Here is a 115,343-nt window from a genome sequence, read left to right as displayed (position 1 = left end):
ATTTGGTCAGTATCTGGATATTCTGCCGCTCAGAGCGTCAAAAGGTATGGCATTAAGATTTGTCGCTAATCGCTGGCAGATGCCGCTAGAACGTATTTGTGTTGCCGGTGGCAGCGGTGCAGATGAAGATATGATGCGCGGTAATACATTGGCAGTGGTGGTGGCAAACAGACACCACGAGGAACTGTCACAGCTGGAAGATTTCTCACATATTTATTTTGCCCATAAACCCTTTGCCGCAGGGATTATGGAAGCTATTGAATATTATGATTTTTTTGAAATTACTTCTGAACAAGCAACAGGTTCACGTTAAATGAGTGCAAAACTTTTACTCTGTACCGATATGGATCGCACAGTGATACCCAATGGAATGCAAGCCGAACATCCTGATGCACGGCGACGATTCCGCAAGTTCTGCCAAGCAGATAATGTCTGTCTGGTTTATGTGACAGGGCGACATCGGCAATTGGTAGAAAAAGCGATACGAACCTATAGTTTGCCGACACCGGATTACATCATCAGTGATGTTGGCACCAAGATTTTTCAGTTCAAGGATAAGCATTGGCAAGAAGTCCAGAGTTGGTGTGATGAGATTGATCAGGATTGGAATGGGAATTCTCATAGCGATCTTAAAGCCTTATTGAGCGATATTAAGGATCTGCAATTGCAGGAATTCAGCAAACAAAACACTCACAAACTGAGTTTTTATCTGCCCTTATATCTGGATAAAGATGCTGTAATTGACGCCGTTCAGCAGCGTTTGGCTGCCAAACAGATTCAGGCCTCAGTTATGTGGAGTATTGATGAACTTACTAATGTTGGTTTATTGGATGTGTTGCCAGAACATGCCACCAAATTACATGCCATTGAATTTCTACAAAATCGACTGGGTTACGATGACAGTGAAGTAATTTTCGCTGGTGACAGTGGTAACGATATGCCTGTATTGGCCAGCCCGATATTATCCGTAGTGGTGAACAATGCTTCAGCTGAAATTAAAGCCATGGCGCAGCAACTTGTAACAGAAAATGGCCATCCACAATCACTCTATATCGCAGGCGATCCTGGAGCATTAGGCATGAATGGAAACTACAGTGCAGGTGTTTTACAAGGCGTCTGGCATTATGCCGAAGCGTTTAGAAACCAACTTGAAACGGGAGACAATCCATGAGTCCGCAGTCAGCCTTAGCCATTTTCGGCGAAGTTTTATTTGATTGTTTTCCGGATGATGAGAAGAAACTAGGCGGTGCTCCGTTCAATGTAGCCTGGCATCTGCAGGCTTTTGGTGATAACCCTTTATTTATCTCCAGTGTCGGAGAGGATGAGTCGGGAGAGCAAATTCGCCATGCGATGCAACAATGGCAACTCTCAGCAGAAGGTTTACAAACCGATAAAAGTCATCAAACAGGTGAGGTTAAAGTCAGTTTGCAGGGAGGGGAACCCTCTTATGACATCATGATTGAACGGGCTTATGACTTTATTCAAACGTCCCATTTGCCCAACCTGAGAAATGATGCGGTGGTGTATCACGGCTCATTAGCACTTAGAAATGCGGTTTCTCAAAGTGCACTTGAGTTTCTGACCAGACCTAAATCTGTTTCTGTGTTTATGGATGTTAATTTACGCAGCCCCTGGTGGACGAAGGAAGGCATATATACGTGTCTGGAACGGGCAAAATGGTGCAAGCTCAATCAACATGAATTAGCTGAATTGGGTTTTAATTCTGCTGATTTGCAACAGGATATGACGCGGATGCAAAGCCATTTTCAGCTAGAGCAGCTGATTGTGACACGCGGAGAAGAGGGCGCTATCGTGCGTTGCAATGATGGCGCATTTTATGAACAAAAATGTGTGGCTGCTGACAAATTAGTGGATTCGGTTGGGGCTGGTGATGCCTTCACTGCTATGTATATTCACGGTCTGTTGGCGGGATGGCCGGTACAGAAAATTTTATTGAAAGCTCAGCAGTTTGCCAGCAAAGTGATAGGATTACGCGGAGCAGTCAGCGAAGATCCGGCTTTTTATTCTGAATTCATCTAGGGACTTAAAGATCAACACACCCTAAAGTCATCACAGAAATATCTGCCTCTATTAATCAGGAAATTACATGTACGAACAGCAATCGCATTCGCTTTTGAATGCCATCCTGAATCAGATTGAGCCCGAATTTGCCAAACATGATCTGCGTTATTTCTACACGCGTCTGGGGGCTAACTTTTATGCGATTCATTCCTTGTTCGAGCGCCTCTATGGAAAACGCCCGGATTTTGCTGAACAGGCACAACGTCTGGTAGAGACCCTCGCTCGGCAATATATCGATCGGTCCGACGTACTACGGGCCAAAGATATGGAACGGGAGCAGGATTACAACTGGTTTCTCAGTCAGAAATGGGTTGGCATGGCATTGTATTGCAACGGGTTTGCCAAGAATCTGCAAGGCATGCGTGAGCATCTGCATTATTTCCAGGATTTAGGGATTAATCTGGTTCATGTGATGCCAATTATGAAATGCCCGGAAGGTAAAAGTGATGGCGGCTATGCGGTCAGCAATTTCCGTGAAATTGATCCGCGGGCCGGTGATTTAAACGATTTGCGAGCATTGGCAGATGATTTACGCCAACGCGATATGCTGTTGGTAATGGACGTGGTGTTAAACCACACCTCCGATCAACATGAATGGGCGCAAAAAGCCCGTGATGGTTATTCACCATACCGTGACTACTATTACACCTTCGAAAACCGTCATGTGCCGGATATGTTTGAACAAAGCATGCCCGAAGTGTTTCCGGAAACGGCTCCAGGTAATTTCACCTGGAACGAAGAAATGCAGCGCTGGGTAATGACGGTATTTAATGAATATCAATGGGATTTGAACTATAGCAATCCCACCGTCTTTATTGAAATGCTGGATATTATTTTGTTCTGGGCCAATCAAGGTGCCGACATAGTTCGTCTTGATGCCGTGGCTTTTTTATGGAAAAAAATCGGCAGTACCTGCCAGAACGAACGTGAAGCCCATTTGATTTTGCAGTTAATGAAAGACTGCTGTCAGGTAACGGCTCCAGGCGTATTGTTTATTGCTGAAGCCATTGTCGCGCCGGTAGAAGTCACCAAGTATTTTGGTGAGGATGCGGTGATCGCCAAAGAATGCGAAATCGCCTATAACGCCACGTTTATGGCTTTGTTATGGGATGCCGTGGCCACAAAAAATGCCCGGCTATTAAACCAAGGTATTAAAAGCCTGCCGGTAAAACTGGAACGCGCCACCTGGCTGAACTATATCCGCTGCCATGATGATATCGGCTTAGGTTTTGATGACAAAGATATTGAACTTGCCGGTTATGAGCCGCGTGATCATAGACGGTTTTTGATCGACTATTTCACCGGTAAATTTGCCGATTCCCATGCCCGAGGTGTGCCTTTCGGTCAGAACGATAAAACCGGTGATGCACGTATTTCCGGCTCTTTGGCCTCATTGGTGGGTCTGCAACATGCAATCGATATCGGCGATGAAAAGGCGATAGATGATGCCGTGCGTATTATTGTGTTGCTACATAGTTTGATTCTGTCATTTGGCGGGTTGCCACTGTTGTATTACGGTGATGAAATCGGCACTACCAATGATGAAAGCTATCGCAATGATCCGGTCAAAATGGATGATTCACGCTGGGTACATCGACCTTTCATCGATTGGCAGAAAGCAGAAAAACGTAATGTGCCTGGCACGATTGAATATCTGATATTTAATCAGTTGAAAACGCTGATTGCTGTGCATAAAGAATTGGATGCGTTTGCTGATTTTAATAACCGCGATCTGGTCGATGTAGATAATCCGCATCTGTTTGTTTTTGAGCGATATCACCTGCAAAAACCGGCAGACAGAGTCTTGGTCGTCGCAAATTTTGATCGAAAATCACAACGATTGGATTTGGATCAATTACCTAGATGGTCGCAATCTCATCATGGTTATCTGGTCGATGCAATAACCGGACAAAGCCCTGAAAAATTCGGTAATACGGTGGTGGTCCCGCGTTTCGGTTGTTACTGGTTAACCGAAAAGTAATCGTTTTCAGAATTTACATTGATCATCACACGTTTTCCCACCAACTAAACGGGCAATGGGATGACGAAAACGGGCAAAAACCAGATAGGCTAAATCTGCAAACCAGCGAATCACCGGCCAACGCAGGATTTGTAGCCATTTATGATGGCCTACAAGACCCCATGCTTTGGCTGTAACATCTAACCCTGTAATGATTTGGCCATTCGCCAATTGACCATGCAATCGTTTATCAGCGCTAACCACATCAATGTAGGGATAACGATAAACAAAATCGATGGCATGAATATCTTCAAAATGCAGCTTTTTCCGGGTATCTAATTGCTTAAGCAAAGCAATTTCTTTTGTACACAAAGGGCAGTGCCCATCAAAAAATACGGTCAACTGATGCATGGTTTTTGCTCTACTGTAAAGTGTGCCAATCAGACGTTATTTTTCTGACTTAGTTCTACTTTGAACCGAACCTATATCCCTCAAGACAGTCTGTGAACTGACTGCATTTAACACCATCACCGGAGTGTCAAAACCTATGACCACAGGATTATTCTGGTTTACCAACGATCTGCGACTGCATGACCAACCCGCATTATGGAAAATGCAGTCGGTCGATAAACTGATCTGTGTATTTTGTATTGATCCACAATGGTTCAGACCTAATGGTTTAAATGCCAAAGCGATGGGAGAAAGACGCTTACAGTTTTTATATGAATCTCTGGCAGATCTTCAGCAGCAATTACAACAATTTGGGCAACAGTTGATCATCAAACAACAAACACCGCATAAAGCTCTGACAGAATTAATTGAGTTTTATAACGTTGATATTATCGTTCGCAGTCAGCATGCAGGTGTTTACGAAAACAGGCATTGGCATTTGCTGCAGCAACAATTTCCACAGCGAAAATTTATTACCGAAGTGAGTCATACCCTGTTTGCTGCAGAGGATTTGCCGTTTGCTATCGGTGACTTACCAGACAGTTTTACCCAGTTTCGCAAACTGGTAGAAGACTTAGCATTGCCCAGACCCATGTCTGCACCACAGCAGTTACCACCGCCACCAGGGCCGATTGCGATAGACAAGCTATCAACACCAATACACAAACCGTCTCCATTTCATGGTGGCGAAACCGCGGCGCTAGAACATATTAGTGAGTATTTTTCTGCGGATCTGCCAGCAAATTACAAACAAGTCAGAAATGAACTGGATGGCTGGCAACATTCGACCAAATTTTCCCCCTGGTTGGCTCTGGGCTGCCTGTCCGTTCGCCATCTGGTGAGTAAACTTAGAACCTATGAACAGAATAAAACCAACAATGATTCAACTTACTGGATTTATTTTGAATTGCTGTGGCGAGAGTATTTTCAATGGTATGCCATGCGGCATGGCGCCAAATTATTTCGTTTTGACGGCATAAAAAACACCAAAAGCCGGCGTTGTTATTATCCTGAGCGCTATCAAAAATGGTGCAATGGCAACACACCTTATCCATTGGTCAATGCCTGTATGAAACAGCTCAATGCAACGGGGTATATGTCAAACCGAGGCAGGCAAATTGTTGCCAGTTGCTTTGTTTATGATCTGAACCTGGACTGGCGTTTCGGCGCTGCGTATTTCGAACAACAGTTGATTGATTATGATGTCGCCGCCAATTGGGGAAACTGGCAGTATATTGCAGGGGTAGGGGCTGATCCGCGAGGCGGGCGGCACTTTAATATAGAAAAGCAAACCCAACAGTATGATCCAAACGGTGAATTTATCCGTCGCTGGCAAGGTGATATTGATCTTGTCCCACTAGATTCAGTCGATGCCGCAGACTGGCCGATTATGCCGCCATCCAAACAATAATGGCTCGTCAACCAATCAATATTGTCTGGTTCAAACGTGATTTAAGGCTTGCCGATAACGCAGCTTTTCACGCGGCCTGTGAACAGGATTTACCCATTTTATTGTTATATATAGTTGAACCTTCGCTGCTGGCAGATCCGCATTACAGCCTGCGTCATTGGCGATTTGTCTGGCAATCATTGCAACAACTTAATCAACAATTAGCTGCTGATAAAACCAAGGTCGTGGTTATTGAAGGCGAAGCATTAGGGGTGTTTCAAGAGCTCCAACAATATTTTCAAATAAACACCGTTTTCAGTCATCAGGAAATTGGTCTCAATATCACTTTTGACCGGGATAAAACCCTGAAACAGTATTTCAGCCAGCAGCAGATAAGCTGGCATGAGTTTGCTCAAGGCGCTGTAATTCGTGCAGCCTCGACGCGAGATGATTGGGATAAACATTGGCAACAGGTAATGCGGGCACCATTGCTGGAAGCTCGGTGGCAGCGGGCGCAATTTATTATTGATTTACCACTAGTCGAATTCAGTTCTCCAGCAGAGTGGCAACAAGCTGATGACTCATTTCAATATGGAGGTGAATTAACCGCGTTGAGTGTGCTCGCCGATTTTTTTGCTGAACGTGGCAGACACTATCACAAGCATATTTCCAGCCCGGATCTAAGTCGTCAAACCTGCTCCAGAATGTCGCCGTATCTTGCCTGGGGCAATATCAGCCTTCGGCAGATTTATCAACAATTACTTCAGCACTGGAATGATCCTGGCTGGCGCAGACCCTTGGCTGCATTTGCCTCAAGGCTGCACTGGCATTGTCATTTTATGCAGAAATTTGAGAGCGAAACGGCGATGGAATATCGCCCGGTAAATCGTGGTTATCAAAACTATCCCTGGCGAGAAGATAAACAGTCGGAAGTTGATTTATTAGCATGGCAACGCGGTAAAACCGGTTTTCCATTGGTGGATGCCAGCATGCGCTGTTTGATAGCTACTGGGTATATCAATTTTCGAATGCGCGCGATGTTAGTGAGTTTTTTATGTCATCAACTGCATATCGATTGGCAACGCGGGAGTTATCATTTAGCTCAGATCTTTTTGGATTTTGAACCAGGTATTCACTATCCACAGCTACAAATGCAGGCAGGCGTGACTGGCACCAACACGATTCGAATTTACAATCCAACCAAGCAAGCCGAAGAGCAGGATCCAGAAGGCAAGTTTATCCGTGAATGGTTACCCGAGCTGAGCGAATTGCCCAATGAGATTATTCATCGACCATGGGAAGTCACGCCAATGGAGTCGATGATGTTAAATTTTGAGTTAGGGCGAGATTACCCATTTCCCATTGTTGATATTAAAGCTACCTCAAAACAAAGCCGGGATAGTTTATGGGCCTGGCGTAAACGAGGAGATGTTCAGCAGGAAAATCAGCGCATATTACGTCGTCATGTGCGCTTAAGCTCTCGTTAACCACTACGAATTGCCATTCAGTTAGTCAAGCACTGATAATATGGCTTGAACACCCTTAATTTTATTTTCCGGAGAATATATGACACTAGCCTTTGCTGCGGTGGTGGTTGGTCTAGCCTTGTTAGTTTGGAGTGCAGATCGATTTATTGATGGTGCCGCCGTGTCCGCCCGATATTTTGGTATGCCACCTTTGTTAATCGGCATGGTAATTGTGGGGTTTGGTACTTCGGCTCCGGAAATGGTGGTATCAGCAATAGCGGCAACGCAAGGAAATCCGGGGTTGGCGCTGGGCAATGCATATGGTTCAAACATCACTAATATCGCGTTAATCTTGGGTTTGACAGCGGTATTAAGTCCTATTGCCGTGCATTCTCAGGTTTTACGCAAAGAATTACCGATTCTGATTGGCGTTACAGCATTAGCCGCATGGCAATTAGCCGATGGAACGTTATCCAGATTTGATGCCGGTATTTTGATATTGGTATTTTTTATCTTGATGGGCTGGACCATTTATCAGGGCATGAGGAAGTCGCCGGATGCGTTTGGCACAGAAATGGAAGCTGAATTTAACACTGAAACCATGAGCCTGAAAAAAGCCTTGATATGGTTATTTATCGGCCTGGTTTTATTGATTATCAGTTCACGAATTTTAGTATGGGGCGCTGTTGAAATTGCCGTCGCTTTTGGAGTTAGTGACCTGATTATTGGTTTAACGGTGGTGGCTATCGGTACCTCATTACCAGAGTTAGCTTCATCGTTAATTGCAGTGAAAAAAGGCGAACACGATATCGCGCTGGGCAATGTAATTGGCTCAAATTTGTTTAACACATTGGCTGTGGTCGGTATTGCCGGATTGATTCACCCGTTTGCGGTGCCAGCTGAAGTACTTTCGCGTGATGTCGTCGTGATGGCTGGATTGACTATTCTATTGTTTATCTTTGGCTTTGGGATCGGCAGACAAGGACGAATCAATCGACTTGAAGGGGGCTTTTTCATGCTGGTGTTTGTTGCTTATACCGCTTATCTAATCAGTACTATCGTGACCTGAACCCGGAGCTTGGCATGATGCAGTGGTTATTACAGTTTTGGGAGCAGAACTCAGCATTAATTCTAGCTATTGGTTATAAGCTGGTGATGACGGTGGTGGTATTGATAGCGGCTACCGTCATCTCTCGTTTGATACGACGGGTATTTACCAATACCAATTTCAAGTTAAAGAGTATCGATCCTGCTGTCATCAAGTTATTCAGCTCAACTATGGCCTACCTGGTCTATGCCGTCGCTGTATTAATTATTCTCGATATGTTCGGTTTTAATACTGCAAGTATTATTGCCTTATTGGGTGCTGCTGGTCTTGCGGTGGGCTTGGCTTTACGGGAAACGCTAAGCAATATTGCTGCTGGCATCATGCTATTGTTTTTAAAGCCTTTCAAACTTGATGATTTTATTCAGTGTGGAGAGCTGGTGGGTGGGGTTCGTGAAATCGGTTTATTTACCACTATTCTCGAAACACCTGATGGGTTGTATATTTCGGTGCCCAACAGTCGCTTATGGGGCGCACCGATTACCAACTTTACCCGCAACAGTAAGCGGCGACTGGAAGTGATTGTTGGCATTTCCTATAGCGATCCAATTGATGTGGCATTGGAGGTGCTTCATAACGTTGTGGAAAGTCATCCAGCCTTGTTGGAAACCCCGGCACCGCAGATCTTTGTTTCCTCAATGGGAGAGAGTTCCATCCAATTACATATGCGAGCCTGGACAACGATAGATGTATTCTGGAAAACCTATTGGGAGTTAAACAAAATTGTTAAAGAGCAAATCGAAGCAGCCGGTTTAACGATTCCATTCCCTCAGCGGGTATTAACGCTGGCGGATAATTTAACGATTTCAAAAAAACAAAATGAAGTGGAAGCAGAAGCGAATTCAAAATTAAGTCAGCACTGAAATATATGTGACTTGCATCACATAAATTTTTGTAAGATACTCCCGCTCTTAAGTGTTTGATTACTAAGGATTGGGTATGAAGACGGGGTTGGGTGATGTCGATAATGAATGTCTGCAGGTCGTATTAGACATTATCAGCGATGGTGTATGGGATTGGCACGCGAATACCGGCTATGTTTATCGCAGTCCGGGTTGGGGTCGTATGTTGGGTTATCCTGCAGACGCAATCCCTTCTACTATAGCGTTTTGGGAAGGATCCTTGCATCCAGAAGATCGCGAACGTGTACTCAAACACTTTGACGATTACATCCATAATCACACCAGCATTTATCATCTTGAATATCGCTTCCGCAAAGCCGACAACACCTACTTATGGTTAGAAGACCGCGCCAAAATCATTGAGTGGAATGAAGATGGATCGGTCGCCAGAATGATTGGCGCCCATCGTGATATTAATGAGCGCAAAATGAATCTGGAGCGACTTGCAGAGCAAAATCATTCGCTTGAAGATTTAGTTGAAGAACGCACCCATCAGTTGATTCAAACTAATGCTGAATTAGAAAATAAAATTGCCGAAGTTCAGCGATTGGCAGAAACCGATACGCTTACTGGCGTGGCTAATCGTTACCGGCTGGAGAAAACCCTGGAGCACGAAGTAGAGCGTGCTGAACGTTTTCATCAGCCCTTATCCGTGATTGCGCTGGATATTGATGATTTTAAGATCGTTAATGATGAGTTCGGTCATGCCAATGGTGACATGGTGCTGGTGCAAATGAGTCGACTGTTGAAAAAGAACATTCGCGAAATTGATTTACTGGCGCGTTGGGGCGGTGATGAGTTTATGATTCTATTACCTAATACCGGGCTTGAAGCTGCTGCGCATACCGCTGAAAAATTACGTCAACTTATTGTTGATGCCAAACTGGATAAGCGAGCCACAATCACTACAAGTTTTGGTGTTGCTCAATTGCGTCAGGGCGAGTCAGCTATGCGTTTATCTATTCGTGCTGACAATGCCCTTTATCAATCAAAAGAGTCTGGAAAGAACCGTATCAGTTCCTAAACTAGTCTTGCCCAGAGGTCGTGTTCATCGGCTTCTTCGAATTCAACTTCGACGATATCGCCAACTTTTAAATGGGTTGCGTGATCGATAAATACCTGACCATCTATTTCCGGTGCATCTGCCCGGCTACGGCCCACCGCACCTTCTTCAACGACTTCATCAATAATGACAAAATCACGCTTGCCCACTTTTTGTTGCAAACGCTGAGCACTGATTTCGGCTTGTTTAGCCATAAAGCGGGCCAGACGTTGTTCTTTAACTTCTTCCGGTACTGGATCGGGCAATTCATTTGCTACAGCTCCATCTACTGGTGAATATTTAAATGCACCCGCTTTATCCAATTGAGCTTGATCCAGAAAATCCAATAATTCTTCAAATTCGGCTTCGGTTTCACCAGGGAAACCAACAATAAAGGTACTGCGTAAGGTGATTTCAGGACAAATCGCCCGCCATGCACGGATTCGTTCAAGATTGTTCTGTGAAGAAGCGGGACGTTTCATTAGTTTCAGAATACGTGGGCTGGCATGCTGAAATGGAATATCCAGATAAGGCAGAATCTTGCCTTCGGCCATCAACGGAATCACATCATCAACATGCGGGTACGGGTAAACATAATGCATCCGTACCCAAATGCCGAGTTCACCCAGTGCTTTGGCCATGGCAGTAAAGCGAGTGGCAATTTTTTCACCCTGCCATTCGTATTCGGCATATTTCAAATCCACACCGTAGGCACTGGTATCTTGAGATATAACGAGAATTTCTTTTACGCCAGCGTCGGCTAAACGTTTTGCTTCAGCGATGACCTGATTGACAGGACGGCTGACTAAGTCACCACGCATTGACGGAATAATGCAGAAGGTACAGCGATGATTACAGCCCTCGGAAATTTTCAGGTACGCATAATGGCGAGGAGTCAGTTTGATGCCTTCAGGTGGTACCAGACTGATAAACGGATCATGGGGTTGTGGTAAGTGTTTGTGTACAGCACCAACTACTTCTTCCAGCGCATGAGCACCGGTAATTTCCAGCACCTGCGGATGTCTTTCACGAATCGTATTATCACGGCTACCCAGACAACCGGTGACAATAACTTTGCCATTATGGGCGATGGCTTCACCGATACTCTCCAGCGATTCTTCAACAGCAGAATCAATAAACCCACAGGTATTAACTACAACAAGATCAGCATCATCGTAATTTGCTGAAATCTCATAACCTTCGGAACGTAGCTTGGTGATAATGCGTTCGCTGTCGACCAGCGCTTTGGGGCAACCTAGACTGACAAAACCGACCTGTGGAGCTTTCATAAGCGTAACCTGTAACTGGGAGAGTGTAAAAGGCGGCTATTCTATCTTGTTTACTATACCGCTGGTAATCTTTCATAGCCGTCTCTATCGAAAAAGTGGATGAAAAACTGCTGCCATATTGATTACGATTTCAGTGACTTATAATCATTCAGATGTAGGCGAGTAATTGTTTGTCTCGGTATATCCGAGCATAATTTACCGTGTCAGAACACCCGAGGTGATTATGATGATAAAAGCAATTTTATTTGATATCAGTGGTGTATTGCATGTTGATAAGTTACCAGTTGCTGGTGCTATTGAAGCCATTCAGCGGGCTCGAGACGAGCAAAAGATCGTCCGGTTTGTGACCAATACCTCTCGCAGTACCAGCACGGACATGTTGCAATCTTTATTAAAAATGGGTTTTGACCTAAGTGTAGACGAAGTATTTACTGCTCCGGTGGCGCTAAGACAAGTGCTGCAGCAACGCAAATTACGTCCGTATTGTCTGGTTCACAAAAATTTGCTGCCGGAATTTGCCGATCTGGATCAGAATTCTCCCAATGCTGTGGTAGTTGCGGATGCCGCTGATGGTTTTAGTTATGAGAGCATGAACCGGGCATTTCAGTTGATTATGCAAGGTGCTCCCTTATTGGGAGTTGGTTTGAATCGTTATTTTCGACAAAACAATCAGTTATTGTTGGATGCGGGGCCTTTTATAGCTGCACTTGAATTTGCTTGTGATGTGGAAGCTGAGATTTTAGGGAAACCGGCCAAAGCATTTTTTCAAACGGCAGTGGAATCGACAGGTTTTAAAGCCGAAGAAGTACTCATGATTGGTGATGATGTGTTTGCTGATGTGGAAGGGGCGTTGGCTGCAGGATTAAGAGCCTGTCTGGTGCAAACTGGGAAATATACACCAGGAGACGAAGAGAAGATTCGTCATCCCGGTGCATGGCTTTGTCCTAATGTGGTCGATGCGGTAAATCGGGTGATTAAACCGTCCTATGATTATTCGAACAGATAGGCGCCATACCCGACAACACTGTCTTTTTTGCCAACCACATCACCTGAATTACTTAAGGCCATTATTTGCCCTGACATATTTTCATTACGGGCAAACTCGAGAAAGCCACGAATGGCATCACAGCCGCAAGCATGAAATTTATCAATATCATGATTATCCATACTGATGATCGCTTGAGAAGTATATTGGTCAATTTTGCGAGCGGTTTCGTAATCGAGATAGTGGCTCAGATCAGAACTGATCACGATTAATGACTTAGCATCTTTGGTTGCAGTGCCCAATACATCGGCAATTAATGCAGAACTGGCTTTACCGGTCAGCAACGGCACAATTTCAAATTGGTTAAGCGAATATTGTAAAAAAGGTAACTGGACTTCCAGGCAATGTTCGCTGTCGTGTGGGCTTTCGTAGGTTTCCACCCCTTTAATGCGGCTTAACTGCGGATAGATTTTTTTGTCTACCGCCACACTGCCCATCGGGGTGGCAAAGTAATCTGCCTCACTCATCGCTACGCCTTTAAAGTCCGTTCGATGGGAGGGGCCAATTAATACGACACGTTCAATATCATCAGCAATTTCTATTAAAGACTGATAAGCCTTGGCGGCAACCTGGCCGGAATAAAAAAAACCACCATGCGGCACAATCAAGGCTTTTGCACGATGGTGGATATGATCTGAGGGGTTATCAAATTGTTTGGTGAGCAGGTCTTCCAGCTCGGTCGATCGGGCGGGATAATACAAACCTGCAACTGCGCTTGGGCGAATCGAAATCATTGTTTTTATCCTCAACTCTAAGGCCTTGGATGATTGAGTATTCGCTTCGCAATATGGATTTTCAAGCAAGGATTTAGCCGTAAAAGTGATCAACACCCGAAATCCTGATTTTCCGGGCGTTGATCACTTACATGAAATTTTCCCTAAATATCAATGTGGTAGCGATGAGACATAGTGGTGCGCAAACCACTGATATTTAATAAATTATGCTTCGCCTTTAAGCAGTAAGGCTTCATATTCTTCCATGGTAATAATGCCGCCTTCCAAAGCCACTTTGGCTTTTTCTTCATCCTCAATAACATCTTGTAAGGCATCAAGTCGTTTCCACACGGGTAACGGTGTTTCACATTCAGTTTTAGGTACATAACGGGATTCGCTGATGCGTTTGTAACGATGTATATAACGCGGACAGTTTTGAAACATATCTTCAATATTCACTTTGACTACCAGTTCAGCTTCATGGAATAAAGCCAGGTCAGCCGGATCACGGCTCAGTTCGGCAGTGCCATGTACTCGTACCCGATGTGGAGTTTCAAAATCGATAAACAGCATGCCGATCTTTTTATTGGCATCAATATTACCCATCGACAGATACATGCCGTTGCCATCTAGACTAGGGAAAGCAAGGGTCTTTTCATCGAGGATTTTGACAAAGCCAACATCGCCGCCCTTATGAGAGCAGGTTGGAAATCCACGATGGTCTACCGTCGATAAAAAAAAGAAATCGCGGCTGGCGATAAAATCACGGTGTTGGTCAGTTATGTAATCGGTGATGATGGCTTCGCCAACCCGATCGGCGAGCTTTTCTTTATTAAATTCCTGTTGTAATTGCCGGTGCTGTGAACCATAGATTTCAGTCATATATTTCTCTCTGTAATGATAGTGAAGCTTATTGTTATGGCCGACAGTTGAGCATTGTCTCCAAGGCCTGTCAAATGGCTCAGCAATCCAGCCAGGGTGCATTACGGGAAAAATAATTTTGCAAATAAGCAATCAAGATCTGACTGCGTCTTGGTAAATAACGTGTTTGTGGGTACACCGCGTAAATGCCAAGCTCACTGTCGTGCATGTAGTCACGCAATATGACCTGCAGTTGACCAGACTGTACAGCTTGATAACAGATGAAATCAGGCGAAGTGATAATGCCTTGTCCTGCGATGGCCGCATCACAAAGAAAATTGCCATTATTGGCAGAAATTTTTCCTTGCAAATGCAGACTTATCGGGCTGCCATCCTGTTGAAACTGCCAGCTTTCAGAGGTATTTCGATAATGCAAAATGGCATGACCATTAGTGAGATCGGTAGGGATGACGGGAGTGCCATGGTAGGCAAGATATTCAGGACTGGCACAAACAACCAGTCGGGTGGACGATAGTTTTTTGGCAATTAATGTTGAGTCATCCAGCCTGGCGATGCGTATAGCCAGATCAAAACCATCGGCAATCAAATCCACCAGCCGATCATTAAAATCAATCGACATTTCAATCAATGGATGTATCTGTTGAAACTCCTGCAAAGCAGGGCCCAGATGCATTAAACCAAATGAGACTGGGGCAGAAATTCGCAGTTTGCCACTGAGTTCGGCTTCAATATCTGATATCTGCGCTTCCGCTTCAGCAATATCATCCAGTAAACGCAAACAATGCTGATAATAACGATGTCCGGCCTCGGTTAGCGTTTGGCGTCGGGTGGTGCGTTGCAGCAAGGTCACATTCAAGCGCTTTTCCAATTCTTTTAACCTCTTACTGACCGCCGATTTAACAGTATCAAGCTGTTCGGCAGCAAGGCTGATACTGCCGGCTTCGACAATACGTTTAAAAGTTTGCATATCTTCAATTTGATTCACCAACACATCCTCTTATTGTTCTTTATTTATCAACAATAATTTCTTTATAGCATTCTTTATCTAAATTTCAAGAACTATAAAATGGCACCGTACTTACTTAACAAGGAAATAAAAATGTTTAGCAATATTACCGACCTGACAGGACGAATTTTACTTTCAGTGCTGTTTCTCAGTGCAGGTTTAAGCAAGCTTGGTGCTGGCTATGAAGGAACAGCTCAATACATGGCTGCTATGGGGATTTCGCCAGCTTTATTACCACTGGTCATCGCCACAGAAATCTTAGGTGCGATTGCGATTATTGTTGGTTTTCAAACTCGAATTACCGCTTTTTTACTGGCGGGGTTTTCAATTTTATCGGCAGTTTTTTTCCACCTGGATTTTGCCGATCAAATGCAAAGTATTTTGTTTATGAAAAATATCGCAATAGCCGGTGGTTTTTTGGCTTTGATGAGCCATGGTGCAAAACGCTTTTCTATTGATGCAGCGCTGGCTGCGCGTACATAAGGAATTGAATGATGCAAAAATTAAACGTATTACATATTAATGCCAGTGGTCGTTATGACGGATCATTAACCCGAACTGTCTCGACCCAATTGACCGAAATATTGGCTAATCAACATGATGTAACCTTGCAGCAGCGCGATGTGGCTGCAGGTTTGCCATTTATCAACGAAGAATGGATTAATTCCAACTTTACCGATCCGGCAGATAGAAGTGAGGCGCAAAAAAATGTATTGGCCTTGTCTGATCAGCTGATTAATGAAGTTAAAGCAGCGGATGTGATGGTTCTGGCAGTACCGATTTATAACTTTGGTATACCGGCAGTACTCAAAGCCTGGATTGATCTGGTGGCGAGAGCGCGCGAAACCTTTCGCTATACCGAAAATGGTCCTGTCGGATTATTGGAAAACAAAAAAGTTTATCTGGTGATGGCATCCGGTGGCGTACCACTGGAAAGTGATGTGGATTTTGCCAGTCAGTATTTGAAATTTTTTATGCAGTTTATTGGCATTAGTGATGTCACATTGGTCAATGCCAACCACTATTTTGAACAGCCGGACAGCAGCGAGAAATTGGCTGCAGTGATTACGGCGTAAGGAGGCCATCATGGCACAACAACGTGAAGTGAAAAAATGGATTCGGGGTCAGATGACTTCGGATGGGGCGGGGGTATCGTTAAGACGTTTAATTGCCTCGCATGAAATAGATATGTTGGATCCGTTTTTACTGTTCGATGCGTTTGGCAGCGATAAACCAGAAGACTATATTGCCGGTTTTCCACCTCATCCGCATCGTGGTTTTGAAACGGTAACCTATATGTTGGCTGGCAAGATGCGTCATGAGGACAGTGCCGGTAATGCAGGAGTCATTGAAACCGGTGGCGTACAGTGGATGACAGCAGGCCGCGGTATTATTCACTCGGAAAAACCTGAGCAGGAAGCAGGTTTGTTGGCAGGTTTCCAGTTGTGGGTAAATTTGCCTGCAGAGCAAAAAATGATGGCGCCACGGTATCAGGAAAAAGCTGCCAGCGAGATTGCAATAGAAACACGCGAAGCAGGTTTAAAGCTAAAAGTAGTTGCCGGTGAAACCATCAACGGAACCAAAGGTGTTATTGATAACAGTTTTGTTGAACCGGTTTATTTTGTGATTGATGCGCCTGCTGGCAGTGTGTTTGAAGACAATATACCGGCGACCCATAATGCCTTTGTATACGTGGCAGCAGGGCGAGTCAGTATCGGCGATAAACCGACTTCAATTGGTGCTTCACAGCTGGCGGTATTAAAAGAAGGCGATGCGGTGAAAGTCCTAGCTGAACAGGACAGCACTTTTATCGTTGTAGCCGGTAAACCAATTAATGAACCTGTTGAACGGGCGGGACCATTCGTGATGAACACCCGCGCCGAGCTGGAACAGGCCTTTGCTGATTATCGCAGTGGTCAATTTGTTGCTTAACCCTAGCCTTCAAAGCTAAATGCTTTGGAGGCTATTTTTATCTGGATAATTAAAATTCTGTTCATCAGATGTTAATGTTCAGAGCAGTTTGTGTTCATTTTCTCTCAAGTTTAGGTTCATGGAGCATCGCTATGATGGAACTCCCTAAACAGCAAACTGAGGAAAAAATGTTTAATAAAACAGCTATGTTTTTAATTGCTTCTGTCACCCTGGGCTTGGCAGGCACGGCACAGGCTGAGGTCGCTAAATCCTGTGTATTGCCAACAGACGATGAGGTGGCAGGGTTATTTGAACGCTGGAATTCATCATTGGCAACGGGCGAGCCGGCACAAGTGGCAGCCAATTATCTGGATAATGCCGTATTGCTGCCTACCGTCTCAAATGAAATGCGGACTGATACTGCAAGTATCGAAGCCTATTTCGTTGATTTCTTAGCCAAGAAGCCGGTTGGTGAAATTAATCAGCGCGTTATTACCACCAGTTGCAATCAGGCTTCGGATGTCGGGATTTATACCTTTAGTTTTGACGACGGACAACAGGTTCAGGCCCGTTATAGCTATTTCTACGATTATGTTGATGGACAATGGTTGATTCGCCACCATCACTCTTCAGCTATGCCTGAATAAGCTGAACAAGATTGCCGGGCAGATGCCAAATCTGTCCGGCCTAATTCTGTGACAGACAGTAGCCCACACCACGTAAGGTTTTGATGTATTTCGTGTCAAACGGTTCATCAATTTTACGGCGCAAACGGCGAATATAAACATCCACCACATTGGTAAGTGGATCTTCATTGGCTTCCCAGACATTGGTCAGGATCCGCTCCCGGCTGAACACCTTTTCCGGCGAGGCCATTAATAATTCCAGCAGACGAAATTCTTTAGCCGTCAGCTCCAAGCTCACACCTTTATATCTTACCTGCATGGTATCCAAATCCATTTCAAGATCGGCATATTGCAGTAGACGTGATTGCATGTCGCTGTTTGCCCGATTTGCCAGAGCTTCAATACGTGCCAGTAGTTCTTCAAAGGCAAATGGCTTGGTAAGGTAATCATCTGCACCATTACGCAAGCCTTCAATACGATGGCCCACTTCACCCATGGCTGATAACATCAGAATTTTGACCGGTAATTTTTGTGCGCGAATCAGCTGGCAAATCTCCAAACCGGTTTTATTCGGCAGCATTCGATCTAAAATCATCACCCGTGGCTGGTATTCCATGACGGCATGTAAAACATGATCTCCATCGTGGACCATAGAAACAAAATAACCCTCGGCTTTAAGACCTCGATACAGAAAATCAGCGACTTTTCGATCATCTTCTACAATTAGAATATTCATCAGGGATCAGCTTTCCATAAGCTGTAATTCAATGGTCGCCGATGTGCCAACATTTCGTTCACTTTCCAGATGAATAGACCCATGATGCGCCTCGACGATAAAACGACATAAACTCAAACCAATCCCCAGGCCGTCAGGTCGCATTTGCCTGGCGTTTTCAGCACGGAAATAACGATCAAAAATAAACTCAAGGTCGGTCTCAGCGATACCGATGCCTCTATCGTGAATATGGATGGTCAGCTGTTCATCCAGGATAAATTCCAACTTAATCGTTGAGCCAGCGGGGGAATATTTCATGGCGTTATCTAACAGAATCATCACCGCTTGTTGCATCTTGTCGATATCGATATACAGTTTCGCATCGGCATTGAGATTTTCCGGGTTGAAATGTGTCAGCAGTTTTTTTGAATACCCCGAAAGCAATGGATCAGCTGAATTTTTTAGTTTTAACCAAAAGTCGTTAATGCTCACTGTTTTTAAGCGTAATTGTAATTGTTGTTCACCACGTACCAGCATCAACAAATCATCAATTCGATTGGATAAATCATTACCAGTGTCGACAATACGCACCAGGCTGTCCTTGTATATCTGGGCTTCTTTGTCTTGTCCGCGCAAGCATATCTCTGCTTCTCCCCGAATTGCCGTGGCGGGTGTTCTCAATTCATGACTGACATCGGCCAGAAAACGTTTTTGTTGCTGTTCTGCTTGCTGAAGTTGTTCGAGTGCATGTTGTAACTGTCTGGTACGTTCAGCGACTTCTTGTTCAACCAGTTTGGAGTGGTTTTCTTCCTTTTGGATGGCTTGTTCAAGCCCAGCCGCCATTTGATTAAAACTTCGGGATAACATGGTGAACTCAGAATGTCCCTGTTCAGGAAGCCTATAATGCAGATTTCCCTCCGCCAGTGCCGAGGTACCATTTAATAATTGCTGAATGGGCTGGTATAACGATCGTGATAACACTAAAGCCAACACGATGGCCGTGATACTGCCAAAAATCAACATGACTACTACCAGAAACTTGACATGTTTTAAGGCTTCAGCGGCTGCATATTCAGCGGTGGAGGAGCGTTCACGTTGCAAATTGATGGCATTGGCAATCACATGTTTCAGGTCCAATCCTTCAAGATTATCAAAGGTTTCAATCAACAACCGCCATAACTCGGCTTCGGCCAGTGGTTGGGTTTCTTTCTCTTCCAGATTACGCTGCAATGCTTGCACATTGGTTTCGAGAATCGATAGTGTTTTCATCTGCTGACTAATCGCATCGAAATCATCAGCTGTTTGCGCGAGTTTCTGATCCTGTAATAACAAGGTATTGATGTTTGCCAGATGGTCATACATCTGCTGTAAATAATTATCACGTTGATCAATGGGGGACTCTTTGGTTAGCAGCGCCTGAGCCAGCCAGACTTTCAATCGCTGTTTATCAGCGCCTAAAGCAATAAATTCATTGAGCATTTGATTGGCAACACGACCACGTTCAAGATGGTAACTCGCCACACCCGAAACCCACACAGCAAGACTGGCCTGTAACAGGGTAATAATCAGCAAAAGAAAAAAGGCCAGATAAAGTCGATTGCGAAACAAAAAGGTCACTCCTGATAAAGTGATTGTGATTGGTTGTTTTCTAGTCTACCCGTTGGGTATAGCACACCACAATTTAAGATGATTACTCCACGATCAGTACGAGGATTGGTTAAGCTGTAAAGGCAGAAGATTGTTGGTTTGCGACCATGTTACAACAGGATTGAAATTCACCATCTATCGTACTTGACTCAAAAATTATGAGAGGATATGGGCTTTTAAGTTTTCAGGTGATGAGAAATGAACGTAAGTGTGCTTTTTGATTATTGGGTCATCACCATTGCGGCATTGTTTGTCATCGTCAATCCACTGACCACAGCATTTATGTTTGTGTCACTTCTTCCACGTACCACAGAAGCAACTCGTAAAGCTGTTGCAAAACGTTCCAGTTTGATTGCGACAGCGGTATTTTTTGTGTTTGCCTTACTAGGCGGTCTGATATTTAAAATCTTTGGCATTACCATTGAGGCATTTCGCATTGCTGGCGGGTTGATTTTATTTGGTATTGCCATGAGCATGATTCACAAAGGACTGGATGAAGGTGAAACCAGCAATGCCTCTGAACCCGGAAACGATGGCAAGATTGCCAGAGATATTTCGGTGATTCCGCTGGCCATTCCCTTTATGAGTGGCCCCGGTGCGATTGCCACAGTGATGATTTTGACCAGTGAGGCACCAACAACAGGACATTTGATATTAGTGTTTCTAGCCATCATTCTAACTACCGGATCGTGTTATCTGGCGATGGTTTATTCACATTTTCTGGTGCGTTACCTTGGCGAAACCGGTAAGGAGATTATCACCCGTATTTTTGGCATCATTCTGTCAGTAATAGCCGTGCAGTTTGTCATTAACGGTGTGTTGGATATCTACACCGCATTGTAATTAATACAATCTGAGTCCGACTTTGATGATCTTATCGCCATCAACTTCGTTCACTACCCAATGAATGCCATGCCAATCTACATCATCACCTACCACCGGGTGTCCACCAACTCGGCGAGAAATAAAATCACTTACAGTCATGCCAGATTGGGCAGAGCTGATAACCAGACCATAGGCTTTAGCGACATCCTCTAGTAATGCATCACCGCGAATGTTGAATGAGCCGAAAAAGGCCTCTTTTTGCTTAAGCTTGGAATGACCGCTAAAGATTTGATTTAACGCATCCAAATCTTCATTTCGGCTAATCACACAAATAGTGTCGTTAAGTTTGAGTTCGGTACTGCCTTTGGGATGCAACATCACATGATTACGAAATAACGCTGAAATCAACGTACCTGATGGAAAACGTATCAATCGAATCGGCTGACCATCTAATTGTTCGTTTTCAATACGATAAACAAATAACTCATAATCATTTTCCGGCAATATTCCTAATGCGCCGCGATGGTTTGGTGTAATTCCAACAGGAATTTCAACTCGCATCCAACGCGCCATCAACGACAGTGTGCTGCCCTGAATCAACAATGAAAGCAGTACCACTACAAAGGCGACATTGAAATACAACGATGCATTTTCAACGCCGCCAATCACCGGGAAAATGGCCAACACAATAGGGACGGCGCCACGCAGTCCAACCCAGGATATAAAACCGATTTCGCGCCAGCGGAAGCGAAAAAAGGGTTTGACCGAGAGAATTACCGCTATTGGTCTGGCAACAAAAATTAAGGCTAATGCAATAACCAGAGCGGGCAGGGCATATTCGATTAATTCACTTGGATTAACTAATAATCCTAATATCAGAAACAAGCCAATTTGACTGAGCCAGGCCAGACCATCGTGTACCGGTAGAATAAAGTTCAAATGACGTCCTGGACGATTGCCAATCATCAAGCCACAAAGGTAAATAGCCAAAAAGCCACTGCCGCCAACTGCGCCGGTCAGGCCAAATACACTGAAACCCAGCGCTAGGGCTAACATGGCATAGAGTCCGGGGGCTAAATCCAACCAACTGAGTAATCGGGCAATTAACCAGCCGCCGCCAATACCGATAATCAAGCCAAAGCCAAATTGCTGTAGTAAAAATAAAACAGTATCTAATGGTCCGCCAATTTCACCAACCAGCACTTCAACTAACATAATGGTGAGAAAAATCGCCATTGGATCGTTGGTGCCCGATTCAATTTCCAGCGTAGCACCAACACGTTCATTGAGGTTAATGCCGCGGCCGCTGAGCATAGAAAATACGGCTGCTGCATCGGTTGACCCGATAATGGCACCAATCAATAAGCCTTCAAACAAACTGAGATCGAATACCCACATAGCCAGCAAACCGACACTGCCACTGGTGAGCAAAACGCCTAAAGTCGCGAGGGAGAGGGCGGGTTTGAAGCCGGCCCTGAAGGTTTTCAGCCTGGTTCGCAGTCCACCATCCAGCAGAATCATGGCTAGGGCAAGATGACCAATCAGAAATGCCATTGAGTAATCATCAAACTCGATGCCCAAAATACCTTCTTCACCGGCAAGCATGCCGAGCACCAAGAAGATGATCAGTAATGGAAGGCCAAATTTTGATGAGAGTCGGCTACCAAGAATGCTTAGCGTGATAAGCAGGCCGCCGAGAAGAAAAAGTGTATTAATAAAATCCATATTAAACCTTGAACAAAAGCAATTAAGATTATTACACACCCTATAAGCCCATTGTCTGCTGATTGGCGTTTAATCTTTCGTGTAACAAAATCTTCAGACATAAAAAAACCGGCTAAGCCGGTTTTTTTATCGAATGAATTTTAAATTTATGCAGGTTTGAGAAATGGATAATCAATATAGCCTTTTTCATCACCACCATAAAAACTGTTGGAATCTGCTTCATTGAGTATGGCATTAGTGGCAAATCGTTCAGGTAGATCCGGATTGGCAATAAATAATTTTCCAAACGAAATCAGGTCGGCTTTGCCTTCTTTAAGTGCTTTATTCCCTGATGCATAGTCATAATTGCTGTTGGTCATATAGATACCATCCCATAATTCACGTAATGCGCTGATATCAAATGCCGGGCCAGCTATTCCAGGAGTCTCTGCGCCCATCTCGGTGATATGCAAATAGCCCAGCCCGAATTTATTCAGTGCTTTAACTATATAGCTAAAAGTGGCTTCGGGATTGGAATCATGCAAGTCATTGAAAGGTTGTAAAGGTGACAAGCGAATGCCGACTTTTTTCGGGTCCCAAATTTCGCAGACTGCAGCAGTCACTTCCATAATTAAGCGAGCGCGGTTCTCCAGGCTGCCGCCATATTGATCTTCACGTTTGTTGGTACCATCGCGTAAAAATTGATCAAGTAAATAGCCATTGGCCGCATGAATTTCGACACCATCAAAACCTGCTTCAACTGCACAACAGGCGGCGTGACGGTATTGTTCAACAATTCGTGGAATATCTGCGGTTTCTATGGCTTGGGGTGTTTCATAGGGTTGCATACCTTGGTAGGTATAAACTTCTCCTGCAGGTTTAATGGCTGAGGGGGCAAGCGGTTTCATGCCATTTGGTAGCATAGAGCTATGTGAAACCCGGCCGCAATGCCACAACTGGACAAAAATCAGACCATCTTCTTTATGCACGGCATCAGTTACTTTCCGCCATCCGATTATCTGTTCTTCTGTGTGAATGCCGGGCGTCAATGGGTAACCTAAGGCATCATCCGCTATTTGTGTACCTTCGCTGATAATCAGGCCAGCAGATGCCCGCTGTTGATAATAGATCACATTCATGTCAGTGGGCACTAAGCCTTCACCCGCTCTGTTCCGCGTTAATGGTGCCATGACCATTCGATTTCTAAATGTCTGGTCACCAATTTTGATAGGTGATAACAGAGTAATATCTTGCGATTGGTTCATCAAAGACCTCTGGGATGAAAGAAAAAAGAAGAAACATTAAAACGTTGGAAAAAGTACTTATCACTATGCTTAAAGCTTAACTAAGCAACATCGTTGATAATCATTAATCACTGTTTTAAAAGTAAAAATTAACGAGAGTAAATATCTGACATCTCAAAAATGTAAACGTCTGGATGGGCGTGAAATTATTGCTGCTCAGATTTAGCTTTTTGTTTTGCTTCGAGCTGCGATTTAATGAACTGCAGTTTTTCCGGCACGGCGTCGCAACTATCGGCCGGACTGCCGCAACGTGAACAATTTAATGCGAACCATGCCGCATCAATTACTTCACTGCGGATTTCTTCTTCAACTTGATTGGCAGTACCCACCATGGATCGTGCACGTGTTTGAATATATCCATGTTGATTTTTGCACTGCATCACATCAATCGGCTGCTTGAAGTCGTATTGTTGATGCAATTCCAGACCTACCTGATATTGGTAAAGCATTTCCTGATAAACCAGTTTTAGCGGATCGCCGGTTCCGAGTTGAGAAACAGCACCAGCATTTGCTAACAGTGGCGCAGCTAATAACAGTAAAATTAATTTCAATTTCATAGTAGTGTCCAGGAATAATTCCCATATCAATCACAGCTTAATCCAATTTTAAACTGTGTGCATCGGCAATTTCCCTGCTGTTAAACTGACCAGGGAATACGATTTAGAATGTAAACTAACAACAGTAAGGTGAACGCAACGTGAACAGAGGACAGTCAATGATGGCCAGTGAATTGAGAGTCGTTGCGCCAGTAACTGAAAAAATCCATTTTGCTATTGGTATCAGCCATGTAGGGCATGTACTGACAGCAGAATCTTCTAGCGGAATTTGTGCCGTGTATTTGGGGAAATCCCCCAAACAGATGATGGCCAGTCTGCAACACCAGTTTTCTGATGCAATCTGTATTGATGGTGGCAAGGGTGTGAAAAGCACTCTTTCAAAAGTAATTGATCAGATCCACAATCCGCAAAAGCGTTTTGATTTCCGGTTGGATCAACGAGGTACGCTGTTCCAGCAACAAGTCTGGCAAGCCTTGTGTGATATTCCCTCTGGTTCAACCGTTAGCTATAGCGATATTGCTGAAAAACTGCAGAATCCAGGCGCGGTGAGAGCCATTGCCAGTGCATGTGGAGCGAATAATATTGCGGTGATTGTTCCATGCCATCGAGTGATTCGTAAGGATGGTTCACTTTCCGGTTATCGCTGGGGTGTAGAGATTAAGCAGGCTTTGTTGCGTCGTGAGCGCATGACACTGACAAAATGATCACAGCGGATTTATTTGCTGAGGCAAATCAGCTTCAATGTGAGCAAATCCTGCCGGAAGTTTTTTTGTTAAGAAGCTTTGCTTTGCAAATGGCACCTCAAATACTCAATCAGCTTGATCTTATTGCAGCACAATCACCTTTTCGCAGGATGCAGACACCGGGTGGTTTCTTTATGTCGGCCGCGATCACAAATTGTGGTGATGTGGGATGGCATAGTGACAGACAGGGTTACCGTTACAGTGAAATAGACCCGCAGACTGAACAGGCTTGGCCAGTTATGCCGGAATGTTTTCGCGAACTTGCTGAAACAGCGGCACGACAATCCGGTTTTAGCCGGTTTTCACCTGATGTATGTCTGATAAACCGCTATGAAGTCGGTGCCAAAATGGGCCTGCATCAGGATAAGGATGAAAAGGATTTTTCTCAGCCGATAGTTTCTGTTTCACTGGGGTTGCCAATCGTGTTTCAGTTCGGCGGGCCAAAGCGAAATGATCCTGTACAGCGAATTCCATTACAGCACGGTGATGTAATTGTCTGGGGTGGGGCGGCAAGACGTTATTACCATGGTGTATTAACGCTAAAGCCCGGTCAGCATCCATTGACCGGGTCGTATCGATATAACCTGACCTTTCGTCAGGCCAGATAAATCAGCTTAAGCCTACTTTACGTACCAGTTCCATCGTACGCATGCTGTAGCCCCATTCATTGTCATACCAGGCGTAGATTTTCACCTGTGTCTGATTGGTGACCATAGTAGAAAGGGCGTCAATAATGCTTGAACGTGGATCGCCCCGATAATCACTCGATACCAAGGGTTTTTCTTCATAGCCCAGGATTCCGTTTAATTCATTTTCTGCAGCGGTCTTTAATAACGCGTTGACTTCCTCAACTGAGGTAGCCCGTTCAACTTCAAATACACAATCAGTTAATGACGCATTGGCTAATGGCACACGTACCGCGTGGCCATTTAAGCGGCCTTTGAGTTCAGGAAAAATTTCAGTAATAGCGGTAGCACTGCCGGTTGTGGTGGGAATCAAATTGATACCGGACATACGTGCCCGGCGTAAATCTTTGTGCGGCGTATCCATAATTGACTGAGTATTGGTTAAATCATGGATGGTGGTGATCATGCCATGTTTGATGCCCAGCTTTTCATGAATAACTTTAACGACGGGTGCCAGACAGTTGGTGGTACAGGAGGCGGCGGTCACAATTTTATGCGCATCCGCATCATACAGATCATCGTTCACACCCATTACCACATTTAATATACCAGCCTGTTTGACCGGGGCTGTCACCACCACACGTTTTACACCTTGATCCAAATACGCTTGCAACATTGTGCTATCACGCATTTTGCCGGATGCTTCAATAACCACATCACAGCCTGACCAGTCGGTGTCATCAATGGCTTTATTCGCGGTTACCGCAAGGGTTTTATCACCAACGCTAATATTACTGCCATTGGCTTCAGCGTGACGATCCCAACGGCCATGTACCGAATCAAAATTTAACAGATGAGCATGAGTTTCAGCATCACCTGCCGGATCATTCAGTTGCACAAACTCAATGTCTGGCCATTCCCAGGCAGCGCGTAAACACAAGCGTCCAATACGACCAAAACCGTTAATACCTACTTTGATTGTCATGATAAATTCTCTTGTTTAGGAAACCAGTGTCGGGTGCGATTGGCAAAATAGACTAATGTCAGCATGACTGGCACTTCAACCAATACACCGACCACGGTTGCCAGAGCAGCACCTGAATGCAGACCGAATAATGAAATGGCAACAGCAACGGCCATTTCGAAAAAGTTTGAGGTGCCAATTAAACAGGCAGGAGCAGCGACATCGTGTTGCAGACGCATTTTGATGGCTGCAAAGTAACCCAGAGCAAAAATCCCGTAAGTTTGAATCAGCAGGGGAATAGCAATCAGCACAATAATAAAAGGTTGTTGCAGAATGGTTTCAGCCTGAAAACCAAACAGCAAAACCACTGTGGCCAATAAGCCCATAATTGACCAGGGTTTGATATGGCTTAAAAAGCTGTTGAGCGCCGGTAAACCTTTGCTTTTAATAATATGTTGCCGGGTAAAAAAGCCTGCAACAAGCGGTAATAAAACATATAACACGACTGAGATCAGCAAGGTTTCCCAGGGCACGGTTAAATCAGTGATGCCAAGTAAAAACGCGGCAATCGGCGCAAAGGCGAAAATCATGATGATATCGTTGAGTGAGACTTGCACCAGGGTGTAATTGGCATCGCCTTTAACCAGTTGGCTCCAGATAAATACCATCGCCGTACAGGGTGCAACGCCCAGTAAAATCATGCCGGCAATATATTCATCAGCTGATTGCGGATCGACCCAACCGGCGAAAAATACTTTAAAAAACAACCAACCTAAAGCAGCCATAGTGAAAGGTTTGATCAGCCAGTTGATGACCAAAGTCAGCCAAATTCCCTGCGGCCTTTTGCCAACATCTTTAATGGCGGTGAAATCCACCTGTACCATCATTGGATAAATCATCAACCAGATAAATATCGCAATCAGCAGATTTACATGAGCGTATTCCAGGCTGGCGATTAGATCGAATATGGACGGAAACAGATTACCTAAAAATAATCCTGCCAGAATGCTCAGCCCGACCCATACCGATAAATAACGTTCAAAAATACCCATCAGTTAGTGGCTCCAATTCGTTTTAATTCAGTGCTGATTTCCGTTAAAGAAAGCTCTGCCAACGGTAATTCCAATACTGCAGTTAAACGTGTTTCAAGTAGACGGATTAAGCCATCAAAACATTGACCCCGTTCGCTTGAATCAGTGATTTTGGAAGCATCAGGCAATCCCCAATGGCCTTTGACGGCTTTGCCGAACCAGATAGGGCAGCTCTCACCGGCGGCCTGATCGCAGACGGTGATCACAATGTCAGGATGATAGTCACTCAAAGCTTCCCAGGATTTACTGGACAATCCATCAATGTTGTAACCGTGTTCAGTTAGCTTGTTTAAGGTTTGGGGAAACACTTTTCCGGCTGGCTGACTACCCGCGCTGGCAACGATAAATTTATCACCAGCTAACTGTCGACAAATGGCTTCAGCCAGGATGCTGCGACAGGCATTATGGGTGCAAAGGAATAACAGTTTGAGAGGAGTGGTTGTCATAACATATGTTTATCCATATATTTCAGGCTAAAATTTTTAGCAGCAATTACCCAGACGCTGTAACTTCGCTAAATCATCTCTAAAAAAGTTCGGTTTGCTTTGATAAGCAGCATCAATGGATTGTGTCGCCCAAGCGGGCAGATCAGGGTTTAGACGGTAATACACCCATTGACCTTGGCGTCGATCCAGCAAAAGACCACTTTGTCTGAGTAACGCCAGGTGACGTGATATTTTTGGCTGACTGATTTGCAGGGCTGAAATCAATTCACAGACACATAATTCGTCTTGATCGACTATTAGCAGGACTAAACGCAAACGCGTTTCGTCGGCCAGACATTTGTGAAAACTCAGTAAATCCATAATGGTGATATATTCGGAAATTCATATATATGAAAAATCATATATTAATTTATTTGAATGTCAATCTACTAATTGCCAGCTATCGTCACCGATCTGAAAAATATCGCCAGCTACCATCTGTTTACGTTTACGTGTTTCCACCACACCGTTGACCTTAACATGGCCTTCAGCAATGATATTTTTCGCTTCAGCGCCGCTGTCGGCGATGCCTTCAAATTTGAGAATTTTGAACAGTTCGACCGGGCTTTTAGTGATATGCACGGTGGTGATTTCGTTTGTCATTTAATGATCCTGTTATTTATGGGAAAACAATCTGTACATCACGTTTTAGTAAAGTCATACCCACTACAATCAGCAAACTCAATATGGCTTGATGAAAGGAAACTTAGCCATGAAATATCAGCTGATCTTAGTAAAGTTGCTACAGTTTTCAATTGTGCTGGTGATGTTATACCCGCTCTATTACGTGTGGGAAACCGAAAAGATTAAAACTGCTTGTCAGCAAATCAAACCGGGAATGACGTATAACGATATTGTCATTGAACTGCAGAGCAGAGGACTTACCTTTAGCAGAATGAGTGGTGCTCAAGCTCCGGGTGAGAAATGGTTGGCACTGGTTGAATCACAAGCATCATTTAGCGGCTATGGCTGTGAAATAAGAGGCTTTGGTAATCAAATCGCGGGCGTAAGAATAGTGAAGGGTAAACAAATTGCTCCCTAAAACTGGCTGTTTCAGGGAGCAAAAAGATTAGCTTGCTACGTAATTGATCAAAATACCCGCAGCCACTGCTGAACCGATAACCCCGGCCACATTCGGACCCATGGCATGCATCAATAAGAAGTTATGTTTATCCGCTTCTAGTCCCAGTTTATTTGAAACCCGTGCCGCCATAGGCACAGCTGATACACCTGCAGAACCAATCAATGGATTAATAGGCTCTTTGGTTACTTTATTCAGAATCTTCGCCATGATGACACCGGATGCGGTACCGATAGAAAACGCAACCATACCAAGCACTAAAATACCCAGAGTCATATGATTCAAAAAGCTATCCGCACTTAAGCGTGAACCGACAGCCAAGCCCAGGAAGATGGTCACGGTATTGATTAATGAGTTTTGGGTAGTGTTGCTTAGACGATCCACCACCGCACATTCTTTCATCAAGTTACCAAAACAGAACATACCCAGTAATGGAGCAGCATCCGGCAGGAACAGGGCAACCAGAATCAATAATACCAACGGGAAAACAATTTTTTCACGTTGTGACACATGCCTTTGCTGATGCATACGAATCTTGCGTTCTTTTTCGTTAGTCAGCGCACGCATGATGGGGGGTTGGATCAATGGAACCAAGGCCATATAAGAATACGATGCCACCGCAATTGCACCCAATAACTCCGGTGCCAGTTTACTGGCAACATATATCGACGTCGGACCATCAGCACCACCAATAATGCCGATGGCTGCGGCATCTGCCAGAGTGAAATCGAAAATTCCGAAAGTCGAAAGTAACACTGCCCCCATCAGCGTGGCAAAAATACCGAACTGTGCTGCAGCGCCCAGAAATAAGGTTTTGGGATTCGCTAACAAAGGACCGAAATCGGTCATTGCACCCACACCCATAAATATAATCAGTGGGAAAGCCCCACTCGCAATACCGATGGTATAAAACAAATCCAAAATACCACCGGCTTCGGCTAAGCCTGCTCCTGGAATATTGGCCAATACACCACCAAATCCAATGGGTACCAGCAATAATGGCTCAAAGTTTTTCTTGATAGCCAGATATAACAACAACATACCGATCAGAATCATCACAGCCTGACCGAGCTGCATTTGATAGAAACCAGTGGCTTCCCATAGATGTAATAACTTATCCATTCGACTAGCCCTTAAGCGATTGAAACCAGTGCGTCGCCAACTTTGACGGTATCACCGGGTTTTACATTGATAGCAGTCACAGTACCGGCATGTTCTGCCACGATCTGTGTTTCCATTTTCATCGCTTCAAGGATGAGTATCACATCACCTTCATTAACGGCTTGTCCTTGAGCTACCATGATTTTCCAGATATTTCCGGATAATGGCGCCTTGACGACGGCACCTTCGCTGACTGGCTGTTGGGGAACCGTTTGAACTGCTTGAGGTGCTTGTGAACTGTCAATCTGACTGATATCACCGCCTTCATTGACCTCAACCACATATTGCTGGCCATTGACGGTAATAGTGTAAGTTTCTGGTGCGCCAGCTTGTTTAGCAGGAGCAGTTGATGAATGAGTTGCTTCAGCCGTGGGTAATGGCTCAAAAGCATCCGGATTGCCACGATTTTTGAGGAATTTAATTGCTGTCTGGTTAAACAAGGCAAAGGTCAATACATCATCAATCTGTCTTTCACCTTCTTCCAGTTTGAAGTTGTCCTGGTCTGCCAGTGAAACCAACTCAGCGGTAAGTTTATCCATTTCATCTTCAAGCAGATCCGCTGGTCGGCAAGTAATCACCTCAGCACCATTCAAAACGCGTTTTTGCAGCTCAGTATTGAAGGGAGCAGGCGCTGAACCATACTCTCCACGTAATATACCTTGGGTTTCTTCAGTAATGGATTTATAGCGCTCGCCAGTCAAAACATTAATAACCGCTTGGGTGCCGACAATTTGCGAAGTAGGGGTAACCAATGGGATAAAGCCGAGATCTTCGCGCACTCGCGGAATCTCATGTAAAACTTCATCCATACGATCCAGTGCATTTTGTTCACGCAACTGGCTTTCCATATTGGTCAGCATACCGCCTGGAACCTGTGCCACTAGGATTCGTGAATCAACTCCACGTAAGCTGCCCTCAAACTTGGCATATTTTTTCCGAATTTCGCGAAAATAAGCGGCAATTTCTTCGAGTAATTCGATATTTAAACCGGTGTCGCGATCAGTATCTTCAAAGATGGAAACCACCGATTCAGTCGCAGAATGGCCATAGGTCATCGACATGGAAGAGATTGCGGTATCTACATTATCTATACCGGCTTCAACGCATTTCATAATGGTTGCTGTCGACAAGCCAGTCGTAGCATGAGATTGCATATGTATTGGGATATCAATGGTTTGCTTAAGACTTTTAACAAGTTCATAAGCTTTGTAAGGCTTAAGCAAACCAGCCATATCTTTAATACATAAAGAATGTGCGCCCATATCTTCGATGCGTTTTGCCATGTCTAGCCACATCTGTAAATCATGTACTGGGCTGATGGTATAGGCCATGGTGCCCTGAGCATGTTTATCATTTTCCAGAACGGCTTTAATAGCCACTTCAAGGTTGCGAGGATCATTCATCGCATCAAAGACGCGGAAAACATCGACGCCATTAATACAGGCTCTTTCCACAAACTTACGTACAACATCATCAGCATAATGACGATAACCGAGCAAATTCTGGCCACGCAGCAGCATTTGTTGCGGTGTATTCGGCATAGCCGCTTTCAAGCTGCGAATACGGTGCCAGGGATCTTCACCAAGATAACGGATACAGGCGTCAAACGTTGCGCCGCCCCAGCTTTCCACTGACCAGAAGCCGACTTGATCTAGTTTGTCGGCAATCGGCAGCATGTCATCTAAACGCAGTCGTGTCGCAAATAATGATTGATGAGCATCACGGAGAACAACATCGGTGATGCCAAGAGTTTTTTTTGCTTCGGTCATATTCTGGCCTTGTGATTAAACTTAGTTGTATGGTGACTTGGCGTCACTTGTTTTTTTTATTTCGGTATTTATGTACGGCGCTTGATAAAACCGTAAGGAGTGCGTGATCTTGGGAGGGCTGAGATGAATTTTTGGTGTTTGATGCTGGTTGTCCGAGAACCGCTGTTGGAGCAGGTATGCCATCAGCGGGAAGGGCGCCGACACTCTTCTCATAGCGGGTAATTATCCACGACATCAGTGTGGTCACAAGCACTAATACGGTCAGAAATACAAATACAAAACCCATGCCGGTCAGCATGAGCGTGAATCCTTCTGACATAAGGGTGGTGTCTTCCATCAGTTTGCCTCTAATTGATTTAGGTCGTTAAAAGCTTGGAGCGTATTCAACTGTAAACAGCCGCGTAGTATAGCATTGTTGATTTAACTCACATATTTCCTTTACGCATAAGACCTTATTTGACCTAGATTAACAGGGCAAAAGCCATATTGAAAACAGCTTGTGTTTTAAGAATTTGAGCGGTAAAACACTGTAATAAGGATGGCCTGTAAACCGCTGTGGGTGTACAGAGTTTAACCAGTGTATTTATGGAAAAAGGCTGAGACTTATGGAGCACCACGTCCCCCTTATCAGCACAATTGCTGCCGGCTTTGCTCTGGCACTGGTGTTGGGCTTTATTGCTGAAAAAATTAATATCCCGGCTTTGGTGGGGTATTTGCTGGCCGGTATTATTATCGGTCCCAGCACCCCCGGTTTTCATGCTGATGTCGATATCGCCATTCAATTATCAGAAATTGGTGTGATGTTGTTGATGTTCGGCGTGGGTTTGCATTTCTCGCTCAAGGACTTGATGGCCGTTAAGCGTATTGCACTTCCGGGTGCCATTGCGCAAATGTCTATTGCCACTTTACTTGGCACCATGCTTGCCATGAGTTGGGGATGGACCTTTGGTGAGGGATTGGTACTGGGGCTGTCATTATCCTGTGCCAGTACGGTGGTGTTATTAAAAGCTCTGGAATCCCAAGGCTTACTGGAAACAATAAACGGGCGTATTGCGGTTGGTTGGCTGATTGTCGAAGACTTAGCCACAGTTTTAATGTTGGTATTACTTCCGGCATTGGCAGGGATTTTAGGCTCCAGCGAAACAGGCGTTTCAGATGCACCACTTTGGCAAACGATCAGTCAAATACTCTTGCAGGTCACAGCATTTGTCGCGGTGATGTTAATTGTCGGTCGTCGACTTTTTCCATGGATCCTTTGGCAGGTAGCAGGAACCGGCTCTCGTGAATTATTTACTTTGGCAACTATCACCGCCGCCATCAGCATCGCTTACGGTGCGGCTTTACTATTCAGCGTGTCGTTTGCCTTAGGCGCTTTTTTTGCTGGCATGATGATGCGTGAGTCGGAATTCAGTCATCGGGCAGCGCAGGAGTCATTACCATTACGTGATGCATTCTCGGTGTTGTTTTTCGTGGCTGTCGGTATGTTGTTTGACCCGACGATTCTGATTGATGAACCACTGCATGTTTTGGCGGTAGTCGGCATTATCATCATCGGTAAATCCATGGCAGCAATGGCGATAACCTTGGCGTTTCGTTATCCGCTAAATACAGCATTAACGGTGGCAGCCAGTCTGGCACAAATTGGTGAGTTCTCTTTTATTCTTGCCGGTTTAGGACTGACTCTTGGGTTATTACCTCAAGAGGGAATGAACCTGGTTTTGGCCGGGGCTATTATTTCGATAGCATTGAATCCATTGTTATTCTCGGTGGTGAATCCACTGCGTAAATGGATATTGATGCGTTCATTTCTGGCCCGCAGGCTCGAACGTCGACAGGAGCCATTTGCGGAATTGCCGATGTCTACGGAGAGTAAATTTCTTAAAGGACAAGTGGTACTGGTCGGATTTGGTCGGGTTGGCAGTCGGGTAGCAGAAGCACTGAAGGCTCGGGATATTCCATTTGTTGTTGCAGAACAAAACCGCGAACAGGTCAAAGCATTACGTAAACAAGGTATAGCCGCGGTTGCCGGTAATGCAGCCGAACCTGCAGTATTAATTCAGGCACATATTGCCAATGCTGCCATGCTGGTTATCGCGACACCTGATCCAGTTGATGTAAGACAAATGGCAGATACTGCACGCAAATTAAATCCGGGTATCGAAATTGTATTGCGAACCTACAACGCTGCCGAAGCACAATTGCTGACTAAAGATGGTATTGGTAAAGTTTTTTTCAGTGAAGATGAACTGGCGAAAAGTATTACCAGTCACATTACAACACGTTTTGCTCCGAAAAATAATGAACACTGACTCCTATACTGGAGCCTGAATTAAGAGGTCTGGATGACACCTGGAAAAGATGATTTTTGGTTCCTACCGCTGGGAGGCTGCGGTGAAATCGGTATGAACCTGAATGTATATGGACATAACGGGCGCTGGTTAATTGTTGATTGTGGAGTTACTTTTCAAGCGGAAGTCGATGAGTTTGGTGAACCGATTAATAGCCAAAACCCACCGATTCAGATGGCCGATCCGCAATTTCTGATTGACCGTCGTCAACAGTTAGATGGTCTTATAATTACTCACGCTCACGAAGATCATATTGGCGCCGTGCCCTATCTTTGGGAATATTTCCGCTGTCCGGTGTATACCACCGCATTTACCGCCGAAATGCTACGCCGTAAATTAGTCGAGCAGGGTATTGCTGACAAAGTACCGGTAATCATCGTCGAAGCGGATGCCAAACGACAGATCGGCGTATTTCATGTTGAATGGCTACGGCTGACACATTCTATTCCAGAACCTTATGCATTATTAATCAGCACGCCGGTTGCTAAGGTATTTCATACCGCAGACTGGAAGCTTGATAAAGCCCCAGTGGTTGGTAAGACCTACGATGCCAGCGCGTTTCAAAAGCTGGCTGAATATCAGGTTGATGCGATGGTTTGTGATTCCACCAATGCCAATGTTCAGGGCTGGTCAGAATCAGAAGCCAATCTATACAAAGGCCTGAAATTCCATGTTGAACATGCCAAAGGTAGAGTAGTGGTCGCCTGTTTTGGCAGTAACATCGCTCGTTTGCATACTTTGGCAAGAATTGCTGAAGAAACCGGCCGACACTTAGGTTTACTCGGCCGCTCGTTAATCAATACAGTATCGGCTGCCAAAAATGTAGGTTTGTGGACCAGTGTGAAAACATCTGTAGATTCAGCACATTTGGGTTACCTACCTGCACACACTGTTCTATTAGTTGCGACTGGCAGCCAGGGCGAGCCTCGTACGGCATTAAATCGCCTGAGCCAGAACAGTTTCCGCGATTTGCAATTGTCACCTGGTGATACCGTTATTTTCAGTTCTAAAGTGATTCCCGGTAATGAATTAGCAATAAGCACATTGATAGAACGGCTTAAAGCCATGCAAGTCGATGTGATTGATATTGATAACAGTGCTTTACCGATACACGCCTCGGGACATCCCGCCAGTGAAGAGCTGAAAACCATGTATCAATGGGTACAACCACAATGCGCTATCCCGGTTCATGGTGAATTGATGCATATGAAAGCGAATGCCAAAATTGCTAAGGCGAGTGGTGTCAGACAGCAGTTATTGGGGCAGAATGGTGATTTGTTTTATATTGCCCCGGTAAACGGTATTCGCCGTGGAGCAGTTAAAACCGGAAGGTGGGGACTGTTTGATCGAAAGCTGCTGAAAAAATTGTGAAGTCAGGCTTTCGCATCAAATGCGGGGCCACGACGTTCTGAAGAAACCCGTCTTTCAATCAACGTTTTTTGTTTACGTTTACGACGTTCACGACGTTGCCGCCGTTCTTCCTGAATAGACGGCTGGGTTTTATCCGCAGTCGGTTGTCCAGGATTGACTGGTTGAGTGCTGTATGTGATCAAAAAATTGTTATGATAAATTCGTGATATATCCATTGTGTCGACCTAGCTTTACACGAGCTCACAAAACATATCGGCTAATTTGTTTATAACTTTAATTCTTTCATTAAGTTAACGTTGATATTAACTTTACGGATATAGAAAATAAATGAAAGATTCCCTAAAAATTGGTTTGGCTTTGGGTAGTGGTGCTGCGCGTGGCTGGGCACATATAGGCGTGATAAATTCACTGGTAAACGCTGGAATTAAGCCCGATGTGGTGGTAGGGACATCGATCGGTGCCTTAGTTGGCGCAGCTTATGTCAGTCATAAATTACCGGAATTGCAGCAGCGATTACTTAAACTGACCAAACTTGAAACGGCACGTTTTTTTAAAATTGGTTTTCCATTCAATGGTGTGGTCAACAAAGATAAATTGCATGAGTTTTTAAATCTGTATGTTGCAGAAGAAACATTATTAATTGAATCGTTAGCTCAGCGCTATGCCAGTGTGGCGACAGATCTTCATTCAGGTCAGGAGGTTTGGAATACTGAAGGAAAATTGCTGGAAGCTGTCTGGTCATCTATCTCTCTGCCAGGGCTGTTTCCGGCGATAAAACATCATAATCGCTGGTTAATTGATGGCGGGCTGGTCAATCCGGTACCAGTTTCAGTCTGTCGTGCATTAGGTGCGGATATTGTGATTGCGGTCAATTTAAATGGCGATATTTTAGGCAAACACTTACATCAGAATCCTCCCATAGCTAAAAACGATCAAAGCTCCAGCTTGCTTGGCAATCGCATCAGTGAATTTATTACTAACTACGCTGGGAATTTTTTTGCTGAAGATAAAACAGTTAAAGAAGATGTGCCCGATATGTTTGCGGCAATCGCTGCATCGGTCAATATAACTCAGGATAGAATTACCCGCAGCCGCATGGCCGGAGATCCGCCAGATGTCGTATTGCAGCCACGTTTATCACAGATAGGTTTATTGGAGTTTTTCCGTGCAGCTGAAGCAATAGAGGCGGGCACACAAAGCGTAGAGAGAAACCTGGCAGAAATTCACTATGTGCTTCGCAACATGAAAGGCTGATTCATTTACATAGAATTTTAGCGGCGATAAAGAACCAACTTACATTTGCAACTGTCATGTCGTGAAGCTAAATTTGAGTAGAAATCTACTGACAGCAATTACATAAGCTGTCAGTCTGAGCAAAACAATAAACAAAAATAACGCACATCTACAGAGATATAGGCAAATAACGCATGAAAAATGGAAACGTGGGTATCAGTAAGCTCTGGTTCTGGCTAGGATTAAGTTTGTTTGTGGTGATGTTTCTTTTATTGATGATCCAGATAGACAGACAATGGACCAAAATGAATGAAATGACACGCGTCATGGAGGAACAGGCAAAAGATATTCGTGCAACTCGAGGGTTATTGCGTAATCTTGAGCAAACCATTCGTACAACTGACTTTAGCAGTAACGCAAATAACCAACCAAGTAGTCTCAACAATGTGAAAGGCACTGACGCGTTTGAACGAGCACGTTTAGCTGCAGATAAAGAAGATTATGCTCAGGGTGACTGGTTGATGATGGCATTTGCCAGCAACATCAGAACGTTAACTCCGCTGGTTTCTGCTGATGCCTATTCAAGTGAGGTTCAGCAATATGTGCTCGAATCTTTACTGTCACGTGATCCTGACACGCTGGAATGGAACGGTCTGCTTGCAGAAGACTGGACCACCTCATCGGATGGTCTGACGATTACTTTCACCTTACGCCGTGATATTACCTTTTCTGATGGTGAACCTTTAACCGCTAAAGACGTGGAATTCACCTTTAACTTCATCATGAATGAAGCCATTGCCGCACCACGCAGCCGTGCCTATTTATCCAGAATGGAACGTGTAACGGCGCTGGATGATTACCATGTTGAGTTTGTTTTCAACGAACCCTATTTCAACAGTCTGCAACTGGCTGGCAGCCTAGATATTTTGCCTGAACATTTCTATGGTCGGTTTCTTGATGATCCAAAAACATTTAACGAAAGTCGTGGTTTGTTGATGGGGTCTGGACCGTTTCGTTTGAGTAACCCGGAGGGTTGGACACCTGATACGGGTGTAGTGGAATTAGTGCGTAATCCTCGCTATTGGGGACCGGTTAGTGCGTCTTTTGATCGGATTGTCTGGCGCATTATTGAAAATGATAGTGCTCGACTGACTACCTTCCGTAATGGCGATATTGATGTTTACAGCGCCCGTCCGCGTGAGTATCAGAATCTGCTTGATGATAAAGGTATTACCGAACGTAGCCAGAATTTTGAGTATATGAGTCCAACGGCTGGCTATAGCTTTATTGCCTGGAATCAGGAACGTGGTGGCGAGAAAACTATTTTTGCCGATAAACGGGTACGAATGGCCATGTCCATGTTGACTAATGTGGATAGGGTATTGGAAGAAATTTTCCTCGGCTACGGACAACCTGCTGCCAGCCCCTTTATGCCCGGGTCTGCCCAGCATGATGAAGCCAATGAAGCAATTGCCTATAACATCGACAAAGCCCGTGAGTTATTGCTGGAAGCGGGATTTCAAGACAGTAATAACGATGGCATTTTAGAGACACCTGATGGTGATAGGTTTGAATTTTCTCTGACATATTTTCAGGACAGCGATGACACGCGACGTATGGTGCTGTTCCTGAGAGATTTATATGCCCGTTCCGGCATTATCATGAAACCGAATCCTACTGAATGGTCGGTGATGGTGGAAAACATCCAGCAGAAAAACTTTGATGCGATCACCTTGGCCTGGACCTCGGGCATTGAGATCGATATATATCAGATGTTCCATTCCAGCCAAACCGTGGAAGGTGGTGATAACTTTATCAATTATCGTAACTCTGAACTTGATGCAATCATCGATGCTGCCAGATCAGAGGTAGATGAAGACAAACGAATGGAGTTGTGGCATCAGGCAGAGAAAATTCTGGTAGATGATCAACCCTATACCTTCCTGTTCCGCCGCAATACCATGGCGTTTATTGATCGCCGAATTCATAATCTGGAAAAAACCAGTCTAGGCCTGAATCTGATGAGTGTACCGGTGGAGATATATGTGCCGGCCGAACTACAGAATAGACGTTAGAAAGTCATGCTGAGTTATCTATTACGACGCATCTTGTTGATGATCCCGACGCTGCTCGGGATCACCATTGTGGTATTCACAGTAATGGCAGCAGCTCCTGGTGGAATCAGTGCTCAATCGCTGGTCGATGGCATGGAGCTGGAACCACAAAGCCGTCAGGCGCTGGAAGATTATTACAACAAACTATATGGGTTGGATAAACCGGCTCCGGTGCAATATGTTCGCTGGTTGAATAATATTTCACCGATTGGTTTTAAACGGCTGCCAGATGGCACATTTGGCGAGTTTTCGCTGTGGAAAGGCACCGATTTAGGGACCAGTTTCCGTTATGGTCGACCGGTCACCGATATGATCGCGGAACGCTTGCCAATCACGCTATTACTCAATCTAATTTCAATACCGCTGATTTATGCACTGGCTATTGGCATTGGTGTGCAAGCCGCTCGGCAACGTGGCGGTCGTTTTGACGTTACTTCAAATATTTTTCTGCTCGGCCTATGGTCCGTGCCAAGTATGTTGGCGGGCGTTTTGTTTATTGGTTTTTTTGCTTCAGAACAATATTGGCGCTGGTTTCCTACGGGCGGTTTGATGCGAAGAGAAACTGCGGATCAGACATTTCTGCCGCTGATGGCAAGCATGAGCGATGTGTTTATTACCTTTATCTGTGTCGCTTTGCTCACTGTCGCACTTATCAGCGCTGTGGTGACGTTTTCATTGAAGATACGACAGTTTGCCGGGCTTATTATCGGCGCTGTATTGGGCTATGCGATGGCCTTTAATCTGAACGGTGATCTGTTCGGTTTGCTGCATCTATTGCTGATTCCTTCAATGGCTATGTTAGTGAGACTCTTCGCGGGTCTGGGCAATATTGCACTGCGAATTGTCATTACAGGCGGATTCGCAGTTGGCTTTGGTTTAGCGTTATCAAACTTGCTGGGAGCTCAAGTTATACAGAGTGGTTATTTACTAGATCGGATGTGGCATCTTGTGTTGCCGGTTATCGCGCTTTCCTATGGTGGATTGGCATTTTTAGCCAAGTTAACGCGATCTTCACTGCTGGAAAATCTGGCAGCAGATTATGCTCGTACTGCCCGTGCTAAAGGTGTTGATGAAGAAACCGTTTTATGGCGCCATGTGTTTCGTAATTCGCTTTTACCATTAATAACTGTTTCAGCAACCTTACTACCGAGTTTATTGGCGGGTTCGGTGATTGTGGAAAGCATTTTCAGTATTGATGGTATGGGAAAGCTTGCTGTTGAAGCAGTACAAACCCGTGATCGGGAGCTGGTTTTATCTGTGACATTAATTTCCGGCCTGCTGACATTAGTTGGCTATTTACTGGCTGATATTGCTTATGCGATTGTCGATCCGAGGGTCAGTTATGACTGAACAAGTCGTTGAAATTCCAGTCAAGCAACCATCCAAATCCTGGGCACAACAGGTTGTTTCGTCATTACTAAAACGAACCAGTGCCAAGATTGGTCTGGCATGGATTGGCTTACTGGTGGTGATTGCTACTTTTTCACCGTTTCTGGCAAGCAGTCATCCGATTTATCTGGTGATTGATGGACAAGCCAGCAGCCCATTACTTAAACATATGCAAGCATTGGACTGGATCTGGTTGAGCGGGTTTTTTATCACCTTGGTTATTTCGGCGTTTTCGCTGGTGGCGTGGAAAAAGATTTTATTGTGGCTGGTAAGTATCGCGGTGGTTTCCGTTATTGCTTATGCAACAGTTTCACCCCCTATTCTGGTTGTTTATGAGCATTATCGTGAGCTGGAAGCGGAAGGCAAAGTAGAAAAAATCATTCGCGCCCCGATCCCCTATTCGGCAAAAGATTATCTGCGTGATTATGCCGATACTGGAATTGAATCACCGTTATCCGCACAGAACCGGATCCATTTGATGGGTACCGATGAAAATGGGGCTGATGTCGCTTCGCGGATGATTCATGCATCACGAATTGCGTTGGGTATCGGCTTTATTGCAACTGGAATCGCCTTAGTCATTGGCACTATTATCGGTGGCCTGATGGGCTATTTTTCGGGCATTGTCGATATTATCGGTATGCGCTTGGTGGAAATCTTTGAAGCGATACCAACCTTATTCCTGCTGTTATCATTTGTGGCGTTTTTTGGACGTTCCATTTACATGATGATGGTGATTATTGGCATAACAGCCTGGTCCGGCTATGCCCGATATGTGCGAGCAGAATTTCTCAAACTCAGGCAACAGGATTTTGTGCAAGCGGCCGTTGCCAGTGGTTTGCCTTTACGATCAATTTTGTTCCGTCATATGTTACCCAACGGCCTTGCACCCTTATTAGTGGCGACCAGTTTTGGTGTCGCATCAGCGATTTTAGCTGAAGCAACATTAAGTTTTCTTGGTCTGGGATTAGTGGACGATCCTTCTTGGGGCCAGTTACTTAATCAGGCAGTGCAATCGTCTACCTTTAACTGGTGGCTGGCGGTGTTTCCCGGCGGGGCAATTTTTATGACAGTATTTGCTTATAACCTGTTAGGCGAATCGTTACGTGATGCCGTTGATCCGCATACCAGTCGAGGTATGCAATCATGAAGTTACTGGAAGTTGAAAACCTAGTGACAGAGTTGGGTGAAGGTGAAAGCTGGCTGCGTGCAGTGAATAACATCAGCTTGGCGGTAGAGTCAGGACAAACCTATTGTCTGGTAGGCGAATCCGGCAGTGGCAAATCCGTAACAGCTTTATCTATTATGGGGCTGTTACCTCAAGATCATTTCCGCCATCCGGCGGGTAAGATTCGATTATCCGATCCGCAAGGCGAACTGGCGGATGTCGAGCTGCTTAATGCTGATACTGAAACGCTGCGAAAAGTACGTGGCAGTCGTATTGCAATGATTTTTCAGGAGCCGATGACTTCACTCAATCCAGTTCAAACCATTGGTGAACAATTGGATGAAGTGTTACAGATTCATCAGCCAGAACTCAGCGAAGAAGCCCGTAAACAAAGAGTTTTAGCTGCGCTTGAAGAAGTACGTATTCCTGAGCCAGCCAGCCGAATTCGTGAATTTCCTCATCGTTTATCCGGCGGTCAACGTCAGCGGGTGATGATTGCGATGGCGTTGATTTGCGAACCAGCATTGTTAATTGCTGATGAACCGACCACCGCACTTGATGTAACAGTACAGGCAGAAATACTTAAGTTGATGCGTGAACTGCAAACCAAGCGTGGAATGGGCATGTTATTTATTACCCATGATTTTGGCGTAGTGGCTCAGATTGCCGATGTGGTTGGTGTCATGCGTAAGGGCATCTTAGTTGAGAGTGGCACTACTGCTGAAGTGCTGCGTAATCCACAACATGAATATACACAAAGTTTGATTGCCGCATTACCCGAACGTCTACCCAGACCGGCTCGACCAGCAAAATCCGATAAGGTGTTGCTGGAAGTGAAAGATGTGTCAGTATATTTTCCGGTGCGTCGTGGATTGATGCGTCGTGTCGTTGATCAATTTCGAGCGGTAGATAACGTTTCATTACAAGTTAATGCCGGCGAAATTGTCGCCTTGGTGGGCGAGTCGGGTTGTGGCAAAACCACATTAGGACGAGCCTTATTAAGACTTCAGGATGTCACTGCAGGTAGCATTATTCTTGAAGGACAGGATATTACTCAGATATCAGCCAAGGCCATGCGCCCACTTCGACGTCGGATGCAGGTAGTGTTTCAGGATCCGGGTTCTAGCTTGAATCCTCGCTTACCCATTCACACCACACTAATTGAGCCGATGCGGGTACATGGTATAGGGCAAACTGATGCTGAACGGATTCAAATTGCAGCTCGGTTTTTGGATCGGGTTGAAATGCCAACCGATAGCTTATGGCGTTATCCCCATGAATTCTCCGGCGGCCAACGTCAACGTCTGGCGATTGCCAGAGCATTGGTATTGGAACCGCGATTTATTCTGTGTGATGAAATCACCTCAGCGCTGGATGTCTCAGTACAAGCCGGTATCTTAAAGTTATTAAGACAGCTGGTAGATGAAGAGGGCATTGGCATGTTGTTTATCACGCACAACATGGGTGTGGTGGATTATCTGGCGGATCGCATGGTAGTGATGCACAAAGCGCAATTAGTCGAGTCAGGCATTACCCAGCAAGTGATGAAATCACCACAGAATGCACATACCCGGAATTTACTGGATGCCGTACCGCGGCTGGATGATAAATATTTGGCTTCTGCTATCTGATTTGCCGTTTCAACCTGATTAATTGATTCACGCATCAACTTTTGTCAGCCAAATTGGTCTGCCTTAATAACAACTTAATTGCCGCTTATTAACTGATTTATCGTTATTGAAAGGATTTTACGATGCGTATTTTATTCTTACTGATTTCAAGTTTAATGCTATCTTTTTCAGCTCAAGCAGAAGAATCCTGCCCTGAGTTTCTTAACTACGAACTTCCTAAACTGCATTCCAATGAAACTGTGAACCTTTGTAGAGTTGCCAATGGCAAAGCATTACTTGTGGTTAATACAGCGAGTCATTGTGGCTATACCAAACAGTTTGAAGGTTTGGAGGCTTTACATCAGAAATATCAAGAAAGTGGTTTGATGGTAGTTGGTTTTGCCAGCAATGACTTTAATCAAGAAGCCAAAGACGAAGCAGAAGCCGAGCGGGTTTGCCGGGAAAATTTTGGTGTCACATTCACTATGATCGCGCCGAGTTTTGTGACTGGTCAGAAAGCGAACCCGGTGTTTCAGGAAATTAATCGCCAGAGTGAACAGCCCGGATGGAATTTCAGTAAATATCTGATCAACAAAGACGGCAAAGTTGTCGCCGCTTTTCCAAGCAAAGTTGAACCGAGTGACAAAAAGCTCACTGATGCGATTGAATCTTTGTTGTAACAGTCAACTACTACTGATCTAAAGCGATTCAAACAAGGCTAATTAAAAGTGTGAAGTTGGCACTGTTAATTAGCCTGATTTTTATATAGCAAAATTAAATTTTCGTTGTAGGATGTAGTAAAGCTGTGCCACTCATCACTACAAGGAAGCGATATGCGTGCGCTGGTCATCGACTTAAACAATTTCTCACGCTACCCCACGTTATCAGTGGGTTACCTGACAAGCGTGCTGCGAACAAATCAGATTGATGTAGATATTCTCTCACCATTTGCTAAGGGTGTAGCAGGCTATCCACGACTGACCCAAGCCAGGCGAAGGGAGCTTTATCTCAATTTCCTGAAACACTGGACTGCAGTTACTCCAAACAAGACGCTCAAACGTATTCGCAAAATTATTCAGCAAATATTTCATCCCGGTGGCTCAGAAGATAAAAAAGTCATATTGGAATATCTAGACGAGTTATTAAACAACACGCCGGACGTGGTGCTCATTTCTGCTTACACCATGTATTACGACATAAGCTATGCAATCGGTGAAATCTGTCAGCAGCGAGGGATTCCGGTCATTATCGGTGGCAGTGCTTTTGTGCATCCAGAAGTTGCGGCGTTATGGCATAACATCCCAGGTGTTTCAGCGGTTTATGCTGGAGAACCAGAACCGCATTTAATTTCGTTAATTAACGATGTGCTGGCTGGTAAAGATATTTCTGCGTATCGTGGTTTATACAAACCGACACAGCAGATGGTCGACGTAGCACCGCCGTTAGTGGCATTGGATCAACTCCCTTTCCCTGATTTTTCAGATTTTCCATGGCACGCCTATCCCAATAAAGTTATACCCTTGATGACCGGACGTGGTTGTGAATGGGATATTTGTACTTTTTGTTCGGATGTTAGCAGCGCCTCCGGCAGAACTTTTCGTAGCCGATCCATTGAAAATGTTATAGATGAAATGCGTTTCCAAAGTGCTCAATTTGCTACGAAATTATTTGTATTTCTCGATTTGAAACTTAATTCAGATTTATTTTTGTGGCGTGAATTGATCGAGCGCATCCCCAAAGAATTTCCCAATGCACTGTGGACGGCTTCGATTCATGTCGATTCACGGATGGACAACGGTTTATCAAAAGCTGATTTACAAAAAGCCGCTAAAGCCGGTCTAGTCAGAATTACCTGTGGTCTGGAATCGGGCAGTGCTCGAATGCTTAAGCAAATGGCAAAAGGTATAAAGCTAGATAGATTATCCCGGTTTTTACAAGATGCTCATGAAGCGGGAATAAGTGTTCGGATGACAGCCATAATTGGTTACCCGGGCGAGGAGGTAGCTGATGTAGACTTAACTACAGAGTTTATTGCCAAGCATACTCCGTATATTGAACGCATCATGCTAAACCGCTTTACATTAATGCCAAAAACGCCGATATCCCAACAGTTGGCCAATAATAGTGATAAATACCCTGAGTTTAGTATCAAACAGTTTGATGTCAATTCGGCAACCATTTCTCATAGCAATACTAAGCTTTCAACCAGATCGTATTATTGGGCAGCATTTCGATTAATGAAGGCGGTGCATGGTATAAACAAAAACTTAAATACCTTACTGCAAGAGAATTTGAAGGTGTTATGTAAAAGCATTGCCTGTCTAAAAAATAATTGAATTCATCACATTCGATTAATCTAGTTTATTCAGCCAATTAAGTATTTCAGTATTCGTCCGATAATACTCAATATTGCTTAACAGGTGTTTTATCAAAAATGTGCGCAACCATCCGAATTTTAAAGTGTTTTTTAGTGCGGTTTTATTAACATCGCGCTACTCTGAACATATGAGCAAACACGTTGAAAAATGGTTTTTTAATCGCACCTTTATTGTGTTTGTGATGGTGTGCTTATGGTTTATCGGTGCGTTAAGTTTACGCTTTTTCTACCATCAACAAGTTTCTGGCTATCAAAGCTCGATTCATTCCCAGATATCTCAGCGTGTCAGCATGTCATCGGCTTTGCAAGCAGAGCTGATTGATAAAGAATTTTCTTTTTTAGCGGCAAATCTTAAACAGCTCGGGTCGTTATCGGTTGAATCCCCAAAGCAAGTATCAGCATTTGCTATGAGGTTAAAAAATTTAAACCCGTCCATATGGCATATCACTATTGCTGATAGTAAGGGTGAGGTTACGTTTTCTACTAGAGTAGGCTATCAACCGCCAATTTCCTTACGGGATTACTTTGCAGAGCATTTAAAAAGTAATCAAATAAATTTTTTTATTTCCTCACCCAGACAATCCGTTATTCAGGAAAGTGCTTTATATATTGCGATGAGTTATCCCATTCGAAACCCAGAAGGCGAATTCTTGGGGGTGGCAGTTACCACATTAACAAGTGAAGCTCTGACTGCTCAGCTTGGAAAAATTACCAATAATAAAAATATTTCAGCTGTACTAACCGATCAGTTTGGCAAACTTATCTGGTCTTCCAATCTTGCTGATGGTCTGCAAAAAGGTGATGTTTACAGTCTATGCAAGGACAATAAATATCAGACATCGACTGATCTTGGCATCTATCGTATTAAATTGGATGACAATGCGCAGTGTGATTTTCAGTTTCTCGACAAATGGGGAATGTATTCCATAGTTGCGGAAAACCTTACCCCATCTAACCAGTTGATTCAGCGTTATCAAAACCAGATGGTCAAACGAAATATCATCATCTTGCTGGCTTTCTCGCTGTTATTAATGATTTTAGGTTATCAACTACTCAAACAGATTGAATCCAGACAGCTGTTGGCTGTTCTCAATCAACGCAATAAAGCCATTATTGATGCCATGCCTGATCTGCTGCTCACAATGCGAATAGACGGTACTATTATTGATTACGAAGTTGAAGAAAGTTTTCCTTTGCTCATGTCGGCAGATAAGTTAAATGGATTGAATATCAGCGAAGTATTAGAGCCTGAATTGGTTGAGAAAAAATTAGCTTTGATGGCCAGTACGGTGCTTACTGGTGAACCGGCAACACTTGAATATCCATTGATGGTAGAAGGCAAAGAATATTACTTTCTGGAACGCTTAACTGCATTGGATGATAAACATGTATTAGCGTTTATTATTGATATCACCAGCAGACGTGAGGCCGAAAGCAAACTGGAATGGCAGGCTTATCACGATGGTTTAACCGGACTAGCAAATCGTCTGATGTTTTTTGAGTTTATCAATAAACTCATTCAGGATTATCGTCGAAACAAACGCGAATTTACCATTCTGTTCATCGACTTAAATGGATTTAAAGCGATTAATGACAACTACGGCCACCATGCGGGAGATGAGATCCTCAAGCATACGGCGAATCATCTACTTAGTATCCTGCGGCAGACAGATACATTAGCAAGATTGGGTGGCGACGAATTTGCAGTTTTGTTACCAGAAACCTCACCAGCCCAAGCACAGCGTGTTATAGAAACCATCGCTGATGCAATTCAAAAACCGCTTGTTTATCTGGGTAACAGACTTTGTGTCACAGCCAGTATCGGAATGGCTTCATGCCCTCAAGATGCAACATCAGCAGATGAGTTAATAAACACAGCTGATAAACGCATGTATGAAGTCAAATTGACTGATCGTTAACTTGAGCCAATCTTAACTTCTGCTTGCGAACTAGCTATCAATAAGCTCGCAGTTCCTACATAACAGAACATGTTATTAACGAAAGCGGAAAGTTATTAATCCGGTATTACGACAGGACAAAAACTAACTACATTTAAAGTTATCAATCACTGACAACTAAAAAGGAATTAAACATGGAAGTTAAGATGCACGCAGATGCTAAGGCACAAAGAAAATGGCAACCTCAAGATAAAAAGCCGAATTTAATTCAATGGCTATTGGTGATTTCTTTTGGTGTATTTATTGGAAATGTTGCAACGATTGGCGTCGAACGCACCATTAGTTATTGGGAAATTTATCAAATTGCTAAATCCATAGAATCTGAAACCGAAAAAATGAAATTGAGAATGGATGCCCAAGGAAAAATTAATCGTGAACAAGTCAGAATTAGAGATATTGAAAACCAAAAGAGACAGGCTGGTTTGAGACAGGCCATCGAAACTTGCGAGTTTTGGCAGGAACAATTAGCTAAATCAAAATTGCCAGAACATAAAATGCACCGTGATAATGCTTGTGAAATGGTTGGTCATTTTAGATAAAGCTGGGAAATATAGAGTTAAATAAGGAATCAATACAAAATAAACAAAAAAGCAGTTATCAAATTAATGATAACTGCTTGATTGTATTTCAATTTTTGGTGCGCCTGGCACGATTCGAACGTGCGACCGCCTGGTTCGTAGCCAGGTACTCTATCCAGCTGAGCTACAGGCGCTTTAAAGCGTGAAATTTTACTGTTTTTTACTGATTATCACAAGGATAAATTAATAAAAATTTGGCGGAGAGCGAGGGATTCGAACCCTCGATAGGGGTTAACCTATACGCCCTTAGCAGGGGCGCGCCTTCAGCCGCTCGGCCAGCTCTCCATCAAGCCGGCCATTATACCAGCTGTGATGATTTTGGCTAGTCGAATTAATCAATTAACCTGCGTTTGATTGATCTTTTTCTGCTTGAATACGATCGTAAATTTCTTCACGATGAACTGTGACATCTTTTGGTGCATCAACACCGATTCGGACTTGATTACCTTTGACACCAAGAACGTTTACAACGACATCATCACCGATGATGAGAGACTCTCCAACGCGACGTGTAAGTATTAACATGTTTTTCCCCTTGCAGTATAAATTCTGGCACCGAGGGGAGGAGATTTAAGACTCCTTTCTTGAGCTAGGCCTCGTGCCAGTTCCGTTTATTCCATGTGAGAGATCTTTGTCTCCCTTCTTCTATGACAGCACCAAGCAATAAATTATCCGTGTGTCACTACTGCGGAAAAGTATATCAGGATAACTACACCTTATCGATAGGAAAAACTTCCTGATATCAATGGTTTAGTTACCCTGTTCAAGCTGGAATGCCTTGTGTAAAGCCCTTACACCTAGTTCCAGATATTTTTCGTCAACTACCACAGAAATCTTAATTTCTGATGTGGAGATCATGCTGATGTTGATATTTTCTTTTGCCAAGGTTTCAAACATGGTGCTGGCGATACCTGCATGTGAACGCATGCCCACACCGACCAGTGAAATTTTTGCAATATGTTCATCACCAGTTACTTCACGAGCCGCTAATGAAACGGATGTTTCTTTAAGTAGTTTTAACGCGGTTTGATAATCATTGCGATGCACTGTGAATGTGAAATCGGTAGTGGAATCATGCCCGGTGTTCTGGATGATCATATCCACTTCAATATTTTGTTTGGCAATCGGACCCAGAATCTTATGTGCGACACCTGGTTGATCAGGCACGCCTAGAATAGTTAGTTTTGCCTCGTCGCGATTAAAGGCAATACCTGAAATAAGCGCTTGTTCCATTGAGGGTTCCTCAGACGTAATTAATGTGCCGCCACCTTCGGTAAAAGATGAAAGTACGCGTAAAGGCACGTTGTATTTTCCAGCAAATTCGACGGAGCGGATTTGCAAAACTTTTGCGCCCAAGCTGGCCATTTCAAGCATTTCTTCAAAAGTAATGCGATCTAGTCGACGAGCTTCCGGGACAACACGTGGATCGGTGGTATAGACACCATCCACATCAGTATAAATTTGGCATTCATCAGCTTTTAACGCAGCAGCTAATGCAACAGCAGTGGTATCAGAGCCGCCACGACCGAGGGTGGTGATATTGCCTTGCTCATCACAACCTTGAAACCCCGCGACCACGACAACTTTGCCGTCGCTAAGATCTTGACGCATTTTTTCATCATCGATTTGCATGATGCGCGCTTTGTTATGAGCATCATCGGTGAGAATACGTACTTGTGATCCAGTATAGGACTGTGCTGGCATACCCATTTGTTGCAATGTCATGCTGAGCAGCGCGATAGTTACTTGTTCGCCAGTTGACAACAAAACGTCCAGCTCACGGCCACGTGGATCTGGATTAATTTCCTTCGCCAAAGCCAATAAACGATTAGTTTCACCACTCATAGCAGAAACGACAACTACGATATCGTGACCATCATTGCGATATTGAATAACTTTTTTAGCGACTTCTTGAATACGTTCAACAGAACCGACTGAAGTGCCGCCGTATTTTTGTACGATAAGTGCCATGACTTAATTTTCCAGCTTAGATGCCACCCAACTGGTGACGGAGTCGAGTGCAGCAGTTAAATTTTGTGGTTCGGTACCACCGCCTTGTGCCATATCTGGGCGGCCGCCGCCTTTACCACCGACTTGTGCAGCAACATGGGATACCAAATCGCCAGCGCGGATTTTATCGGTAATATCTTTCGATACACCAGCAATTAAGGTGATTTTTTCACCTTCTACTGCAGCCAGCACAATCGCGGCACTACCCAGTTTATTTTTTAGTTGATCAACGGTATCACGCAGGCTTTTCAGATCTGCCCCTTCCAGATTAGCGGCCAATACTTTTACTGAGCCGATTTCTGTCGCTGAAGCAGCCAAGTCGGAACCAGCACTGCTGGCTAGTTTTGACTTTAACGCTTCCAGTTCTTTTTCCAGCTGACGGGTGCGTTGCACCAATTGCTGAGTTTTTTCTTCGACATTATCTGCATTAGCTTTGACCATTTCTGAAATGCTGTTCAAGCGATTTTCAGATTGTTCAATATAATTTAATGCAGCTTCACCGGTAACAGCTTCGATACGGCGAACACCAGAAGCGATTCCAGTTTCATTGGTGATCTTCAGTAAGCCGATATCTCCAGTGCGCCCAACATGGGTGCCACCGCAGAGTTCAATCGAAAAGTCGCCCATGCTAAGTACACGAACTTCTTCATCATATTTTTCACCGAAAAGCGCCATCGCACCGCTTTTACGGGCTTTTTCAATCGGCATCAAACGTGTTTCAACGGTATAGTTAACACGGATTTGTTGATTAACTAAACGTTCTATTTCACGTAATTGTTCAGCAGAAACCGGTTCAAAATGCGAAAAGTCAAAACGCAGGCGTTGTGAATCAACCAATGAGCCTTTTTGGGTGACATGTTCACCAAGTACCGTGCGTAATGCGGCATGTAACAAGTGAGTGGCAGAATGATTTTGCGCGGTTGCCTGACGATTATGTTCATCAACATGCGCTATAACGGGTTGGCCTACTTCAAAGGTACCGTTTTTACATTCACCGATATGGGTGAACGCTTTACCTTGTTTACGAGTGTCTTTGACGATGAAATGAGCACCCGCTGTATTGATTTCACCTTGATCACCGATCTGACCACCGGATTCAGCATAAAACGGTGTGTGATCCAGAACGATAATGCCTTGCTGACCAGCGTGGAGTTTGTCGACATTTTCGCCATCAACCAGCAGGGCAGTGATCACGGCATCATGGCGCACATGATCGTAACCACAGAAAACAGTTTCACCATCAATCACCAGTGTTTCTGACAAACCTCCACCGAATTGGCTGGCGCTACGGGCACGAGTGCGTTGGGCTTCCATATGACGTTCAAAGCCAGCAACATCAATCGTTAATCCGCGTTCACGGGCGATATCAGCGGTGAGATCAATTGGAAAACCATAAGTGTCGTACAACAGGAAAATGGTTTCGCCAGGAATTTCTTTGTCAGCCATTTCATCAATAGCGTGATCCAGAATTTTTAGGCCGTTATCCAACGTATCGGCAAAGCGTTCTTCTTCAATTTTAAGTGCTTGTTCGACAATCGCCTGAGCTTTGGCAAGCTCCGGAAAGGCTTCGCCCATTTCCTCAACCAAAGGTGCAACGAGTTTGTAGAAGAAAGCTTCTTTTAAACCCAGTTTATGTCCATGGCGAATGGCACGACGAATAATGCGGCGCAATACATAACCGCGGCCTTCATTGGAAGGTTGCACACCATCGGTCACCATAAATGCACATGAGCGGATATGATCGGCAATAACTCGAAGTGATGTATTGCTGGAATCGGTAGTTCCGGATAATTGCTGAATCGATTTAATCAGATTCTGGAACAGATCGATATCGTAGTTATTGTGTTGGTGTTGTAATACGGCGGCCAGACGTTCCAGACCCATGCCGGTATCTACTGATGGTTTTGGTAGTGGTGTCAGTGTGCCGTCGGCAGAGCGATTAAACTGCATGAACACCAGATTCCAGATCTCGATATATCGATCACCATCTTCTTCTGGTGTGCCCGGCGGACCGCCAGCTACATCTGGGCCGTGATCAAAAAATATTTCAGAGCAGGGACCACATGGACCGGTATCACCCATTGACCAGAAGTTGTCTTTAGCCCCGATGCGAGAGAAGCGAGTAGCATCAACGCCGATTTCTTTTAACCAGATATCAGCGGCTTCATCGTCTTCTTCGAATACGGTGATCCATAATTTTTCGGCAGGCAGTTGCAGGGTTTCGGTCAGAAATTCCCAGGCATATTGAATCGCTTCGCGTTTGAAATAATCACCGAAACTGAAGTTACCCAGCATTTCAAAGAACGTATGGTGACGAGCGGTGTAGCCAACATTTTCCAGATCGTTATGTTTGCCACCAGCGCGCACACAACGTTGAGTTGTTGTTGCACGAGTGTATTTTCGCGTTTCCTGACCCAGGAACACTTCTTTGAACTGAACCATTCCAGCATTCGTAAATAATAATGTCGGATCATTGGCCGGTATTAATGGACTGCTGGAAACCACCTCGTGACCTTTGTCAGCGAAGAAGTCCAGAAACAATTTGCGTATATCAGCGCTCGTTTTCATTAGTTCAGTTCAAACTTTCCGTTATTTGTTCATGAGTAAAGCCCCGATATTGTAAAAACCGCATCTGCTTGGCACGGTCTTTAAAATCATCGGGGCTCTGCTCGCCAAAACGCTTGCATCGTACTTCGATAGCAAGCGCAAACCAATCAGTTTCTGCCTGTTGCATGGTGGAATTAATAAGCTCATCCGCCACGCCTTTTTGTTTCATTTCTTGTCTGATTCGCAACTCTCCATATCCCCGGAGAGCGCGAGAACGAATAAACGCTTCGGCAAAACGTTCATCATTTTGTAAGCCACTTTGTTGCAGCTTTTCTAAAGCGGCATGAATTTTATCCGTTTCATGACCAGCTTGTTGAAGTTTTTGCTGTAATTCAACAGCACTATGTTCTCGTCTGGCTAAATAGCCAACTGCTTGTTCGGTTGCAGAGCGGGACTTCACGCGTCGATTTCATCATCCACTGGGGTTTCAGCACTGACCTTGATGTTCTTTGGCAACATCACCGCACGGATTTTGGCTTCGATTTCCTTAGCCATTTGTGGATGTTCTTTCAGATAAATCCGCACGTTATCTTTACCTTGGCCAATGCGGTTACCATCATAGCTGTACCATGCGCCAGATTTTTCAACGATGTTTTCATTGACACCCAGATCGATCAGCTCACCTTCACGGGAAATACCTTCACCGTAAAGAATGTCGAATTCAACTTGTTTGAATGGTGGCGCGACCTTGTTTTTCACCACTTTTACGCGGGTTTCGTTACCAAGGATTTCATCGCCTTTCTTGATAGCGCCAATTCGGCGGATATCCAGACGAACAGAAGCATAGAATTTCAGTGCATTACCACCAGTTGTGGTTTCGGGGTTACCAAACATGACGCCGATCTTCATACGAATTTGATTGATAAATATAACCAACGTGTTGGAACGTTTGATATTGGCGGTCAGTTTACGCAAAGCTTGTGACATAAGGCGTGCTTGCAAGCCCATATGGCTGTCACCCATATCGCCTTCGATTTCAGCTTTAGGGGTCAAAGCGGCGACTGAGTCAACTACCACGATATCCACGGCACCTGAACGTACCAACATATCGGTGATTTCCAGCGCTTGTTCACCGGTATCAGGTTGTGAGACCAGCAAATCGTCAATGTTAACACCTAATTTTTCAGCATAAAGCGGGTCAAGGGCATGTTCAGCGTCAACAAACGCGGCAGTGCCACCCAGCTTTTGCATTTCTGCAATAACGTGCAAGGTCAACGTGGTTTTACCTGATGACTCAGGACCGTAGATTTCAACTACACGACCACGTGGTAAACCACCAATACCCAATGCAACGTCAAGTCCAATAGAGCCCGTTGATACCGCATCGATATCACGGTGGGCAGTTCCATCGCCCAAACGCATGACCGCACCTTTGCCAAATTGTTTTTCGATTTGACCTAAGGCTGCGCCAAGCGCTTTCTTCTTGTTTTCATCCATTTGGTGTGCCCTTTAGCTGATATCAAAGAACTATGGATTATCACACAGATAGCCATGTCTCACCAGCGTCTATTCGTGTTTCAAGCAAGCATTTTGAGGATAATAATTTTGTAGTGGAGGTCAGGCGTAATATTCGGTGGAAGCTAACTTTTTAACTAAACCGTCAAGTGCGATAAATACCGCTTGGCGGCGAATGAATTCGCGATTGCCACGCAGAAGAAATGTATTACAAAAGGCACTTTGTTTATCAGCCCAGGCAAAACAAACTGTTCCGACTGGCTTTTCTGCTGAACCACCATCCGGACCTGCAATGCCACTTATCGCAACAGCAATATCTGCGTCGAAATTATTGACTGCGCCGGTTGCCATTTCTATCACCGTTTGTTCGCTGACAGCGCCAAATTGCTCCAGGGTGCTGAGTTTGACATCCAGATGCTGTTGTTTGATTTGATTGCTGTAACTGACGATGCCGCCTTCAAACCAGGTGGAGCTGCCAGGCAAATCTGTGCAACATTTTGCCAGCCAGCCTCCAGTGCAGGATTCGGCTGTAACTAATCGCAAGCCTTTTGATTGAAGCGCTTGTGCCAGTTGCAGGGTAAGCTGATAAAGTGTTGCGTCAGAATAATCTTGCATACGCTAAACTATAAAAATGACTGAAAAACCTAATCATACGCCAATGATGCAGCAATATCTGCGCATCAAGGCCGAGCATCCAGAATTGTTATTGTTTTATCGAATGGGCGACTTTTATGAGTTGTTTTTCGATGATGCGCATAAAGCTGCTGAATTGCTGGACATTACGCTAACAGCTCGTGGCAATAGCAATGGTGCGCCGATTCCAATGGCGGGTGTGCCTTACCATGCTGCAGATGGCTATCTGGCACGTTTACTTAAAGCCGGAGTAGCGGTTGCTATTTGCGAGCAAATTGGTGATCCGGCAACCAGCAAAGGCCCGGTAGATCGTAAAGTGGTGAGGGTGTTAACGCCCGGCACATTAACCGATGAAGCCTTGCTCGACAGTAAGCAGGAAAATCTACTGGTTGCGATTGCAAAGCAAAAGGATCACTACGGACTGGCTGTTGCTGAGATCAGCAGTGGACGATTTGAGGTATGTCAGCATCAATCCTTAAATGATTTATTAGCTGATTTAGCCAGACTGAAACCAGCAGAAATGCTGATTGATGACAGTCATGGCAGTACATTTAATAGTTATGAGAAACAGCTGAAATTCGTGCCAGAATGGCATTTTGGGCTTGATGCAGCCCGCCGCCGCTTGTGCGAGCATTTTGGTACCACGGATTTAAAAGGTTATGGCTGTGACGAGTTGCCGTTAGCAATTATGGCAGCAGGATGTTTATTAAATTACGCTCAGCAGACACATCGCACAGCACTGCCTCAATTACGCAAAATCACCGTTGAAACACCAGCCGACAGTATTCGTATCGATCCTCAATCCAGACGTAATCTTGAGCTGGAACAAAACCTGTCGGGTGGTCGTGAAAATACCTTATTGTCAGTGATTGATAATACTGTTACGCCGATGGGAACACGTTTACTTCGACGTTGGTTATTACAGCCAAAACGCGATTTAATCATTCTACAACAACGCCAGACGGCGATTGGCAACCTTATTGAACAAGATGTCATTGCTGCTGTTCAAACCCTGTTAAAACCGTTAGGTGATATTGAACGCATTGTTACCCGAGTAGCGCTTGGCAGTGCCAGACCTCGAGACTTTGTGCAATTACGTCGAATGCTGACGGCGTTACCGAGTCTGCATCAAGAATTATCAGGCTCTCAAGCCCGATTGTTGAAACAGATTGATCGTGAGTTGGGTACCTTTCCGGAATTGCTTGAATTATTAAATGAAGCGATTGTGGAAGAGCCGCCGGTACTTATACGTGATGGCGGAGTGATTGCTGAAGGCTATCATGCGGAACTGGATCGGTTGCGTAATCTGCATCTAAATGCCAACGACTTTCTACGTGAACTGGAACAGCGTGAACGAGAGCGTACAGGGGTTAACACCTTAAAGGTTGGCTATAACAAAGTTCACGGTTTTTATATCGAAATCAGTCGCGCTCACAACATTCAGTTACCGGCTGACTATCAACGCAGACAAACACTGAAAAATGCCGAGCGTTATATTACTGCAGAGCTGAAAACCCATGAGGATCAGGTGCTCAGTGCCAGTGAAAAAGCATTGGTCTTGGAAAAATCTTTGTATGAAGAGCTGTTTAAATTAATTCATCCGGAGCTGGCAGCACTGACCCATTGTGCAGCTGCATTAGCTGAGCTTGATGTGTTGAACAATCTGGCGGAACGGGCACAAACGCTAAATTATGTCGCGCCGCAGTTAACATTGGACAAAGGATTGTCGATTCAGGCCGGACGACATCCTGTGGTCGAGGCTGTGCAGAAAACTCATTTCTGTCCTAATGACTTACAGTTAAGTGAACAATCGATGCTGGTGATTACTGGACCGAATATGGGCGGGAAATCCACCTATATGCGACAGACGGCATTGATTGTGATCATGGCGTATATGGGAAGTTATGTTCCCGCAGAATCGGCCGTTATCGGCCCAATTGATCAGATTTTTACTCGCATTGGTGCCAGTGATGACTTGGCGTCTGGGCGTTCAACCTTCATGGTTGAAATGAATGAGGCGGCCAATATTCTGAATAATGCTACGGCACAAAGCCTGGTGTTAATGGATGAAGTGGGGCGCGGCACCAGCACGTTTGACGGGTTGGCGCTGGCCTGGAGCTGCGCTGAAAAACTAGTGCGAGATATCGGTGCTTATACTTTATTTGCCACACATTATTTCGAAATGACCCAGTTGCCAGGGTTGTATGACAAAGCCTTAAATGTGCATCTTGATGCGATTGAGCATGGCGACAAGATTGTATTTCTGCATCAATTAAAACCAGGTGCGGCCAATCAGAGTTATGGACTGCAGGTGGCGCAACTTGCCGGGTTACCCAATGATGTGATTCAAGCTGCTAAACATAAATTGGCGAATTTGGAATCACAACGAACTGTAGGTTCAAATATGCAGGAACAACTACCCCAACCTGATTTATTTGCTCAACAGGATAATTCAGTTCTGCTGAACAAAATTGAACAAATCAATCCTGATGAATTAACGCCTAAAGCCGCTTTGGAATTACTCTACGAGCTTAAAAAGCTCATTTGAATTAATGCAGTTGACCTGTTCGCTCACGATGCAGCAACAAATCGTTAGTGGGTGGCATTTGCACATGAAAGCCCTGACTTTGCAGATTATGAATAACTTTATTTACATCTTCGCGGGCCAGTTTTCGATCCGGGCTAAGATCCAGTTCCATCACAAATAACGGCTCATTGCCCATTGAGCTATAAAGACTTGGCGGTACTTCTGAAAAATCATCTTTTTTGCTTAGATAAAGATACAGTTCTTCTTTTTTTCGGCTCTTGTAAATATAAGTTTTCATAATCACTCTTTTTTACGAAATCGGGGGATGGTAGATGATCTGCACCACAGTGCCAGCCGGATCATAACAATAAAAGCTGCGGGCCCCATCACGATGGGTGCGGGGCGGTTGGCGCATGGGTACTGCATGATGATCCAGAAATGCATACCATTCATCAACCTGTTCAGGGGTCGGAATAATAAAACCAATATGATCCAAAGGTTGGACTGGGGATTTGTTAATGTTTTCTCCGCGGTGCAAGGCAAGGTTGTCATTGCCAGAAGTAAGATACACATTTTCTGTATCGGGTCGCCATTCGACTTCCATACCTAACAAATCAACATAAAATTGTTCGCAGGCTTCAAGATTTTCGACGGTTAATGCTACATGACGCAAACCGCCGGTTCGTGTTGGTCGCTGCATGGTTATGCTCCGTTATTAGGAAAAGTAGTATTTAGACTTGTTCAATCACTTCATAGTCGTGGGTTATTTCAGCTGTTTTTGCCAGCATGATTGAAGCTGAGCAGTATTTTTCGGTTGAAAGTTTAACCGCGCGATCTACAAAGTTAGCTTTAAGATTACGGCCAGTGACGGTGTAGTGCACATGAATTTTAGTAAAGACCTTTGGCGCTTCTTCACTGCGCTCTGCGGAAACTTCAACTACACAATCTGTTACATCCTGACGCGACTTTTTTAAAATATCGATGACATCAAAGGAAGTACAACCACCCAGACCTAGTAAAATGAGCTCCATAGGCCGCATGCCGGTGCCGTGACCACCAGCTTCTTCTGGGCCGTCCATTACCACGGTATGTCCGGTTCCGGACTCACCGACAAATAAAACATCTTCGACCCACTTTACTCTTGCTTTCATTTAACTCATCCTGCATAAATTACGCGTAACAACGTTTAATTTTGCCATAATCATCGGAATTGGGCAGAATTAATCCTTATAAAAATAAAGCTGGGCCTTCAAGACATGGATTATTTAAAACATAAAGAGAGAGAAGAGCAGTTGGCAGAGTTTTTCAAACATTGCCATAGCAAAGTCTACCCTGCCAAAACAATGTTGGCTCGACCGGGTGATATTCCCGACAAACTTTATTATATTCGTGAAGGTTCTGTCAGCATCTGTGTTGAAAATGAAGAGGGTGAAGAGTTAATCGTTGCCTATCTCAATCAGGGCGACTTTATCGGTGAAGTTGGTTACTTTCACGACATCAGTGATCGCATCTCACTGGTCAAAGCCAGAACCGATTGTCGTACTGAAGAAATCAGTTATCAAACATTAAAAGCGCTTTCCAAAACAGAATTAAAAAGTTGTTACCCATACTTGCTGGAAACCTTAGGCGAACAGATGTCTAAACGTCTGCTGACCACCACCCGTAAAGCAACCAATATGGCGTTTATGGATGTGTCAGGCAGAGTAGAAGAGGCATTAAAAGATCTGGCAGGACAACCCGATGCAATGCGTCACGAACAAGGCCGCCAAATTAAGATCACTCGTCAGGAAGTCAGTCGCATTGTGGGCTGTTCGCGAGAAATGGTTGGCCGGGTATTAAAAGAATTACAAGAACGCGGCGTTTTATGGGCGCATGGCAAAACGATGATCCTGTTTGACGAAGATCATCGTGGCGTTAATGCCTCAATTAAAAAGGTTGGCTAACGCTTCACCTGGGTCATCAGCACGCATAAAGGCTTCGCCAACCAAAAACCCGTTTACGCCATGTTCACGCATCAAAGCGACATCCTCTTTGCCAAGGATGCCGCTTTCAGTGATGACAATGGTTTCATCAGGAATGAAGTTGAGTAACTTAATCGTTGTTTCTAACGACGTTTCAAACGTATGCAAATCCCGGTTATTGATCCCCATCAGTGGAAGATTCAAAACCATTGCACGATGTAATTCTTCTTCATTATGCACTTCGACCAATACATCCATTTCCAGCTGTATGGCCAACTGACTTAATTGTTCAAGTTGATCGTCATCCAACGCGGCAACAATCAGCAATATACAATCGGCACCAATTGCTCGTGCTTCAAATACTTGGTAAGGGTCAATAATAAAATCTTTACGGATCACCGGTAACTGACAGGCAAAACGTGCTTGTTTCAGATAATCTTCATGGCCCTGGAAAAAATCCTGATCAGTCAGTACAGATAAACAGGCCGCGCCACCATTTTGATAAGACAATGCAATTTCGGCTGGTTTGAAGTCTGCCCGCAGTACACCTTTACTGGGCGAAGCTTTTTTAACTTCAGCAATAACGGCACTTTGTCCTGCAGCCAGTTTACGTTCAATAGCTTCAACGAAACCCCGGACGGGATCTGCATTTTCAGCCAGTTGCTGTAATAAATTTATCGGCAAACGTTTACTGCGTTCAGCAATTTCCTGTTGTTTGCGCTGCAGAATTTTTTTCAGAATATCGGGAGTGTCAGTCATAAACGATCTTTAAATTAAAGTTGGCTGCACTTTATAAGTGCATCTAATTTTTGTTGGGCAATACCGGTATCGATAAAGTGTTTAGCCTGACGAACACCTTCGGCAAGGCTATCAGCCAGATCCGCTGTATAAATTGCCGCACCAGCATTGAGAACCACAATATCGCGGGCCGGACCGGGTTCACCGGCAAATACACGCTTAATAATATCCAGACTTTGCTGTGCATTTGTGACAGTCAGCTGACTGATATCAACACGTTGCATCACAAAATCTTCGGGTTTAATGGTGTAGGTAGAAATCTCACCATCTTTCAGCTCAGCCACAAAGGTGTCAGCGCCAATACTGATTTCATCCATACCATCTTCTGCATGCACCACCATCACATGTTTACTGCCAAGTTTCTGCAGTACCTGAGCGATTGGTTCTACCCATTTTTTATCAAATACACCCATCACCTGATGTTTGGCTTTGGCTGGATTGGTCAAAGGGCCAAGTAAGTTGAATATGGTGCGGACACCCATTTCACGACGTGGACCGACGGTATGTTTCATCGCCCCGTGATGGCGTTGGGCAAACATAAAACCAACACCTGTGGTTTCAACACAGTGGGCAACTTGCTCAGGTGTTAATTCCAGATTCACACCAGCCGTTTCCAGCACATCGGCGCTGCCAGAAGTGCTGCTGATAGAACGATTACCATGTTTTGCCACTTTTGCACCGGCTGCCGCCACTACAAAAGCACTGGCAGTTGATACATTAAAGCTGCTGGCACCATCACCACCGGTGCCGCAGGTATCAATCACATGCTCACCCGTTACATTAACTGACGTAGCTAATTCACGCATAACTGAAGCGGCCGCGGCAATTTCAGTAACGGTTTCGCCTTTCATCTGTAAACCAATCAAAAAGCCGCCAATCTGGGCATCGGTTGCCGCGCCAGTCATAATCAAGCGCATTGCTGCAGACATTTGTTGTTCAGACAGATGTTGGTGCTGGGTAATTAGTTTGATTGCAGCTTGCATGGTGAATTCTGTATCAGCCATGATGTTCATCCAGAAAGTTTTTCAATAATTGATGACCTTGTTCGGTCAAGATGGATTCTGGATGAAACTGCACACCTTCAATCGGCAGCGTTTTATGTCGAACACCCATAATTTCATCAATAGTACCGTCGGCATTTTCTGTCCAGGCGGTTACTTCGAAACAATCAGGTAATGTTTCTTTTTTGATTACCAGTGAGTGGTAGCGGGTGGCTTGCAGTGGATTATTCAGGCCTCTAAAGACTCCGACATTGTTGTGATGTACTGGAGACGTTTTGCCATGCATGATTTGCCGAGCATGTACCACGTTTCCGCCAAAAGCCTGACCGATAGCCTGATGCCCAAGACACACACCTAAAATCGGTTTCTTGCCAGCAAAGTGATGAATAACCTCTAATGAAATACCGGCTTCATTTGGCGTACAAGGGCCAGGAGATATCACAATAAGCTCAGGATTAAGGGTTTCTATGTCATTAATCGTCAGTTTATCGTTACGCTGCACTTCAACCTCAGCACCCAGCTCAGCAAAATACTGCACCAGGTTGTAGGTGAATGAGTCATAGTTATCAATCATTAACAGCATATTTTGTCCTGATAGTTATTCAGTCGGTTTTGGCGGTTCAAGACCAGCCTCGGCCATGGCAACCGCTTTGAATATTGCACGGGCTTTATTCATGGTTTCTTCCCATTCCATTTCTGGAACAGAGTCGTAAACAATGCCTGCACCGGCCTGGATATGCAGTTGTTTATCCTTAATCACAGCGGTACGAATCGCAATAGCGGTATCCATATTCCCAGACCATGATAAATAACCAATGGCGCCAGCATAGACACCTCGTTTCACCGGTTCTAACTCATCGATAATTTCCATCGCCCTTACTTTTGGGGCACCACTAACGGTGCCTGCCGGGAAGGTCGCGCGAAGGGCATCCATAGCCGTCATGCCGGGCAACACCTGTCCGGTAACATTGGAAACGATATGCATCACATGCGAATAACGTTCAATCACCATTTTATCGGTCAGATTCACTGTGCCTGTCTGACTGACCCGACCTACATCATTGCGGCCCAGATCTATTAGCATTAAATGTTCGGCCAACTCTTTTGGATCGTTGAGCAGTTCCTGCTCCAAAGCTTTATCCTGTTCAGTGGTCACACCACGCCGCCGTGTGCCGGCAATTGGGCGAACAGTCACTTCGTTATCTTCCATGCGAACCAGAATTTCCGGAGAGGATCCGACGATATGGAAGTCTTCCAGGTTCAGGTAATACATATAAGGTGAAGGATTTAAGGTGCGTAAAGCACGATATAAATCGATTTCTGCAGCATGAAATGGCACTGACAAACGTTGTGACAATACCACCTGCATGATGTCGCCATCATTGATGTATTGTTTTGCCTTATTGACTGCTTCGATAAAACCATCATGAGTAAAACCGGAGACAAAATCCTGCTCTGATACCGAGTTTTGTGGACGCTTGTCGCTGAATTTAGGAGCTGATTCACGTAAATCTTTAATCAATTTATCCAAACGTTGCTGTGCTTGATCGTAGGCATCGGGCAATGTTGGATCAGCGTGCACGATCAAGAACAATCGTCCGCTAAGATTATCAAACACCACGAGTTCATCCGAAATCATCAGCAATACATCGGGGCAGCCCAAAGGATCATTTTCTGGTGCTTCACCCAAACGGGTTTCAACATAACGTACGGTGTCATAACCGAAATAGCCGACCATTCCGCCATTGAATTTCGGTAGATGCTCCAATACGGGAACATTAAATTTTGCTTGGAACTCCGCGATCCAGGTCAGCGGATCGTCGTGCTGAATTTCATTTATCAATACATCGCGTTGATAAATTTTGATCTGATCGCCGAAGACTTTGATAATCGATTCACAAGGCAGGCCAATAATCGAATAACGTCCCCATTTTTCACCGCCATGAACGGATTCAAATAGATAGGAATAGGGCGCATCTGCCAATTTAAGATAGGTACTTAATGGCGTATCCAAATCAGCGAGCACTTCGCGATAAAGTGGGATGCGGTTATAGCCTTCACTGGCCAGTTGGTCGAATTGTGCCTGTTTCATATCCGGCTTCTAAAAAAGAGTGTTTAACCCAGTAAAACTTTCAATAACCGCATCTGGATTAACCGAGCGGATATTATTCCCGTGATTGTTACCATAATTCATAAAAACAATTTAACTGACGGCGCGCTAAGTTTTAACAGCACCACCTTTGTCACTTAACATCAAAAAAACATGCCGAAAACGGCACACTGACAAGCAGTGTACCGTCTAAAATCAATGGTTTGAAAGCCGGCTGTTCTTGCATTGTTTGCTTAGATTTTAGCTTGAGCCAATTCAGCACGCAGTGCAGCGATAACAGTTTCGTATTTGTTTGGATCACTGTCTTGAGCTGCGCCAAATACTGCAGAACCTGCAACAAAAGTACGAGCACCGGCTTCAGCAATTTCGCGAATGTTTTGTACGTTCACGCCACCATCGATTTCAAGGTCGATATCGTAGCCGCTTTCATCAATCATTTTGCGTGCCTGACGTAATTTTTCCAGCGTGTGAGGGATAAATTTCTGGCCACCAAAACCAGGGTTGACCGACATCAGCAGAATACGGTCCACTTTATCTAAAACATGTTCTGCCAACGTCAGTGGCGTAGCAGGATTAAATACCAAACCGGCTTTACAGCCCTCAGCTTTAATCAATTGCAGGCTGCGATCAATGTGTTCGGAAGCTTCTGGATGAAAAGTGATGAAACTGGCACCAGCTTTGGCAAAATCTGGAATGATGCGATCAACTGGTTTAACCATTAAATGCACATCAATTTCCGCTGTTACACCATGCTTGCGCAAAGCTTCACAGACTAAAGGTCCGATTGTCAGGTTAGGCACATAATGATTATCCATTACGTCGAAATGAACGATATCAGCGCCTGAGGCCAGTACATTTACCACTTCTTCACCAAGTCGGGCAAAGTCAGCGGAGAGGATGGATGGGGCAATTTTGAATTCGGCCATGTCGGATTCTCTTTAAGTTAGTTAAAAATTTGTTGTAAAAACCCGTTACTCTACCGTAAAAGATGGGTTTTTTCAGCTTTTGAAATTCACCGGCCCTCATTATACTGACGCGAATTGCTTAACCGACACTAATAGGAAAATTGGTGAAAATCCCAAGACTAACCATTCCAGCATTTTTTACACTGATTTATCTCAGTGTGGTTTTGTTTGCTGGCACGACGGAGAGCGTTGCTGCAGATAAAGCACAAATTCTGCGCCAGGATTCGGTGACCAAAGGCTATGCACCGTTGGCGGTTGGTGATCAAAGTATTGCGGCTGCTTATTTACCACAAACTTTAGGTACGCCGCGTGGCGCAGTATTGCTGTTGCACGACATAAATGAGCATATTGATAGTGCGGCTATCGGCTTATTGAGACGGCAATTGCCCAGCCATGGTTGGAATACATTGGCGATCAAAATTATTCGTTTTAGTGAAATTAACGAACAGGCTGTACCTGATTTAGAAACCGCATCAGATCCCGCTGTCGATGCTGAAGTGCCGGCTGAAGCAGATGAAACAGCAGAATCTCCGGAAACCGAAGTAGAGGAGGCTTCTGCTGAAACTCCCGATACAGAAACAACCGATGCCAATGAAGAAACGGTTGCCCCACAGGAAACATTTGCTGAGATCACTACCGCCCAGCGTATCGATGCAGCTTTATTAAAGTTGCAGCAAGAAGGCCATGAAAATATTGTATTGATTGGACAGGGGGCTGGTGGACAATTGGCCTTAAAGACAGTCAATGAAACCGCTGTACCAGTGGCCGCTTTGATTATGATTAATACCGCTGAGTTAGCTGAAGGCATGAGCATAACCGATGTCACCGTTCCAACGTTGGAGATACTGGGCAGCCGGCAGCAGGATAATGTTAAACAAGCCATCATGACACGGCAGACACAAATGAAAACCGAGCAGAGAGACAACTACCACTTACGGCAGATTACTGGAGCAGATCATTATTTCAGTAGTGTGCCGCAACAATTAACTAATCAGGTTCATGGTTGGCTATTTAAGCAATTGCTGGATGAAGAGGCTGAACGTTAATGCAGTTGTATTATGGTGGGCATGTTGTCTATCAGGCGGCATCCGATGAGGGTGTTATTGAGGTCGTAGATATCGAGAATACGCGATCCTTACATTTCGGGACTTACCCTCGGCAGAGCAGCATGTCTTTGCAATCTCCGCATTCGCTGGAATTAAGTTACACCCGCGCCATGATGGCTGGATTATTGTTTCAACCACAACCCAAAAATATTTGTGTGATCGGTTTGGGCGGCGGATCGCTGGTTAAATTTTTATTACATCATTTCAAAAACTGTCAGATTGATGTGATCGAATACCGACAGGATGTTATTGATGTCGCGCAGCGCTATTTTAATGTGCCTCACAATGATGCCCGTTTAAGAATTCATCATGGTGATGGTTACCGATTTGTCAGTGACCAATTTTTCACCAATGGTGCTTTTTATGACATGTTGTTGGTGGATGCCTATGATCATTTAGGTATGTCTGCCAGTGTTGAAGGACAGGCTTTTTTTGATGCTTGTTTCGGCGTGCTCAATGAGCAGGGCTTGATGAGTATTAATTTGTGGGGAACTGACCGACCGGGATTCAGTCAATCTATGCAGCGAATTAATCGTAGTTTTGCCGATCAGACTTTAGTGTTGCCGGTTGCTGATAAAGGCAATGTGATTGGTCTGGCATTAAAGCAAAAATTCAATGTAAGTCAGTTAAAAAAACACCGTGATTTAGCAGAAAACCTCGATCAGCAGTTTGATGTAGGATTACCACAAATCTTGCGCGATCTGATAAAGCAAAATATTTCCTTTTTAAATCGATTATTTCTTTAAAAATATTTATTTACGGGTGATAATTAAGGCGTTTTATGATAAAAGTCGTTTCACAATTCTTAGCGGATTAATTGCCATATGTTCAGGCTGCTTTTCATAGCCCTTTTATTTCACCTCCCAACCAGTGCGATGGCAACATCGGGCGAGATTGAGTTGGTCATCGTCCGCTCCGAAAACAAATTACTGGTTAGAAAAGACGATAAAACTCTGCGAAGTTTTAAAGTGGCTTTAGGCAGTGGTGGCAGACAGCCAAAAGTGCAGGAAGGTGATCGCAGAACGCCTAAAGGACATTATCGGATCAGGGATATCCGCAGCAGTGAACGTTTTTATCTGTTTATGCATCTGGATTACCCCAACATGGATGATGCAAAACAAGCTTTGAAAGAAGGACGCATTACCCGCAAAGAGTATCGCCAAATTCTAGCCGCATTCATTTATAACGAAACCCCGCCGCAAAATACACCTTTAGGGGGACAGATCGGTATTCATGGAATTGGTGATGAGACGCCTGACAAACTCGATATTCATGAGGTGTCCAATTGGACTCAAGGCTGTATCGCCATGCGTAATTCTGAAGTTCGAGAACTTGCCATGTGGGTCGAAAAAGGCACACCAGTCATTATCGTTGATTCTCTGGATTCATTTAAAGCGGCCGTTAATCCCTAGTCTTTGTTAGAATAAGCCTTTGATTTTTCGCTATTGTTGATCTGAGGTTCTATGCAAGCCGCTCCTGATATTTTTTCCTACCGCAAGTTTTGGGCTCACCGCTTTGGTGTTGCACCACAATTGCCTATGTCACGCAGCGAAATGGAAGCTCTGGGTTGGGACAGTTGTGATGTCATCATCATTACCGGCGATGCTTATGTTGATCATCCTAGTTTTGGTATGGCATTAATCGGCCGATTGCTTGAATCACAGGGTTTTCGTGTCGGTATCATCTCGCAGCCCGATTGGAACAGCACTAAAGATTTTCAACGATTAGGTAAACCGAATCTGTTTTTTGGCGTCACTGGCGGCAATATGGATTCGATGGTCAATCGATACACTTCAGACAAAAAAATCCGTCGTAATGATGCTTACACCGCTGATGGAGAGGGTGGTAAACGCCCTGATCACAGCGTCGTTGTATATAGTCAACGTTGCCGCGAAGCTTATAAAGGTGTGCCAATTGTTATTGGTGGCATCGAAGCCAGTCTGCGTCGAATTGCACATTACGATTACTGGTCAGAAAAAGTACGTCGCAGTGTGATAATGGATTCCAAGGCTGATTTGCTGGTTTATGGAAACGGCGAACGACAGGTAGTAGAAATAGCCCATCGACTTGCACAGGGTGAAGCCGTTAGTGAACTGACAGATGTTCGTGGCACCGTCTATACCAAACGCCATGGTCGCCGTGAAAACTGGTGGGAGAAAGATTCCACCAGTATTGATAAACCCGGCCAGCTAAATCCACCGATTGATCCGTATCAGATGCAGACCGAAGAGAGCTGCGAGCAATCCAAGGCTGAAACTGCTGAACAAACCGCTGTTCCGGCTGAACCTGCTACCAATGTCATTAAAATTCATCGTGTCTCACCACGCAATGCCGATAAAACGGTTATTCGTCTTCCGCCTTACGAAACGGTTAAAGATGATCCGATTATCTATGCACATACCTCGCGGATTCTGCATTTGGAGACTAATCCCGGCAATGCGCTGGCTTTAGTTCAACAGCATGGCGATCAGGATGTCTGGCTAAATCCACCACCGATTCCTTTGACTACCAAAGAGATGGATGCGGTTTTTGATCTACCATACAGCCGTTTGCCACACAAAGAATATGGCAAAGCCAATATTCCGGCTTATGAAATGATTCGTTTTTCAGTGAATATCATGCGTGGCTGTTTTGGTGGCTGTACCTTCTGTTCGATTACCGAGCATGAAGGTCGCATTATTCAGAGCCGCAGCGAAGATTCGATTATTCGAGAGATTGAAGCGATTCGCGATACCACCCCGGGTTTTACCGGCATTATCTCGGATCTGGGCGGGCCTACCGCCAATATGTACCGACTGGCCTGTAACAGCGAAGAAATTGAAGCCAGTTGTCGTCGTTTATCCTGTGTTTTCCCTGGTGTTTGTAAAAACCTTAATACCGACCATACGCCGTTAATTAATTTATACCGTCGTGCCCGCAGTTTGCCGGGTATCAAGAAGATCCTGATTGCCTCCGGACTGCGTTATGACCTCGCCGTTCTATCGCCGGAATACGTTAAAGAACTGGTGACCCATCATGTCGGCGGCTATCTGAAAATTGCTCCGGAACATACCGAAGAAGGTCCATTGTCGCAGATGATGAAACCCGGCATCGGCACCTATGACAAGTTCAAGGCCATGTTTGATAAATTCTCTAAACAGGCCGGTAAAGAACAATATTTGATTCCTTATTTTATTGCGGCTCATCCGGGTACTACTGATGAAGACATGCTGAATTTGGCGCTATGGCTGAAGAATAATGGCTTTCGTGCTGATCAGGTTCAGGCATATTTGCCCTCACCGATGTCTGCAGCCGCAGCAATGTATCACTCAGGCAAGGACACCTTGCATAAAGTCCGACGTCAGGGCGGAGATATTACGGTACCAAAAGGTTTAAAAGTACGTCGTTTACATAAAGCATTTTTGCGTTATCACGACCCAGAGAACTGGCCATTGTTACGTGACGCATTGAAGAGCATGGGAAGATCTGATTTGATCGGTAATGGGAAAAAGCATTTGATACCCAGCTTTCAACCCAAAGGCACAGGCGAAATGGGTGAGGGTAAACGAATTACCCATAAGGCAAAAACGCCGTCAACGCAGCCGGCTTTTCGCACCCAGCATGTACGATCCAAAAAGGTTAAAAGTGGAACGCAACGTTCCCGTAAACGCTAATCATTAACGGAACCCTACGAAAACAGTAGGGTCAGATTGTCATTCTGAAAGTTTCCTACGGAGAGGAATGCATGCGTTTTAAGAACAGCTCTGAACGTTATGGATTGATCAGCATAGTGCTGCACTGGTCTGTCGCACTGCTGACTATCGGTTTGTTTGTTCTCGGTCTATGGATGGTTGATCTTGGTTATTACGATGACTGGTATTACCAGGCACCGTGGTGGCATAAAGGTCTTGGATTTATTGTCTTGCTTTTGGTATTGATACGCTGGCTATGGCGTCCGTTTGCCGGCAAACCTGCAGCAATTTCAACTACCCCGGTTTGGCAGAACTTAGCAGCAAAAACAGTACATCAACTGATGAATTTGGCGATTATCGTATTGGCTGTTACCGGCTATCTAATTGTCACCGCGAAAGGCCAGCCACTGGGTATTTTTGACTGGTTCAATATTCCTGCTCTCACTCAACTAACTGTCTCGACCAGCGATTTGGTTAGCAAACTGCATTTATGGTCAGCGTATTTCATTATTGCGTTGGCCTCAATTCACGCCCTGGCGGCGTTAAAACATCATTTCATTAATAAAGACGCCACCTTGCGTCGCATGCTTAATCTTTAAACCAACAGGAGTTCACATGAAAAAAACCATTTTTGCCTTAGCGATAAGTTCGGCATTTGTATTGCCAGCACAAGCGGCTGACTATGTGATTGATACTGAAAAAGCACATGCTTTTATTGATTTTCGCATTCAGCATCTGGGCTTTAGCTGGATGAGCGGACGTTTTAATGATTTTGAAGGCACGTTCAGCTATGACGCAGAGAACCCAGAAGCATCAAAAATTGATGTGAAGATTGATGTCGCCAGTGTCGATACCAACTTTGCTGAACGTGACAAACACTTGCGTGAGCAATTTCTGAATACGGCCAAGCATCCAGAAGCACGTTTCACCTCAACCAGCTTTGAACAGCAGGCAGATGGCACTTTATTGATGAAAGGTGATTTCACTTTGCATGGCGTGACCAAACCGATGACTATCCCGGTGGAAAAAATTGGTGAAGGTGAAGATCCATGGGGTGGTTACCGCGTGGGCTTTCATGGTGAAACCAGCTTTATCATCGAAGATTATGGCATTGATGTCAGCAAATTAGGCCCAAGCTCACAGGAAGTGTTTCTGACACTTTCTATTGAGGGCATCAGAAAATAATTCTGAGTTAAGCTTTACCGGCGAGTGTATACAGTCTTTGTAACTCGTCATCTAAACCGTTTGCTGGTACAACCTCGTTTGCTCGGTTGTACCAGTAAGCAGCGTTGGAAAGATCACCTTCAATTCGATGCAAGTATCCATGGATTAAACAAGCCAGTGGATCACTGTATTGCTGTATAAGCTGATGAGCATCATCCCACTCTTTATCACGAATTTTATCCAGTGCTTGTAGATGAATGACGCTCATTTAGTTCCTCAATATTATGACTGCCAGGTAACGCTTCCCAGCATTAGCAAACTGCCAACGACCGCGAAAGGTGATGTTACCACCACAAACAACAGTTTCATCAATTCACGAAAAATATAGATGGTATCAGCGATATAACCCATAGCGAACCTCCTTTGTAGTCGACGGTTGAATTATAATGCGCGTCTATGACGTTCAAATGACATGATGATGACCAACCAATGAATCTGCTTGCCCTTGATACCAGTACCGAAAGTTGTTCTGCCGCCATTACTATTAATGGAGTGTTGTATCAACAGCAACAAATGACTCAACGTGGTCACTCGACCCTTATATTGGGGATGCTCGATCAGCTTTTCAAGCAAGCAGCTGCGTCAATTGCTGATATTGATGCTTTGGCATTTGGTCGTGGGCCCGGCTCATTCACCGGGGTTAGAATCGGTGTGGGTGTTGCTCAAGGAATTGCTTTTGCTCGTGAGCTTCCGGTTATTCCAGTCTCCACTTTAGCAGCAGTCGCCCAAGCTGCTTATGAGCAGACCCAACAACAAAATATAGCGGTAGCGATGGATGCGCGAATGGATGAAATCTATGCCGCCAGTTTTCAGGTGCAAGATGCAAGCGTTGTGCTGATAGGAGAAGAAAAAGTATGTCCTGCAGAACAATTCTTACCCGCTAATACTGAGATGTGGTTAGGTGCAGGCACTGGCTGGCAAGTTTATGCAGATCCATTGCAAAGCAATTTTTCCGGACAAGTAATTGGTCAGCAACCCGATATTTATCCGCAAGCCGCGATTATTTTGAAACTTGCCGAGCAATTATACGCACGGGGCGAATATGTCAGTGCTGAAAAAGCTTTACCCGTTTACCTACGCAATGATGTGGCTAAAAAGAAGGCACAACAGGGATGATCAAAAAAGCCGATAACATTTTTGCTTCACCACTGGAACAGATGGTGGACTTTCGCTTTGATGAACGTGTGGTGGACGTGTTTCCCGATATGATCCAGCGCTCGGTACCTGGCTATGGCACCCTGATCTCCAATATCGGCATTCTGACCGCTCGTTATGCTCAGGAAAACAGCAGTTGCTATGACCTGGGCAGTTCATTAGGAGCCGTTACTTTATCAATGCGCCAGCGTATTAAAGCTGAAGGCTGTCAGATAATTGCGGTTGATAATTCGGCCGCAATGATTGAACGGGCGAAGAAAATTATCGCGGCTGATAATAATCGAGTACCGGTTGAGCTGCGCTGTGAAGATATTAACCAGACGCTTATTGAAAATGCCTCAGTAGTGGTGATGAATTTCACGCTGCAGTTTATTGCACCGGCTTTACGGGATGAGTTGATTCGACAAATTTATCAGGGCTTGAAACCGGGCGGCGTATTTATTCTGTCGGAAAAACTGACTTTTGACAGTGATGAGCAACAGACTTTTTTTACTGAAGCACATCATGATTTCAAACGCGCTAATGGCTACAGTGATCTGGAAATCAGCCAGAAACGCAGCGCGTTGGAAAATGTATTAATCCCCGAAACTCTTTCAACACATCAACATCGTCTCAGCCAAGCGGGTTTTTCTCGCAGCGAATGCTGGTTTCAATGTTTTAACTTTGCCTCTTTGATAGCTTTTAAATGACCGTATATGAACCGTTTTACCGTTGGCTTGAATCTGTTGGACAAGCTGACTGGGCCGAGCAATTGTCAACTTTTACTACTGAAAGGCTGGCTGATGATTTTCATGGCAAGATGCCGTTATGGCAACAGGCATTGGCGAATTTACCCTCTGTAAAACCTGCACAAGTAGAGCTAAAACAAGCCGTGCAGATCGGCACATCGGAGGATATATCCAGTATTGATAAACAAGCCTTTATTGATCTGATCAAAACTTTCCACCCGTGGCGCAAAGGTCCGTATCAATTATTTGATATCGATATTGATACTGAATGGCGTTCCGACTGGAAGTGGGATCGGGTTTTACCTCATCTCAGCTCTTTGCAGGGCCGTAAGGTTCTGGATGTCGGTGGCGGTAATGGCTATCACGGCTGGCGAATGGTGGGTGAGGGTGCCAGCATGGTGATGGGCATAGATCCGACACTGGTGTTCAGTATGCAGTATCAACTGATGCAGCACTTTATCCAGAGTGATAGGCATTTTGTTTTGCCAATTGGTATTGAACATATGCCGGAAAAATTACACCTGTTTGATACGGTGTTTTCGATGGGCGTTTTATATCATCGCCGTTCACCGCTAAACCATTTAATGGAGTTGCGCCATTGTCTTCGCCCGGGTGGTGAGCTGGTACTGGAAACACTGATTATTGATGGAGAAGAAGGTATGAGTCTGATGCCAGAGGAACGTTATGCCAAAATGCGTAATGTCTGGTTTATTCCATCGGTTCCAACTATGTTGTTGTGGCTGCGTAAATGCGGATATAAAAATGTGCGATGTGTGGATGAAAATCTCACCAGTCTTGAAGAACAACGTGCTACCGAGTGGATGACGTTCGAGTCATTACGGGATTTTCTGGATCCCCTGGATATTAGTAAAACGGTTGAAGGTTATCCTGCACCCAAGCGGGCTGTCTTTATCGCGGATGCGCCCTAAGAAATCTTGATTGGTACATTTCAGCCACAACAGAAGTGGCTATGAGAACTCAACAGGCCCTAAAAAGCCATTGAGCTAGGCGAAACAGAAATCCATTTACCACTGCGATGCTGACATGCGTCCAGCGATTTTTCCTGCAAATCTTCACCGTTTTTAATTTTTAACTGATAGGCCAGACAAGGGTAGTGGCCATAAGAATAGCTGCGTAACAGCTTGATTTGATATTGAATTCCTGTGTGGTCATTATGCCAGACATGCTCGGATTCAAAATTATTGGAGGATAGGGCTTCCTGAGTTCGATCCAAATCAATGGTTGTCATCGCGGTATCGGTTTCAATACCTGCTTCTACGCCCGCTAACAAATCCAGTGATGCGTAGGCTTGCGGTAATAATAGCGCGATGAGCAGGGCAGGATAAAAAGCATTATGCCAAATACGATTCAATGTTCATTCCCATCATTGGTTTTGTTTCATTAGATAATGAAATATAACATCCTTCAATAAGCAAACTATCCTTGTTTATACAGGATATTTTTCCTTTAAATCCAGGAGCTTAATATTTGATTCATCCCAATCATCACGCGGTACGATTGAATATCAAGATTGTTAGGAAAGTTAGTGTTGATAAAAAGACGTTTAAAATCCTTTATTTTTAAGCATTTTCATCGGTTGCATCGACCTGAAAAGTGCCATCACCATTTACACTGACCGAAAATTGTATGGGCCTGCAACACACAAAACAATCCTCGATATATTGTTGATAATCAATCGTGCAATCCAGCAAAACCTCAATGGTTTCGCCGCAATAAGGACAGCTTAGCGAATGTTCTTGTAAAGCCTGCATCGTCCTGCTCCAAATTTTGTTGCTTTAACATATGAAAATAGCGAGAAGCAATTAGTTCGAGTCAGCCACAGTTCAATTTGTTATTTGTGTTTGTGCTCTCAATCTTTTATAAGGTTGATGAAGTTATTCGAGATAAATCAATGCAGCAGGCCATTAGACAAACCCTATCGTTGCTTTTAAAAAGTTGGCGTGAACAATTTAATACTCGGCCGGGCATCTCGATCTTCATTTTGTCTGCCATCAGCTTAATTGTCGGATTGTTGCTGGTGAGTCTGCTGAATATTCACTCTAATATCGATCCACAATTTTTAAAATGGGCCTTGATTGGCGGTGGCGTCGGAGCATTGTCGACAGCATTAGGTGCTGCACCTGGTTTATTTGTAAAAAAACTTCCAACAATTACTGAAGACACGATGCTCGGTATGGCAGCTGGCATGATGTTGGGGGCAAGCTTTTTTTCTTTGATACTTCCTGGAATTGAGGTTGCCACTGACTTAACAGGCCATGCCGTAAGTGGTGTTGCAATCATTATTTTCGGCATGATAGGTGGTGTGCTGTTGATGTTGGGGTTGGATTATTACTTGCCCCATGAACATCAACATTCCGGCCCTTGTGGTGCCGGACATCAACAGGTTGGCAGAGTCAGTCTGTTTGTGTTGGCTATTGCTCTGCACAACTTTCCCGAAGGCATGGCGATTGGCGTAAGTTACACCGATGGTAATTTGTCAGTTGGTATTCCACTGACAGCGGCGATCGCTTTACAAAATATCCCTGAAGGGCTAGCGGTTGTGTTGGCACTCAGACGAATCAATATATCTGCTGGCAAAGCTGTGGCGATTGCAGCAGCTACCGGATTGGTTGAGCCCATAGGAGCGTTGGTCGGCATAATATTGTCCAGCGGTTTACCGGTTTCCTATCCTTTAGGTTTAGGCATTGCTGCTGGTGCGATGATTTTTGTGGTATCTCACGAAGTGATTCCTGAAACACATCGAAATGGACATCAAACAAGAGCGACCGTTGGCCTCATGGGCGGTCTGTTTGCCATTATGCTAATTGATACATTATTGGGATGAATGCGCGAACTCAAACAGGTATCGATGATCGCCCAAGCCAATACCTTCAGCGATCTGCTTGAAGCCGAATTTTCGATAAAAATCCAATAACTCCGGATAATGAGAGACAGCATCCAATTGCATCGTACCGTCACCGATTAAGCCCAGACAATATTGGAGTAATAATCGTCCATAACCAGCTTGTTGATGATCAGGATGAACAGCCAATTGGGTCAGATAAAAATCAGCAGCTGGGATATCGGGCCAGCAATCAGCATAATGATCAGCAGGGTTTAGGCCCAGTGCAACACAGCCAATAATCTTTGAATCCTGTTTGATGATATAAACTGATTTTTGCAGCAGATTTTGGCGTACAAATTCCTCATCATAAAGGTCGAGCCAATGCGACATGCCATTTAGATGCATATGATGGGCACATTCATTTAATAATGAAGCAATAGCAGGCACATCCTTCCAGCAAGCGAGTTGAATCTGAGTGTTAACCATAAGAGTAAATTTAGTTTAAAGGCCAAATCAGCATGATCACGCTCAATGTAACTGCGCCGATAAATAAATTCATCGGCACACCGACTTTTAAAAAGTCACGGAAGTGGTAGCCGCCCGGACCATAAACCATAAGATTGGTTTGATAACCTAGCGGGGTGGCAAAACTTGCCGAAGCCGCCATCATAATGGCAAATACAAACGGCTCATTATGTAGCCCGGCTTTCGCGGTTAACTCAAGCACGATGGGTAACATCAATACAGCCGCAGCATTATTGGTAATGACTTCGGTTAATACCGAAACAGCAATGTAAGTCATGACTAACATTAACCAGGGTTGATTCTGACTAAGCGAGACGATACCTGTCGCTACAAAGTCTGCTACCCCAGTTTGCTGTAATGCGACACCTAACGCAAATGATGCGGCAATAGTTAAAATAACCGTCAAATCCAGACTTCGTTCTGCCTGACTCACTGAGCAACAGCCAGTCAGTATCATTAACGTTGCACCAATTAACGATGCGTGAAGCATATCGATTAAACCAAATCCTGCAGCGGTGACCAAGGTTATTAAAATCACCCAGGCAAGGGCGGCTTTATCGTGATTGGGAGATTCTTTACCCAAATCATTTATCAATAAAAAGTCTTTGTTATAACGTTGACGACTGACAAAAGCAGGGCGCGCCTCCAATAGCAGAGTATCACCAGCCTGCAAAACAATATTGCTTAAGTTGCCTGGAATACGTTCACCATTTCTTGCTACTGCCATGATGACGGCACCATACCGCTCCAAAAACATCGCATCACGAATGGTTTCACCAATAGCCGCACAATGCGGAGACACAACGGCTTCAACTAGGCTACGTTCAGGTCTTTCTGAGGCCAGCACGCTACTTTCTGCATCAGAAGTTGACGCGACAATACCGCGAATGCGAAGCAAGTCCGTAATGCCTTGCGTGTCTCCGGCAAAAACGAGGCGATCGCCACTCTGTAATCGTTCTTCAGAAGGAACGGCGGTTAATAATGTGCCGTTACGCTCAATTTCGACCAAATAAACACTTTTCTGATCCCTCAACCCAGCCTGTTGAACACTTTGACCTACCAATACTCCATCCGTCTCAACCATCACTTCAAGAGTGAATTCGCGAACATTTTCAAAAGCATGATTTTTGCCGATGTCAGGTAACCATTTAGGGAAAAATAACCAGATGAAAATCAAACCGCAAATGGCAACTGGCAAACCAATAATAGTAATGGAAAAAATTGAAAAACCGGCCTCACCCGTTAAGGATTGATACTGGCCATTCAACACAAGATTAGTACTCGTGCCAATCAAAGTGAGAGTGCCACCCAAGATAGCTGTATAGCTAAGCGGTATCATGATTTTGGATGGATTGATATTAATTCGTTTACACCAGGCAAGCAGGCCTGGAACCATAGTGGCGACTACGGGAGTATTGTTTAAAAAAGCACTGAGGAAAACCACCGGGGTAAACATTCTAAGATAAGAACCGCGAATAGATTTGGGGGAACCCAACAGCGACTTAACTAAAATATCTACGCCACCAGAAGCATGCAAACCAGCAGCAACTATGAACATGGCTGCAACGGTAATAAGGCCTGCATTACTGAATCCTGCCAATGCCTGTTGTCCATTGAGAATTCCCGTAGCCAATAATGTAGTCATCGCTGTAATCATGGCGATATGTGGTCTGACACGAGTAAAGGTCAGAACCAACAATACGGACAATGTAACGGCTATGGTAAACCAGCCTTCCCAACTCATTTTCAACCTCAAACCATTTTCAAAGCGCTAATAATGACAGGTTTATAAATAAGTGGAATTAATAAGCAAGAATATATATATCTTTAAAAGTTATATAGAAAGAAAATTTTTGCCTTAAAGTTTAATGAAATCCATACCTCAAACTTTCTCCGCCGCATCCACATCCCATACTTAGCTTGTGAGTTTAAACGCGCTTAACAAAATTAATTTCTTACTAAACACCCTGTTTTAATAAATTAAATCACCATTTTGATAGCTGTCTTTTATGGCTAAAACCTGCATTTTTATTTACTTAAACATACCAGTGAATAAAACAATCCAATTTTTATTGGTTCGGATTATAAAGCCGCTTTCCTACTATCTCCCTGCACTTAACACAACCAGGAGATAGCAAGGTGTCATTCAAACTCAAACCTATTACACAGAATCTATTTTTGGCCGGTTTAATCAGCACGTTTCCCATTGGTGTTTACGCTGCTGATAGTGAATCCGAGCTACGAATTCAGAAACTTGAACAACAAGTAAACCAACTGATCGAGAAACTGGCAGCACAGAGCGCGCAAATAAATCAACACCAGGAAGACATACAAGAGACTAAGTCGGTCACTAAAGGTGCTGTTATTGCTAAAAGCAATGGCCGAAGCTTGTCATTTGAATCAGCTGATGGCGCATTCAAAGCCCAAGTGGGTGGGCGGTTACAAATTGATGCTGCAGCCCATAATGAAGATGAGATTGCTTTGGGGGATGGAACAGCATTTCGTCGTGCTTTCCTAGATATTCGCGGCAATGTTTATGAAAACTGGAACTACCGTTTTCAATATGATTTCGCTCGTCCAAGCGGCACCGGAGAAAATGCCACAGGTGCACGTGGCATTCGTGATGCCTACATCCAATATACGGGATTAACTCCAGCAATAACTGTTGGGCAGTTCAAACAACCGTTTGGATTGGAACATCTGACCAGCAGTTTAAACACCACCTTTATCGAACGATCATTGACCAATGTATTTAATCCAGACCGTGCGATTGGTCTTGGTTTGAGCCATGGTGGTGATAATTGGAGCGCTTCGGCAGGTGCGTTTGGTGAAAAATCAGAAGTCGATCCAGGTGAAGAAGGTAATGAAGGCTGGGGGCTGGTCGCCCGTGGCACCTTTAACCCGATTATCGAGAAAAATAAATTAATTCACCTTGGTGCAGCCGTTTTACATCGTAATCCGGAAGATGGTCAATTACGTTTTCGTGAGCGTCCAGAAGCCAATATTAGTGGTGTTCGCCTGATTGACACTGGTGTTTTAGAGAATGTGGATGACTTCCAACAATACGGTCTTGAAGCCGCAGCAGTATTTGGACCTCTGTCAGTACAAAGTGAGTACATCAATACACGCGTTCAGCGTGCTTCAGCTTCAACTGATCTTGATTTCAATGCATGGTATGCCTATGCCAGCTATTTCCTGACGGGTGAGTCTCGCGGTTACAAAGCGAACACTGGCACATTTGATCGTGTGAAACCTAATTCAACAGTGGGTCAGGGCGGTATCGGCGCCTGGGAACTTGGTATTCGCTTCAGCTCAGCTGATCTTAACGACAGCAGTTTCATCGGCGGTGAACAGGACAACCTGACCTTTGGGGTGAACTGGTACACCACTGACAACATCCGCCTCTCAGCAAACTACATAAAAGTACTTGATGTAGACCGTCCAGGTAATCCAGCCGATGGCGAAAAACCGGATATCGCTTTAGTACGTGCACAAATTGATTTTTAAACAACCAACTTGAATTTTGGAGAACAAAAATGAAACTGAAAACCTTAATTAAAACTCTGCCATTCGCTATCAGCATTGCTGTGTTTTCTAGCGGTTCACTGGCGAAAGATATCGAACTATTAAATGTCTCTTATGACCCGACAAGAGAGCTATATCAGGAGTTCAATCCGTTATTTGCCAAACATTGGAAACAGCTGACGGGCGATAACGTCAAGATTAGCCAATCGCATGGTGGTGCAGGCAAGCAGGCACGAGCGGTTATTGATGGCCTGGCCGCGGATGTTGTCACATTGGCACTCGCTTATGACATTGATGCCATTGCAGAACATACCGGCAAATTACCTGCTGATTGGCAAACACGTCTGCCAAATAACAGCTCACCTTATACGTCGACTATCGTGTTTTTGGTTCGTGCTGGTAACCCAAAAGAAATTAAGGATTGGGAAGATTTGGTTAAACCGGATGTAGCGGTTATTACGCCTAACCCAAAAACCTCTGGCGGTGCTCGGTGGAATTATCTGGCAGCCTGGGGCTTTGCTGAAGCGAAATATGGTAGTGCTGAAAAAGCAGAAGAATTCGTCAATAAACTCTTTAAGAATGTCCCCGTTTTGGACTCCGGTGCACGCGGTTCGACCAACACCTTTGTGCAGCGTGGAATTGGTGATGTGTTTATCTCATGGGAAAACGAAGCTTTTTTAGCAATTAACGAATTAGGCAAAGATCAGTTTGAAATCATTGTTCCTTCGGTTTCTATTCTGGCTGAGCCGCCGGTGACCGTCGTTGATGGCAATGCTGAAAAAAATGCTACACAAGAAGTTGCCAAGGCCTATCTGGAATATTTGTACTCGCCGGTTGGTCAAGCCTTGGCAGCTAAACACTATTATCGTCCAGTGGCACCAGAGCATGCTGATCCGCAGGATATCGCCCGCTTTCCGCAAGTAAAAACCTTCACCATTGACGAAGCGTTTGGTGGTTGGCAAAACGCCCAGAAAACACACTTTAATGACGGTGGCGTGTTTGACCGAATTTATTCCGGCCAATAGTACATATGTATTTTCGGCCTGAATGGTTCAGGCCGAACTTTTAAAAAACAAAGGAAATAATCATGACAATCAAAGCAATAAATAGTCGAAATCAGTTTAAAGGCATTATCAAGCGAATAAAACGCGGTGATGTGGTCAGTGAAGTTGAAGTGGATACAGGTGCGGGCGTGATTACCTCGGTAATTACAACCAGTTCACTTGATGATTTGGGTCTCAAACCCGGGTTTGAAGTGATTGCCTTGTTTAAATCCACTGAAGTTGCTCTGGCCAGTTTTAGCAAAGTATAAAAAATGCAAAGGCCAAGGAGAAAAACAATGGAAACCAAAATATTAACTGTACCGGGATTCCATGGCAGTGATGAAAATCACTGGCAGACATGGCTGGAACAACAATTTCCAAACAACGAACGCTTAACCGGCGTTAATTGGGAATCGCCGCGAATTTATCCATGGGCAGAAGCGCTGGAAAAGCAGCTTGATACTATGCCGGGACAAGTGATTTTAGTTGCCCACAGTTTTGGTTGCTTGGTGAGTGCATTGATTGCTTCCTGGCGTCCCGAGAAAGTGGCAGGTGTAATTTTAGTTGCTCCAGCTGCGCCACAGCGTTTTTCTCTTTATGGACCGATTCACGAAAGCCAAAAGAACATACAAAACATTGCAGGTGCCTTGCCCGACCAACGTCTAAATACGTTGGGGGTATTGGTTGCCAGTAAAAATGATCCATGGATGTCGGTTGTTCAGGCTGATCAACTGAGTCGTGATTGGGGATTGGCATTTTACAATGCAGGAAACGCCGGACATATAAATAGTGAGTCAGGTTATGGCGCATGGCCATTAATTAAAGACTTTGTTTCAGCCATGCTGGAAGCTATTGAACCCTTACCTGGTGATGAGGTCTTTCAATTAAGTAGCTGGAACAGCTCTCGTAAACGTCTTATACCTAAAACATATTCAACAATTGGTTTAACAACGCAGCAAAGTGCATTTTTACAATACGCCTGATATGCAGGCTTGGATAATGGAGAATTAACATGTCAATTCGATTGGGTGATGAAGCCCCTGACTTTGAACAAGATTCAACAGAAGGGCATATTCGTTTTCATCAGTGGCTGGGAAACAGTTGGGGTGTTTTATTTTCGCATCCAGCGGATTTTACCCCAGTGTGTACAACAGAGCTTGGTTTGACCGCCAAGTTAAAAGCCGAGTTTGACTCTAGAAATGTCAAGGCATTGGCATTATCCGTTGACCCCGTGGATAAGCATCACCAATGGATTGAGGATATTAACGATACGCAAAATACCACGGTGAATTTTCCAATATTGGCCGATGCCGATCGCAAAGTGTCTGAGCTTTACGACATGATTCATCCCAATGCCAGCGCAACACTCACAGTACGATCTTTATTTATTATTGATCCACAGAAAAAGGTTCGGTTAATCATTACCTATCCCGCCAGTACAGGACGGAATTTTAATGAAGTGTTGCGAGTAATTGATTCGCTGCAATTAACCGATAATGAAAAAGTAGCGACGCCAGGCAATTGGCTGCCAGGCGACCGGGTGGTGATTGTGCCATCTCTGCAAGATGAAGCAGAACTTGCTAGTCGTTTCCCTCAGGGATATGAAGCCGTGCGACCTTACTTACGTTTTACAAAGTTAAAGTGATCTAATCTAGCTATAAATAGCTATTCCATTTGTGATATCAGCCAGTAGTTCTTATCGGACTACTGGCTTTTTATTATCCAAAACCATAACCATGGCGCAGCACAAATTGTTTCAGTTGCTAAAAGAGATATTTAAAGACAAAACATTAACTTTTTTAAATGATAAAAAAGCGATTGTTTTATCTAAGTTATTGTAAATTAAAATTAAAAAACCTAATCCAGTGCTATGCATAAGCTTTGCATATTTTGTTATTTCTCAGCCTAAAACGGCCTCTCTACACTTTGCGAACATTGTTTTGACAAGGAGTAAACATGTTACGCAACCACCTGAAAAAGGCTAGGCAGGTCATCGCTAGCGGTTCATTGAACCGTGATGAGGGGAATGACTGATGTCCTCAATAAAATCATTTTCCGTTTTACCCGGCTTCGGTTTATCAATGGGGTTTACCTTGGTGTACCTGTCGCTTATTGTGCTGATTCCATTAAGTGCCGTGTTCATTTTTACCAGCCAATTAACTTGGGCAGAGTTCTGGGCAATTGTCAGCGCGCCACGAGTTGTGGCCTCTTATAAACTTTCATTCGGCGCTTCACTAGCCGCTGCTGCTATTAATGCAGTATTCGGATTGATGCTGGCGTGGGTGTTAGTACGTTACTCGTTTCCGGGTAAGAAAATTGTCGATGCGTTAGTCGATTTACCCTTTGCCTTGCCCACAGCGGTAGCAGGTATTGCGTTAACAGCTTTGTATGCTCCAAATGGCTGGATAGGCCAGTTTATTCAGGGAACCTTAGGCATAAAAGTGGCCTTTGCGCCGTTAGGTGTGCTGGTGGCTTTGGTGTTTATCGGTTTGCCGTTTGTAGTCCGAACAGTGCAGCCAGTGCTTCAGGATCTGGAGACTGAATTGGAAGAAGCGGCATCCAGTCTGGGGGCTAATCGCTGGCAGACTTTTCGTTATGTGCTGATACCCATCATTCTGCCGGCGTTAATGACGGGTTTTGCATTGGCTTTTGCCCGTGCGGTAGGTGAATACGGTTCAGTTATTTTTATTGCAGGCAATATTCCGATGGTCTCAGAAATCACCCCACTGATGATCATTACCAAATTAGAGCAGTACGACTACGCCGGAGCCACGGCCATTGCGGCAGTGATGTTGGTGGTGTCCTTTGTGATGTTGCTGATTATTAATGCGTTGCAGGCGTGGGCTGGCAAACGTACTGGGAGGGATAGATAGATGAGTAATGCTGCTGTTGTGAATAAACCGTTGAGCAATTTTGCTTGGGTATCACCAACAAAATATGAAAGAAATGTCGCTACACAAGAATCCAAGTGGATAAAAATCAGTGTGATCAGTATTGCTCTGGCTTTTTTCGCCTTATTTTTAGTCATGCCTTTGGTTGCAGTGTTTACCGAGGCCTTGCGCAAGGGATTTGAAGTTTATTGGTTGGCGTTAAGCGATTCAGATGCCTTATCTGCGGTGAGATTGACCTTACTGACGGCACTGATTGCTGTGCCATTAAATCTGGTATTTGGTGTGGCGGCCGCATGGGCAATTGCCAAGTTTGAATTCAAAGGTAAGCAGTTGTTGATTACGTTTATCGATCTGCCTTTTTCCGTTTCGCCGGTCATCGTCGGTCTGGTTTATGTATTGGTATTCGGCGTAAATGGCTGGTTTGGTGAATGGTTGGTGGCTAACGATATCAAGATCATTTTTGCGGTTCCCGGCATTGTGCTCGCCACCATATTTGTGACGTTTCCGTTTGTTGCTCGTGAATTGATTCCATTGATGCAGGCACAAGGTAAAGAGGAAGAGGAGGCTGCTGTTGTTTTAGGTGCCGGTGGCTGGCAAACCTTCTGGTATGTGACATTACCGAATATCAAATGGGGTTTGTTGTATGGCGTGATTCTGTGTAATGCCAGGGCAATGGGCGAATTTGGCGCGGTATCAGTTGTATCAGGTCATATCCGTGGCCAGACCAATACGATGCCGTTACACGTTGAAATTCTTTATAACGAATATAACTTCGCGGCAGCCTTTGCAGTAGCGTCCTTGCTGGCCTTACTGGCTTTAGTCACGCTGGTATTAAAGACCTGGGTGGAACACCGCGCTGGAACCAATGCTTCGGCACATTAATTAAAAGAGATACGAAAATGAGTATAGAAGTTAAAAATTTACACAAACAATTTGGCAGTTTTACTGCACTTGATGATATTTCGTTGAATTTTCCGTCAGGTGAACTGGTTGCACTGTTGGGGCCATCAGGTTGCGGTAAAACTACATTACTGAGAATTATTGCAGGTCTTGAACAGGCAGATTCAGGTTCAGTAATTCTGGATGGCGAAAATGCCTCACAAACCCATGTCCGAGAACGGCAAGTTGGTTTTGTGTTCCAGCATTATGCGTTGTTCAAGCACATGACCGTATTTGATAACGTCGCGTTTGGTTTGCGAATGAAACCGCGTAAATCCAGGCCCAGTGAAAAAGTGATTGCTGAAAAAGTCCATCGTTTACTTGAACTGGTGCAATTGGATTGGTTGGCTGATCGGTTTCCATCACAATTATCGGGTGGTCAACGACAACGAATCGCATTGGCAAGAGCATTAGCCGTTGAGCCACGGGTTTTATTGTTGGATGAGCCGTTTGGTGCATTGGATGCCAAAGTGCGTAAAGAGTTACGCCGTTGGTTGCGTAAATTGCATGATGAGTTACACATCACCTCAATTTTTGTGACCCACGATCAGGAAGAGGCACTGGAAGTAGCTGACCGAGTAGTGTTGATGGATCACGGAAAAGTTGAGCAGGTAGGTACACCTGATGAGGTGTATAACCATCCGCAAACGCCGTTTGTTTATGGTTTTTTAGGATCGGTAAACCTGTTTCATGGCCGGGTAGACGATGGACATCTGCATGTAGGTGATGATGTGCTGCATGACCTAGGTGAAAATTACGGCCCCGGTTCAGAAGTTTACGCTTTCGCACGACCACATGAATTGGATATAGTCGTCGATACACAACAAGTCAGTGGATTATCTGCCAAGGTGAATCGAGTTTTGTCGTTTGGTCTTAATTCACGGGTGGAGTTGGATGGTATCAATAGTGCTCACGGCCAGCATTTTGAGGTGGAATTAAGTCCACAACGGGTGCATGAATTATCATTAACACAAGGCCAGATTGTTAAGTTAGTGCCTTCGAAATTAAAGCTGTTTCAACGAGATAGCCTACATAAGGATCACCACGCTTGAACTTTCAACAATTAAGAATTATCCGTGAAACGGTTCGACGCAATTTCAACCTGACAGAGGTGGCCAATCATTTGTTCACCTCACAGTCAGGGGTGTCGAAACACATAAAAGATCTTGAAGATGAGCTTGGGGTTGAATTGTATGTCCGTAAAGGCAAACGCTTGACCGGACTGACTGAACCGGGCAAAGAGATGTTGCAGATTGTGGAACGCATGTTACTTGATGCCAACAATATCAAACGCCTGGCCGAGCATTACAGTCAGCAGGACACCGGCAAATTAACCATTGCGACAACGCACACTCAGGCCAGATATGTGTTGCCGGAAGTGATTACTCAGTTTAAACAACGTTATCCAAAGGTACATTTAAAACTTCATCAAGGCAGCCCGGATGAGATTGTGAAAATGATGATAGAAGGCGAGGCGGATATTGGCATTGCCACCGAAGCCTTAGGCAATATTCCTGAGCTGGTCAGCTTTGCTTATTATCATTGGCAACATGCATTGGTGGTGCCAAATGGTCACTACCTGACCCAGTTGGACAAACTCACGCTGACCGACATCGCTGAGTTTCCAATCGTTACCTATCATGAGGGCTTCACTGGACGGGCAACCATTGATAGAGCATTTCTCAATGAAAATATCGATGCTGATATTGTCATGTCAGCGCTCGATGCGGATGTGATTAAATCTTATGTTGAGTTGGGGCTCGGAGTCGGTATCGTAGCCGCTATGGCTTATGATGCGGAGCGTGATGTTCGATTAACGCTGTTGGATACCACGCATTTATTTGACGAAAATATTACTAAAATTGCCGTCAGAAAAGGGCATTATATGCGCCAGTTCGCATATGACTTTATCCAATTGTGCGCTCCGGATCTGCATGAAGAAGATGTTATAGCAGCGATTACTCAATAAAACACACGATGGCCCGTTAATCGGGCCATTGCTGAGGTACTTTTTGAATCTGTGAAATGTCATACCCCTGCTCAGCGAGCAGTTGCAGCATTTTCAAGTAATCCTGTTCGGGAATCTGGGGTGTTCTTGCCATTATCCATACGTAATCACGTTTTTCCCGGCCGACAATGGTCTGAGTGTAATCATCGTTTAAATAGACGATTCGATAGTCAGCTTTGATAGGCCAGATAAATTGCATGCCCCACACAGCGTTTGATTCTGTGTCGGTTATAAAACCCTTTGGATGATATTGTTTTTGCTCGCCATCGAAACTGCCTTTGTTAAAGGTAAAGGTGGTGGCAATAGTACCGTCATCATTCAGCTCATAGGTTTCAACAGCGTTGTGAGCACCTTTTTCAATAAAGGTCGGAATATTGGCAATCACATACCAGTCGCCCATAAAGCGATTGATATCAACATAATTTTCCGTGCGAATCGGCTGTGACATTGACTGACATCCTGCTAATAGCGTGATAAACAGCAACAGAGATAATTTACGACCAGACATCGACATCCCTCCTGAAAGAAATGTCGATGATGGTGGGTTAGCTGTGAACCGGATGTGAAGGCATGTTTAAGCGAGCTTGCAAATGATGAAATCAGGCTTTTGCCTTGATAAGCTGTTTCAGCTCTTCAATCTGCACCGATAAGTCTTCAATGGTCATATCGTATTTATGGGATTCTTCACGCTCTTCGGCGCGTTCCTGTTCCATCACATTGACCACAATACCGATAAGCATATTGAGAAAGGCAAAGGTATTAAGGAAGATAAATATCAGATAGAAAATCCAACTAAAAGGGTAGACCTCCATCGTTTCGTACATGACATCGGTCCAATCCTCAAATGTCATTACCCGGAAGAGCGTCAGCATTGATACTGCAATATCACCCCATAAAAAATCATTTACTTCAGCAAATAGTGTGGTGCCGATAGCGGCAAAAATATAGACGATGATAAACATCATCAAGGCGACGTAACCAAGCTGTGGTAAAGCTTTGAGTAACGAATTCAATAGATGGCGTAATTCCGGAATCACCGATACCATCCGTAATACACGGAAGATACGAATCAACCGGGCAACATACGCCAGTTCACTGTCATTGACGGGTATTAAACTGACCGCGACGATAATGGTATCGAACACATTCCAGCCGCTTTTAAAGAAATCCCGCTTATTAGGTTCGGCTAGGAATCTAACACTGATTTCCATCACAAAAAACAGCGTAATCGCGTAATCCAGCCAATCCACCAATCGTAAAATCTGCAGCGGAATCTCATAGGTTTTAATGCCAGTGACCATGGCCGAAAACAAAATCACACTGACCACGATGATTTCGAATAAACGATTTGCGCGCAGGCGTTCTAGCTTGTTTTGAAAAGAGACTGGGGAGGGTGTTGAAGTTTGCATAAAAAAGCGACCATAGGTTTTATACCAAGGCCGCGATCATAGTCAGAATTTACAGCAGGTCAATGACGTTTACATTTACTACGAAGAATTGGTTGAGTCGTGATCAGTAAGATTATTGATAAGCGTCAGGATAACCTTACGGTTTGCCTCATTCAATCCACGGAATAAATCCAGCAAATGTTGCTCAGATTCAGTTATTCCAAGAGGTAGAGTACGGTATGCGTCAGGTCTTATTTTTGCTGCAACAGTTTGACGTTGGTGTTTCTCATAATGATGAGCAAGACGCATGACGATTTCCATATTCAGACTCATACCATGCAGCAAACTAAAATCGCGCAAACGTGTTTTTAAATCGTCAGGAATTCTTAGGCCAAACGCTTCTGAGTTGGTGTCGGTGGGATGTTTTTTTATAAACTCCCGAACAGCCGTTTTTCCGAAGCGATGGGTAAGGCTGTTTTGTAATAAAAACAACGCCTCACTGGTCGTGCTCCGATTGTGTTGTTTCGCTTCGAAACGCAGCCAAGACATCAGCTCAGCAGGTAGTCGAAGGCCAAAAGGTCCTTTTCTTTCGCTCATCTATTTAAGAGTGTAAACAGTTGTTATTGACATAGTTAGTTACCATCTGTAGTTTCATTACCACTGGTATCTATACCGAGGTAATTGGTTAGGCTTAGTGTGACTCAGTACTCGTGAACCCTTTGTGAAAAGGGGCGGTACAACTGACGGAACGTATTGCTAAAGATCAACGTTAAGGACAAGGCACGTAGTGTGAGAAACACATTATTAGAAAATGCTTTCAAGTTCGCACACGAAGGTATTGTCATCACGGACGAACACCATAAAATTGTTGATATCAATGATGCGATACAACAAATTACCGGGTATTCACGTTCTGATCTTATCGGCAGCGATCCCCAAATACTTAGCGCTGAAAGCCAAAATAAAATTTTAAATCAGACCGTATGGCAATCTTTGCAACGTAACGGTTTCTGGCATGGCGAAGTTTCAAACAAACGTAAGGATGGTTCACATTATGTGGCCCGTTTAAGTGTGAAACGGGTAAATGCGCTTGGAAAGGTGTTTTACCTGGGACATCTCAGCGATATTACTGCCGATAGGAAATATCGTGCCATCCTTTCCGACCTGGTTCTGAACCGTAATTCTCATCAGATTCTTAATAAAAACCGGCTAGAAAATGAATTTCGGCGTATGAGCATGATTGCCGATAATCAGAATGAAAAACTGGTTGTGGCATTTATGGATCTGGATGAATTTAAAACTATTAATGACATTCATGGTAAGGCTGCTGCAGATAATCTTTTGGATCAGGTTCCGGCACGTGTCAGAAGTGTATTGTCGGAAACGGACAGTATTGTGCGTTATGGCGGTGATGAGTTTGTGCTAATTATTGGGGGCATGAAAAATCATGCTGCTGCCACCGAGATTATTCAGAAAGTACTGACAGCAATTGGCCATCCATTTGTTTTTAACGACGTACCGATGATGGTGACGGCATCGGTTGGTTATACACTTTATCCAGAAGATAGTGGCAGTCTCGACACCTTAATCCGCCATGCTGATCAAAGTATGTATAAAGCCAAACTGGATGGTAAATCAACGGTTATAGCCTATGATCCAGGCGAAGAAGTACAAATAACCGAACGTAATCAGCAATTACGTGAAATTGCCACGGCCATTAACGAAGACCAGTTTGTGTTGTTTTTCCAACCCAAAGTCACCCTGAGTACCGGCAATATTTTCGGTTTTGAAGCATTAATTCGCTGGCAACACCCACAAAAAGGGCTGCTGATGCCCGATAAATTTATTGATCAGGTATATGACACCGAACTGGAAGTCAGTCTGGGGCAATGGGTTATCTGTCGGGCTTTAAAACAACTCGCTGAATGGCAGCAGGCAGGTCATAACTATCAGTTAAGCATTAATCTCACTGCCTACCATTTATCGACCAGTGATTTCATTGATTGGCTGCAACAGCAGATTAAACGTTACCCTGATTTGGATACCCGTCGCTTTCAGATAGAAATTCTGGAAAGTAATCGCTTAAGTGATCTGAGCCTTATCAGTAATGTCGTTGAATTTTGTAAGTCAGAATTTGGTATCACTACAGCATTGGATGATTTTGGTACCGGTTATTCATCACTAACGCATATCCGGGTTTTACCTGTTGATGTGGTAAAAGTCGATCAAACCTTCGTTAGACGAATGTTGACCGAGCCGGAAGACTGCAAAATAGTGGAGGGCGTAATTGCCCTGGCACAATCATTTAATATTCAGGTAATTGCCGAAGGCGTTGAATCCATTGCTCACGGTGAGGTGTTATTAGCGATGGGCTGTAATCAGGCCCAGGGTTATGCCTTGGCTAAACCTTTACCGGGTGAACAAATTAAGAACTTTTTAGCGAACTATGAGCCATTCACTCAATGGTGTGCCCAATCTGACTTATTAAAAAATCATAAACAAGCGCGATTAAGTTTATTTTATTTTTATTTGAAGCATTGGATGCATCAACTTCAGGAAAGCCTGTTTGCTGAACCTGAGATCAAAACTGAGTGGCCAATTACTCAAATAGCAGATTCACATTGTGGGATCTGGTTGGAAAAAGCGAGTTATCATCATTATTTTGATAACGAAACCATTGCTAAAATTACTCAATACCATCATTACATATTTCAATCTGGAAATGATTTGCTCGCTAGCTACCTGGCAGGTGACGTTCATGCCAGCCGGGCAGGCTATCAGGCTCAAGTAAATACCTTCGAATCGGTGCTCGCGGAATTGAATTCCTTAATCAAACGAATGACCGACTAAACAGACTTTCTAATAACTTCTTGACATCACTCTTTAAGGTTGAAATGATATGATATATCATTATTTAACGAGTTCAGTGATGAAAGATAATTTGGCGGTCGCGTGTTCCGGAGCTTGTATGCTTCATTGTTTGCTTACTCCTATAGTCATCGGATTTAGTGCCGCAGGGTTATTAGGAGAATGGTTAAGCTCCGAATGGGTGCACAAATTGATGTTGGTCCCCGTGGTTTTGTTGGCGTTATTAAGTTTACCCAGCTCTTACAGGCAACATAAAAATCATTGGCCAATGTTATTGGGAATCCTTGGCATATCAACCATGGTGTCAGCGTTAGTCGGACCCGAATCATTGGAAACCTGGATAACCATTAGCGGCGGCATATTGCTGATTACAGCGCATCTATGGAATCGCAATTTAGCGCTGCAGTTGCTGCCAGCCCAAAGAGGACAGGTTAATGGATGAAGAGGCTTTATTAGCCGCTCCCGAAGCGGAATATATGAATGCTGAACAACTGGCATTTTTTGATCAACGTTTACAACAACTACGAACCGAAACCCTGGATGAAATCACCGCTATCAAAAACCAAATGTTAGGTAATAGTCAGGTCAGTGATGTTCTGGATAGGGCGCAACAGGAAGAAGAATCACAAATTGCTCTGCGAATTGCTGATCGAAAACGCCAGCTGATTCCAAAAATTGATGCTGCCCGCCAACGGATTCGTAGTGGTGAGTATGGTTATTGTTTGCAAACCGGAGAGCCAATTGGCATCGCTAGGTTACTGATAAGACCGACTGCTGAATATTGCACTGACGTCAAAACAATTAACGAACAAAAAGAAGGGGTTTATGAACACAAATCTCGATAAACGTTTGCCGGTCACGGTATTGTCCGGTTTTCTGGGGGCAGGTAAAACCACGGTACTCAATCATATTCTGAATAACCGCGAAGGACTAAAAGTCGCAGTTATCGTTAACGATATGAGTGAAATCAATATCGATGCTCAACAAATTCAGCAGGACGTGCAACTGAATCGTGCCGAAGAAAAGCTGGTGGAAATGAGCAATGGCTGTATATGCTGCACATTGCGTGAAGATCTCTTGATTGAAGTGCGTCAGCTTGCTGCAGAAAAACGTTTTGATTACCTGGTAATTGAATCAACTGGCATTTCGGAACCACTTCCGATAGCGGAGACTTTTACTTTTGCTGATGAAGATGGCGAAAGTTTGTCCCAAATTGCCCGTCTGGACACCATGATTACAGTAGTGGATGCAGTGAACTTTCTGCGGGATTTTAATGAGGCCAAAAATCTGCAGGAGACGGGTGAAAGTTTAGGTGAAGAAGATGAACGTAGCGTAGCCGATTTGCTGGTGGATCAAGTTGAGTTTTGTGATGTGATTTTAATCAGCAAAACCGATTTATGTACTGCCGAGCAGTTAACCGAACTCACCGGAATTTTGAAAAGCCTTAACACCGAAGCTGAATTGATTCTAATAGAAAATGGACAGGTTCCATTAGGCAAGGTGTTGGGAACACAGAAATTCAGTTTTGAAAAAGCCGAGCAAGCGGCCGGTTGGCTAAAAGAAATGCGTGGTGAACATATTCCAGAGACTGAAGAGTATGGCATCAATAGTTTTACCTATGTTGCCAGACGACCTTTTCATCCACAGAAATTCTTCGAATTTCTGCACCAGGATTGGCCGTGTGGCAAGTTGATCAGATCCAAAGGCTACTTCTGGTTGGCCAGTCGTCCACAATTTGCCGGTCAGTGGAATCAAGCTGGCGGTATTGCTCGTTATGGTTTTGCCGGAATGTTCTGGAAAGCCATACCCGAAAATCGCTGGCCTCAGGATGCCGAAAGTTTACAAACCATCAAAGAAAATTGGCAGGAGCCCTTTGGTGATATGCGTCAGGAGTTAGTGTTTATCGGTCAGAATTTAAATCCACAAGCTGTGACTGCTCAACTTGATGGCTGTTTGCTAAACGATGATGAGTTACTGGCCGGCAAGCAGCTTTGGGAAACACTGCCGGATCCTTTCCCTGCATGGGATGCAGCTTGATATGAGTATCGCATTAGCAAGTCAATCTGTAACTGAGGAGCATCTGCGACAGGATGTTTCACCATTAGTAATGACCGCAATTTACGAGCCGCATATCAACCTGGTGGTTTGGCAGCGACAATTGCAGACAGAATTGCAGAATTACATTGACGCATTAACTCAGGGTCTCAATGCGTTACAATTGCGCACAGTTATTGCTCCTGCCGAGGTTGGAGAGTGGTTATCCGGGTTATTACCTGAAGATCCACGACGTGGTTTGTTTGTTGATGACGTTAGACAATTGGCAGAAATGTATGCAGATTTGTTTGAGTTAACAACCGTTGGCTTGCGGCTGAGTCTGATACACGAGACGATGTGTCCCAGATTTCATACTGACCTTTTAATATGCCGAATGGTAACGACTTATCATGGTCAAGGCAGTGAGTGGTTGAAAGAAGAAGATGTGGATCGTTCAAAGCTTGGTGCCGGTGCAAAAGGACTACCGGACCATTTATCGGGAATATACCGGCATCAAAATGCCATTCAACAACTGCAACAGGGTGAAGTAGCATTGTTGAAAGGCGATGGTTGGATGGATAGTCAGGTGAGCGGCATTGTGCATCGTTCGCCACATATTCATAAAACTGAGAAAAGATTATTGTTAACTTTGGATTTTGCTGAGTGATTGGGAGCGGTTGAAAATGCGAGTAGCACCTTATTTATTTTCTGCGGTTTGTGGCTTTGGATTTATGTCCCTAACCTATGCCCATGAAGAGACTCATGATCATAAGCATCACGAACATCACGAGCATCACGAACATGAAGGTCATCGTCACCATGGAGCACATGTTCATGGCATGGCAACCTTGGATTTGGTGATGGATGATCAGGAATTGATGTTGCATTTGCAATCACCGTTAATGAATTTCTTAGGCTTTGAACATGAGCCAGAAACCGAGCAGCAAAAGGCTATTTATCAAGATATGTTGCAACAGCTTGAGCGTAAGGATAGCTTACTGACAGTTGAAGGTACCACTTGCCAAGCCGAATCAATAGAAATCGAAGATCCTTTCGCCAATCAGGACGAGGCAGGACATGCAGATGTTGATGTCAGTTATTTTCTTCGTTGTGAACAACCCGATAAAATCACCGGATTAAAAATCAATTTGTTTGATTTGTACAACCGTTTGGAGACACTACAAGTGCAAATGGTATTGCCTACTGGACAGCAACAATTAGAACTTAACCCGCAACGCACCACTATCCGGATCAACTAATGGCGACATTTGATGTAGATAACGTATTGCAACAAGCTGAGCGCAGTTGTGTTGAGCATGGTGCGCGTTTAACCAGTAAACGCAAACATATTCTTGAGGTGTTGTTAAAGGCCGAAGCACCTCGCTCAGCCTACGAAATTGCAGATTTGTATCGCCAACAAACTGATGAAAATATTCCGGTTATGTCGGTGTATCGCATGCTGGATTTTCTGATGCAGAACAGTCTGGTGCACAAACTGGCCTCTAATAATAAATTTATTGCCTGTGCTCATATTGCCTGTTCACATTCACATCAGACCCCACAGTTTCTGATTTGTGATAAATGTCAGCAGGTGCGGGAAATTGGCGTGGATAAACAATTAATCCATGCTCTCGAAGAAAGTATTGAAAATAATCATTTCCAACTTAACAGCCCACAGCTTGAATTACATGGGGTTTGTGAAAGTTGCCAAAAGCAACATTAAATAAATATTTTCATACGTAAATAAACGTATTTTTGAACAAATTATGATGTGATATATCGTATTTAATAATAGCCGTTTTTTTGTCGTAATTTGCCTAATCTAAGTCTCAGGAGAAATCATGCTGGAAGTGAACCAGTTAACGAAAACCTTCGGCAATCGAATAGCCGTTGATCATCTCAACTTCAAAATCGCTTCCGGTGAGGTTTTGTGTTTATTGGGTGCTAATGGGGCGGGGAAAACGACAACGTTGAACATGCTACTGGGCTTTACTGCACCAAGCAGTGGTAGCGCCACGCTGGATGGCGATGACCTCTATAAGCAGGCTTCCTTATGCCGACAGAAAATCATGTATGTGCCAGAAAACGTCAATCTTTATCCGCGTTTTGATGCCATTGAAAACATTCACTATCTGGCAGTGCTGGCCAAAATGAAATTAACTGACCAGCAAATCCACGAGGCTTTAAGCAGTGCCGGGCTTAAACAGGCTGACTTTACCAAGCATCTCGCAGAATATTCCAAGGGCATGCGCCAGAAAGTAGCCATTGCGTTTGCGTTGTTAAAACATGCTCGTTTGATTTTGATGGATGAGCCGACATCTGGTCTTGATCCTGTCGCCACACAAGACTTTATACAGGTGGTTAATACCATCAAAGAACGTGGAGCAGCGGTGTTGATTGTTACACATGATTTGTTATGTGCCCATCAATTGGCTGACCGTATTGGCATCATGAAACAAGGTCATCTGACTGATTTAATCACCACGCAATCATTAACACTCGACCAGCTAACGCAACGCTACTTTGACCAGTTTGCTGCATAAATATTAAAGGAATAAACCGTGAAAAAAACACTTATCAGCAGCCTGATTGTTTCTGCTCTACCATTATCTGTGGTATTTGCTGAGACCGATAATGAACCCGCCGCCCGTATTGATCCCTTAGTGGTACTGGGTACTCGTCCGGATTATGCCGATGAGAACCTGGCCGGTTCACAGGATATTATCTCGCGAGAAGAGTTATCCATCAGTCATGTGAATAACACCATGGAGCTGTTTACTAAAATTCCCGGTGTTTATTTTGCTCGTTACAACCAGGGCATTATTAATACGGATATTGGTATTCGTGGCTTTGCAGCCGAGGGAAGTACTCCCCACGCCAAGCTGTTGATTGATGGCATTCCATCCAATCTACATAACGGCTATAGCGAGATGGATCAATTGTTTCCAGCCAATATCGATACTATTCAGGTCTATAAAGGCAACAGTGACCCGCGTTATGGCACTTTTAATGTTGCCGGTAATTACAATATTGCCACACGCTCGGATATTGCCCGTGAAGTTGAAGTCACTCTTGGCAGTTATAACGCGCGTGAGATTCAGGGCTATTGGGGCGAACAGACCCGTAACCTGCAGCACAGTTATTTTGCCGGATATCGTGAATCGGAAGGTTACCGCGATAATTACGATATTGATAAATACAGTGTCGGTGGACGCTGGTTTTATGATTTATCAGACGATACCTCAATTGGTTTTATTGCTCGCCTCGCTGAGTATGATGCTGATGCGCCCGGTTATTTAACCCGTGTAGAAGCGCGTAAACATCCGACCCGTTCAGCAGCCTATGCCCGGCAGGATGGTGGTGATAAGGAAACCCAATCCTACAGTCTGCATTTTGATACCGCATTGGCTGATGATTTGACCTGGTCAGCCAAAGCCTATTACAACTATTACGAACGTGAGCGTTGGGTGCGTTTTAGTGAGGCTGGCTCATTACAGAACCGTTATGACGAGCAGGATCATTACGGATTTATTTCCACGCTTTCATGGGATATTAATGAGCAGTGGGCGTTGAACTGGGGATTTGATATCGAGCGCCAGGATGTGCTGGAGCAACGTTTTGGCACCATCGACAATATGCGGCAACGTGATACCAGTAATGTATCACGCGACTTTGATTATGATTTCGTCAGCACAGGCACTTATCTACAGGTGTCTCATGCACCTAATGAATTTATTGCCTGGAATGCAGCGATTAGGGCTGATCGCATTGATGGAGATTTTAAACAGCGGAATGCGTCGGGTGAAGTAATCAGCGATCGCGATAGTTATAACTACGGAACCATAGTTCAACCTAAATTCAATCTGTTCCTCTACCCGACTGATCAAGTGACTTTATTTGCTAATGCCGGTCGCAGTTTTCAGCACCCGGTTAGCAGTAGTGCCTATACAGATGGCGACCGTTCTGCTCGAGATGTCTCGGTGAATGATGGTTGGGAGCTGGGTGTCAAATGGGCACCTATCAACAGCGTTGAATTACGCGTTTCGTATTGGGAACAGAAAGCCAAAGATGAGTTTGTTTTGGTCGATGGCCTCGCTCAAAATGTCGGTAAAACCATGCGGCATGGGACAGATTTTGGCATGAGTTGGATGGCAACTGAAAAACTCACTGTTTGGGGTAATTTCAGCACAGTAGAATCAGAAATTCAAAGTCCTGGTGCCGAGCGCGGCAATGAATTACGCAGTATTCCATCCTACACCGCTTCAACAGGTGTGAGTTACTTGTTTACCCCGGTACTGACAGGACGTCTACATTACGATGCTCAGGGCTCGTCTTATATTAATGAAGCCAATAGCGGTGGCAAGTTCGGTAAATACAATCTGGTCAATGCCAGCATGGATTATGCAACAAGCTGGGGCAATATCAATTTCCAGGTGAATAACCTGTTCAATGAATACTACGAATATGTCTACGATAATGGCGGCGTGGATGGTGTGATTTATTCACCTGGCGATGGCATCAATGCCAGTGTTTCAGTGGCGTATAAGTTCTGATCATGATGAAAACCATTATTGAAATTGCTCGTCATGAGTTGATCACCCAATGGCGGAGTCAGACCCTGAAAATCCTGTTGCCATTGTTATTGGTGTTAACGTCATTAATTGCGTTTTCCCATTGGCAACAGCAGCAGGATTTTATTGAGGCGCAAACCATTTGGCAGCAGCAGAATGATGCCAAATGGGAAGCCCAGCCAGATCGACATCCCCATCGTGCTGCACATTACGGCACGATGGTATTTCGTATCATCTCACCGCTTAGCTTTATTGATAGCGGCGTGAATCCGTTTGTCGGTAATGCCTTGTTTTTGGAAGCGCATCGGCAAAACAGCAGTAGCTTTAAACAATATGTCAGCAGCACGGCCTATATGGGGCTTGGCTATTTGTCAGGAGCGACCATTATTTTGGTTATCTGGCCATTGGTGTTGATCGCTTTAGCGTTTAATAGTGTGAGCGGTGAACGCGGACAAGGCACATTACGACAGTTGGTCTCCCAAGGTATCAGTGTAAAACAACTGTTATTTGGCAAAACACTGGCCTACCTTGCGATATCGCTGATTTTTCTGTTAGTGATTTTCGCCATTGCTATTGGATTTATGCTGTTATCGCATGTGCATGGCAGCGATGTATTACGTATGGGGCTAATGTTTGTTTTGTATTTGTTCTACTGTCTTTTATGGACCGTCACAGTGGTGTTGTTCTCTAACTGGTGCCGCACTAATCAGCAAAGCCTTTCAGCATTGTTACTGTTCTGGTTATTGACAGTTATTGTGATGCCTAAAATGGCTAACACTGTGGCAGAGATGCAATATCCGATGCCGGATCGTGCGGTATTTGATATTCAAACTGCACAGGAAATTGCCAAAGTGGGAGATTCGCATAACCCTGACGATCCACATTTCACCGAGTTTCGTGAAAAAGTGTTAGCAGAATATGGCGTCTCGCGTGTTGAAGATCTTCCGGTAAACTGGCGCGGTGTAGTGATGCAGGAGGGCGAGCGCATTACCAGTGAAGTCTTTACCCAACAATATGAAAAACTGATGCAAATCGCTGAACAGCAAAATCAACTGGTCAGTCATGTAGCGTGGTTTTCACCCTATTTATTAGCCAACAAGTTATCGTCTATTTTCGCGGCGACCAATGCAGGTAGTTTTTTGCATTATGAAAACGCTGCGGAGCAATTTCGCTTTAATTTCATCAAGCAGCTGAATCAGATGCATGCAGAACAAATCGACCATGCCCATGACCGTGAACAAAAAGTCTCGAATGAGCATTTGGCAAATCTGCAGCAATTTGATTATCAATCTCCTACCTTGCAGGACGAACTGAATTTGATTTACCTACCTTTATTAATATTACTGGGGTGGTTATTCATCGGTGTGTTGTTACTTTCCCGCAGTCGGAACGAGGTTGATTAGGTGAGATTTATTCAATTTGAATTACGCTTGTTATGGCAGAACAAGCTCTTTAAATGGCTGATGGCAGCTTATCTTCTAGCAGCTTTATTAGCCATTATCTGGGGCCAGATAGGACTACAACGTGAATATCAACAGCGGGCTATCAGCGAAGCAAATTACCAAGCCGAATTGGCAGACTATAAGAAGGATGCTCCGTTAGCTCCATACGACTCGGGTTATATGAGTTATTACCAGTTTCATCCTGTCTGGCAAAAACCTTCTGCCTGGTCGGCATTGATACATGGTGAACGAAGCGAAGCGGCCAGCCACACAAGAGTTCGTTTATTAGGTTTGCAAAGCCAATTAAGCAATACGGCGACTGGCAATATTGCTGCTATGCCGATTGGTAAGCTGGACTTAAGTTTTATCTGGATTTACCTGATGCCGTTATTAATCGCTGCCTTAAGTTTAAATCTGCTTGCAGAAGAGAAGGCCAGCGGACGCTGGTCGTTATTGGCCTCCCAGGTGGCTAATAGCGGACTGTTATTAACTAAAAAAATGCTCATTGCTGCAGGCTTGCTGGCAGTCGTTAATATAGTGATATTGCTTGCAGCGGTTGTACTGACGGATATCAGCTTAGATGGCTTATGGTGGCAGATTGCAGCGGTATTGTTAACCTACCAACTCTGCTGGTTTTTGATTACCGGCTGGATTATCAGTCTGCAACGTACTGCTATCTTTAACAGTTTGTTATTTATCAGCCTGTGGATTGTGTTTGCTTTTGTATTGCCAGGTTTGGCTTATCTGTATCAAACACAACAACAGCAACCCGCGGAGCATGTCTCAATGCTGTTTGATCAGCGTGAATATATGCATGGCAGCTGGGATAAAGATAAACAAGCGGATTTTGATGCCTATCTGCAAGATTATCCACAGTGGCAGACTACCGAGCCGATATTGCAACAACCATTTGACTGGCGTTGGTATTATGCGATGCAGCATATGAGCGATGTGATTGTGGCGGACGCTGTAGCGCAGTTTCGTGAGAGTCGCGTTAATTCATACCAAATTGGTAATCAAGTTGCCTGGTTATCGCCGTTGATGCGTTTGCAATACAGCATGAATCATTTCGCCGATACCGATATGTTGGCAAGTCAGGCATTTCTGGATCAGATTGGTGATTATCACCAGCAATTGCGCGAATATTTCTTTAACTTCTATTTTTTCGACAAGCCGTTTACCGAGACTGATTTCGCTAATATTCCTGTATTTGAATATCAGCCCGTAATGCAAAGCCATACGTTAAAAAGCTTAATTAATTTGGTGTTGATAGGCTTGTTTTTTGTTGGATTAATTATGCTGCAAACTCGCCGAAATCGTGGCTGAACAAACCTTTAAGCTGTTTCAAAAAGCGATACCGACCAATGTGATTACTGGTTTTCTCGGTGTCGGTAAAACCACGGCCATTCAGCATCTTTTGAATACTAAACCGGCAAATGAACGCTGGGCGGTTTTGATTAATGAGTTTGGCAAAGTGGGAATAGATAGTCAGTTACTGCAAACCGATGAGCACTCTTTAGGTGAGGTCACGATTCGCGAAGTACCCGGGGGCTGTATGTGCTGTGCTGCTGGTTTGCCGATGAAGGTGGCACTCAATCAGCTTATTGGTAAAGCTAAACCCGACAGATTATTGATTGAACCCAGTGGGTTGGGGCATCCGGAAGAAGTGATCGCCGTGCTGTCAGGAGACTTTTATCAATCGATCATTGATTTACGCGCCACGCTGACATTGGTTGATGCACGTCATATGGCTGATGCGAAATATCGAGAACATGAGACTTTTCAGCAGCAGTTACAGATCGCCGATCTGATCGTGGCGAACAAGGCTGATATGTATGGTCAGATTGAAATTGATGCTTTAACTGCTTACCTGGATGAAATGCATCTTCAGGAACTACCATTACAGGTTACTCAAGATGCAAAAATTAATCCTGAATGGTTAAAGCCAAAAGCTAAATTTAATCAGGCCATCTGGCATGAACAACCAGCGGTTTTTAATGTTGATAGCGAAGAACAGCTTATTCCAGATTGTGGCTACCTGGCGGCGGCACAAAAGTTGAGTGGCTGGTATAGCTATGGTTGGCGGTTCAAATCAACATTTTGTTTTGATTACCAACCGCTGATGAAGTGGCTGGAGCAATTTAAACAGGTGCGGCTTAAAGCTGTTTTTCGAACCAGCGAAGGCTTTGTTGCTATCAATCAAGCTGATAACAACTTGATGATTAAAAGACTGCCCGGTCAGGCTGTGGAAAGCCGTATTGAGTTCATCACCGACAAGCCGCTTGATGCAAAAATAATGGAAAATCAACTACTCCAAATATGTGGGATAAATCATGCTAACCCGTCTTAAAAACGCTCGCGTATATGACCCAGTACAAAAACTCAATGGGGAACTCATGGATCTGTGGATCCGTGATGATCGAATCGTTGACCCGAAAAACATCAGTGATAAAGATTCGGCTATTACCTATGATTTAAATGGGGCCATTACCATGGCGGGCGGTGTTGATATCCACAGCCATATTGCAGGGGGTAACGTAAATACCGCACGTTTATTACTGCCGGATCAACATCGAAATCATCTGCAAAGACAGGAAAACCTGCCGTTTTATAATGCCCGCTGGTCGAGTTTTGAAACCGGCTATCGCTACACTGAAATGGGTTACAGCATGGTGGTGGAACCAGCGATGTTGCCGGTCAATGCGCCACAGGTGCATCGAGAAATGGCAGATATTCCCATCATCGATACGGCTGCGCTGGCGATTCTGGGTAGTGATGATTTGCTGGTATCCATGTTGCGAAGTGGTGCTTCCCAGGATCAGATTAATGACTATGTCAGCTGGACGATTAATACCACCCAGGCATTAGGATTGAAAGTGATTAATGCCGGTGGTTCACAGGCGTTTAAAGCCGGGGTTGAACAGTTTGGTCTGGATGATGAAGTACCGGATTATGGCATCAGCTCACGGCGCTTATTAACTTCATTGCAGACCGCCGTGCATCAATTGGGTATTCCGCACCCAGTACATGTGCATTGTAATAATCTTGGTGTTCCCGGCAATGTACAAACCGCCATTGATACCATGGAAGCCGCTCAAGGCTTGCCGATGCATCTGGCACATGTGCAGTTTTATGGCTATGGAGCCGAAGGCACTCGAGGTTTTTCTTCAGCTGCTGCTCAGTTGATGGAAGCATTTAATCGCCACCCCAATATCACTATGGACGTCGGGCAGGTGTTATTTGGCCAAACAGTCACCATGTCTGGCGATATCATCGCTCAGTTCTCCCGTCGTGGCGATGCCAGCCCGCATAAATGGGTGATGTGGCATGCTGAAGACGAAGGCAGTGGCGGCATCGTGCCTTATCAATACAAAAAGGCCAGTTTTGTAAATGGTCTGCAGTGGGCGATTGGTCTGGAGATATTCCTGTTGTCCGGCGATCCCTGGCGTTTGTTTTTTACTACTGATCATCCCAATGGTGCACCGTTTACCCGTTACCCGGATTTATTGCATCTATTGATGGACTATGATTTTCGTATGGCCTGTCTGGCAGAACTGGATCCAGAGATCATGGAGTTGACCCTGCTCAAAGATCTGAAGCAGGAATTCAGCTTATACGATATTGCCATTATGACGCGGGCGGCCCCGGCCAAATTACTGGGATTGAATGACCGTGGGCATTTGCAACCTGGCGCTTTGGCCGATATTGCAGTTTATCGGGGGCAGGATGATAAAGCGGCGATGTTCAGAAAGGCGCAATGGGTCTTCAAAAACGGTCAGCTGATTATTGAGAACGGCGAGTTTGTGAAGCGTCAGTTTGGTCAGACCATGACCGTTAAACCACATTTTGATAGACAAATTGAATCCACAGTTAAAAACTACTTTGATCGTTTTTACTCGATGAATTTATCTAACTATGGGGTGCAACAGGATTTGTTATTTGACCAGCCTGAGCGTTTTTCTGCGATCAGGCTGTAATCATTTATTCTGTATATAACTCAATGTTGTCGGCTTTCATCGAATAGGCTGAAACTGCCACTTCATTTTCGGTGATGGTTGTTGTTAGCGTGCCCTCGACCCAATAGGGATCATAAAGATTTTGTTGGGCAACGCCATCTTTGGAGGTGACATAAATAATTTGATTGGGCGGTGGCGGAGGATAATGGATACAGGCTCCGAAAAACGGCACCAGAAAGAATTCGGTCACCAGTTGTTGTTCGTTCATTTCAACCGGAACCATAAAACCGGGCAGACGAATCTGCCGTTGATCATATTCAGGTTTGACCTTGGCTGAAGTTAATGCCTGCTGGTAGCGATCATCTGCAGAATTTTCCAGTGCGCCGAGTAATTGGCTGCTGATTTGATCTTCAAATGAGCCGTCTTCTATTTCACTGAGGTATTCGGGCGGATTCATCAGTGCTTCCAGATCGTCCTCTGGCATCAAGTCTACCCAATCAATGGATTGGTATTTATTATCGGCAAGCAGCGGTTGAGTGAATATCAAACCCATTAATACTAAGAAATAAAGCCAGAACTTTGCAGGTTTTAGTGCGGTCATGGTGTATCCGAGAGGTTAAAAGTCGAGCGAAAATGTTATGTTATAACAATTAATATGCATACCAAAACTATCCATTATTCAATCCGGTAATCGTATGACCAATCGTCCTGCTATCCAAATCGAAAACTGTCAATTTCGTTATCATCCAGACTCAGACAAGGCTTTATTGCAAATAGCTCACTGGCAGGTTGAAAAAGGTGAAACAGTGTTTGTTTACGGGCCATCTGGTTCTGGAAAATCTACCTTGTTAAATCTACTGGCAGGCATCCTGTTGCCTCAACAGGGAAGCATCAAACTGGATGAGGTAACACTCAACCAGCTCAGCAATCGAAAACGTGATGCCTTTCGCGCACGTCATATTGGCATGGTGTTTCAGCGGTTTAATCTGATTCCTTATTTAACCGTGGCCGATAATATCAAGCTGGCCAGCCACTTTTCCAGTCACGATAAACCGTATTTGCAGCAGCGCAGTCTGGAACTGATGAACGACTTGCAACTGGATATTGAATTGCTTGAACGACCTGCATCTCAATTGAGCGTCGGTCAACAGCAACGCGTGGCGATTGTCCGCGCTCTGATTAATCAACCTGAATTATTGATTGTTGATGAACCTACTTCGGCGCTGGATAGCGATGCCCGCGATAGTTTTGTAGATCTATTACTGAAACAGGTCAAAGTGGCTGGAGCGACAATCATTTTTGTCAGTCATGATCGCAGTCTTGCACAGCATTTTTCCAGACAGCTGGATATCCAGTCATTTATGGTCGCAGGAGAAAAACATGCTGTTTAAACTGGCCTGGAAAAGTTTATTGGCAAGACGCGTCAGTGTGCTACTGACGGTGCTGATGATGACAGTGAGTATTTTTGTGTTGCTGAGTGTGGAAACCATACGTTATCAGGCCAAAGACAGTTTTAGCAAAACAGTTTCTGGCGTTGATTTGATTGTCGGCGCACGCACCGGTCAGGTGAATCTCCTGCTGTATTCGGTATTCCATATTGGAGTGCCAACCAATAATGTTTCCTGGCAGAGTTATCAGGAAATTGCGACCAATCCATCTGTAGCATGGAGTATTCCAATTTCTCTCGGGGATTCGCATCGAGGTTATCGGGTGGTTGGTACCAGCACCGATTTTTTTGAATTTTTCCGCTTTGGAAATAAACAAGCGCTTACCTTTCAACATGGCAAAGCGTTTGATGAACATTTTGATGCAGTGATTGGCTCAGAAGTAGCCAAACAACTGGGTTACCAAGTAGATGATGCCATTGTGCTGGCACATGGTATTGCCAGTACCAGCTTTAGTAAACATGATGATCATCCGTTTAAAATTACCGGTATTCTGGCTCCGACTGGCACACCGGTCGATCAATCAGTGTATGTGAGTTTACAAGGCATTGAAGCCATTCATTTCAACTGGCAGGGCGGGGTGAGAATGCCGGGCACAGCCACACCAGAGTTAGCAGATTTGCAGCCAAAAACAATTACCGCATTTATGCTGGGACTTAATTCGCGGATACAGACCTTTAATCTGCAACGCCAAATCAATGAGTACCGGCAGGAACCATTACAGGCAATTTTGCCAGGTGCGACATTAATGTCGTTATGGACAATGCTTAGCAGTGTGGAGCAGCTATTATTGTTGATTGCATCCCTGGTGTTACTGGGCGCTTTGATTGGCATGGCAAATATGTTGCTGGTTTCCATGCGCGAGCGCCGCCATGAATTATCTGTGCTGCGTGCGTTGGGTTATCGACCAGGATTTTTGTTTGCCTTGCTGCAGCTTGAGGCCATGCTGATTAGTCTTGCAGCCGCTTTTACGGCATTTATCAGTTTGCAGTTAAGTATGTATGTACTGAAAGACTGGTTATTGCAGGAGTATGGGATTTTGCTGACGCGATTATCAATCATCAATGAGTTTCTGTTTATGTTGCCGTTAGTACTTATCGCGAGTTTTCTTGTGGCGCTTATTCCGGCAATCAGTGCCTATCGACAAGGCCTGCATCAGCAATTGAATCTGTAAATCAAATGCGTTTGAGTTTTGGCAGATGCTGTTTTAGATGGGATTTAATATCTTCGACGTCGGCTGAAAATACCAACGCATAGATCTCACGCTGCATGGTATCAGTGATAAACGGGTAAATTTCATAACCTTCGGCGTAGAGTTCAGCCCTGGCACGACAGACTTTGCGAATGCCTTCGCTAAAAGCCAGGTTTTCTACGGCGGGTAAATCCGATTCCCCCATTGTCCACTGCTGTTCTTTCCAGTTATCAAAACACCATTGGCTTAACTGTAGAACAGGATCCGTTTTATCTTTTTCAACTTTATCCGCTTGCTCGCTACAGCCTAACAAGCAAAACAGACTGAGCATCAGAAAATGTTGTCGCATCGCTTAAGCCCCGCTGCAATTGTAATTGAAACCATATTGCCTGTTTTTACCATCAAACACCAACCTTTGATGCCCTGGAAAAATGATTGATAACAAGCAATGACAAAATGAATTTATCGCGTCATTATCAGCAGATAGTCATCATAAACGAGGCTGATGATGGATAAGTTTTCAACGGTTGGAGTGATTTTACTGCTGATTCTGGCGATTGTCGGTGGCTATATGACTGGCCTGTTTGCCGCAGGTTTATATGAATTGGGAAAACGTCGTTTAGGCAAGCTGCTCACGGTGATGCTTAATCTGGTGTTTTATATCGTTCCTGCCTGGGCGTTGATTAGTATTGTCAAAGAAGACGGGTTGCTATTTTTTTATGTGTTATTGCTGGTGTTCTATTTCCTCGGAATTCATGACTCAAAACAGACGTCAGTAGGTGAGAACAAACCGGATAAAAATTATGAACCCTATGACTAATGTTTAATATTTTGATTATGCACTTCTGACGGGAGTTAACTATTGAAAACGAACTATCATCGCAGTCAGCTTATTGTAGTTGTTATTCTGCTGGCTTGTGTCGTTTTGGCATTGCTCCCTTTCGAATCAAATGTCGGAAACCAATTAAGCCAAATGCTCAAAGTGACACTCACTGTCTATGCCATTGCCAGAGGATTGAACGCGGTTATTTCGGTAGCGCAGGGCACTGAACTCTCAATCGAGCCGATGGGGGTAGGCTTAACGTTAACACCTGGGCAGATATTGGATCCGCTGAATGATTTGATTGAACAATTTTCTACCGTTTTATTGATGGCTTCTGCATCACTTGGTATCCAGAAGATCCTGTTATCAATGGGAGATATCCCCATATTCCGCTGGGTATTAGCTGGCTTTGCGGCTGTCGTTATTGTGTTGATTCTTTGGCAAAAGCTGCCAGAACGTTGGTCTGCGAGATTGTTCAACCTAGTGTTGGTTATTACCTTATTGCGTTTGGCAATACCGTTGACGATTCTGGCATCCAATCAAGTGCAGGTTTGGTTGGAACATGACAGACAGGATGCGATAGCAGTTTTGCAAACGACCCAACAGGAAGTAGCTGCGCTTCAACCCGATCCTGATGAGCCTCAACGCACGTGGTATCAAGGCTTTAAAGATAATCTGGATGTAAAAGCCAGATTACAGGATATTCAACAGAAAGCAGAGCAAGGGATTAATGCTGCAATCTATTTATTAGCTGAATTCGTATTGATTATGTTGATTTTGCCTATTGGATTTCTGTTTTTTGCCTGGCGATTGATAAATAGAATCACCAGGTCCTAAGCAGGATTATTTTAAAAACCCAAGCTTTGTTGCCAGCGTTAACTGTCGGTCGAGACAACGTTTTGTTCGGTTAAACAGAGGGCTTTTATCGGTAAGCCAGCAGCAAAAAGTGATTAAATAAATGCTGGTTAAAACGGTTTCGTCGAATGCCCGCCAAGGTAAGGTTGAGTTTTGGTTTGCCCCTTCACGCAGCCATTGTACGGTGCGGCTGATACGAAGCAGTGCAGGTATCTGGATATGCAGATGACCAGGCTCCAGCTTGTTTAAAATCATTTGGCGGGTCACTTTTTGATTAATTGCTAGTGAGTCGAGCCAAGTCATCAGTAGATTGTGAAATTTCTGTTGATTGCTAAGTGTTGGAAAGAGTGAAGCTTGGGAAGCTGAAAGCATTTGTCTATCTGCCCGTTCGAACCAGGCATCGCTGATTTGTTCTTTTTCAGCGAAATATTCATAAATATCGGCAAGGGAAATATCCAATTCGGTAGCGATATCATGCAGACGCAATGATTCCCAGGACGACTTGGCAGCCAGATTAACGGCACTATCAATAATGGCGTTATATAAATCAGTTTGTTGCGTCATGATTTACCTCCATCTTGCGGCTAATTCAAGCATAACCTGATTTATACAGCAGACACAAAAAAGCCCGACTAGTCGGGGCTTTTTGAGGTTTCGCTTTTCTGCAGATTAACGGTTGCAGATGTACATTGTTACTTCAAAGCCGAAACGCATATCTGAGTATTCTGGTTTAGTCCACATGTCTATTTCTCCAAATTTGTTAAGCAATAAATTTTTGCTATGGTTCAAATCATACGCTGGCAAAAATATTAAACCCTCAGCATTCGGCTTTATACCCCTCAGGATTTTCCTGAATTGATAAACATTTTTTCGCCAGCATTTACAATTTTGATTTCACGCTGGGGATAAGGTATCTCAATATTATTTTCTTTCAAGGCATCCCAAATCATTAATAACAAATCTGCACCCACACGATTTGGCCCGTCATCGATACCTTCCATCCAGAACTCAATCAGGATATCGACACCTGATTCCCCGAAACCAGCAATCTCAGCATCAGGACGTTCTTCAATCGGCACATTATCACCACTGATAACCCGTGGGTGACTGGCAACGACTTCACGAAGTAAATCAAACAAGAAATGTAAATCGGTTTTGTAGGAAACCTGGAATTCAATGTCGTAGCGTTGTTTAAAGTTTTTATGCGTCCAGTTGGTAAAACTGGTGGTGATAAATTGCTCATTGGGCACCATGATATCTTTACCATCATAGGTCTCTAGCGTAGTGGAACGCATATTCAGCTCACGAATTACGCCTTTGCGTCCATCTTCCATTTCAATGTAGTCACCTACACTCAATGAGCGTTCAAGTAACAAGATAATACCGGAGATAAAATTTGAAGCGATGGATTGTAATCCAAAGCCTAAACCGACACCTAACGCACCACCGAATACGGCTAGAGCTGTCAGATTAATGCCCATGATCTGCAATAGCAGAATGAACACAATGAAAAACAGAGCGATTTGAAATAGTTTGGCAAACACCTCACGGGTGCCAACATCTAAATCTTCCTGACTGCGAATGATTTGCTGCCCGGCATTGCTGGAAATGCGTCCTAACCAGAACAGAATCGTGCCGAATATTAATACTCGAATGATGCCATAGGCGGAAATATTAATATTGCCGACTTCAAATGACATGGATTCTAGGTAGGCAATAACTGCATCAAGCCAACCAAATAATTGCAAAATGGCGATTGGCAAAATAATCCACAACGCGAGCTTCTTAAATAATGCTTTATGAACCAGGCGATCTATTAATTTATAGAGCATGAAGATCACTGCCCAGCTCATGCAGACTTGAATCAACCAGCTTTGACCTATCCACATTTGGCTAATATCGGCGGCAATGGAAAATGCCAGAATAAGCATTAACGGTAAGATCAAATTACGACTTTGATAAATACGATTACGCATTTTCAGTAATGGGCCGGTAGCCGGGATTTGTCTTAATAAGGGTGAGCGATTTTTCAGAAAACTGGCAAATGAATAGGCCAGCAGCCCTGATAAAACGATTAAGCCGATTTGAGAATAAAATTTCGGACTGCTTGCCCAATCCATGACAATGCTCAGAGCTTGAAAGAAAAGGGTTTCAATTTGCTGGATATCCATTCTCATACCGTAAGCTGCGTTTAAAGAGTGCCAATGTAAGCGAGCATCGATCCATGATCAAGCCAGTTCATGCGTGACATTTAATTTCATCGATTGATTTTGAAAAAGGCAAAATGCACTAATGGAAAAAATTGAAGATATCTCTGCGGAAACTACTGATGTAACAGCTGCTAACAGTGGAAGTGTTAAGCGGTTTGTGAAGTATTTTTTTAGGGGTAAATGAAAAAAAATTATTGATTCAAGTACATTCTGAGTTCAAACAGAGCAATATTGGCGCAATATGCGAAACAGCTTTTGAAGTGACATAACCGTTCAATAAACTCTAGAGTTAGTAATCGATCTTGTTAGCGATTAATAACCGCCAGATACAAAAAAGCCCCGGATACCGGGGCTTTTCGTTTCACCCGAAGGTGAAAAACAAACTGTTATCGTAGCAATTATGCAGGAACGATGTTTTCAGCTTGTGGACCTTTTTGACCTTGAGTAACATCAAATGTTACACGTTGGCCTTCAGTCAATGTTTTGAAACCGTCACCTTGGATTTGACGGAAATGTGCGAAAACGTCAGGGCCGTTTTCTTGTTCGATAAAACCAAAGCCTTTAGCTTCGTTAAACCATTTAACTGTTCCAGTTGAAGACATAAATCATCCTATTTTTTGTAAATCTAAAAATGCCCTAATCGGGCGGGTATGCTGTAAGTGGAGCGGGTATTTTGAAAACAGGACGAGTACTCTTTGGATCTAACATTAAAGCGGAAACATCGAACTTGAAAACAAATATCTGTCGTACTTGCAAGCACAATCGACTATATAGAGATTATTTGTAAAGGTCAAAGCTTATTTTACTAATAATCACAATATTAATCTCCATAGAGAAAATGTTGGGTTTAGTTTAAGCAGACTCAAGCGTTTCATTGAGTGACTTAGACTAGTTTGTCGCTGGTAAAGGTGGCGTTTTTTTGACGTCTTTCACGGAACCACCTTAATGAGGGTTTTTCGACGTAATAGTGCATTAATATCGCCAGGATAAACGAAACGACAAGGGCAATTGAAACGCCCATCAAACCAGATAATCCAAAGGCATAGCTTTGATCTATGATGCCGTAACCAATATTCTGATGTACCAGATAAAGAGAATAAGACAGGCTGCCCAACCATAGCGTGACTTTGTTAACGATGAAGTTTAAATAGCCACTTATTGCTAATACAAACACGCCGTAACAGCTCAAAACAAAGATATTGAAAGGTGCCGGATAGGCGATCAGTGCATGACTCATTGATAAGGCCAAGAAGAAAACTTCTATGGCAGCCAGACTACCGGTTTTATGCCAGCGATATAACAAAATCCCGCTAATAAATAATGGTGCGTAGCTAGTAAATAATAACTCAGTTGCAATAAATAACATTGTTGGCGATAAACTTTCTAAATTTATAACACCCACGTAACTCAGTATTATCCAGCCAAATAACACCGTGCGTAATTGCTGCCAGCTTTTCAATGTGTAAAACAGAAGTGCCATCCAGGCATAAAAGGTCACTTCAATCACCAAACTCCAATAAGCTCCATCAACATGTGCATGGTCCAGGTAACTATGTAACAGCGTAAAGTTCAACAATGCCGAACTTAACGGCACGGCACGGTCATATGGCCCGAGGGCATGCACAAACAAAAAGGTAAGAATAATACCAACCCATAAGGCCGGTAATAAACGAAAGGCACGAGCTAGACCAAACTTGGCTACATTTTCAGTTCGTTCCAGTGTCATGAAAATAACAAACCCACTGAGCATAAAGAAGAGATGTACCCCATAGCGGCCAAATTTGAGAAAATCTGGTGGGGTAAAGGCGTGACCGTATAGTTCGTTGTAATAAGGCAGGTAATGAAAAAGGACTACGCCTAAAGCTGCTATGCCTCTTAATGCATCAAGTGCTTGAAGCCGGTTTTTGGCCGGTGTCATACAACGCTCCTGCTGTAAAAATGAAGTTGAGTATAACGTTAGAGTCTTAACTCAATCTTAACCTAGGCTATATGAACAGGAATTAATGTTATTTGAGAATGGATGAAGTTTGATAAAAACTAGGGTGGTTGATCTTTCCTAGGCCGAGCAATGGTGGCTGTGAAAGATAAACAGACTTTATGCTACAACACAGTTTTTACCCTGGTGTTTGGCAATGTAAAGATTGCGATCTGCCCGGCTGAGCAGGGCAAAAATCCCATCATCCTGCTCACTATATTCGGTTAGCCCAATACTGACAGTGAAGCTAACATTTTCACCGCTAACGAGTGGCAGGGTTAAATTTTCAACGCATTCACGCATACGTTCAGCTAAAGTCAATGCTGAAGCCAGTTCGGTTTCAGGTAGGATCATGGCAAATTCTTCACCTCCAATACGTCCGAAAATATCGTATGAGCGCTTGGAGGTCATGATGCATTCACTGAATAACTTGATAGCTTCATCACCCGTGTTATGACCATGTAAATCATTTATCCGTTTGAAGTCATCAATATCAAACATCAACAGACACAGAGTTCGGTTGTATCGTGATGTGCGTTGCAGCTCGGTTTCTGCCTGAGCAATAAATGCTCGTCGATTCCACAGTCCGGTTAGATCATCCGTATTGGCCAAATATTCCAGCGTTTTCGCTACTTCTTCAAGCTCGAAATTCTTTTCCAGAATATCCAGATTAGCTTCAAAGATATTACGTAACTGCACCATCATTTTTATTTGCAGCTCACTGTAATAATGGGTTTTTGTATCCAGCACGCATAAGGTGCCAAATGGATCTCCGTTAGGCCAGATAACAGGTACTCCAAGATAGTTGACCATGCCTAAGTTGTGATCGTATTTATCTTTCCATTGTGGATCTTCATTTGCATTAGCAACAAACAGCGTTTGTTGCTGACGAATGGCAAATTCACAATAGGTATCTGAGCCCGTTAGATTAAATTTTTGATTAATTTGATAAGGATTTTCAATCGCACGGTTTTTGACCATTACAGCGAGTTCATCACTTTCATTTAAATGCGTCAGCAATACAACAGGCACTTCCATAAACTCAGCAAATAAATCGAGCAGATCCTGCCATTGCTGGAAATAATCGTCGCTGACTATCGGATGGGACATATCTGCTCTGTTTTTCAAGGAGTTGATCCTTTTTGTAAAACTAATGTGGAGCATACAATAAATTTAAAACGAGTCCTTAACCTATTTAATATGTCACAACTCAAAATTACCGGTTACAGGTTAAAACCACTCTAATGCCAACAAACTATCGAATTACCGTTTTAGTATATTTAACGCTCTTGTTGAGCGCTTGCGACCCATTGGCAAAACCGGACACATTAATGGACGAATATGTGAAGCGTTTAGCAAATGTGCTAGATGTTGAGCCGAATTATTCGGAATTGGTGGCTATTGAAAGAATACCGAGATTCCGTGAGCGCACCTTATCGATAGCTGAGACTGATATAAACATGCTCGACTTTTTAAAGCTGTATGGTTGTGAACTGCAATTTGTGGTGGGTGAAAAAAATGCAATCCTTGGCCGTGTTATGCAGCCATTAAACAGTTTGCGTTATGAGTTACGTTTTATCGAAGCAGCCAGGACATGTTTAGCTGAAATAGATAATGAACAGCTAAGACATAAAGTAGTTGTCGCCCTCGAAACAAAACAACAAAACTTACCGACGGTGATCTGGAATGCTACGTGGGGAACTGACGAAATAGCTCAGCTTACGAGCCTTTCAAATGGACTTTATCAACCGGAACAGAGCCAACACGAAATTTCACAATACGGAAATGATATTCAGTATCTGAATGATGTCATTGGAAAACTACAATCCGGTGATTATTCGGTAGATCTGACTTATCTTGGAAACATTCAACAAAGTTGGCAATACGGAAGCAGGGCAGGCCAGTTACATAACAGTGCAAGGTTGCTGATCACTCGTCTTGATGATGCTACGCAGATACTGCAGCAGCGGGTTCACCAGCAGCCTTTATGCTCGCAAAGCAAGCCTAATAAGCAGGCGCGAGTTGTAGAGTCTATGTTTTATAGTGTGTATATCGGGAAAGTTCAGCCGTATATGGCTAGTGTTAATCGTGCAGCGGGGCAGTTATTCGAACCGCTATCTGAGTTGGCTCAACTTCAGCAGCATGTTATGCCTGAATCCTTTAAGCCCTATTATTCTCTTAGCCTAAACTGGGATGACGAGACAGGTCTCTGGGCTTTATATCAACAGCGGGTCAGAGAACACACAGAGGCCTGGCAAGATTTGCTCGAACAATGTGGTTTACGACCCGCTGCATAATGAACAACTAGACTTTAAAGCGACCCATCATTTGTTTCATGTTATCTGAAAAGTGTCGGATTTCCTGAGCTAATTCTTCACCGGTTTCAGCAATTTCACTGGCCGATTCGGTCTGCTGGTTTAAACCGTGCAGATTCTTACTGATCTCTTCGGCAACACAAGTTTGCTCTTCTGTTGCTTGAGCCGTTTGGGTAGCCATATCATTAACACGATTTGAAGATTGCTGAATTTCGTTAAATACCGCATCAGCTTCAACAAAGGTATTGGCTGTTTCATCAGCATTTACCTTACCTTCAGAAATCGCTTTGGAGGAAGAGCTAACTGATAACTGCAATTTTTGAATGATCTTATCTATGTCATTGGTACTTTGTTGAGTTCGAGTTGCCAAGGTTCTGACTTCATCGGCGACCACGGCAAAGCCACGACCATGTTCACCGGCACGGGCAGCTTCAATAGCAGCATTTAAAGCCAGCAAATTGGTTTGTTCAGCAACACCTCGAATAACTTCGAGTACTGAAACGATGTTATTTGAATTGGCTTCCAGTTCTTGAGAGGAATTTAATACCAAATCCATATTGCGTATCAGTGCAGAAATTTTTTCGTTAGAGCTTCTGACAACCGCCATACCACGGTCCGCCAATCCCGCTGTTTTGTCTGCTTCGGAAGCAGAGTTAGTCGCTACCTGAGCCATTTCTTTATTAGCCAATGTCATTTCATGAACCGCACTAACAATCGACTCAGTAGATAAATTCAAATTTTGATTTATGCTTTTGGTGTGCACAGAGGCGTCTGACAAACTGGCCGTGAGGTTACCCAGGCTGCCAACTTGCGCGAGAATGTTTTTAATCAAATCCTGCAAATTGGTGACAAACACGTTGAAGGCAACGGCTAGATTACCGAATTCGTCTTTTGATGAAACATCAATCCTGGCGGTTAAGTCACCATCACCAGAGGCAATTTCATTTATCCGTTTAACAAGATAATTAATATCATCAGTGAGTTTTTTAGGGATGAGATAACTAAACGCAATGGCAATTAACAGTACGATACCAACAGCAATAAAGGTAATTGTCATTTTGGTCCGAATATCGGCGGCTAATTGCTCTTCAATCACCTGAAATCCGGTGATAACCGCTTCGCCTGATTTATCCAGAATATCCCGTAACTCAGCGAACTCCTGATCTTCTATTTGTTCAAGACTACTCAGTGATTGATTCCTATTAAAAGCATCAACCAGCGCATTAGAAGATGTCACCCATTCCTGATAAGCCTTATCAAATAAAGCTGGATCACCCGATATCTCGGGATAGTCCTTCAGATACTCGCGATACTCAGAATATCGATCGGCAACTTGCTGCATATTCTCTTGGCGATCTGCTTCTTGCTGTGCACTGTCTGAGCGTTCGGAAATAATATTAAGTTGTGCAAGTTTTGCTTGATAAAGATCACGATCTGCATTGAGAATCACCTCACTGGCCGGCATGAAGTTTCGTGCCTGAATTTCTATAAGCCGATTCTGTAACGACATCATCCACCAAAACATTGAGATGACAATGATAATGGTCAACCCCATGACCAATACAGGTAAAGAGCTTTTCGTGCGAATACTATGAATATTCATTTTGGTATCATCCCAATGCTTCATTGCTTAAGTTTAAGCAGCTTTCGTTAATAGCTATATCAAATTTACTGCTGTACAGCATGGTTGTCGACTGAATATAAAAAATCTTTAGCTAAAATGTAAGCTAAACATAAGCCATAAAGACAATTAGATGTTTTTTCAATATCTAAGTTGCTGAGTTTTTATGAAATTTCAACAGGGCGAGAAGGGGAGTTGTGTGTCTCCAGACAATGTAGAAAATGCATGATTGTT

Annotated in this window: 118 protein-coding genes, 2 tRNA genes and 1 pseudogene (1 of these 121 running past the window's edge); 68 read left to right on the top strand and 53 right to left on the bottom strand. The window is 44.1% G+C overall.

Annotation, left to right across the window (positions count from 1 at the left end; all coding sequences use genetic code 11):
- The 4 genes and pseudogenes from A9E74_RS03750 to A9E74_RS03735 all read left to right on the top strand — a co-directional run.
- Window positions 1–313: pseudogene (locus A9E74_RS03750) on the top strand (HAD-IIB family hydrolase); it begins 1,843 nt to the left of the window's first position.
- Complete coding sequence (locus A9E74_RS03745) at window positions 314–1,171, top strand: HAD-IIB family hydrolase (RefSeq protein WP_069295309.1); 858 nt, start codon at window positions 314–316, stop codon at window positions 1,169–1,171.
- Complete coding sequence (locus tag A9E74_RS03740) at window positions 1,168–2,040, top strand: carbohydrate kinase family protein (protein ID WP_069295308.1); 873 nt, start codon at window positions 1,168–1,170, stop codon at window positions 2,038–2,040. Before A9E74_RS03745 ends, A9E74_RS03740 begins: the two co-directional genes overlap by 4 nt.
- Before the next feature lie 67 nt (window positions 2,041–2,107).
- On the top strand, window positions 2,108–4,063 hold the full coding sequence (locus A9E74_RS03735; RefSeq protein ID WP_069295307.1) for an amylosucrase: 1,956 nt from the start codon (window positions 2,108–2,110) through the stop codon (window positions 4,061–4,063).
- 6 nt (window positions 4,064–4,069) lie between these two features.
- On the opposite strand, the gene A9E74_RS03730 is transcribed toward A9E74_RS03735, so the two are convergent.
- Window positions 4,070–4,453, bottom strand: a complete 384-nt coding sequence (locus A9E74_RS03730) for a thiol-disulfide oxidoreductase DCC family protein (RefSeq protein WP_069295306.1) — start codon at window positions 4,451–4,453, stop codon at window positions 4,070–4,072.
- A gap of 136 nt (window positions 4,454–4,589) precedes the next feature.
- Between A9E74_RS03730 and A9E74_RS03725 the strand changes: the two genes are divergently transcribed.
- The 5 genes from A9E74_RS03725 to A9E74_RS03705 all read left to right on the top strand — a co-directional run bounded on the left by A9E74_RS03725 (window position 4,590) and on the right by A9E74_RS03705 (window position 10,379).
- Window positions 4,590–5,903: a DASH family cryptochrome gene (locus A9E74_RS03725; protein WP_069295305.1), complete on the top strand. Its 1,314-nt coding sequence runs from the start codon at window positions 4,590–4,592 to the stop codon at window positions 5,901–5,903.
- On the top strand, window positions 5,903–7,369 hold the full coding sequence (locus A9E74_RS03720; RefSeq protein ID WP_069295304.1) for a cryptochrome/deoxyribodipyrimidine photo-lyase family protein: 1,467 nt from the start codon (window positions 5,903–5,905) through the stop codon (window positions 7,367–7,369). The genes A9E74_RS03725 and A9E74_RS03720 overlap by 1 nt, the downstream gene beginning before the upstream one ends.
- A gap of 79 nt (window positions 7,370–7,448) precedes the next feature.
- A complete protein-coding gene (locus tag A9E74_RS03715) occupies window positions 7,449–8,417 on the top strand; it encodes a calcium/sodium antiporter (RefSeq protein ID WP_069295303.1) in 969 nt (322 codons plus the stop codon).
- Between the two features lie 14 nt (window positions 8,418–8,431).
- Window positions 8,432–9,316, top strand: coding sequence for a mechanosensitive ion channel family protein (locus A9E74_RS03710; RefSeq protein WP_069295302.1), 885 nt, complete (start codon window positions 8,432–8,434; stop codon window positions 9,314–9,316).
- A 76-nt stretch (window positions 9,317–9,392) separates the two neighbouring features.
- Window positions 9,393–10,379 carry a sensor domain-containing diguanylate cyclase gene (locus tag A9E74_RS03705; protein ID WP_069295301.1) on the top strand — a complete coding sequence of 329 codons (987 nt, stop codon included), beginning with the start codon at window positions 9,393–9,395 and terminating at the stop codon, window positions 10,377–10,379.
- Here A9E74_RS03705 and rimO read toward each other — a convergent pair.
- A complete protein-coding gene (gene rimO, locus A9E74_RS03700; protein WP_069295300.1) occupies window positions 10,376–11,686 on the bottom strand; it encodes a 30S ribosomal protein S12 methylthiotransferase RimO in 1,311 nt (436 codons plus the stop codon). The genes A9E74_RS03705 and rimO overlap by 4 nt on opposite strands.
- A 223-nt stretch (window positions 11,687–11,909) precedes the next feature.
- Between rimO and A9E74_RS03695 the strand changes: the two genes are divergently transcribed.
- Window positions 11,910–12,692: a TIGR01458 family HAD-type hydrolase gene (locus A9E74_RS03695; RefSeq protein WP_245652035.1), complete on the top strand. Its 783-nt coding sequence runs from the start codon at window positions 11,910–11,912 to the stop codon at window positions 12,690–12,692.
- Here A9E74_RS03695 and amrB read toward each other — a convergent pair.
- From amrB to A9E74_RS03680, 3 genes are all read right to left on the bottom strand, one after another.
- Window positions 12,677–13,465: an AmmeMemoRadiSam system protein B gene (gene amrB / locus A9E74_RS03690; RefSeq protein ID WP_069295298.1), complete on the bottom strand. Its 789-nt coding sequence runs from the start codon at window positions 13,463–13,465 to the stop codon at window positions 12,677–12,679. The genes A9E74_RS03695 and amrB overlap by 16 nt on opposite strands.
- A gap of 204 nt (window positions 13,466–13,669) precedes the next feature.
- On the bottom strand, window positions 13,670–14,326 hold the full coding sequence (locus A9E74_RS03685) for a pyridoxamine 5'-phosphate oxidase family protein (protein WP_069295297.1): 657 nt from the start codon (window positions 14,324–14,326) through the stop codon (window positions 13,670–13,672).
- A 79-nt stretch (window positions 14,327–14,405) separates the two neighbouring features.
- The gene (locus A9E74_RS03680) at window positions 14,406–15,311 is read right to left on the bottom strand and encodes a LysR family transcriptional regulator (RefSeq protein ID WP_069295296.1); all 906 of its coding nucleotides are present in this window, start codon (window positions 15,309–15,311) and stop codon (window positions 14,406–14,408) included.
- Between the two features lie 114 nt (window positions 15,312–15,425).
- Between A9E74_RS03680 and A9E74_RS03675 the strand changes: the two genes are divergently transcribed.
- From A9E74_RS03675 to A9E74_RS03660, 4 genes are all read left to right on the top strand, one after another.
- Window positions 15,426–15,815: a DoxX family protein gene (locus tag A9E74_RS03675; protein WP_069295295.1), complete on the top strand. Its 390-nt coding sequence runs from the start codon at window positions 15,426–15,428 to the stop codon at window positions 15,813–15,815.
- A gap of 8 nt (window positions 15,816–15,823) precedes the next feature.
- Window positions 15,824–16,408: an FMN-dependent NADH-azoreductase gene (locus A9E74_RS03670; RefSeq protein ID WP_245652034.1), complete on the top strand. Its 585-nt coding sequence runs from the start codon at window positions 15,824–15,826 to the stop codon at window positions 16,406–16,408.
- Window positions 16,409–16,418: 10 nt separating this feature from the next.
- A complete protein-coding gene (locus A9E74_RS03665) occupies window positions 16,419–17,264 on the top strand; it encodes a pirin family protein (RefSeq protein WP_069295293.1) in 846 nt (281 codons plus the stop codon).
- Window positions 17,265–17,395: 131 nt separating this feature from the next.
- Window positions 17,396–17,890 carry an SgcJ/EcaC family oxidoreductase gene (locus A9E74_RS03660; RefSeq protein WP_245652033.1) on the top strand — a complete coding sequence of 165 codons (495 nt, stop codon included), beginning with the start codon at window positions 17,396–17,398 and terminating at the stop codon, window positions 17,888–17,890.
- Between the two features lie 40 nt (window positions 17,891–17,930).
- Here the strand turns inward: A9E74_RS03660 and A9E74_RS03655 are convergent, their stop codons facing one another.
- Entirely contained in the window at window positions 17,931–18,605 is a 675-nt protein-coding gene (locus A9E74_RS03655; RefSeq protein WP_069295292.1) for a response regulator transcription factor, read from the bottom strand.
- A gap of 6 nt (window positions 18,606–18,611) precedes the next feature.
- Window positions 18,612–20,192: a sensor histidine kinase gene (locus A9E74_RS03650; RefSeq protein ID WP_069295291.1), complete on the bottom strand. Its 1,581-nt coding sequence runs from the start codon at window positions 20,190–20,192 to the stop codon at window positions 18,612–18,614.
- A 237-nt stretch (window positions 20,193–20,429) separates the two neighbouring features.
- Here A9E74_RS03650 and A9E74_RS03645 point away from each other — a divergent pair, with 237 nt between their 5' ends.
- The gene (locus A9E74_RS03645; RefSeq protein ID WP_069295290.1) at window positions 20,430–21,074 is read left to right on the top strand and encodes a MarC family protein; all 645 of its coding nucleotides are present in this window, start codon (window positions 20,430–20,432) and stop codon (window positions 21,072–21,074) included.
- Here the strand turns inward: A9E74_RS03645 and A9E74_RS03640 are convergent, their stop codons facing one another.
- From A9E74_RS03640 to A9E74_RS03630, 3 genes are all read right to left on the bottom strand, one after another.
- Complete coding sequence (locus tag A9E74_RS03640) at window positions 21,075–22,781, bottom strand: potassium/proton antiporter (RefSeq protein WP_069295289.1); 1,707 nt, start codon at window positions 22,779–22,781, stop codon at window positions 21,075–21,077. It abuts the gene before it with no gap.
- Window positions 22,782–22,927: 146 nt separating this feature from the next.
- On the bottom strand, window positions 22,928–24,025 hold the full coding sequence (locus A9E74_RS03635; RefSeq protein WP_069295288.1) for an alkene reductase: 1,098 nt from the start codon (window positions 24,023–24,025) through the stop codon (window positions 22,928–22,930).
- A gap of 185 nt (window positions 24,026–24,210) precedes the next feature.
- Entirely contained in the window at window positions 24,211–24,621 is a 411-nt protein-coding gene (locus A9E74_RS03630; RefSeq protein WP_069295287.1) for a hypothetical protein, read from the bottom strand.
- Between the two features lie 140 nt (window positions 24,622–24,761).
- Here A9E74_RS03630 and A9E74_RS03625 point away from each other — a divergent pair, with 140 nt between their 5' ends.
- The gene (locus A9E74_RS03625; protein ID WP_245652032.1) at window positions 24,762–25,325 is read left to right on the top strand and encodes a methylated-DNA--[protein]-cysteine S-methyltransferase; all 564 of its coding nucleotides are present in this window, start codon (window positions 24,762–24,764) and stop codon (window positions 25,323–25,325) included.
- Complete coding sequence (gene alkB / locus A9E74_RS03620) at window positions 25,322–25,972, top strand: DNA oxidative demethylase AlkB (RefSeq protein ID WP_069295286.1); 651 nt, start codon at window positions 25,322–25,324, stop codon at window positions 25,970–25,972. The genes A9E74_RS03625 and alkB overlap by 4 nt, the downstream gene beginning before the upstream one ends.
- 1 nt (window position 25,973) lies before the next feature.
- Here the strand turns inward: alkB and A9E74_RS03615 are convergent, their stop codons facing one another.
- From A9E74_RS03615 to A9E74_RS03595, 5 genes are read right to left on the bottom strand one after another with little or no spacing between them, the layout of a single operon-like run.
- The gene (locus A9E74_RS03615) at window positions 25,974–26,975 is read right to left on the bottom strand and encodes an ArsJ-associated glyceraldehyde-3-phosphate dehydrogenase (protein WP_069295285.1); all 1,002 of its coding nucleotides are present in this window, start codon (window positions 26,973–26,975) and stop codon (window positions 25,974–25,976) included.
- On the bottom strand, window positions 26,972–28,006 hold the full coding sequence (gene arsB, locus A9E74_RS03610) for an ACR3 family arsenite efflux transporter (RefSeq protein WP_069295284.1): 1,035 nt from the start codon (window positions 28,004–28,006) through the stop codon (window positions 26,972–26,974). Before arsB ends, A9E74_RS03615 begins: the two co-directional genes overlap by 4 nt.
- On the bottom strand, window positions 28,006–28,491 hold the full coding sequence (locus A9E74_RS03605) for an arsenate reductase ArsC (protein WP_069295283.1): 486 nt from the start codon (window positions 28,489–28,491) through the stop codon (window positions 28,006–28,008). The genes arsB and A9E74_RS03605 overlap by 1 nt, the downstream gene beginning before the upstream one ends.
- Window positions 28,492–28,527: 36 nt before the next feature.
- The gene (locus A9E74_RS03600) at window positions 28,528–28,851 is read right to left on the bottom strand and encodes a metalloregulator ArsR/SmtB family transcription factor (RefSeq protein ID WP_069295282.1); all 324 of its coding nucleotides are present in this window, start codon (window positions 28,849–28,851) and stop codon (window positions 28,528–28,530) included.
- A gap of 60 nt (window positions 28,852–28,911) precedes the next feature.
- A complete protein-coding gene (locus tag A9E74_RS03595) occupies window positions 28,912–29,133 on the bottom strand; it encodes an RNA-binding S4 domain-containing protein (protein WP_069295281.1) in 222 nt (73 codons plus the stop codon).
- Window positions 29,134–29,242: 109 nt separating this feature from the next.
- On the opposite strand from A9E74_RS03595, the gene A9E74_RS03590 reads away from it, so the two are divergent.
- The gene (locus A9E74_RS03590; protein ID WP_069295280.1) at window positions 29,243–29,572 is read left to right on the top strand and encodes a hypothetical protein; all 330 of its coding nucleotides are present in this window, start codon (window positions 29,243–29,245) and stop codon (window positions 29,570–29,572) included.
- A 27-nt stretch (window positions 29,573–29,599) separates the two neighbouring features.
- Here A9E74_RS03590 and A9E74_RS03585 read toward each other — a convergent pair whose 3' ends face one another.
- From A9E74_RS03585 to A9E74_RS03575, 3 genes are read right to left on the bottom strand one after another with little or no spacing between them, the layout of a single operon-like run.
- Entirely contained in the window at window positions 29,600–30,733 is a 1,134-nt protein-coding gene (locus tag A9E74_RS03585) for a sodium ion-translocating decarboxylase subunit beta (RefSeq protein ID WP_069295279.1), read from the bottom strand.
- 11 nt (window positions 30,734–30,744) lie between these two features.
- The gene (gene oadA / locus A9E74_RS03580; protein WP_069295278.1) at window positions 30,745–32,541 is read right to left on the bottom strand and encodes a sodium-extruding oxaloacetate decarboxylase subunit alpha; all 1,797 of its coding nucleotides are present in this window, start codon (window positions 32,539–32,541) and stop codon (window positions 30,745–30,747) included.
- 43 nt (window positions 32,542–32,584) lie between these two features.
- The gene (locus A9E74_RS03575; protein ID WP_069295277.1) at window positions 32,585–32,878 is read right to left on the bottom strand and encodes an OadG family protein; all 294 of its coding nucleotides are present in this window, start codon (window positions 32,876–32,878) and stop codon (window positions 32,585–32,587) included.
- A gap of 268 nt (window positions 32,879–33,146) precedes the next feature.
- Between A9E74_RS03575 and A9E74_RS03570 the strand changes: the two genes are divergently transcribed.
- Together A9E74_RS03570 and A9E74_RS03565 are read left to right on the top strand one after the other, a co-directional pair.
- The gene (locus A9E74_RS03570; RefSeq protein ID WP_069295276.1) at window positions 33,147–34,850 is read left to right on the top strand and encodes a cation:proton antiporter domain-containing protein; all 1,704 of its coding nucleotides are present in this window, start codon (window positions 33,147–33,149) and stop codon (window positions 34,848–34,850) included.
- 33 nt (window positions 34,851–34,883) lie between these two features.
- On the top strand, window positions 34,884–36,260 hold the full coding sequence (locus A9E74_RS03565) for a ribonuclease J (RefSeq protein ID WP_069295275.1): 1,377 nt from the start codon (window positions 34,884–34,886) through the stop codon (window positions 36,258–36,260).
- Between the two features lie 2 nt (window positions 36,261–36,262).
- On the opposite strand, the gene A9E74_RS03560 is transcribed toward A9E74_RS03565, so the two are convergent.
- On the bottom strand, window positions 36,263–36,475 hold the full coding sequence (locus tag A9E74_RS03560) for a hypothetical protein (RefSeq protein WP_136553116.1): 213 nt from the start codon (window positions 36,473–36,475) through the stop codon (window positions 36,263–36,265).
- A 112-nt stretch (window positions 36,476–36,587) separates the two neighbouring features.
- Between A9E74_RS03560 and A9E74_RS03555 the strand changes: the two genes are divergently transcribed.
- The 9 genes from A9E74_RS03555 to A9E74_RS03515 all read left to right on the top strand — a co-directional run bounded on the left by A9E74_RS03555 (window position 36,588) and on the right by A9E74_RS03515 (window position 48,648).
- On the top strand, window positions 36,588–37,514 hold the full coding sequence (locus A9E74_RS03555) for a patatin-like phospholipase family protein (protein ID WP_069295274.1): 927 nt from the start codon (window positions 36,588–36,590) through the stop codon (window positions 37,512–37,514).
- A 173-nt stretch (window positions 37,515–37,687) separates the two neighbouring features.
- Window positions 37,688–39,568: a peptide-binding protein gene (locus A9E74_RS03550; protein WP_218104282.1), complete on the top strand. Its 1,881-nt coding sequence runs from the start codon at window positions 37,688–37,690 to the stop codon at window positions 39,566–39,568.
- 6 nt (window positions 39,569–39,574) lie between these two features.
- Window positions 39,575–40,957 (top strand): ABC transporter permease, encoded by a 1,383-nt coding sequence (locus tag A9E74_RS03545; protein ID WP_069295273.1) that lies wholly within the window; start codon window positions 39,575–39,577, stop codon window positions 40,955–40,957.
- Window positions 40,950–42,146, top strand: a complete 1,197-nt coding sequence (locus tag A9E74_RS03540) for an ABC transporter permease (protein WP_069295272.1) — start codon at window positions 40,950–40,952, stop codon at window positions 42,144–42,146. Before A9E74_RS03545 ends, A9E74_RS03540 begins: the two co-directional genes overlap by 8 nt.
- A complete protein-coding gene (locus tag A9E74_RS03535; RefSeq protein WP_069295271.1) occupies window positions 42,143–43,795 on the top strand; it encodes an ABC transporter ATP-binding protein in 1,653 nt (550 codons plus the stop codon). Before A9E74_RS03540 ends, A9E74_RS03535 begins: the two co-directional genes overlap by 4 nt.
- A gap of 122 nt (window positions 43,796–43,917) precedes the next feature.
- Window positions 43,918–44,454: a glutathione peroxidase gene (locus A9E74_RS03530; protein WP_069295270.1), complete on the top strand. Its 537-nt coding sequence runs from the start codon at window positions 43,918–43,920 to the stop codon at window positions 44,452–44,454.
- A 153-nt stretch (window positions 44,455–44,607) separates the two neighbouring features.
- The gene (locus tag A9E74_RS03525; RefSeq protein ID WP_069295269.1) at window positions 44,608–46,110 is read left to right on the top strand and encodes a B12-binding domain-containing radical SAM protein; all 1,503 of its coding nucleotides are present in this window, start codon (window positions 44,608–44,610) and stop codon (window positions 46,108–46,110) included.
- Between the two features lie 169 nt (window positions 46,111–46,279).
- Window positions 46,280–48,070 (top strand): sensor domain-containing diguanylate cyclase, encoded by a 1,791-nt coding sequence (locus A9E74_RS03520; protein WP_141696759.1) that lies wholly within the window; start codon window positions 46,280–46,282, stop codon window positions 48,068–48,070.
- A 173-nt stretch (window positions 48,071–48,243) separates the two neighbouring features.
- Window positions 48,244–48,648 (top strand): hypothetical protein, encoded by a 405-nt coding sequence (locus tag A9E74_RS03515; RefSeq protein WP_069295267.1) that lies wholly within the window; start codon window positions 48,244–48,246, stop codon window positions 48,646–48,648.
- A gap of 96 nt (window positions 48,649–48,744) precedes the next feature.
- Here the strand turns inward: A9E74_RS03515 and A9E74_RS03510 are convergent.
- From A9E74_RS03510 to A9E74_RS03475, 8 genes are all read right to left on the bottom strand, one after another.
- Window positions 48,745–48,821: transfer RNA gene (locus tag A9E74_RS03510), tRNA-Arg, on the bottom strand.
- 61 nt (window positions 48,822–48,882) lie between these two features.
- A tRNA-Ser gene (locus A9E74_RS03505) sits at window positions 48,883–48,972 on the bottom strand.
- Between the two features lie 54 nt (window positions 48,973–49,026).
- Window positions 49,027–49,212: a carbon storage regulator CsrA gene (gene csrA / locus A9E74_RS03500; protein WP_014706856.1), complete on the bottom strand. Its 186-nt coding sequence runs from the start codon at window positions 49,210–49,212 to the stop codon at window positions 49,027–49,029.
- Between the two features lie 225 nt (window positions 49,213–49,437).
- On the bottom strand, window positions 49,438–50,658 hold the full coding sequence (locus A9E74_RS03495) for an aspartate kinase (protein WP_069295266.1): 1,221 nt from the start codon (window positions 50,656–50,658) through the stop codon (window positions 49,438–49,440).
- A gap of 3 nt (window positions 50,659–50,661) precedes the next feature.
- Window positions 50,662–53,265: an alanine--tRNA ligase gene (gene alaS / locus A9E74_RS03490; RefSeq protein WP_069295265.1), complete on the bottom strand. Its 2,604-nt coding sequence runs from the start codon at window positions 53,263–53,265 to the stop codon at window positions 50,662–50,664.
- A 4-nt stretch (window positions 53,266–53,269) separates the two neighbouring features.
- On the bottom strand, window positions 53,270–53,704 hold the full coding sequence (recX, locus tag A9E74_RS03485; RefSeq protein WP_069295264.1) for a recombination regulator RecX: 435 nt from the start codon (window positions 53,702–53,704) through the stop codon (window positions 53,270–53,272).
- The gene (gene recA / locus A9E74_RS03480) at window positions 53,701–54,741 is read right to left on the bottom strand and encodes a recombinase RecA (protein ID WP_069295263.1); all 1,041 of its coding nucleotides are present in this window, start codon (window positions 54,739–54,741) and stop codon (window positions 53,701–53,703) included. The genes recX and recA overlap by 4 nt, the downstream gene beginning before the upstream one ends.
- A 120-nt stretch (window positions 54,742–54,861) precedes the next feature.
- Entirely contained in the window at window positions 54,862–55,374 is a 513-nt protein-coding gene (locus A9E74_RS03475; RefSeq protein ID WP_069295262.1) for a CinA family protein, read from the bottom strand.
- 16 nt (window positions 55,375–55,390) lie between these two features.
- On the opposite strand from A9E74_RS03475, the gene mutS reads away from it, so the two are divergent.
- On the top strand, window positions 55,391–57,940 hold the full coding sequence (mutS, locus tag A9E74_RS03470) for a DNA mismatch repair protein MutS (RefSeq protein WP_069295261.1): 2,550 nt from the start codon (window positions 55,391–55,393) through the stop codon (window positions 57,938–57,940).
- Window position 57,941: 1 nt separating this feature from the next.
- Here the strand turns inward: mutS and A9E74_RS03465 are convergent, their stop codons facing one another.
- Genes A9E74_RS03465 through A9E74_RS03455 form a run of 3 tightly spaced genes read right to left on the bottom strand, consistent with a single transcriptional unit; the run spans window position 57,942 to window position 59,070 of the window.
- Window positions 57,942–58,217: a YcgL domain-containing protein gene (locus tag A9E74_RS03465; protein ID WP_069295260.1), complete on the bottom strand. Its 276-nt coding sequence runs from the start codon at window positions 58,215–58,217 to the stop codon at window positions 57,942–57,944.
- 12 nt (window positions 58,218–58,229) lie between these two features.
- The gene (locus A9E74_RS03460) at window positions 58,230–58,619 is read right to left on the bottom strand and encodes a VOC family protein (protein ID WP_069295259.1); all 390 of its coding nucleotides are present in this window, start codon (window positions 58,617–58,619) and stop codon (window positions 58,230–58,232) included.
- Between the two features lie 31 nt (window positions 58,620–58,650).
- Complete coding sequence (locus tag A9E74_RS03455; protein ID WP_069295258.1) at window positions 58,651–59,070, bottom strand: OsmC family protein; 420 nt, start codon at window positions 59,068–59,070, stop codon at window positions 58,651–58,653.
- Between the two features lie 105 nt (window positions 59,071–59,175).
- On the opposite strand from A9E74_RS03455, the gene crp reads away from it, so the two are divergent.
- Complete coding sequence (gene crp, locus A9E74_RS03450) at window positions 59,176–59,862, top strand: cAMP-activated global transcriptional regulator CRP (RefSeq protein WP_069295257.1); 687 nt, start codon at window positions 59,176–59,178, stop codon at window positions 59,860–59,862.
- On the opposite strand, the gene trpC is transcribed toward crp, so the two are convergent.
- The 5 genes from trpC to rpe all read right to left on the bottom strand — a co-directional run bounded on the left by trpC (window position 59,842) and on the right by rpe (window position 64,715).
- A complete protein-coding gene (gene trpC / locus A9E74_RS03445; protein WP_069295256.1) occupies window positions 59,842–60,639 on the bottom strand; it encodes an indole-3-glycerol phosphate synthase TrpC in 798 nt (265 codons plus the stop codon). The genes crp and trpC overlap by 21 nt on opposite strands.
- A gap of 14 nt (window positions 60,640–60,653) precedes the next feature.
- Window positions 60,654–61,682 carry an anthranilate phosphoribosyltransferase gene (trpD, locus tag A9E74_RS03440; protein WP_069295255.1) on the bottom strand — a complete coding sequence of 343 codons (1,029 nt, stop codon included), beginning with the start codon at window positions 61,680–61,682 and terminating at the stop codon, window positions 60,654–60,656.
- Window positions 61,675–62,262 (bottom strand): aminodeoxychorismate/anthranilate synthase component II, encoded by a 588-nt coding sequence (locus tag A9E74_RS03435; protein WP_069295254.1) that lies wholly within the window; start codon window positions 62,260–62,262, stop codon window positions 61,675–61,677. Before A9E74_RS03435 ends, trpD begins: the two co-directional genes overlap by 8 nt.
- Window positions 62,263–62,277: 15 nt before the next feature.
- Window positions 62,278–63,771 (bottom strand): anthranilate synthase component I, encoded by a 1,494-nt coding sequence (gene trpE / locus A9E74_RS03430; protein ID WP_069295253.1) that lies wholly within the window; start codon window positions 63,769–63,771, stop codon window positions 62,278–62,280.
- Window positions 63,772–64,022: 251 nt separating this feature from the next.
- Entirely contained in the window at window positions 64,023–64,715 is a 693-nt protein-coding gene (gene rpe, locus A9E74_RS03425; RefSeq protein ID WP_069295252.1) for a ribulose-phosphate 3-epimerase, read from the bottom strand.
- 143 nt (window positions 64,716–64,858) lie between these two features.
- Between rpe and A9E74_RS03420 the strand changes: the two genes are divergently transcribed.
- The 6 genes from A9E74_RS03420 to A9E74_RS03395 all read left to right on the top strand — a co-directional run bounded on the left by A9E74_RS03420 (window position 64,859) and on the right by A9E74_RS03395 (window position 70,716).
- Window positions 64,859–65,800, top strand: a complete 942-nt coding sequence (locus A9E74_RS03420; protein WP_069295251.1) for a DUF3530 family protein — start codon at window positions 64,859–64,861, stop codon at window positions 65,798–65,800.
- On the top strand, window positions 65,800–66,606 hold the full coding sequence (locus A9E74_RS03415; protein ID WP_069295250.1) for a spermine/spermidine synthase domain-containing protein: 807 nt from the start codon (window positions 65,800–65,802) through the stop codon (window positions 66,604–66,606). Before A9E74_RS03420 ends, A9E74_RS03415 begins: the two co-directional genes overlap by 1 nt.
- A gap of 129 nt (window positions 66,607–66,735) precedes the next feature.
- Entirely contained in the window at window positions 66,736–67,272 is a 537-nt protein-coding gene (locus A9E74_RS03410; protein ID WP_084002893.1) for a L,D-transpeptidase family protein, read from the top strand.
- Window positions 67,273–67,323: 51 nt separating this feature from the next.
- A complete protein-coding gene (locus A9E74_RS03405) occupies window positions 67,324–69,513 on the top strand; it encodes a YgiQ family radical SAM protein (protein ID WP_069295248.1) in 2,190 nt (729 codons plus the stop codon).
- Between the two features lie 71 nt (window positions 69,514–69,584).
- Window positions 69,585–70,130: a cytochrome b gene (locus A9E74_RS03400; RefSeq protein WP_069295247.1), complete on the top strand. Its 546-nt coding sequence runs from the start codon at window positions 69,585–69,587 to the stop codon at window positions 70,128–70,130.
- Between the two features lie 16 nt (window positions 70,131–70,146).
- Complete coding sequence (locus tag A9E74_RS03395) at window positions 70,147–70,716, top strand: YceI family protein (RefSeq protein WP_069295246.1); 570 nt, start codon at window positions 70,147–70,149, stop codon at window positions 70,714–70,716.
- A 7-nt stretch (window positions 70,717–70,723) separates the two neighbouring features.
- Here A9E74_RS03395 and A9E74_RS03390 read toward each other — a convergent pair whose 3' ends face one another.
- Window positions 70,724–70,963 carry a hypothetical protein gene (locus A9E74_RS03390; protein ID WP_069295245.1) on the bottom strand — a complete coding sequence of 80 codons (240 nt, stop codon included), beginning with the start codon at window positions 70,961–70,963 and terminating at the stop codon, window positions 70,724–70,726.
- A 14-nt stretch (window positions 70,964–70,977) separates the two neighbouring features.
- Entirely contained in the window at window positions 70,978–71,106 is a 129-nt protein-coding gene (locus A9E74_RS14900; protein WP_256369435.1) for a hypothetical protein, read from the bottom strand.
- Window positions 71,107–71,184: 78 nt separating this feature from the next.
- Between A9E74_RS14900 and tsaB the strand changes: the two genes are divergently transcribed.
- The 3 genes from tsaB to cmoB are packed head-to-tail and all read left to right on the top strand — an operon-like array spanning window position 71,185 to window position 73,567.
- A complete protein-coding gene (tsaB, locus tag A9E74_RS03385) occupies window positions 71,185–71,871 on the top strand; it encodes a tRNA (adenosine(37)-N6)-threonylcarbamoyltransferase complex dimerization subunit type 1 TsaB (RefSeq protein WP_069295244.1) in 687 nt (228 codons plus the stop codon).
- The gene (cmoA, locus tag A9E74_RS03380) at window positions 71,868–72,599 is read left to right on the top strand and encodes a carboxy-S-adenosyl-L-methionine synthase CmoA (RefSeq protein WP_069295243.1); all 732 of its coding nucleotides are present in this window, start codon (window positions 71,868–71,870) and stop codon (window positions 72,597–72,599) included. Before tsaB ends, cmoA begins: the two co-directional genes overlap by 4 nt.
- Window positions 72,596–73,567: a tRNA 5-methoxyuridine(34)/uridine 5-oxyacetic acid(34) synthase CmoB gene (gene cmoB / locus A9E74_RS03375; protein WP_069295242.1), complete on the top strand. Its 972-nt coding sequence runs from the start codon at window positions 72,596–72,598 to the stop codon at window positions 73,565–73,567. The genes cmoA and cmoB overlap by 4 nt, the downstream gene beginning before the upstream one ends.
- 59 nt (window positions 73,568–73,626) lie before the next feature.
- Here the strand turns inward: cmoB and A9E74_RS03370 are convergent, their stop codons facing one another.
- Both A9E74_RS03370 and A9E74_RS03365 read right to left on the bottom strand, forming a co-directional pair.
- Window positions 73,627–74,010, bottom strand: coding sequence for a hypothetical protein (locus tag A9E74_RS03370; RefSeq protein ID WP_245652031.1), 384 nt, complete (start codon window positions 74,008–74,010; stop codon window positions 73,627–73,629).
- A 208-nt stretch (window positions 74,011–74,218) separates the two neighbouring features.
- Window positions 74,219–74,410: a CPXCG motif-containing cysteine-rich protein gene (locus A9E74_RS03365; protein ID WP_069295241.1), complete on the bottom strand. Its 192-nt coding sequence runs from the start codon at window positions 74,408–74,410 to the stop codon at window positions 74,219–74,221.
- 140 nt (window positions 74,411–74,550) lie between these two features.
- Here A9E74_RS03365 and A9E74_RS03360 point away from each other — a divergent pair, with 140 nt between their 5' ends.
- Window positions 74,551–75,483 carry a ZIP family metal transporter gene (locus A9E74_RS03360; RefSeq protein WP_069295323.1) on the top strand — a complete coding sequence of 311 codons (933 nt, stop codon included), beginning with the start codon at window positions 74,551–74,553 and terminating at the stop codon, window positions 75,481–75,483.
- Here A9E74_RS03360 and A9E74_RS03355 read toward each other — a convergent pair.
- Window positions 75,472–75,930: a GNAT family N-acetyltransferase gene (locus tag A9E74_RS03355; RefSeq protein ID WP_245652030.1), complete on the bottom strand. Its 459-nt coding sequence runs from the start codon at window positions 75,928–75,930 to the stop codon at window positions 75,472–75,474. The genes A9E74_RS03360 and A9E74_RS03355 overlap by 12 nt on opposite strands.
- 49 nt (window positions 75,931–75,979) lie before the next feature.
- Window positions 75,980–77,752 carry an SLC13 family permease gene (locus A9E74_RS03350; protein ID WP_069295240.1) on the bottom strand — a complete coding sequence of 591 codons (1,773 nt, stop codon included), beginning with the start codon at window positions 77,750–77,752 and terminating at the stop codon, window positions 75,980–75,982.
- Window positions 77,753–78,147: 395 nt separating this feature from the next.
- Here A9E74_RS03350 and A9E74_RS03345 point away from each other — a divergent pair, with 395 nt between their 5' ends.
- The 9 genes from A9E74_RS03345 to A9E74_RS03305 all read left to right on the top strand — a co-directional run bounded on the left by A9E74_RS03345 (window position 78,148) and on the right by A9E74_RS03305 (window position 86,375).
- Window positions 78,148–79,515 carry an OprO/OprP family phosphate-selective porin gene (locus tag A9E74_RS03345; protein ID WP_176718902.1) on the top strand — a complete coding sequence of 456 codons (1,368 nt, stop codon included), beginning with the start codon at window positions 78,148–78,150 and terminating at the stop codon, window positions 79,513–79,515.
- A 29-nt stretch (window positions 79,516–79,544) separates the two neighbouring features.
- A complete protein-coding gene (locus A9E74_RS03340; RefSeq protein WP_069295239.1) occupies window positions 79,545–80,558 on the top strand; it encodes a sulfate ABC transporter substrate-binding protein in 1,014 nt (337 codons plus the stop codon).
- 62 nt (window positions 80,559–80,620) lie between these two features.
- Complete coding sequence (locus A9E74_RS03335) at window positions 80,621–80,845, top strand: TOBE domain-containing protein (RefSeq protein ID WP_069295238.1); 225 nt, start codon at window positions 80,621–80,623, stop codon at window positions 80,843–80,845.
- Window positions 80,846–80,872: 27 nt separating this feature from the next.
- Window positions 80,873–81,559, top strand: a complete 687-nt coding sequence (locus A9E74_RS03330) for an RBBP9/YdeN family alpha/beta hydrolase (RefSeq protein ID WP_069295237.1) — start codon at window positions 80,873–80,875, stop codon at window positions 81,557–81,559.
- Between the two features lie 29 nt (window positions 81,560–81,588).
- Complete coding sequence (locus tag A9E74_RS03325; RefSeq protein ID WP_069295236.1) at window positions 81,589–82,221, top strand: peroxiredoxin; 633 nt, start codon at window positions 81,589–81,591, stop codon at window positions 82,219–82,221.
- Window positions 82,222–82,609: 388 nt separating this feature from the next.
- Window positions 82,610–83,449 (top strand): sulfate ABC transporter permease subunit CysT, encoded by an 840-nt coding sequence (gene cysT, locus A9E74_RS03320; RefSeq protein ID WP_069295235.1) that lies wholly within the window; start codon window positions 82,610–82,612, stop codon window positions 83,447–83,449.
- Window positions 83,450–84,349, top strand: coding sequence for a sulfate ABC transporter permease subunit CysW (gene cysW / locus A9E74_RS03315; protein ID WP_069295234.1), 900 nt, complete (start codon window positions 83,450–83,452; stop codon window positions 84,347–84,349).
- A gap of 17 nt (window positions 84,350–84,366) precedes the next feature.
- Window positions 84,367–85,458: a sulfate/molybdate ABC transporter ATP-binding protein gene (locus tag A9E74_RS03310; protein WP_069295233.1), complete on the top strand. Its 1,092-nt coding sequence runs from the start codon at window positions 84,367–84,369 to the stop codon at window positions 85,456–85,458.
- Window positions 85,455–86,375, top strand: a complete 921-nt coding sequence (locus A9E74_RS03305; protein WP_069295232.1) for a CysB family HTH-type transcriptional regulator — start codon at window positions 85,455–85,457, stop codon at window positions 86,373–86,375. The genes A9E74_RS03310 and A9E74_RS03305 overlap by 4 nt, the downstream gene beginning before the upstream one ends.
- A gap of 16 nt (window positions 86,376–86,391) precedes the next feature.
- Here A9E74_RS03305 and A9E74_RS03300 read toward each other — a convergent pair whose 3' ends face one another.
- From A9E74_RS03300 to A9E74_RS03290, 3 genes are all read right to left on the bottom strand, one after another.
- Entirely contained in the window at window positions 86,392–86,922 is a 531-nt protein-coding gene (locus tag A9E74_RS03300; RefSeq protein WP_069295231.1) for a lipocalin family protein, read from the bottom strand.
- Between the two features lie 91 nt (window positions 86,923–87,013).
- On the bottom strand, window positions 87,014–87,823 hold the full coding sequence (locus A9E74_RS03295; RefSeq protein WP_069295230.1) for an ion transporter: 810 nt from the start codon (window positions 87,821–87,823) through the stop codon (window positions 87,014–87,016).
- A 78-nt stretch (window positions 87,824–87,901) separates the two neighbouring features.
- Window positions 87,902–88,399 carry an Arc family DNA-binding protein gene (locus tag A9E74_RS03290; RefSeq protein WP_084002884.1) on the bottom strand — a complete coding sequence of 166 codons (498 nt, stop codon included), beginning with the start codon at window positions 88,397–88,399 and terminating at the stop codon, window positions 87,902–87,904.
- A 192-nt stretch (window positions 88,400–88,591) separates the two neighbouring features.
- Here A9E74_RS03290 and A9E74_RS03285 point away from each other — a divergent pair, with 192 nt between their 5' ends.
- The 13 genes from A9E74_RS03285 (at window position 88,592) to A9E74_RS03225 (ending at window position 102,694) form a co-directional block, all read left to right on the top strand.
- Complete coding sequence (locus tag A9E74_RS03285) at window positions 88,592–90,652, top strand: sensor domain-containing protein (RefSeq protein WP_069295228.1); 2,061 nt, start codon at window positions 88,592–88,594, stop codon at window positions 90,650–90,652.
- Between the two features lie 49 nt (window positions 90,653–90,701).
- Window positions 90,702–91,112, top strand: a complete 411-nt coding sequence (locus A9E74_RS03280; protein WP_342670163.1) for a MerC domain-containing protein — start codon at window positions 90,702–90,704, stop codon at window positions 91,110–91,112.
- Window positions 91,105–91,515, top strand: a complete 411-nt coding sequence (locus tag A9E74_RS03275; protein ID WP_069295226.1) for a TraR/DksA C4-type zinc finger protein — start codon at window positions 91,105–91,107, stop codon at window positions 91,513–91,515. The genes A9E74_RS03280 and A9E74_RS03275 overlap by 8 nt, the downstream gene beginning before the upstream one ends.
- On the top strand, window positions 91,496–92,707 hold the full coding sequence (gene zigA, locus A9E74_RS03270; protein WP_069295225.1) for a zinc metallochaperone GTPase ZigA: 1,212 nt from the start codon (window positions 91,496–91,498) through the stop codon (window positions 92,705–92,707). Before A9E74_RS03275 ends, zigA begins: the two co-directional genes overlap by 20 nt.
- A 1-nt stretch (window position 92,708) precedes the next feature.
- Window positions 92,709–93,371, top strand: a complete 663-nt coding sequence (locus A9E74_RS03265; protein ID WP_069295224.1) for a DUF1826 domain-containing protein — start codon at window positions 92,709–92,711, stop codon at window positions 93,369–93,371.
- Window positions 93,372–93,387: 16 nt separating this feature from the next.
- Entirely contained in the window at window positions 93,388–93,963 is a 576-nt protein-coding gene (locus A9E74_RS03260) for a DUF2796 domain-containing protein (protein WP_069295223.1), read from the top strand.
- A complete protein-coding gene (locus A9E74_RS03255; protein WP_069295222.1) occupies window positions 93,963–94,427 on the top strand; it encodes a Fur family transcriptional regulator in 465 nt (154 codons plus the stop codon). The genes A9E74_RS03260 and A9E74_RS03255 overlap by 1 nt, the downstream gene beginning before the upstream one ends.
- Before the next feature lie 118 nt (window positions 94,428–94,545).
- Window positions 94,546–95,247, top strand: a complete 702-nt coding sequence (locus A9E74_RS03250; RefSeq protein WP_069295221.1) for an ABC transporter ATP-binding protein — start codon at window positions 94,546–94,548, stop codon at window positions 95,245–95,247.
- 18 nt (window positions 95,248–95,265) lie between these two features.
- Window positions 95,266–97,257 carry a TonB-dependent receptor gene (locus tag A9E74_RS03245; RefSeq protein WP_069295220.1) on the top strand — a complete coding sequence of 664 codons (1,992 nt, stop codon included), beginning with the start codon at window positions 95,266–95,268 and terminating at the stop codon, window positions 97,255–97,257.
- A 2-nt stretch (window positions 97,258–97,259) separates the two neighbouring features.
- Window positions 97,260–98,678: an ABC transporter permease gene (locus tag A9E74_RS03240; protein WP_069295219.1), complete on the top strand. Its 1,419-nt coding sequence runs from the start codon at window positions 97,260–97,262 to the stop codon at window positions 98,676–98,678.
- A complete protein-coding gene (locus A9E74_RS03235) occupies window positions 98,679–100,043 on the top strand; it encodes a DUF3526 domain-containing protein (RefSeq protein ID WP_245652028.1) in 1,365 nt (454 codons plus the stop codon).
- Window positions 100,036–101,067, top strand: coding sequence for a CobW family GTP-binding protein (locus A9E74_RS03230; RefSeq protein WP_069295218.1), 1,032 nt, complete (start codon window positions 100,036–100,038; stop codon window positions 101,065–101,067). Before A9E74_RS03235 ends, A9E74_RS03230 begins: the two co-directional genes overlap by 8 nt.
- Window positions 101,051–102,694, top strand: coding sequence for a formylmethanofuran dehydrogenase subunit A (locus A9E74_RS03225; RefSeq protein ID WP_069295217.1), 1,644 nt, complete (start codon window positions 101,051–101,053; stop codon window positions 102,692–102,694). The genes A9E74_RS03230 and A9E74_RS03225 overlap by 17 nt, the downstream gene beginning before the upstream one ends.
- A gap of 4 nt (window positions 102,695–102,698) precedes the next feature.
- On the opposite strand, the gene A9E74_RS03220 is transcribed toward A9E74_RS03225, so the two are convergent.
- Window positions 102,699–103,274: a DUF3299 domain-containing protein gene (locus A9E74_RS03220; protein ID WP_069295216.1), complete on the bottom strand. Its 576-nt coding sequence runs from the start codon at window positions 103,272–103,274 to the stop codon at window positions 102,699–102,701.
- Window positions 103,275–103,368: 94 nt separating this feature from the next.
- Here A9E74_RS03220 and A9E74_RS03215 point away from each other — a divergent pair, with 94 nt between their 5' ends.
- Both A9E74_RS03215 and A9E74_RS03210 read left to right on the top strand, forming a co-directional pair.
- Window positions 103,369–104,064 carry an ABC transporter ATP-binding protein gene (locus tag A9E74_RS03215; RefSeq protein WP_069295215.1) on the top strand — a complete coding sequence of 232 codons (696 nt, stop codon included), beginning with the start codon at window positions 103,369–103,371 and terminating at the stop codon, window positions 104,062–104,064.
- Window positions 104,054–105,292, top strand: coding sequence for an ABC transporter permease (locus A9E74_RS03210; protein WP_069295214.1), 1,239 nt, complete (start codon window positions 104,054–104,056; stop codon window positions 105,290–105,292). The genes A9E74_RS03215 and A9E74_RS03210 overlap by 11 nt, the downstream gene beginning before the upstream one ends.
- Before the next feature lies 1 nt (window position 105,293).
- On the opposite strand, the gene A9E74_RS03205 is transcribed toward A9E74_RS03210, so the two are convergent.
- Window positions 105,294–105,659, bottom strand: a complete 366-nt coding sequence (locus tag A9E74_RS03205) for a hypothetical protein (RefSeq protein WP_069295213.1) — start codon at window positions 105,657–105,659, stop codon at window positions 105,294–105,296.
- 156 nt (window positions 105,660–105,815) lie between these two features.
- On the opposite strand from A9E74_RS03205, the gene A9E74_RS03200 reads away from it, so the two are divergent.
- Together A9E74_RS03200 and A9E74_RS03195 are read left to right on the top strand one after the other, a co-directional pair.
- Entirely contained in the window at window positions 105,816–106,130 is a 315-nt protein-coding gene (locus tag A9E74_RS03200; RefSeq protein ID WP_245652027.1) for a hypothetical protein, read from the top strand.
- Window positions 106,131–106,172: 42 nt separating this feature from the next.
- Window positions 106,173–106,970 carry a hypothetical protein gene (locus A9E74_RS03195; protein ID WP_069295211.1) on the top strand — a complete coding sequence of 266 codons (798 nt, stop codon included), beginning with the start codon at window positions 106,173–106,175 and terminating at the stop codon, window positions 106,968–106,970.
- 6 nt (window positions 106,971–106,976) lie between these two features.
- Here the strand turns inward: A9E74_RS03195 and A9E74_RS03190 are convergent, their stop codons facing one another.
- From A9E74_RS03190 to A9E74_RS03170, 6 genes are all read right to left on the bottom strand, one after another.
- Entirely contained in the window at window positions 106,977–107,552 is a 576-nt protein-coding gene (locus A9E74_RS03190) for a TetR/AcrR family transcriptional regulator (protein WP_069295210.1), read from the bottom strand.
- 105 nt (window positions 107,553–107,657) lie between these two features.
- Window positions 107,658–107,729, bottom strand: a complete 72-nt coding sequence (gene pqqA, locus A9E74_RS13990) for a pyrroloquinoline quinone precursor peptide PqqA (RefSeq protein ID WP_081443609.1) — start codon at window positions 107,727–107,729, stop codon at window positions 107,658–107,660.
- A gap of 98 nt (window positions 107,730–107,827) precedes the next feature.
- On the bottom strand, window positions 107,828–109,165 hold the full coding sequence (locus A9E74_RS03185; protein ID WP_245652026.1) for a mechanosensitive ion channel family protein: 1,338 nt from the start codon (window positions 109,163–109,165) through the stop codon (window positions 107,828–107,830).
- A gap of 431 nt (window positions 109,166–109,596) precedes the next feature.
- Window positions 109,597–109,800 (bottom strand): cold-shock protein, encoded by a 204-nt coding sequence (locus A9E74_RS03180; RefSeq protein ID WP_014706925.1) that lies wholly within the window; start codon window positions 109,798–109,800, stop codon window positions 109,597–109,599.
- A 281-nt stretch (window positions 109,801–110,081) separates the two neighbouring features.
- Complete coding sequence (locus A9E74_RS03175; RefSeq protein ID WP_069295208.1) at window positions 110,082–111,116, bottom strand: acyltransferase family protein; 1,035 nt, start codon at window positions 111,114–111,116, stop codon at window positions 110,082–110,084.
- Window positions 111,117–111,293: 177 nt separating this feature from the next.
- Window positions 111,294–112,301: a sensor domain-containing diguanylate cyclase gene (locus tag A9E74_RS03170; RefSeq protein WP_245652025.1), complete on the bottom strand. Its 1,008-nt coding sequence runs from the start codon at window positions 112,299–112,301 to the stop codon at window positions 111,294–111,296.
- A gap of 203 nt (window positions 112,302–112,504) precedes the next feature.
- Between A9E74_RS03170 and A9E74_RS03165 the strand changes: the two genes are divergently transcribed.
- A complete protein-coding gene (locus A9E74_RS03165) occupies window positions 112,505–113,470 on the top strand; it encodes a DUF3080 family protein (protein ID WP_084002878.1) in 966 nt (321 codons plus the stop codon).
- Between the two features lie 7 nt (window positions 113,471–113,477).
- On the opposite strand, the gene A9E74_RS03160 is transcribed toward A9E74_RS03165, so the two are convergent.
- Window positions 113,478–115,091: a methyl-accepting chemotaxis protein gene (locus tag A9E74_RS03160; RefSeq protein ID WP_069295319.1), complete on the bottom strand. Its 1,614-nt coding sequence runs from the start codon at window positions 115,089–115,091 to the stop codon at window positions 113,478–113,480.
- Window positions 115,092–115,343 lie beyond the last annotated feature (252 nt).

The sequence above is a fragment of the Methylophaga muralis genome (assembly GCF_001720165.1).
GTDB lineage: Bacteria > Pseudomonadota > Gammaproteobacteria > Nitrosococcales > Methylophagaceae > Methylophaga > Methylophaga muralis.
The sequence above is the reverse complement of the archived record's forward strand: the minus strand, read 5'-3'. Positions and strand labels throughout refer to the sequence as shown.

Bases quoted from the DNA above. Each gene is read 5' to 3' on its own strand.
- A9E74_RS03225 (WP_069295217.1), top strand. From the start codon at position 101,051: ATGCTAACCCGTCTTAAAAACGCTCGCGTATATGACCCAGTACAAAAA.
- A9E74_RS03310 (WP_069295233.1), top strand. From the start codon at position 84,367: ATGAGTATAGAAGTTAAAAATTTACACAAACAATTTGGCAGTTTTACT.
- csrA (WP_014706856.1), bottom strand. From the start codon at position 49,212: ATGTTAATACTTACACGTCGCGTTGGAGAGTCTCTCATCATCGGTGAT.
- A9E74_RS03455 (WP_069295258.1), bottom strand. From the start codon at position 59,070: ATGAAAGCAAGAGTAAAGTGGGTCGAAGATGTTTTATTTGTCGGTGAG.
- A9E74_RS03685 (WP_069295297.1), bottom strand. From the start codon at position 14,326: ATGACTGAAATCTATGGTTCACAGCACCGGCAATTACAACAGGAATTT.
- A9E74_RS03600 (WP_069295282.1), bottom strand. From the start codon at position 28,851: ATGGATTTACTGAGTTTTCACAAATGTCTGGCCGACGAAACGCGTTTG.
- A9E74_RS03300 (WP_069295231.1), bottom strand. From the start codon at position 86,922: ATGTCTGGTCGTAAATTATCTCTGTTGCTGTTTATCACGCTATTAGCA.
- A9E74_RS03710 (WP_069295302.1), top strand. From the start codon at position 8,432: ATGATGCAGTGGTTATTACAGTTTTGGGAGCAGAACTCAGCATTAATT.
- crp (WP_069295257.1), top strand. From the start codon at position 59,176: ATGGATTATTTAAAACATAAAGAGAGAGAAGAGCAGTTGGCAGAGTTT.
- A9E74_RS03520 (WP_141696759.1), top strand. From the start codon at position 46,280: ATGAGCAAACACGTTGAAAAATGGTTTTTTAATCGCACCTTTATTGTG.
- A9E74_RS03210 (WP_069295214.1), top strand. From the start codon at position 104,054: ATGCTGTTTAAACTGGCCTGGAAAAGTTTATTGGCAAGACGCGTCAGT.
- A9E74_RS03645 (WP_069295290.1), top strand. From the start codon at position 20,430: ATGAACGTAAGTGTGCTTTTTGATTATTGGGTCATCACCATTGCGGCA.
- trpE (WP_069295253.1), bottom strand. From the start codon at position 63,771: ATGAAACAGGCACAATTCGACCAACTGGCCAGTGAAGGCTATAACCGC.
- A9E74_RS03545 (WP_069295273.1), top strand. From the start codon at position 39,575: ATGCTGAGTTATCTATTACGACGCATCTTGTTGATGATCCCGACGCTG.
- rimO (WP_069295300.1), bottom strand. From the start codon at position 11,686: ATGAAAGCTCCACAGGTCGGTTTTGTCAGTCTAGGTTGCCCCAAAGCG.
- A9E74_RS03735 (WP_069295307.1), top strand. From the start codon at position 2,108: ATGTACGAACAGCAATCGCATTCGCTTTTGAATGCCATCCTGAATCAG.
- A9E74_RS03590 (WP_069295280.1), top strand. From the start codon at position 29,243: ATGAAATATCAGCTGATCTTAGTAAAGTTGCTACAGTTTTCAATTGTG.
- A9E74_RS03560 (WP_136553116.1), bottom strand. From the start codon at position 36,475: ATGGATATATCACGAATTTATCATAACAATTTTTTGATCACATACAGC.
- A9E74_RS03215 (WP_069295215.1), top strand. From the start codon at position 103,369: ATGACCAATCGTCCTGCTATCCAAATCGAAAACTGTCAATTTCGTTAT.
- A9E74_RS03365 (WP_069295241.1), bottom strand. From the start codon at position 74,410: ATGCAGGCTTTACAAGAACATTCGCTAAGCTGTCCTTATTGCGGCGAA.
- A9E74_RS03205 (WP_069295213.1), bottom strand. From the start codon at position 105,659: ATGCGACAACATTTTCTGATGCTCAGTCTGTTTTGCTTGTTAGGCTGT.
- A9E74_RS03745 (WP_069295309.1), top strand. From the start codon at position 314: ATGAGTGCAAAACTTTTACTCTGTACCGATATGGATCGCACAGTGATA.
- A9E74_RS03415 (WP_069295250.1), top strand. From the start codon at position 65,800: ATGCAGTTGTATTATGGTGGGCATGTTGTCTATCAGGCGGCATCCGAT.
- trpD (WP_069295255.1), bottom strand. From the start codon at position 61,682: ATGGCTGATACAGAATTCACCATGCAAGCTGCAATCAAACTAATTACC.
- A9E74_RS03570 (WP_069295276.1), top strand. From the start codon at position 33,147: ATGGAGCACCACGTCCCCCTTATCAGCACAATTGCTGCCGGCTTTGCT.
- A9E74_RS03670 (WP_245652034.1), top strand. From the start codon at position 15,824: ATGATGCAAAAATTAAACGTATTACATATTAATGCCAGTGGTCGTTAT.
- A9E74_RS03185 (WP_245652026.1), bottom strand. From the start codon at position 109,165: ATGAGAATGGATATCCAGCAAATTGAAACCCTTTTCTTTCAAGCTCTG.
- A9E74_RS03250 (WP_069295221.1), top strand. From the start codon at position 94,546: ATGCTGGAAGTGAACCAGTTAACGAAAACCTTCGGCAATCGAATAGCC.
- A9E74_RS03740 (WP_069295308.1), top strand. From the start codon at position 1,168: ATGAGTCCGCAGTCAGCCTTAGCCATTTTCGGCGAAGTTTTATTTGAT.
- oadA (WP_069295278.1), bottom strand. From the start codon at position 32,541: ATGACCGAAGCAAAAAAAACTCTTGGCATCACCGATGTTGTTCTCCGT.
- A9E74_RS03555 (WP_069295274.1), top strand. From the start codon at position 36,588: ATGAAAGATTCCCTAAAAATTGGTTTGGCTTTGGGTAGTGGTGCTGCG.
- A9E74_RS03260 (WP_069295223.1), top strand. From the start codon at position 93,388: ATGCGAGTAGCACCTTATTTATTTTCTGCGGTTTGTGGCTTTGGATTT.
- A9E74_RS03360 (WP_069295323.1), top strand. From the start codon at position 74,551: ATGCAGCAGGCCATTAGACAAACCCTATCGTTGCTTTTAAAAAGTTGG.
- A9E74_RS03350 (WP_069295240.1), bottom strand. From the start codon at position 77,752: ATGAGTTGGGAAGGCTGGTTTACCATAGCCGTTACATTGTCCGTATTG.
- A9E74_RS03165 (WP_084002878.1), top strand. From the start codon at position 112,505: ATGGACGAATATGTGAAGCGTTTAGCAAATGTGCTAGATGTTGAGCCG.
- A9E74_RS03335 (WP_069295238.1), top strand. From the start codon at position 80,621: ATGACAATCAAAGCAATAAATAGTCGAAATCAGTTTAAAGGCATTATC.
- A9E74_RS03540 (WP_069295272.1), top strand. From the start codon at position 40,950: ATGACTGAACAAGTCGTTGAAATTCCAGTCAAGCAACCATCCAAATCC.
- amrB (WP_069295298.1), bottom strand. From the start codon at position 13,465: ATGATTTCGATTCGCCCAAGCGCAGTTGCAGGTTTGTATTATCCCGCC.
- A9E74_RS03730 (WP_069295306.1), bottom strand. From the start codon at position 4,453: ATGCATCAGTTGACCGTATTTTTTGATGGGCACTGCCCTTTGTGTACA.
- A9E74_RS03535 (WP_069295271.1), top strand. From the start codon at position 42,143: ATGAAGTTACTGGAAGTTGAAAACCTAGTGACAGAGTTGGGTGAAGGT.
- cmoB (WP_069295242.1), top strand. From the start codon at position 72,596: ATGACCGTATATGAACCGTTTTACCGTTGGCTTGAATCTGTTGGACAA.
- A9E74_RS03605 (WP_069295283.1), bottom strand. From the start codon at position 28,491: ATGACAACCACTCCTCTCAAACTGTTATTCCTTTGCACCCATAATGCC.
- A9E74_RS03200 (WP_245652027.1), top strand. From the start codon at position 105,816: ATGATGGATAAGTTTTCAACGGTTGGAGTGATTTTACTGCTGATTCTG.
- A9E74_RS03660 (WP_245652033.1), top strand. From the start codon at position 17,396: ATGATGGAACTCCCTAAACAGCAAACTGAGGAAAAAATGTTTAATAAA.
- A9E74_RS03275 (WP_069295226.1), top strand. From the start codon at position 91,105: ATGGATGAAGAGGCTTTATTAGCCGCTCCCGAAGCGGAATATATGAAT.
- alkB (WP_069295286.1), top strand. From the start codon at position 25,322: ATGATCACAGCGGATTTATTTGCTGAGGCAAATCAGCTTCAATGTGAG.
- A9E74_RS03340 (WP_069295239.1), top strand. From the start codon at position 79,545: ATGAAACTGAAAACCTTAATTAAAACTCTGCCATTCGCTATCAGCATT.
- A9E74_RS03265 (WP_069295224.1), top strand. From the start codon at position 92,709: ATGAGTATCGCATTAGCAAGTCAATCTGTAACTGAGGAGCATCTGCGA.
- A9E74_RS03255 (WP_069295222.1), top strand. From the start codon at position 93,963: ATGGCGACATTTGATGTAGATAACGTATTGCAACAAGCTGAGCGCAGT.
- A9E74_RS03410 (WP_084002893.1), top strand. From the start codon at position 66,736: ATGGCAACATCGGGCGAGATTGAGTTGGTCATCGTCCGCTCCGAAAAC.
- A9E74_RS03575 (WP_069295277.1), bottom strand. From the start codon at position 32,878: ATGGAAGACACCACCCTTATGTCAGAAGGATTCACGCTCATGCTGACC.
- A9E74_RS03635 (WP_069295288.1), bottom strand. From the start codon at position 24,025: ATGAACCAATCGCAAGATATTACTCTGTTATCACCTATCAAAATTGGT.
- A9E74_RS03715 (WP_069295303.1), top strand. From the start codon at position 7,449: ATGACACTAGCCTTTGCTGCGGTGGTGGTTGGTCTAGCCTTGTTAGTT.
- recA (WP_069295263.1), bottom strand. From the start codon at position 54,741: ATGGATGAAAACAAGAAGAAAGCGCTTGGCGCAGCCTTAGGTCAAATC.
- A9E74_RS03665 (WP_069295293.1), top strand. From the start codon at position 16,419: ATGGCACAACAACGTGAAGTGAAAAAATGGATTCGGGGTCAGATGACT.
- A9E74_RS03720 (WP_069295304.1), top strand. From the start codon at position 5,903: ATGGCTCGTCAACCAATCAATATTGTCTGGTTCAAACGTGATTTAAGG.
- A9E74_RS14900 (WP_256369435.1), bottom strand. From the start codon at position 71,106: ATGGGTTATATCGCTGATACCATCTATATTTTTCGTGAATTGATGAAA.
- A9E74_RS03220 (WP_069295216.1), bottom strand. From the start codon at position 103,274: ATGACCGCACTAAAACCTGCAAAGTTCTGGCTTTATTTCTTAGTATTA.
- mutS (WP_069295261.1), top strand. From the start codon at position 55,391: ATGACTGAAAAACCTAATCATACGCCAATGATGCAGCAATATCTGCGC.
- A9E74_RS03400 (WP_069295247.1), top strand. From the start codon at position 69,585: ATGCGTTTTAAGAACAGCTCTGAACGTTATGGATTGATCAGCATAGTG.
- arsB (WP_069295284.1), bottom strand. From the start codon at position 28,006: ATGGGTATTTTTGAACGTTATTTATCGGTATGGGTCGGGCTGAGCATT.
- rpe (WP_069295252.1), bottom strand. From the start codon at position 64,715: ATGGCCGAATTCAAAATTGCCCCATCCATCCTCTCCGCTGACTTTGCC.
- A9E74_RS03640 (WP_069295289.1), bottom strand. From the start codon at position 22,781: ATGGATTTTATTAATACACTTTTTCTTCTCGGCGGCCTGCTTATCACG.
- A9E74_RS03595 (WP_069295281.1), bottom strand. From the start codon at position 29,133: ATGACAAACGAAATCACCACCGTGCATATCACTAAAAGCCCGGTCGAA.
- A9E74_RS03515 (WP_069295267.1), top strand. From the start codon at position 48,244: ATGGAAGTTAAGATGCACGCAGATGCTAAGGCACAAAGAAAATGGCAA.
- cysT (WP_069295235.1), top strand. From the start codon at position 82,610: ATGTCCTCAATAAAATCATTTTCCGTTTTACCCGGCTTCGGTTTATCA.
- A9E74_RS03630 (WP_069295287.1), bottom strand. From the start codon at position 24,621: ATGAAATTGAAATTAATTTTACTGTTATTAGCTGCGCCACTGTTAGCA.
- tsaB (WP_069295244.1), top strand. From the start codon at position 71,185: ATGAATCTGCTTGCCCTTGATACCAGTACCGAAAGTTGTTCTGCCGCC.
- A9E74_RS03390 (WP_069295245.1), bottom strand. From the start codon at position 70,963: ATGAGCGTCATTCATCTACAAGCACTGGATAAAATTCGTGATAAAGAG.
- A9E74_RS03175 (WP_069295208.1), bottom strand. From the start codon at position 111,116: ATGACACCGGCCAAAAACCGGCTTCAAGCACTTGATGCATTAAGAGGC.
- A9E74_RS03705 (WP_069295301.1), top strand. From the start codon at position 9,393: ATGAAGACGGGGTTGGGTGATGTCGATAATGAATGTCTGCAGGTCGTA.
- trpC (WP_069295256.1), bottom strand. From the start codon at position 60,639: ATGACTGACACTCCCGATATTCTGAAAAAAATTCTGCAGCGCAAACAA.
- A9E74_RS03190 (WP_069295210.1), bottom strand. From the start codon at position 107,552: ATGACGCAACAAACTGATTTATATAACGCCATTATTGATAGTGCCGTT.
- A9E74_RS03405 (WP_069295248.1), top strand. From the start codon at position 67,324: ATGCAAGCCGCTCCTGATATTTTTTCCTACCGCAAGTTTTGGGCTCAC.
- A9E74_RS03615 (WP_069295285.1), bottom strand. From the start codon at position 26,975: ATGACAATCAAAGTAGGTATTAACGGTTTTGGTCGTATTGGACGCTTG.
- A9E74_RS03475 (WP_069295262.1), bottom strand. From the start codon at position 55,374: ATGCAAGATTATTCTGACGCAACACTTTATCAGCTTACCCTGCAACTG.
- A9E74_RS03435 (WP_069295254.1), bottom strand. From the start codon at position 62,262: ATGCTGTTAATGATTGATAACTATGACTCATTCACCTACAACCTGGTG.
- A9E74_RS03495 (WP_069295266.1), bottom strand. From the start codon at position 50,658: ATGGCACTTATCGTACAAAAATACGGCGGCACTTCAGTCGGTTCTGTT.
- alaS (WP_069295265.1), bottom strand. From the start codon at position 53,265: ATGAAAACGAGCGCTGATATACGCAAATTGTTTCTGGACTTCTTCGCT.
- A9E74_RS03325 (WP_069295236.1), top strand. From the start codon at position 81,589: ATGTCAATTCGATTGGGTGATGAAGCCCCTGACTTTGAACAAGATTCA.
- A9E74_RS03180 (WP_014706925.1), bottom strand. From the start codon at position 109,800: ATGTCTTCAACTGGAACAGTTAAATGGTTTAACGAAGCTAAAGGCTTT.
- A9E74_RS03160 (WP_069295319.1), bottom strand. From the start codon at position 115,091: ATGAATATTCATAGTATTCGCACGAAAAGCTCTTTACCTGTATTGGTC.
- A9E74_RS03290 (WP_084002884.1), bottom strand. From the start codon at position 88,399: ATGAGCGAAAGAAAAGGACCTTTTGGCCTTCGACTACCTGCTGAGCTG.
- cysW (WP_069295234.1), top strand. From the start codon at position 83,450: ATGAGTAATGCTGCTGTTGTGAATAAACCGTTGAGCAATTTTGCTTGG.
- A9E74_RS03530 (WP_069295270.1), top strand. From the start codon at position 43,918: ATGCGTATTTTATTCTTACTGATTTCAAGTTTAATGCTATCTTTTTCA.
- A9E74_RS03655 (WP_069295292.1), bottom strand. From the start codon at position 18,605: ATGAATATTCTAATTGTAGAAGATGATCGAAAAGTCGCTGATTTTCTG.
- A9E74_RS03240 (WP_069295219.1), top strand. From the start codon at position 97,260: ATGATGAAAACCATTATTGAAATTGCTCGTCATGAGTTGATCACCCAA.
- A9E74_RS03725 (WP_069295305.1), top strand. From the start codon at position 4,590: ATGACCACAGGATTATTCTGGTTTACCAACGATCTGCGACTGCATGAC.
- A9E74_RS03280 (WP_342670163.1), top strand. From the start codon at position 90,702: ATGATATATCATTATTTAACGAGTTCAGTGATGAAAGATAATTTGGCG.
- A9E74_RS03465 (WP_069295260.1), bottom strand. From the start codon at position 58,217: ATGAAAACTTATATTTACAAGAGCCGAAAAAAAGAAGAACTGTATCTT.
- zigA (WP_069295225.1), top strand. From the start codon at position 91,496: ATGAACACAAATCTCGATAAACGTTTGCCGGTCACGGTATTGTCCGGT.
- A9E74_RS03550 (WP_218104282.1), top strand. From the start codon at position 37,688: ATGAAAAATGGAAACGTGGGTATCAGTAAGCTCTGGTTCTGGCTAGGA.
- cmoA (WP_069295243.1), top strand. From the start codon at position 71,868: ATGATCAAAAAAGCCGATAACATTTTTGCTTCACCACTGGAACAGATG.
- A9E74_RS03525 (WP_069295269.1), top strand. From the start codon at position 44,608: ATGCGTGCGCTGGTCATCGACTTAAACAATTTCTCACGCTACCCCACG.
- A9E74_RS03565 (WP_069295275.1), top strand. From the start codon at position 34,884: ATGACACCTGGAAAAGATGATTTTTGGTTCCTACCGCTGGGAGGCTGC.
- A9E74_RS03585 (WP_069295279.1), bottom strand. From the start codon at position 30,733: ATGGATAAGTTATTACATCTATGGGAAGCCACTGGTTTCTATCAAATG.
- A9E74_RS03460 (WP_069295259.1), bottom strand. From the start codon at position 58,619: ATGCAGCGACCAACACGAACCGGCGGTTTGCGTCATGTAGCATTAACC.
- A9E74_RS03395 (WP_069295246.1), top strand. From the start codon at position 70,147: ATGAAAAAAACCATTTTTGCCTTAGCGATAAGTTCGGCATTTGTATTG.
- A9E74_RS03330 (WP_069295237.1), top strand. From the start codon at position 80,873: ATGGAAACCAAAATATTAACTGTACCGGGATTCCATGGCAGTGATGAA.
- A9E74_RS03695 (WP_245652035.1), top strand. From the start codon at position 11,910: ATGATGATAAAAGCAATTTTATTTGATATCAGTGGTGTATTGCATGTT.
- A9E74_RS03675 (WP_069295295.1), top strand. From the start codon at position 15,426: ATGTTTAGCAATATTACCGACCTGACAGGACGAATTTTACTTTCAGTG.
- A9E74_RS03295 (WP_069295230.1), bottom strand. From the start codon at position 87,823: ATGCAAACTTCAACACCCTCCCCAGTCTCTTTTCAAAACAAGCTAGAA.